A 115,343-nucleotide genomic window follows, 5' to 3' on the forward strand; every position below is an offset into this window, starting at 1 on the left:
TTTGCACTTTACCCTCGCTCTCGCGAGCGCATAACCCAGGCTACGTCAAGTGCCATCGATATATTCAGCAAGCCCTAATTATATCTCAGCAATTTATATGCGGGCGATCGCACTTAAACCTCCCTCTATCATCCGATCGATCCCCTCTCCTCCAACAAAACATCCGCTCCAGCAGCTTAAGTTTCGGACAGCGGGGGAACTGATACGGCGATATAATCTATTCTAAAGTCATAGGCGGGGCGATCGTAAACCCCATTTAATAACGCTTGTAAATCTACAATTGGTTCAGCATCACCTGCACGCAAAGGCAACGGAGAGGATTGTGAAAATTAAATGCACAACAGCTTATCATTTGCATTAATTGTGAAACGGGCGTCTCGCCCGTTAAGTTAATTGTGGAATGGGAGAGACGCCCATTAAGTGAATTGTGGAACGGGCGAGACGCCCGTTCTAAAATCTGCGATTAAAATCGCTTAAAAATCGCCATAACTGCTAATAGCAGCCTGCAACCTCCCAATCACTTCATCAACCGAAATCGCCCCCAACTCCCCAGAAGCACGAGTCCGAATATTCAAACTATTCGCCTCAACTTCCTTCGCACCCACAACACCCATCACCGGAATTTTATCCTTCTCAGCATTGCGAATCAACTTGCCCAAACGCTCGCTATCCTCATCAGCTTCAGCGCGAATATTGAGCGCCTTCATCTTCGCGGCCACTTCCTTCGCAAACGGCAAAAACTCGGCGCTGACAGGCAACAACCGCACCTGAATCGGCGCTAACCACAGCGGAAAATCCCCCGCATACTGCTCGATCAAAATCCCGATCAAGCGTTCCAAAGAACCGAAAGGAGCGCGGTGAATCATCACCGGACGCTTGCGAGTGCCGTCTTCAGCAACGTATTCCAAATCAAAACGTTCGGGCAAATTGTAATCTACCTGAACAGTTCCTAATTGCCATTCTCTATCCAAGACATCTTGGAAAATGAAATCGAGTTTCGGCCCGTAAAAAGCCGCCTCCCCAATTCCCTCAAAATAATTCATTCCCAAAGTTTCCACCGCGCGGCGGATTGCACCTTGAGCCTTTTCCCAAGCTTCATCGGAACCGATGTATTTCTCTAAATTGTTCGGATCGCGGAAACTCAAACGCGCTTTAAAGTTTTTCAGTTGCAGACTCTTGAAGACTGACAGAATCAAATCCACCACATTCAAGAATTCTGCATCCAACTGTTCCGGTGTGACAAATAAGTGGGAATCATCCACCGTAAAGCCGCGCACCCGCGTTAAACCGCCCAATTCTCCCGATTGTTCGTAGCGGTAAACTGTGCCGAATTCCGCTAAGCGCATCGGCAATTCGCGATAGGAACGCAATTCGCTTTTGTAAATCTGAATGTGAAAAGGGCAGTTCATCGGTTTCATCACAAAACCCTGTTCGTTTGCTGCCGCTTCCTCATCCTCCGCCATTAGCGGAAACATATCTTCTTTGTATTTCTGCCAATGTCCAGAAATTTTGAACAAATCGACTCTGGCAATGTGTGGAGTCACTACTTGCAAATAGCCGCGCTTGATTTGTTCTTGTTTCAAGTAATCTTCTAAAATACTTCTCAAAACAGTACCTTTCGGCGTCCACAAAGGCAAACCGGGGCCCACCGCATCGGCAAAAATAAATAAGCCTAATTCTTTGCCTAATTTGCGGTGATCGCGCCTTAATGCTTCTTCTTTGCGGTGTTTGTATGCTGCTAGCTGTTCGGGAGTTTCCCAAGCAGTGCCGTAAATGCGCTGTAACTGAGCTTTGGTTTCGTCCCCGCGCCAGTAGGCGCCTGCTAGGCTTTCTAGTTCGATCGCCTTTGGATTCAACTCACTGGTATTATCCAAGTGAGGCCCCGCGCACAAATCCCACCATTCCTCGCCCAAATGGTAAAGAGTAATTGGTTCGATCAAACCTTCTAAAATTTCTAATTTGTAAGGTTCGTTAATCTCCTTAATTCTGCGTTCTGCTTCCTCGCGGCTGACTTCTTCCCGAATTACAGGCAATTTACGGTTGATGATTTTGATCATCTCTTTTTTAATGGCTTTTAAATCCTGTTCCGTAAAAGGTTCGGGAGTGTCAAAGTCATAATAGAAACCGTTTTCAATCCAAGGGCCAATGGTCACTTGCGCCTTGGGAAATAACTTCTGCACCGCCATCGCCATAACGTGGGAGGTGGTGTGGCGAATTTTTTTTAGTGCCTCCGACTCACTCGTGCGGGGCAACTCAATCTTAACGGACTCTTCTGGAGGGGACATGGATTGTGAGCTAGACATCGGCTGAATTAGCAATTAATTTAGTTGCAGTTGCTTCTATCTTACTCAGATTGCGACAGCAAGCGCCGACTTCCGGCTGGGGGACACTCCGGGAAATTAGGTCATTCTGGGCATTGGGCAAACAGGGCATTGGCCAAACAGGGCATAGTTTTTTTCTTCCTTCTTTTTTCTTTCTTTCATCCGTTACATCCGTTACATCCGAAGAAAGCGAATCCGTTGCCGAACTTCCTTCTGCTATGAGCTATTGCTAGCGAGTCTGAGCGGATATTGCAGAATTTGGGGATTTCGACTCAAAAATCGCTGCTGGCACAGTTAAATTTATTCACACCCACCTGCTCATTGTTGTTAAATTATTAAATTTTCGTTAAAAATATGTTACAATTTGTAAAGACCGTCTAAGACTATAATAGATAAATAACCCAATTTTGATCCATGCTTAATTCCAATTTGCCGGAGCCAGAATTGCTCAAAGCGTTACTGGAACCGCTGTTAGAGGATTTCAATTACTGGTTCGATCGATCGGCAAAGCTCTTAGAAACTGAGGAAATTCCCTTTCTCAGCGACGAAGATCAATCTGACTTGCTGGCGCGAGTCAAACAGGCTCAGCAAGAAGTAGGCGCAGCTAAAGCTCTATTTCAAGCAACCGGAGGTCAAGTTGGGATTGAAACAGCAGCACTGATGCCGTGGCACAGACAGCTCGCCGAATGCTGGCAAGTATCGGCACGCTTTCGCTCATGGCAGTCAGCTCCCCCTGGAAAATAAGGAAGCGAGTTCAAGTTAAATTTGCAGTCAAATCCCCAACCTTGGGAAATGTGGCGGCCCACTTGACAACCTCAAACAGATTTCCAGTTAATAAGTTATTACTTGCTGAAACACTTTTGTAAATTGCTGTGTGGCTGTTTAGCCCGGAGGAGAAGATAATGTTGCACCTGCTTTATATTTTAGCTTTTACCATTCTTGCCTTTCTGGCAGTCGGTAACTTAATCCGCAGTCTAGTCACCGTTGGTATGGAGTCCCAGCGCCCTCAACAGTTCAGGGCAAATAATCCCTACGCATCCAATCCTCGCTCTCAATCGGTACCGCATCCAGAACTTTTAGATGAATACGGAAACATAGTCAATGAGCCGCTGTTAGTGATGCGTTCGCTGACTGTCCAAGACGCCCGCGAACAATTAGATGCTCTCTACAAATCATCTCCGGGCGGCAGCGACGAAGGGGGGGAACTAGCCTAAGACAGCCACAGCCGCAGCATTTATACTCAGGCGCTATGCCTCAAAAAAAATATAGGACTTACAAGCTAGGTGTCCGAAACCCTTTTTCTTCATAGATTTTGGTGAAAATCGTTTCCGCGCTTCATCGGAATAATAATTTTCCGATTTCAGTGAGAGCTTAAAAGCTCGCAAGGATGCTCGCACCTTTGGCATCATTCCGAATCTAACCAGATTGGATATAAGTCCTCAAAATAATTGGCCGTTAGTTTTTAGCTAATGGCCAATTACTTGTGATTTTTGAAAGTTTAATTGCCGATTAGCCAGATCGATCGCCAAAAACCGATTCGCCAAAAACCGATAAAGATAGCACTGATATCAAATAGCTCAAGAATAGTATAATGCAAGAGATCCGGAAGCGGTGCCTAACAAGTCTGAATGGTGAGAGTGCTAACGCCCGAATCGAACCCTGAATAGATGAGTTGGCGTCAACACCTAGAGGTAAAAACAGGTGACTTTGGGATGAACTCAAGGTCTTGGAGGCATACCTCTGCTTAGATTCGTCTAAATGATATGGCTAGCATGATATGACTTAAACAGTCGTGTTATGAAGCATAAATGTATCAGATACTGAAAAGGGATCGCTCTAAACCTCCTATCGATCCTGTTTTGTCATCGGCAAAAATGCACGTTTAAGGCTAGATGATCGTCCCTATTTCGCTACTGGCAGAACTTCTGCAAGCTTTGCCCCAACTGCGGGCACAAATTTATTTCAAATCTTCCATGACAGCCCTGTCTCACGCAATGGAAGACTTAGTTTTGGCGGGTTCAGACGACGAACCGCTAGTCATTGCAAGCTTTCAGCGAGAGCGCTTCTACCGCCAGGAAGCTCACCGCTACCGGCGAATTGCCTCACGCTCGTCTCAGGTATACGTGCTGGCTGCACCGGAAACTGACTTTAAAAATTCCTCGGAATGTCACGAAACTGTGGCGTTTGCACCGGAGGACGGATTGAGTAAAGAGTGGCACTTAGTGGTGCTGGGGCAGCACTACTCAACTTGCCTGATTTGTCAAGAAAAAATTGTGCCGATCGACAACCAGGACGATCGCGGGCCACTGTTGATGGATCAAGCTCGCAGATTTGAAGGAATTTGGACGTTCGATCGCGAGGTAAGCTCCAAAGCTGCCGCATTGTTGCTCGATAGAATTGTCAATTATCGCCCGGAATTGGCCGAAAAAATCGATCGAGCTCGAACTGCTTACAAGCTCGTCAAAACACCGAAAAAAACGAGGAAATCCGCCACTTCCAAAGCCACCAAACCTGACATAAGTACGAGAAAAAGCTCAAAAATTCCCAATCCAAAATTGAGCGATGCTTTTACCGAACGCTTAGTAACCTACTTGCAAGCAGGCCAGCACAAACTGCTCAAAGCATACGCTGCCATCGCCGCCCAGGAACGCAAAGAACGCCTGGTAAACTTAATTACCACGGCAATGCGGCAGTCTCTCAACCCGCAAGAAATCGTCGAAGTTGCAGTCCAAGAACTGGGCACTGCCCTGTCGGCAAGCCGATGTTTGATTTATCGGTGCAAGACCGCAGATGTGGCGGTCAAAATCGATCGCGAGTTTTTGGGGCCGGGCGCTAGTTCCATGCTGGATCAGACTTGGCTGTTGCAGGAAAATCAAATATGGAGCGACGCGGTGGCGCGGCAAGAGCGAGTTTACATCCAAGACACAGCACAACACCCCCTGATTGTCAATACACAATTCCTGGAAAAAACTGTAAAAAATTGGCAAATTGTCTCTTGGCTAATGGTGCCAGTGCTTTATCAGGGGCGGGTTTTGGGCATGGTGGAAATGCACCAGTGTCGATCGACTTTGGCTTGGGAAGAAGACGAAATTGCTTTAGTAGAGGCGATCGCCACCCAACTCGGAGCCGCCTTAATTCAAGCAGAAACCTACGCTCATTTAGAAGAACTCAACCAACAATTAGAAGCATTAGACCGCACTCGCAGCAATCTAATTGCCATCACCGGACACGAACTCCGCACCCCTCTTTCTACGATTCAAGTTTGTTTGGAAAGCTTGAACTCCGAACCAGATATGCCCCCAGAATTGCGGCAAATCATGTTAGAAACTGCCCTGGGCGATGCCGATAGAATGCGAAAACTCGTGCAGGATTTCTTAACTCTTTCTCACTTAGAAAGCGGGCGAGTCCAATGGAACGTAGAATCGCTGACGCTGCAAGAATGCGTTGATTTGGCCCTTAGCAGCGTGCGATCGGGGGGCGGACTCGATCGACAGTTACCGGAAATTATCGCCGAAGTGTCGGCAGAATTGCCTTTAGTGCAAGCTGACGGAGAGTGGTTGGTGGAGGTGCTCTCCAAACTGCTAGACAACGCTTGCAAATTCACCACACCTCAAGGAAGCGTCACCATAAGAGCGAAATGCAACGGTTCTCGGATGGTGGAAGTGCTCGTAGCCGATACGGGGAGGGGAATCGAGGCGAACAGTTTAAAAGTAGTGTTCGATCGATTTTATCAAGAAGAAGGAGCTTTGCGCCGCAGCGCCGGCGGTACCGGTTTGGGATTGGCAATTTGCAAACAGATTGTTGCTGGCTGGGGCGGTAAAATTTGGGTAGATTCCGCAGGAAAAGACCGAGGAAGTGAATTTCACTTTACTATTCCCACTGTTTAGACTCAATTGATACAGCGTATTCAAGGTTTATGAAGTACACCGCGCAAAACCTGGTTTCTTTACAGTTCTCGCATCATTACTGATTCTGTTGCTCGAAACCCTGTTTATCGGTACTAAATTGACATGGAATATACTGTAAAAAACCGGGTTTGTGGGCGTCTGAGCGCGCAAATATCGATCGAGTTATATCAAATCCGGCTGCGCTGGAATGATATCAAATCCGCGCTTCTGAAGTCGGGCGTAAAGTCGAATCAAGCTGCCAACAAATAATTCGCGCAATTTTCATTTTTTGGACTCACAGTGAACAGTCAACCGTCAACCGTCAACAATGACGGACGGTGCAACCGGAATCGATATTAATCGATCGCCCGAGATACGATAGCACAGAAAAGTTTTCAATGCAGAAACAGCCTCCGCTGCTACACCCTCTCTCATATCAATTGCGGTAGCATCGAAATAGTAAAATCCAGTCAACAGTCAACAATTCCCGATGGTGCAACCGGAATTGATCTAATTCATCTGCGTTAATCTGTGTTTATCTGCCTGTATCTGCGGTGAAAAAAAGAGAATGTATTAACCGCCCCGGACAAGGAATTGACGCTGATTCACGCGCTTGTCGAGAAGAGAGATAGGAATACTCCCGATGCTAACAAATTTGATAGGAGGGGCTATTTAAGCCGGACTTGATATCAAATACTAATCTACAGTCGTCTTGAGACGACTTGAGCTATGAGGCAGGGGTTTCAACCCCTGTCGGACTTAACGAATAATATTAATGCCGATTGCATCGGAATGATTTAACCACAGAGAACGCAGAGCTCGCAGAGAAAGAGAAGAGAGAGATGAATAATTCCGATGCAAACGGAAAGGATATCACCCTCAATCCTCACCCTGTGAGATCAGCCTTAAAGGAGATGTGGCCACGCGGTGTTCAGCTTTAAAATCAAAAGTATCAAAGCAGATTCAGGACGCGCTTGCCGTATTAAACCCGGTTTGGCGACAGAGTACCTAGGGAGGCTGCCCAAAATTAATATCAGTTTAAAATAAGAATCAAACTGTAGGTAAGCTGCAAACCCCCATAGTAATCCGTCATGCCGAATCTAAAATCTAAAATCTAAAATGGTATAAGTCTCTTGTCCACAAGTCGCGATATGGTAAAAGTCGCTCGAATCTGTTGAGGCACGGCCAACGCCAGTGTTGATTCGGGAAAAATTGAGAATGCAAATGTTTCGCCCGGAAAAAGTTTTTTTCCAGAAGAATACTCAAACCTAGAGGTTAGCAAAATCGATTATGTCACCTACAACCCAGATGAAATCTACTCAACCTATAGCCAAAAAGCCACAACTACAATTAGGTTCTCAAGGTAAAGCGGTATTGGAACTAGAACAACTGCTAACCAAGTTGCACCTTTACCGACAGCCTGCTAAAGGAATTTTTAACAAAGCAGTTGATTTTTCTGTGAAACTGTTTCAGTTTCGGGTTTTCTTGTCGCCGGATGGCATTGTCGGGCCGCTGACTTGGCAGGCGCTTTATACTGCTGCTCCAGTTAATATGCCGATACTCAAATTAGGCAGTTCTGGGGAAGCAGTCGCTACTGTTCAGGAAGTTCTCAAAACTTCCAACCATTATGGTGGTGAAATTGACGGCGACTTTGCTACTTTGACGGACAAAGCTGTTCGCGCATTTCAAAAAAGCTTTGGGATTCAGGCCAACGGGATTGTCAATCAAGAAACTTGGACTGCTTTGAGCCAAATTCCCCGCGGCTATGACCCTAATTGGTTCTTGACTTAGGGTTGACGCGGTAAATTTTTCGATCATCGCGTGTGGAGGAAAATTAGGAGAATGTGCGATTATTCTGGTGCCCACAAGCACCCGAATAATTGCTATTTTTGTTTGATTATTTTTTCGGGATTCGTGCTGCCTAATTTTGTTTTCTAACTTTGGTGTAAATTACCAATTATCAATTATTAATTACTAATTATCAATTATCAGAAGAGATCGATCGCCCAAAAACTGTTAACTTTCCTTACAATTTCGACAGCAGTGTCGCGTCATGATGATAGGATGCCGTAAAAATCCTTTGGATATGTTTATGGCAGAAGAACTCACTGGACAACCCCCTCTTTTCGGCGGCAGCACCGGCGGCTTGCTGACCAAGGCGCTAGTTGAAGAGAAGTACGCGATCACTTGGACTAGCCCCAAGGAACAGGTGTTTGAAATGCCTACAGGCGGCGCTGCAATCATGCGTCAAGGCGACAACTTGCTGTATCTGCCCCGCAAGGAGCAGTGCATCGCTTTGGGCGGCCAGCAACTGCGGGCTAAATTCAAAATCTCGAACTACAAAATTTACCGCGTGTTTCCCGACGGTTCTACTGAGTACCTGCATCCCAAAGATGGCGTGTTCCCTGAAAAGGTGAACGAAGGTCGTCCCTACAACGGTAAGATTGACCGCAATATTGGCAGCAATCCCAATCCGGCTAAGCTGAAGTTCAGCGGCAAGAAGACTTTCGATCCTTAAACTATGACTGCATCGCTGAGCAAAACATAGGTAATATTGCCTTGAAAGGCTCAGCTTGTAAACTTGTTTTTGCAGTAGTATTCTGGCGCGGGAGGCTAAGCCCGCAGCGCCAAAATACTACTGCAAACTTCTAATCTTATTAAAAGTTAATCGTTAAATTAAAAATGAATGTCGCAATCAGGCGAGCGCAGCCTTCTGATATCGATGTTTGCGCTGGCATTACTTATGAAGCTTTTAAAGATATTTCCGATCGCCACTTGTTCCCTACAGATTTTCCGACGCTGGAGTTTGCAACCAAAATAAGTAGCTTGCTAATCGAAAGTCCGTTGTTTTTTGGCATCGTAGCCGAGAGTTCTGGTGCCGTTGTCGGCTGCGGATTTATGGACGAACGCAACCCGATTCGTGGTATCGGGCCCGTCAGTGTCGATCGAACTTTTCAAGGTCGCGGCACGGGACGCGAAATCATGAAAGCTTTGCTGGAACGCGGACAGGACGCTGTGGGTATCCGTTTGGTTCAGGAATCTTTTAATATGGCGTCGCTGTCGCTGTACGCTTCTTTGGGTTTTGAGGTGAAGGAACCTTTCGTGTTAATGGAGGGGAAGTTTCGCAGCCAGCCACAGAAGGGGTTTGAGGTGCGGGCGATGGCTAGTGAGGATGTTGGTGAATGTGTGGCTTTGTGCAAGAAATTATACAGGTGCGATCGAACTTCGGAGATTGAAGACGCACTGAATGACTTTTCTCCCTTCGTTGCTTGCAAACAAGGTCGGATTGTGGCTTATACTTGTGCGGTGTCGGCTTTGGGCCACAGCGTCGCGGAAACTGAGGCGGATATGCAGGCTTTACTGTTGGGGGCGGCCGCGTCGAACTCCGAAGCACAGCTTTCTTTTCACTTGCCGCTGAGGTACGCAAGTTTGTTTCGCTGGTGTTTGCAAGAGGGGCTGCGCGCCCTCAAGCCGATGGCGGTGATGGCAGTTGGCAAGTATCAGTCGCCGGAGGGATGTTGCTTTCCGTCTTTTGTTTATTGATCCCAAGACGGTTAGGACGCTTTTAATCGCTGAAATTATTCCCAGGATTGCATTTTCCTTCTTCTTTCTTTCTTCTTCCTTCTGATATATATGATATTCCCCGATTTCTCACAATTTTCGGAACTGGCGAAACAAGGCAATTTTGTACCCGTGTATCAAGAATGGGTTGCTGATTTGGATACGCCGGTGTCTGCGTGGTATCGGGTTTGTGCGGGTCAACCTTACAGTTTTCTGCTGGAGTCGGTGGAAGGTGGGGAAAAACTTGGGCGTTATAGTTTCTTAGGGTGCGATCCGTTGTGGATTTTGGAGGCAAAGGGATCTCGCACAACTCAAGTTTACCGTGACGGTTCCGAAAAAGTATTTACGGGCGATCCGTTTGTAGCTTTAACCGAGTGTTTGGAGTCTTATCAACCGGTGAAATTGCCGCAGTTGCCGCCGGGAATTGGCGGGCTATTCGGTTTTTGGGGTTACGAGTTAATTAAGTGGATAGAACCGCGAGTTCCCGTGCATCCAGCCAGCGAGAATGATTTGCCGGATGGGTTGTGGATGCAGGTGGATAATTTGCTGATTTTCGACCAGGTGAAGCGGAAAATTTGGGTCGTCGCCTATGCGGATTTGCGGGAGGTTGGCGTTGATTTGGCAGATGCTTATCAGCAAGCGTGCGATCGCGTTGGTAAGTTAGTTCAGAAGCTGCAATCGCCGCTTTCCCGGCAATCTACTCTCATAGAATGGACACCTCCCAATAACGCGCAAGATGCCCGTTCCACAACCGGAAATACAGAATTGGCTTACACTAGCAATATTACCCGTGAAAAGTATTGTGCCAATGTTTTAAAGGCTAAGGATTATATCAAAGCCGGAGATATTTTTCAAGTAGTTATTTCGCAGCGACTAGAGGCTGAATACAGTGGCGATTCTTTTGCACTTTACCGCTCTTTGCGTCTCATAAATCCTTCTCCGTACATGGCTTATTTTCATTTCAGAGATTGGCAGATTATCGGTTCGAGTCCCGAAATTATGGTGAAGGCAGAAAACACTGCTGATGGTAAAAAAATAGCAACTTTGCGACCGATTGCCGGCACTCGCCGCCGGGGTAAAACTCCTCAAGAAGATGATGCTTTGGCTGCTGAATTGCTGCAAGATCCCAAGGAAATTGCGGAACACGTCATGTTAGTTGATTTGGGCAGGAACGATTTAGGCAGAGTTTGCCGAAACGGTACTGTAAAAGTTGACGAATTAATGGAAATTGAGCGTTATTCTCACGTCATGCACATTGTGAGCAATGTGGTGGGAGAATTGGCCCAGGATAAGACAGCTTGGGATTTGTTGAAAGCTGGTTTTCCTGCGGGTACGGTTAGCGGTGCTCCGAAGATTCGGGCGATGGAGATTGTGCACGAGTTGGAAGGTTGTCGCCGGGGGCCGTATTCTGGGGTTTACGGGTATTATGATTTTGAGGGACAGTTGAATAGTGCGATCGCAATTCGGACTATGGTTGTTCGTTCTTTAGGTGGTGACAAACATTCGGTTTCTGTGCAAGCAGGTGCTGGTTTGGTGGCTGATTCTAACCCGGATATGGAGTACGAAGAAACGCTTAATAAAGCCAGGGGAATGTTGGAAGCAATTCGCTGTTTGAAATAGCGAGGCGGAGCCTCTGGATCTGTGTTACCAGGCTCTGCCTGGTAACAAGAAATTTTATAATACTCGGCGGTTGAAACCGCTGCTACACCAACTACTGTTGAACGAGGGAAATGTGAATTTTTATATAGTTGACGTGTTTGCAGAGTCAAAATATGCTGGCAATCAACTAGCTGTATTTTGCGGTGCAGGAGTTGCCGAACTATCTGAGGCTCAAATGCTGCTGATAGCGAGGGAAATCAATTATTCAGAAACTACGTTTATTCGATCGCCCGATCCGCGAGATGGCGGCTATGACGTGCGGATATTCACGCCCAAGAAGGAATTACCCTTTGCGGGTCATCCGACTTTGGGCACGGCGTTTGTGTTGCAGCAAGAGATTATTCGCGAAAAGGTCGATCGAGTAATTCTCAATCTAGCCGTCGGTCAAATTCCAGTTACTTTTAATTATCACAATGAATCGGCAGATATTTTGTGGATGCGACAAAACCCGCCTAGTTTTAGTCAAGTTTTATCAGCAGAAACTCTGGCTAATGTCCTGAATTTACAACCAGATGAAATTGATGCAAACTTCCCAATTCAAGAAGTTTCGACCGGAGTGCCGTTTATAATTGTCCCATTAAAAACTCTCGCCTCGCTCAAAAAAGCTCAAGTCAACTTAGATAAATATTTTGAGCTAGTTGAGACAATGGAAGCGAAAGAAATTTTGATATTTTGCCCAGAAACCTACAGCGATCTTAATGATTTAAACGTGCGAGTTTTTGCCCATTCATTAGGAATTCCAGAAGATCCGGCGACTGGCAGTGCTAACGGCTGTTTGGCGGGATATTTGGTAGAACATGATTATTATGGGGAAGCCAAGATTGATGTCAGAGTTGAGCAGGGTTATGAAATCGCTCGACCTTCTTTGCTGTTGTTACAAGCCGCTAAGAATGAAGGCGAAATAACAGTTTTGGTGGGTGGTAAGGTGGTGATGGTTGCTAAGGGAGAATTTGTGTAGAATATTTAATGGCAAATTATTAACCGCAGAGGCACGCAGCTAGATTTAGAGGCTTCTTTGGCGATCGAGATCTTACAATTTTGCTAATATGAGGTAGCTCATATTCATTGATTCGCGTGATTGTTAGGCTAAAAAAGTCATCAATACCAGAGACTTTCCAATGCTGCAAACATTTTCGCGGACTTTAAATGTATCCCCTGACGCTTCTGAAGCCCTGCTTTCACTGCCATTAACCAGCTTGCTCGATTCACCGGAATTCAATCAATTATTCGCAAGTCTGGATACTGCTTTACTCAAAGAAACTTTGCCAACTGCTGGAACTGTTTTAGCTCAAAAGCTGCCGCCTTTTTACGACTGGTTGCAAACAGAACTAGGAATTAAAAACGTCCCTGATAGTCCCGATCATACTACGAAATGGGTAATCGGTTTTTTGAAGAATCAAGAAAGTTTAATTCGTTTAGTTGATCTGCACAAATCAATTCCCAGACAGGCATTAGAACGAGCGATCCCTCGTTTAGTTAGCACCTTTGATGAGGTTCAACCTACCGCTGTAAAGCAAGAATGGGAAAAAGCGATCGCAGCACTTTGTCTGGTTCTCGCCGTCGCAGCGCGGGAAAATCAGCCATCTGCAGCCTGAAGCAATTCTGTCTGAGTTTAAACAAAGCGCTTTTTTCGGAAAATTTGCAATTGAGTGCGATCGATCTGAACGACTACTGGCCGTCGCTTGTTGAGGACGATCGCATTGTGTCTATTTAGCAAAAGCAACTGAGCCAATATTGCCACAATCGCGCGCCTTTTGAGAAACTTGCCTTCAAAACGCGCCATTCGGACGATCGCCTCTTCGATTTTATAACAACAGCTTTTCCCCTTCTGGGAAATCACAAAAATCGTTCCCGGTATGTAATCGCCTTCATTTGCCCAGAAAGCATACCTTTCACCTAAAGTAAAGTAGTGAAAAACATTGTTAGCGGTGGAAGTTTTAGCTAACTTTTCCGAAACGCCCAAAGAATTAAAAACTACAGTGGATCTAATATAATCCGGGTATTTTGCTGCTATTTGCTGAGCAACTTTGCCCCCCAAACTTTCTCCGATGACATCGGGCGGATTCCCGCTGTGAAATTGCTGCTTTATCCAATCAATAGCACCCGCAGTTTGCGCCGATTTTAACTGGCGTTCTAGTTTTGCCATAAATACATCGGGCGTATCTTCCAAAACGCGATCGAAAGGATACCAAGAACCGTAGCCGCGAATCACTAAAACAGGTGGATGATTGCCAGAAATGGGGAAGCGACTTTCAGCATAAAAACCAGTGCGAGAGTCTTCAAACACTTTTGTTATAATATAATTTCCATCAATAAGTTGCCCTTCCTGGTGCCGAATGTAAATTGAAGGATTATTGGGTTTAAAAGTATCGTGCAGTTGGGGTTTTGCAAACTTTTCGTAGAGAGAATCTAGCAAGTGCCTTCCCGTTTTGCGATCAACAAAATCGAATTCTGTTCCTTTCATTATCTGGTAGCCGCCGGTTTTACCAACAATATTGAATAAGTACAAAAAATTTACATAAACCCGCCACCGCACAACGAATAATCTCAATTAACTTTTACTTGTATCAAATGGCAAAAATCTACATGACATTTACCATTGGGTGAGTGAGAGGGCGGGTTTTAGATATTGTCAATTATTAACAAATATTGTATGTGAAACCCGCCCGGCCTTAGCAAATCACTTTTACAAAACTCGCAACGTGCTAGCAATACTATCGACTGCTTCCATCGCTCGAATTTCATCGAGTGCTTGTTGAAAATTACCTTCCCTAACATCGTGAGTCACGACGACAATTTCTGCTAAATCGCCGTGAATTCCCGTCTGCACAACTGATTCTAAACTAACTTTGTGGTTGCCGAAACAAGTGCCTAGTTGGCCAATTACCCCCGGAGTATCGTGCGTTAAAAAACGGGCGTAAAAGCGAGTAACAAGTTCCTGCATCGGAGCAATTTTGCAGTAGTGTTGGTGACTGCAACTCAGCAAAGGATGAGGAATCGGAACAGTTTCTGTTTTCAGGATGGCCGCTACATTCATGATGTCGGATACTACGGCGCTAGCTGTGGGGCCCGCACCGGCGCCGCGCCCGTACAGCATCAATTGCCCGATCGGCTCTCCTTCGACTAAAATGGCATTGTAAACCCCGTTAACACTCGCCAGCGGATGAGTTTTCGGCACAAAACTCGGATGCACTCGAATGGACAGCAGTTCGCTTTCTCCCTCCGCTTGCTTGCCATTGTAGCGGGAGGTTTCTTGAGCAATCGCCAATAATTTAATCACAAATCCCAGCTTGTCGGCGTAGTCAATATCCGCCGCACTAACTTTTCTGATACCTTCGCAGTGAACATCAGCTAATTTGATGCGTCCGCCAAAAGCTAGCGAGGCTAAGATAGCAATTTTATCGGCCGCATCTAATCCATCTACATCTGCTGTGGGGTCAGCTTCAGCATACCCTAATTGCTGAGCGTCGGCGAGCACTTCGGCAAAGTCTGCGCCTTCTGTTTGCATCCGCGTCAGGATGTAATTAGTTGTGCCGTTGACGATGCCGGTGACAGTTTGAATGCGGTTTGCACCTAAAGATTGTTTGAGGCTTTGAATGACTGGAATGCCGCCGCCGACAGCAGCTTCTAGCATTACGTAAACGCCTTTTTTGTTAGCGGCCTCGAAGATTTCATTTCCGTAGCGGGCGATAACTGCTTTGTTGGCAGTGACGACGTGCTTGCCGCTGGCAATAGCTTGCAGAATGAGCGATCGCGCCGGTTCCAATCCGCCAATCAATTCTACTACAATATCAATTTCCGGGTCAGTTGCGATCGCTTCTAGGTCAGTTGTCAGCACATTTTCTGGCAATTGTAAAGACCGAGTTCGAGAAATATCGCGCACTCCCACCCGATAGATTTCCAATTCCTGCAACAGTGGATGGCGGCCATCTGGGGAGAGCAAAATCTCTGCTGTTCCCGCGCCAACTGTACCCAAACCTAACAAACCAATTTTGAAAGCCACGACTTTGACCCGTTGAAACTCACTTCATCTAGAATCATTGTATGATAACCGTGGCTTCACTGAATACCCAGAGACCCGACTTCTTAAAAAAGTCCGGGATCTACATGACTAATTAATCCAGATTTTACATGGCAATTTAAAGTTCTGTATCCATCTCTATCCCCATTTCTCGCAGCCGCTGCGCCAATCTTTCGGCCCGCTGCCTTTCGGCATTAACTTGCTGTTCTAGTTGCTCATTTTGCTGTTCTAGTTGCTCATTTTGCTGTTCTAGTTGCTCATTTTGCTGTCCTAGTTGCTGTAGCTGTGCTTGTTCTTCTCGAATTAAATCTTCAACTAGGGGCGGACATAGCACTTCATTAACCGATAAAATAAATTCAGCGAACTGTACAGACTGAACTTGCTGTCCCGGCAAAAATTCCTGATGAGAATAACTGCCTTCATTTTCCGGGCGACTGCATACTCGTATTTTCGGTTGATTTGGGTCTACAATCCAATATTCAGGGATATCAATTAAGTCATATTCTGCCCGTTTGCGAATGTAGTCGTCCCGCCAATTTTGACTGGTAACTTCGATAACTAACAGCGGTTTTTCTTCAAAATCTAGCACTGCGGAACCAGGTTGCGCGCAGACTTGTTCCCACAGACTCTGAGTGCAAATCACCACATCAGGAATGCGAGAAGAGTTTTCCTCAGTTCGGACTGCGGTGGTGACAATTGCAACTAGCGGGAGGTTGTGTGCTGCAAAGAAGCGCCGGAACTGATAAACTAAAAATTCACAAATTTTGATATGTATTGCTGTAGGTGTTGGCATTTCGATTAGATTGCCCCGATATAATTCATAACAAACACCTGATTCTCCCTGATAGTTCAGATATTCTTCAAAGGTGAGTTTTTGGGTAGAAGTTATAACCATGTCAGTTATCTCCCTTTTTCGGTGAGCTTACTGTATATTTTACACTTGTCTTGGGTGAACCAGCCCCTCAAGACTCAAAACTGCTTCAAAAATTGTAGGGCGAGCCAAGCCCACCCTACAAATCAGATTAAATCAGGTAACAGATTAATAAGTTTCAACGTGCCAACGGTGCTCTTTCTTCAACTGTTTCTGATACGCAGCCCAGTCAACGCCGTACTTGCCAGCCGCGGCTGACATTCCCTCATCAATTCCGCCTTCCATACCCTTCAAACCGCAGATATAAGTGTGAGTATTTGGCTTTTGAACCAATTCCCACAATTGCTCAGCGTTCTCTTGAATCCGGTTTTGAATGTACATCTTGCCGCCGTCAGCATTCTTTTGCTCGCGGCTGATGGCATAAGTCAAGCGGAAATTATCGGGGAACTCGCGCTGCAATTGCTCCAACTCTTCCTTATAGAGAATGTTGGGAGTGTAAGCAACTCCTAAGAACAGCCAAGCTAAACCTTTGAATTTGTAATCGGGATTGTTTTCTTTAAACATCCGCCACAAATAAGCCCGGAAAGGAGCAATACCTGTACCGGTACCCATCATAATAATGGTGGCTTCTTCGTCGTCGGGCAAGAGCATTTCCTTGCCTACGGGGCCGGTGATTTTGACATCATCTCCAGGTTGCAAACCGGTGAGAAAAGTTGAACAAACGCCGAACACTTGTTCGCCAGTTTCCGGGCTTTTGTACTCTAGGCGGCGGACGCACAGAGAGACTGTTTTGTCGTCGAGGTGGTCGCCGTGACGGGTGGAGGCGATCGAGTAAAGCCGAATTTTGTGAGGTTTGCCGTTTTTATCCGTGCCATCGGGAATAATCCCGATACTTTGACCTTCGAGATAGTGCAAATTGCCTCCAGAAATGTCGAAGGTGACGTGGCGGACTGTGCCGTCGCCGCCTTCTCTGACTAATTCTTCTGTAGAAATGCACTTACCAATATAGGGATTGGCCGGCTTGTAGAGGTTAACAGGAACCTGAACTTTTTCCTTGGCTTGAGTCATGGGCTTAGTTTCTTCTCCAGATTTCTGACTCTGTAGCCCTGCTTCTGGTGCGACTTTGCCATTTGTTTCGGGAGCGCTGTTTGAGGGGCGGATGCTGACAATTCTTCCACCCATGCGAGCAATTCTACGCATTTCCTGATTCATGCGATCGTAGGGCACGGAGATAAATACGCTACCACTACGGCGAATCGGGTTACTTATTTGGTCAGTTGCTTGGCTCTGACGCATACCCTCCACTTCGTAAACAAAGATGCGGCTGCCTGATTCTGAGTTGGCCGCAACACCAGATATGCTTGGGCTGTACATTTGTTGATTTTCCTTCACGATACAGAGTTATAAAGAAAGAGAATGTGACGTTAGACTCAATTTACTTTTTTCTTAAGGCCATCGGGACTAATTGGCCTCACCAATTTTTGGGCCTCGCCACGCCGGCAGGAGTGTTGAAGTTGCGATCGCTCGCGTTATCAAATCCCTACTAGCCGAACGCCGCGCTCACCGAGCCCGCTTTGCGTTCGGCTGTTGACCTATAGCTATTGTTGTCTGCGTACTGCCAATATTTTACCCGATCGGGGGATCTGCCCCGATAAGTCCTTGTGATTTGGGGAGCGCCCCACCAGATCAAGGAAGATTCGAGCAGTTTAATGAGGTTGAGCTTGTAGGGGGCCGACGCATTCTGGTAAGATTAACCGCTAAAGTTAGTATTAATTACTTGCCTTGAAGATTGCTTGGGTCTTCCCGGGCAGGCAGTCAACTCACTGCTGTATGCTGGTGAGAACTTGATCCTCTCGGGGTAGCAAAGCAGTACAAAGCCTGCTTGTGGCTACCTGCGGGCTGAAATTTTGTGGAATCTAGACTTGAGTTAGTTAGTAAACAGTGATTTTGTTAGAGGGAAACTATGACCAGTAAGCCGGATCGCGTGGTTTTAATTGGCGTTGCCGGAGATTCCGGATGCGGAAAATCTACTTTTTTACGCCGATTGACAGATTTGTTCGGGGAAGATTTCGTTACTGTAATCTGCCTCGACGACTATCATTGTCTCGATCGCAAGCAGCGCAAGGAAACAGGGATTACAGCCCTTGACCCTAGAGCCAACAATTTTGACCTGATGGCAGAGCAAATGAAGGCTCTCAAAGAAGGTCATGCGATCGACAAGCCGATTTACAACCACGAAACCGGTCTGCTCGACCCTCCTGAGCGGGTAGAGCCGAATCATGTGATTGTGATTGAGGGGCTGCATCCCCTGTACGACGAGCGAGTTCGATCGCTCCTCGACTTCAGCGTCTACCTCGACATCAGCGACGAGGTAAAAATTGCTTGGAAAATCCAGCGCGACATGGCGGAACGGGGCCACCGTTACGAAGACGTGCTGTTTGCGATCAATGCTCGCAAACCGGATTTTACCGCCTACATCGACCCGCAAAAGCAATATGCTGATGTGGTAATTCAAGTGTTGCCGACCAACTTGATCAAAGATGACAAGGAGCGGAAAGTTCTGCGCGTGCAGATGATCCAGCGCGAAGGCATCGCCAATTTTGAGCCTGCGTATTTGTTTGACGAAGGTTCAACAATTAACTGGGTTCCTTGCGGCCGCAAGCTGACTTGTTCCTATCCCGGAATTAAGATGTACTACGGGCCTGATGCTTTCTACGGTCACGAAGTCTCGATTTTGGAAGTAGATGGTCAATTCGAGAATCTCGAAGAAGTTATTTACATCGAAAGCCATTTGAGCAAGACTTCTGCGAAGTATGAAGGCGAGTTAACTCACCTGTTGCTTCAGCACCGTGAATATCCGGGTTCTAACAATGGAACTGGTTTGTTCCAAGTGTTAGTCGGATTGAAGATGCGGGCGACTTACGAGAAGTTGACTGCAAAAGAAGCGAAAGTGGCTGTTAGTGTTTAGAACACAGACATGAAAGATTTGGGAGGCGCAATTGCGCCTCTTTTTTTGGGGATAAATGAACCGCAGAGGGCGCAGAGGACGCAGAGTAGAGTTAGGGGAAGGCGTTGGGAAGTAGAGAGTTTAAGAAGGTTTTTCCCGCTTCATGGAGGTCGCTATCTAGGGAAAAAGTTAGACTGCGAACTCGAATATCGTCATTTTTTATATCTAGTGGCTGTTTGAGGTTTTGCGGGTAGACAAGAATTGCATTTTGGCAATTTAACGCATTTGCGTAAGCAACTATTTGATGACGGTCATTACTGCCTACTTTATCGGGAGCTTTGTATTTTGTATCGAGGACGTATTGGACTTTTTTTGTTTCACTATCGCCTAGGAGTAAGTCAATGCGATCGAAATAGTTTTCGTCATGGGTGACTCGGTGTTGTTGTTTGACAAAAAAGCCTTTTGGTGAATTTGCTTTGAGCCATTCAGCGACAAATTGTTCATATAAATTAGCCATATCAATTAGAAAAGGGAGCATTTCGCGATCGCCTGTTTCGTGACTGGGCCCTGTGTTATCTAAAAAAAATCGACATAAGGCGTGTAAAAGTTGATAATCTTGATTCAAACGGTGATAATTTCTATCAATACAAGCTTCTGATTTAAAATGTTTTAATGTAACAAATCCTTGGAGTGCGTGAAAGGCTTTTCGCACAGTGGATGAAACAGATTCACGGCACAAACCGCTGCGGCCAATGATGAATAGTGTCCAAGCGAGTATTTGATTATCTTCGATGTCGCCTGTTTGTTCGTTATAGTGGCATTTTAGTTTAACATCCCAAGGTTTTTGCAGGGCTGACCGCAAATCGACGCGGCCGCGAATGTAGGCGAGTCTTTCGGTTTTGGATAAGTAATCGCGATATAATCCTTTGCGACAGCGTTCTAGAATTTTTTGGGCAAGGATGTTAGCTAATCTTTCATAGACTTGTTCTAAAGATTCGCACTCAATCTGTCCATTCGGAAAATTGATATTAAGTTTGTAGGCATAGTCAAGCATTCCGAATAAGTTTGTTATCGGAACTTTTGGGCGGATGAAAATGTGAAATTCTGGAGTAATTGGAATAGTACCAACTCTGCCTTTAGATTTTAATTCCCATTTATATTTAGTTTTAGGGTTGGGAAATTCTATATCTATCTCCTTGGCATAATTCTGGTATATTTTTTGTCCTACTGATTCGGGGATAAAATCTCGTTCAAAGCTTTCGGATTTATATTCTGTGAGTTTGATGATTTGGGGTGATTCTCGTTTCATAGATGCTGTAACGCCGTGTTTGTGGTAATAATGGTAGCGTTAGATTATCAATTGCTCAATTTGTCTTTAATTTTATTCCATAGAAATTCATCCATTTTTTCCTGATTATCAAAGAAGTATTCTTCAAGGTATGGCTCGATTTCCATTTGCCAAATATCTTGGATATCTTCCGCTAAGGTTTTTGTCAAAAAGAAAGAGATGCCTAGTTCATAGTGTTTGTTGTTAATTGTGCGATTGACATCTTCTAGAATGCTAGTTAATTTATCAACTGGAAAACCTGTTTCCTCTCTGTGGTGATACTGTCGCAGCACTTCATAGTTTGGATAGACGGGAATGAATGCGAAGCGGCGGCGGAGTGCGTTATCGACTAAGGCAATAGAACGGTCTGCGGTGTTCATTGTGCCGATAATGCGGACATTTGTAGGGATTTTAAACTTTTGACCGCTGGCTAGTGTAATAAAGCGTTTTGTGTCTTGTCGGTCATCTAGGAGATACATTAACTCGCCAAAGACTTGAGATAGATTTGCGCGATTAATTTCATCAATAATGAGAACGCAAGTGTCTTCACAGGCTTCGGCTTTTTCGCAGAATTCTAGGAACCTACCGGAAACTATTGGATAGGTTAATTGCCCATCTTGACTTTGGGGACGGATACCTTGAATAAAGTCTTCATAAGTATAAGCTGGATGAAATTGGATCGTGTCTGAGAAACCGTCACCCCCGCCGATTAAGTGTTGGGCGAGTTTTTGGGCAAGGAAGGTTTTTCCGGTTCCGGGCGGGCCTTGGATGATGGCTTGTTGCTTGCGGTTAATGGTGTGTATCCATTGGGTTAGTTGGGGTGTTTGAAAACCAGTAGTTTGTGAAATCTCTTCTGGTTCATACACTGGATTAAATTCCTTTTCATAGACTGAAAGATATTCACTAATAAGAAGAGGTAAATCCTTATTGCCAATCAAAAATAAGGGAAATACCTTTTTAAACGTTTGTGCTATCTTGGAAATTATTTGTTTAACAGAATGTCCTAATATTTCTTGTGAGGAAAGTGAGATGCCGAGAAAAAAGTTAGTAAGAAGAATCTCTGCGTTTTCCAATCTTTGATTTGCTTCTAATAAAAAATCTTCCGATTCTATTGCCCAGTCTTCAGAAAAATCTAGTGCATCGACAGGAAGCTCTTGCAAGATACTTTCTAAGAGTTCATAAATACATTTTCCAGGTTTCATTATACATTTTACAGGTTCCTTTATGTCATCACACTCCAAACGTAGTGAAAAATCATCTCCCTTAAGTTCTTGTTCAATTGTATAGTCTAAATAAAAGTCAGATTTATTGGCAAGGTTATAACGTTTAAGAATCTCGATATTAACGTCATTTCTATAATTTCTTTTATAATTATATAGCATGAACCCAAACACAATGTATTGTGCCTCCAAACCAAAAGTTACTGTGTGGTTTTCAACTTTTAACATTAACCGAGGAGCTTGGGGAGGAATCCTACTGTTAAAACCACAGTAGTCTACCCTGTAGACTGGGCTGGCTGATTCCCACCTATATTGTTTTTGAAGGCGGCTAAAGCTCTCCTGCTTGATATCTAGATATTGTTTAATAAAATCAGGCAACTGCTCTTCTACCTGGCTTAAAATATACTTGACTGGCTCTTCTACATATTTTAATAAATCTTTTTTGTGTTCCCTGTAAAAAGCAGAGCTGGGATTTTCATTAAATTGTGCCACTAGGTTAAATGTCTTCTCTGAAAAAGGACATTCAGGATGTACAAAAACTTTTTCCATTTTTTCTGTGTTTTTAAGGTGACTCAATTGTTGTTCTTAAATTATTATAGCCGATCGCCCTTCCCGACACCAGAGCTCTGAGATGCGATCGCACCCACCATCCTTACCCACATCAATAGCCCTCCCAAACCAGTAACACAGGCAAAACCGCTAACAACCGTTCCCGGAAAATTTCAACTTGCGCGGAGTGACTCAGATTTACCAAATTGTGTCTATACTAGATAATTGAATCCGGCGATCGCGACTAATAACGGGTACATTAAGATACAAACCAGTAGCAGCAATAATGCGATCGGGCAAATCGGGAATTTGCGATCGGTCAACTTGTCTTAAAGTTAAAGCTATAGTGCGATCGAAAGGAATTTCAACCAATAAGGCATCATCGCTCTCAACTGCTCTCAATAATATATCGAGAGTAGCTGAATTAATCCGCCCTCACTCGCTCAGATAGACAATTTCTGCTAATGTAATTGATTAATAAACAACCTTATTTCCCTCGGCAGCTATCTGTTCTATTGTCGTTCTAGCAGTCACCGAAAGCCGCTTTCTCGGCAAAGATATACCAGATCACAGCATGAGTATCAGCTACAGCACGCAGCATTAGAAATCCTCCCTTGGGAAATTCGCCCATTCTTCGCTGCGAACTTCATCTATATCAGCGACAGAGGGTGCAATTCCCAAGTCAGCACATAAACCCCACAATGATTTGCGGGGAGCGGGCCGAACAACTAATTCTCGTTCTATTTCAGGAACCATCCACTTAATCAATCGTAACTTTTCGGCTAGAGACAAGTGTTTAACAAGATTTAAAACCGCCTCAAAAGTCATGTTTTTTATATTTCAATTGGTGATTGATGTAATTGTAGCATTTTGGCTGCCAAGGACAGCATCACCAGGTTTGGGTTGAGAAGATTCGTTTACCACGGTTCCCGGAAAAGTTAAAACTGTGTCGAAACAATCTAAACGTGCTATATTCAATTCCGTAAACCCTGAACTTCCCTATCAGGTATTGCAAATTTATAAACGAGTCAACTGAATGCTCTCTACTTTCAAGAAATTAGCTTCAATTGCAATCATCTTTGCCGCCCTAAAACTTTTACTTAATTATCCGCCGTTCACAGAAATAGAAAATTATATCGCAAATAGAGACCCAGCAAGTGCTACCTTAGACAATGGAACTCTGCAGCAAAAATCCAGCAGCCCGCCTCCGGTAACTCCCAAAAAATCACCGGAGCAAACGTTCGATGTAGTAGTATATGGTGATGAAGTACCGGGGATATGTGCGGCGATATGGGCGAAGAAAACTTTAGGCGCAAAGGGCAAAGTTGCGATCGTGCGATCGAACTACGGAAGAGATCCTTTGGGCGGCTTACTCACCCGCGGCGGTTTAGCTTACATCGATTTAGATAAAATCCCCGGTTGGTATCGCCAACCCTACGCCCAATGTTTTAAGGAATTCTTAGATAAAGCCGATGCGCCCGAATCTTGCTTAGACCCAAAAAGGGCAGATCAAGCTCTCAGGCAAATGCTTTCAGCAGCAAAAGTCAGAGTTATTTCCAACTCAACTCTTACTCCCCACGTCGTAGATAATAAAATCGAATATGCCGAAGTCAAAGGCAGCACATTAAGAATTAAAGCCAACTCTTTTATTGACGTAACTCAAGACGCGGAATTAGCCAGAAAAGCCGGATTATCTTATTATACAGGATATCAATCTCAGAATATAAAATCCAAAAATGAAACTTTAGCAGTCTCTGTAGTTCCGAGAATTACAGGTATAACGATGTCCGAATTCCGCAGAATAGAAGATGAAATCCTCTACAACCGGCCTTTGGTAAAAAAGATTAAAGAAAGCATTACAAAATCTAAAGATCCGGCTAGTACAAAATTCTGGATGAGGAATTTCTGGAGTACGATTTATCAGCCATATACAGACGGCTACGACATCAGAAGTGTAGCCATAGGAGCAGCGTATCACATAGACAGAAATCTGCCCTTTAGTCAAAATAAAGGATTCTTTTTTGATAAAGGCAATGTCTGCGTTTATAACAAAAATGTGCTGTCCTGGAACGGGTTTCTGTTTAAATACCAAGTTGACCAAATCATGAAGATGGAAGCTAATGGCAGAAAACCGACTCCTGAGATGATTAGAGAAATGTCATATCTCCAACACTGGCTACAAAAGAAGTCTGGTAAAGATGTGAGAGTATTTATTCCAGACGAGATTTATATCAGGCAAAGTTTGAACGTTCGCGATGTGGTAGATCCGTTGACGGGGAAGGAGATTATCAAAGGAGGAACAGTACCCGGAAAGTCGATCGGCAGTTTTTCCTACGATTTCGATATGCGGGGCGGAGTCAAGAATTTATCTGCGAGAATTCCGCCGCTGCCCGTGTATAATTTCGGCATAGAAAGCGCTTTGGCTAGCAAAGTCAAGAATTTAGCAATTGTCGGGCGATCGTCCGGTTATGTCGGTATGGCTGTATCCGTCGGGCGAATTGCGACGGTGAATATTTATCAAGGACAAGGTGTGGGCGTGGCGGCTGGCTTGGCTAGCAAGTTCGGCGTGCCGCTGAATTCGATTACTTCGGCTGAAACGAAAAAAACTCTGGAAACTTTAACGGGGAAAAAGACGTATTTTTCGGGGCGAGATACGAGTTATGGAGTGGATTATAAGGAGGTGAAGTAATCGAGGTATAGCAGTAGCCCGTGTTGCTATACGAGGTTAAACCCCGCCTACAAACTAGAAATTTTTGTTTGAGTTTGAGAACAAAAAACGCAATTTATGGAGTTTGATAACTGTTATTCATTGCGATTCTTAATTATTGCAATTTGTTTTACCAGTAGGACTAAGGCAAAAAAAAATCGGTTTGTCTGCAAAATCGTGGCTTTCTCCCAGAGAAGGCGGGTTGTGGATTAGGGATTTCTGTCAAATAAGATATTAAAAGGATTTTACCACTGAAGATGTCGAAACCTCTTCAATTCCTTCCCACATTTGAGCAACCGAAATGGTTTGCCCAGTCATGGCTTCGTGCCAAGCTTGCCGAAAATCTTGTAGAAGCGCTGCTTTAGATTGGCCCTCTCCGTCAATTTCTGAGGGTTCTGGAATACTAAAAGAATTAGCAGGAGGCATCTCTTGGATTTCTGCTGAGAAAACCTCTGGCAGATTATTTTGCGAAATGATTACTCCCTGACGTTGCTTTTGGCTTAGAAACTCTATAAAACTCGCAACTAATGCCAGATGTTCTGGAGAGAGTCGATCGAGCCATCGATCGATTTGATGTCGAAGTGCTGCTACATTCATAATGCCATCAAACCTTTTAATTTTACCTTCATTTTAACGTAAACTCGCCCCGCGTTGAATATCGCTCTTCCCTCTGCCTCTGACGCGGATGTGGTTCAAACCTCTTCTCTTCCCCCCGCTGTGGCACAATCTTATATATAAAACCTGCACCCTCTCGCCAATGACCGCAAACCTACCCCCGCAATACGACCCCCAAGCCACCGAAGCCAAATGGCAAAAATACTGGGAAGATCATCAAACCTTCAAAGCTGACCCAGAAGCCGGCGGCGAACCTTACTGCGTCGTCATCCCGCCGCCCAACGTCACCGGCAGTCTCCACATGGGACACGCTTTTGAAGAGACGCTGATTGATGTCCTCGTCCGCTATCACCGCATGACTGGACGCAATACCCTGTGGTTGCCGGGAACGGATCATGCTAGCATCGCAGTTCAAACTATTCTCGAAAAGCAACTCAAAGCAGAAGGCAAAACTCGCCACGATTTAGGCCGAGAAAAATTCTTGGAACGGGCCTGGGAGTGGAAAGCTGAATCGGGCAATACTATTACTAATCAATTACGCAGTTTGGGCGTGTCTGTCGATTGGTCGCGCGAACGCTTTACGATGGATGAAGGCTTATCCGCTGCGGTTTTAGAAGCGTTTGTCCGCCTGTACGATGAGGGGCTGATTTATCGCGGTAATTACCTGGTGAATTGGTGTCCGGCGAGTCAGTCTGCTGTGTCGGATTTGGAGGTAGACCAGCAGGAAGTTGAGGGCCACTTGTGGCATTTCCGCTATCCTTTGACGGACGGTTCTGGTTATTTGGAGGTGGCGACGACTCGGCCGGAAACGATGTTGGGCGATACTGGGGTGGCTGTGAATCCACAGGACGATCGCTACAAGCATCTTATCGGTAAAACTGTCACTTTGCCGATCGTAAATCGCGAAATCCCAATCATTGCTGATGAGTTTGTCGATCCGACTTTCGGAACTGGTTGTGTCAAGGTGACACCCGCCCACGATCCGAATGACTTCGAGATGGGTAAGCGTCACAATTTGCCGTTTATTAACATCATGAATAAGGACGGCACTTTAAATGAAAATGCCGGAGAGTTCCAAGGACAAGACCGATTTGTTGCCAGAAAAAATGTGGTAAAGCGGTTAGAAACTGACGGGGTTTTGGTTAAAATAGAAGATTATAAGCATACTGTTCCCTACAGCGAACGTGGCAAAGTTGCGGTCGAACCGTTGATATCTACGCAATGGTTTGTGAAGATAGATCCTCTTTCTCAACGGGCTTTAGAAGCATTAGACCAAAATAATTCACCAGTCTTTGTTCCTGAAAGATGGACAAAGGTTTATCGCGATTGGTTAGTGAAGCTAAAGGATTGGTGTATCTCCAGACAATTGTGGTGGGGACACCAAATCCCGGCTTGGTATGCTGTTAGCGAAACTCAAGGAGAAATTACTGATACAACACCTTTTATAGTTGCGAAAACTGAAGCTGAAGCTAGGGAAAAAGCAACGGCTAAATTTGGTAAGGACGTGCAGTTAGCAAGAGATCCAGACGTATTGGATACTTGGTTTTCGTCCGGTTTGTGGCCTTTCTCAACTTTGGGATGGCCGGACGAAACTAAAGATTTGGAGTTTTACTATCCGACAACTACTTTGGTAACAGGTTTTGATATCATCTTTTTCTGGGTTGCTAGAATGACGATGATGGCAGGACATTTTACTGAAAAGATGCCTTTTGATACTGTTTACATTCACGGTTTGGTGTTGGATGAAAACGGTCAGAAAATGTCTAAGAGTAAAAATAACGGTATCGATCCGCTGCTGTTGATTGGTAAGTACGGTACTGATGCTTTGCGCTACACCTTGGTTAAGGAAGTGGTAGGGGCAGGTCAAAATATTCGCATGGAGTACGATCGCAAAACTGATGAATCGAAATCGGTGGAAGCTTCGCGGAACTTCACGAATAAGTTGTGGAATGCGGCCAGGTTTGTGATGATGAATTTGGAGGGTCAGACTCCGCAACAATTGGGAATTCCTCACCCCCCCCAACCACCCCTTACCGAGGGAGGGATAGAAGAAGGGTTAGAATTGTGCGATCGCTGGATTCTTTCTCGCTATTATCAAGTTGTGCAACAAAGCCGTAATTGTTTGGAAAATTACGGTTTGGGGGAAGCGGCGAAGGGACTTTATGAGTTTATTTGGGGCGATTTCTGTGACTGGTATATTGAGTTAGTCAAGTCTCGCCTGCAACAGGATGCTGAACCAAATTCTAAGAAAGTGGCACAGCAAACTTTTGCTTTTGTGCTGGAAGGGATTCTGAAACTACTGCATCCTTTTATGCCGCACATTACTGAGGAGATTTGGCACACTCTGACTCAAACAGGTGATGATCAATGTTTGGCTTTGCAAGCTTATCCTGAAGCAAACGCATCACTCATTGATGCTGATTTGGAACAGCAGTTTGAGTTGTTGTTCGGTACAATTCGCACTATTCGCAATTTGCGGGCTGATTCTGATATCAAACCCAGTGTGAAGGTGACGGCGATTTTGCAAAGCGAAAACGAGAAAGAACGCCAAATAATCTCAGATGGAGGCGTTTACATTCAGGATTTGGCAAAAGTCGAAAATCTGACTGTAACTGCTAGTTTGGATACAGATTTGGGCCAGACAATTGCTGGGGTTGTCGGTACTGTGCAAGTATTGATTCCTCTGGCTGGGGTGGTCGATTTGGCGGCTTTGCGTGCTAAATTAGAAAAGAAGTTGAGCAAAGTGGAAGCTGAAATTAAGCATACTGCGGCGCGTTTGACTAATCAGAAGTTTGTGGATAAGGCTACTCCTGATGTTGTTCAGGGGGCGAGGGATGCTTTGGCGGAAGCCGAAAAACAAGCGGAGATTTTGCGCGATCGGCTAAAGTTGTTTTAATAGTTGACTGTTGACTGTTGACTGTTAACTGTTGACTGTTGACTGTTGACTGCTGACTGTTAACTGTTGACTGTTTTTAGTCAATTGGTAGGCTGCGTGAGGGCGAAAAATCTGGGAATCCCAAGGAAAATATTGACTCTCACGCACCACAGGCGCGATCGGCTAAAGTTGTTTTAAGAGTTGACTGTTGACTGTGGCCGGGGCGGGTTTACGAGATAGTTAGTTTCAGGCATAGATTGTTTGTAAAACCCGCCCCTACGATCTCGCAAATCCTACAACAAATAACTAATAACCAATAATTAATACCCAATTACCACTTACCAATTACTAATAACCCTCATGTTATATTTAGCCAAAGTACAAAATCAGGAAAATTTAGGCGAGATAAGTCTGCAATTGCTGGCTTGCCAAAATTCTGATGATACTTGGGCTATTCTTAGTGAAGAAAGTTTCTTGACATTACAGAAAGATTTTGCTCACAATCCAATTAACTCTGCAACTAATGTTTTAAATGCAGGGATTTTAGTATTAGCAAATGTTGACCAAAATAGCCAGGTTTTGGATATTCAAGCAGCTACAAACTGGGTACTACAATTAGTAGAGAAATATTTAACAACAGGTTTTACTCCCGATTTTTTGCAGCAAGAAGCCCAAAAAGTAGAAGATTGGAGGCAATCTCTCACTTTGCAGAGTCAAGAATTGTCTCGCCGCTTGATAGAAGTTGAAGCCCGCCGAGAACAAATTCAAAATTTAGAAGCAAAACTCCAGCAGGAAAAGCAATTGTTGGAAAGTTCGATCGCCCAATTGAAAATTTTACCCGCTACACCGCCACTTTGACCAAGAATTTCTTGATGGTACCCGCCACGTGATTTATCGGTGGAATCAATCCCAAATCGAAAATCGAAAATCCTCAAGCCCCCGCATTTATCCGTGGGGTCGCCTCTAAAATCTAAAATCTAAAATCTAAAATCGATTGACTCCAATTAACACACAACAGGTAGGGACACGGCACTGCCCTGTCCCCAAAAACCTAATATGCAATTTGCTGGACATCATATAATTTGTAACTTGACAAATACCCCTTACCCGTTGCCGAATCGCCAGCAAAATTGCCTGCGGTTAAAGCACTTTTGACTTCATCCAAGCGGCGGGGAGACACAGCAGTTTCTGAGAATTGGTAACATAAGCCCGCTTCTGAAACACATCATATTGATTGCGTTCGATCGCATTTAAGATCCTGCTGTACAGCATTGTAGCCGCCCAAACTGTCCAGCGGATATCGGGACTGAGCACTTTAATTCCCGGTTCGGCGCTGGCGTATAATTTGCGAGCTCGCTGAATTTGAAACCGCATCAATTCCCGCCAGCGGTTGTCAATTACACCATTGAATAAATCTTCTTCGGTGTAGTTAAACAAGGCTAAGTCTTCTAAGGGAATGTAAATACGGCCGCGGCGGGCGTCTTCTCCGACATCGCGCAGAATATTAGTCAACTGCTTGGCAATACCGAGGGAGATGGCTTCTTCTTTGGGAATTTTATTGCCCCAGTGCCAATTCCAGTTAGCAGCCGGATTCGACTCGTCCACACCCATGACAGACATCGACATCAGTCCGACAGTACCCGCTACTCGATAACAGTAAAGATTGAGCTCTTCAAAAGTTTCGTAGCGGCTGCGGTACAAGTCCATTTGCTGGCCCGCAATCATCTCTCGAAACGGCCCAATGTCGATCGGGAAACGAGACAGCGTATCCACCAAAGCTACGTCGTAGTCGTCGTGAGGATGGCCGGCAAACACAGATTCTAGGCGTTTTTCCCACAGATTGAGGGTTTCAGGGGTCGTTGCATCAGAACCCGGCCCGTCTACGAGTTCGTCGGTGCGGCGGCACCAGACATAAATCGCCCAAATCGCCCGACGCTTCGCTTCGGGCATGAGTTGAGTGCCTAAATAAAAATTTTTGGCATAACTCGCCGTGACTTGGCGGCACAGTTCGTAGGAGTCATCAACAGAGGCCAGAGTTCTCATGCACTGGAGTTTTGACAGTTGCAGCATCCGAGAATAAGAAATTTAAAGATTAGAACTGATTTTCCCCCGTTTAGAAAACGGGAGATTTTTTACGTCTTTATGAAAAATTCTTAATTTTTCATTGGTTATTGGCCGTTGAAATAGCCTGCGCTGTCAGCTTACCAGAAAGCACGGCACCTTCCATACTCGCAAGATAACGCTGCATCGTATAATCCCCCGTTAGATAGAAATTGCTAATGGGAGTTGTTTGTGTGGGACGGCACTGCTGGCGTCCGGGAGTGGCTTTGTAGACGGAACGTGGGGTTTTGACTACGTGATATTTGAGCAGTTTGGCGGGTTCTGGGATTTGATCGGGAAAGAGTTTTTCTAACTCGACCATTGTGGCTGCGACGATATCTTCGTCAGACTTGCCTATCCAGTCTTTTGCCGGTGCTAAAACCAGTTCCAGCATTGATTTGTCTGGGTTGGCATATTCGCGGCAGGTGTTGCTCATGTCGGCGTAGACGCTCAGCAGGGGCGATCGCGAGAACAGCAAATGGTCGATGTCAGTTAATTTGCGATCGAACCACAAGTGTACATTAATGACGGGTACTCCCTCCAAGCCTTCGAGCTGTTTGAAATAATCCATTTCGCCCCAAGGTTTCGGCATCATCAACTTCAGCGGGTCAACCGGCATCGCGGAAACATAAATATCGGCCGTCAGAATTTCTGACTCTGCCCCTTTTACTCCCCGAATCTGGAAGCCGCGCACCGTGTTGTCATCGTTGAGCAAAAACTCTTTGATGGGTGCATTCAGCCGTACTTCGCCGCCGCGCTCAGTTATGTAGTCTACCATCGGCTGACACAACCTCTCTGTGGGGGAACCGTCTAAAAAGGCCATTTTCGAGCCATTTTTCTCTTGCAAGAAGCGGTTGAGGGCTGTCAGCAGTATGGTTGCGGATATTTCGTGGGGGTCAATGAAGTTGAGCGCCTTGGACATGGCGATGAATACTTCTTTTTCGACTCTGGGGGGGACGTTTTGCTTTTTCAGCCAGTCGGAAAACGAGTATTTGTCCATTGCTTCGACATAGTTTTGACCCTGAAGCATCGCCGGAATCAAACCTATACCGAAGCGGATTTTTTCGGGCCAGGTGAGCATATCGTTGTTGCTCAAGATGGCTGCGACGCCGTTGAAGGGGGCCGGAAGGTCGGGAAAGTCAAAGCGGGAATAGGTTCCGGGGGTTTCCGGCTGATTGAAAATCATCGAGTGTTCTTTCCATTGCAGCCGGTCTTCAATGTCAAGTTCTTTGAAGAGTTGGAGCATATTCGGGTATGCACCGAAGAAGATGTGGAGGCCGGTTTCGTACCAGTCGCCATCTGCATCTTTCCAGGCGGCTACTTTGCCGCCGAGTACGTCCCGACTTTCTAGGAGGATGGGGGTGTGGCCCGCGTCGGTAAGATATTTAGCGCAGGAAAGTCCTGCTAAGCCTGCTCCGGCGATCGCAACTCGCATTTGATACTACTTGGCCTCTGTGTTCGCTTCGGTTTAATTATACTTTACAACTCGTTACATTTTTTTGGGAAATGGGGAAGGTGGATGCGGCGAGCCCTCTCTCAGTCCCACAGTCCGCCAGGGAATGAATTCCCTGTCTCATAGCGCAAGTCCTCTGAAAGAGGACTGAAGAATACATTAGTCCTCTTTCAGAGGACTTTTGCTTTGAGGCAGGGGTTTAAACCCCTGCCGGACTAAGGGAACTGCGGGCAATATCGTTATTCAGCATTCAGCGATGTCCTGTTTTAAAAGACGCAATACTTCAGTATCAACGGAAATTTAGCAATTATTGCTATCATAAATCAACAGCAGATTTGGATGAATTGCTTAATTTTATGGTAGAAACAATTCACGCTAGAAATGTCGCGCTGAACGATTTGGAAACCAACTTCAAAATAGAGTGGGTTGAGGATGACCAATTCTTTCGCGAGTGGCAAGATGATTTGCCAGAAATCAGCGATTATGAAAAACAACGATTAGACCGAGTGAAAGCAAGTTACAGGAATTTGCTCAAACGTCCCCCACTTCTAGAAAATACAGTCAAAATGGTTGTGCTGTCTCCGTTTTTGGACTTAGCTGATTTTTATCTGGCTCCTTTTCATGTTACTTCCGAAAAATCTGTAGAAATTGTGGACGAAGATGAAGGAATGATTGTCAGTGGACAGTTGGATGTTTTGGCTTTGTTTCAGGAGTTGTGGGTAGTAGTTATTGAATCTAAGAAAGCGGCGTTTTCTTTGGAGGTAGGCATCCCGCAGTTACTAGCTTATATGTTAGCTAATCTGAATAGCGATCGACCTACTTACGGATTGTTAATGAATGGGGCAGATTTTCTATTTGTCAAATTAGTTAAGCGGGAAACAGCACAGTACGCTTTTTCTCGGAAGTTTTACCTTTTCAATCCGGGGAATGATTTGTACAGTGTGCTGAGTATTTTGAAGCGCCTCGGTCAATTGAATGTTGGCAATACAGTTTAGAAAGCGATCGCGCTCTTCTGGGGGCGATCGCTCAGAGACGCGGTTGTACTTCGCTTAAATAAAAAATCAACAATGAACTAATTAGAATCCGCAGTCTTATTTAGACAATTGTTCGCAGTGCCGCTAGCCCCCCAAGGTGTAGTGGGTAAAAATAATAGAAAAATCTTTTTTCTATAGCCGTGGGTTTTTTGTCTTTAGAGCTATCGTAGTATGCCAGAACTAGCGGTGTGAATAGGGCGAAAATTTGAATCCAGCTTTTGCAACTAATTGCATATGCGATATTTGCTATAGTCCAGCGGAACCACCAAAGGCGAGATCCTCCTCCTTTCCACCTAATCATCAATAGCGGGCAAGCCACTGCATACCAGCCGTAACTCACTCCTAAAATTTGAGCAGTTACTAGACCTGTGCTTAAAACTGCAATTTTGCGATCGAAGCGTCGGATGTAGCTCAAAGTTAGTGCTGCTACGGCAAAGCTAAACATGATGTTTAACTGTAAATTGCCAAAAAGTAACATATGAGGTATTTGAGAAAGTACCCCAAATAATATCAGTCGAGTAATTAGAGGATTTTTGTCCCCCGGTCGTTTCCAGTTTTGAGCAAATACCCAACTAAACAACGGAAAACTGAGGCGGCCGATGATACGCATGGGTTCTGCTTCAAGCATAAATCCGATGTGGTCTATTAGCATTAGAGCTGCGGCCAGCCACTTAATTTGATTTTGATTCATACAATTTATCCTCAAATTATGTTATAAAAACTTCGTTTATTGTACTAATTATTAAAGATTTGTTTAAATTTTTGATACAATACATATACAAAGTTTTGCTTTCTTTGTATCTTTGATATGCTATAAGGTGCAGTTTTTGAACGTGTTTTTAAATGTCGATACTTCGTATTTAGTCTATTTCTTCTAAAAATATTATTGGTTTTAATTAAAATCCTCAGTACAATTAAATCGACTGTACTCATAATCTATCCTTAAAGCAACACCTAAATTAAAGAGATTTTTTTCTCTTTAATTTAGGTGTTTTAAAAAATACACGTACAAACACTGTTGTGTACTCCTTAAGGCAGATTTACATTAAATTTATTGATTCGGAGCAAATAATAATTGAGTTAATTTTACTGACATCGATCGCGACTACTCCACCGACGACGATGCCTCCGCCGCCTCCGATGATTGCTCCATCCAGAATTGCTACAGTGAAGAGGGAACAGGCGCTGGCGGTAATTTTTTATTCGGTGGTGCGGTAGAAGGAACAGGCGCTGGCGGTAATTTTTGGCTGGGTACAGGTGCGGTAGAGGGAACAGGCGCTGGCGGTAATTTTTGGCTGGGTACAGGTAAGGAAGTTGGTTGGGGTTGGGGTTGAGGCAAACCGGGAACACGGATATATTTCCAATTACCAGTAAACAAGAGGTACATAACACCCGCAAGGACGACACCGCTAACCACAGCAGCAGTAATCTTCCAAACACTGTAGGGACGCTCGCCTTGAACTTCAGCGGTGCGAGCATTAACCATTACTTGATATCGTTGGTTTTGATAACGATAGGCACACAGCCACACAGGTAGCAAAATATGCTTAAAAGTGATAGCATTGTAATCAGTAGAAATGCTGTGAACCCGCTGCTCGTCGCCACCAATATTCCTACAAACGTCGAAGTGAATAGTAGAGGCCATGACATTTTTAGCAGATTCAAATCCTTGAGTGAGAGAAACTTGCGATCGCTGTGCTTCAAACCCAGCTAAATAAGATGAATTGTAAGGGCGCAGCGACTCCTTGAGATGCCAAGGTTCTAACGCATCCAGACGCGGGCGATCGACTGAACTTGTAGCGGGAATCAGAATATCATCAAAAGAGCGATCGACTCTGCCAGAAGCAGGCCACCACCTAGTATGTTGCACTTCGCGAGTTTTAGTTTCAGTTTCGCCTTGGGAGTTTTTTTCTGTATAAGTTTCAGTCACATAGTAGTGTTCTCCGCGAGAACCTTGATAATAACTCACTGTATAAGTGTCGTAAGTCCAAAACGGCAAATAAACGCCTTGAATTTGCTCCTGTTGGGCTAGGGATTTCAAAGCAGAAGGAGCAAACCAGCGGTTGCTTAGCCACTTCTGAATGCTTTCTCTGGCCTGTTTATCAGTAACTTCAAAAGGAACAATTCCCTCTGGATGCACGCTAGGGCTAGCCTTTGCAGGTTGCGTCACAATTGGAGAAGCACAAAATGGACATTTACCCGCTACTTTCGGCGGTTCAAAAGTAACACTTGCTCCGCAATCATTGCATTTTACTTCAACGGCTGTTGTTGATAAAGTTGCCAGCGCCGTGCGATCGACTTGGAGATATTGTTCGTAAGAGTTCTCCTTTACCTCTTCAGCAGTTTGGGGAATTGCATCTTCCCAGCCGCAGTAAGCACACTTGAGCTTTCCTGCTTGGGGGTTGAACTCTAAATAAGCCCCGCAGCTAGGACAGGGAAAACGTTTAACAGCAGTTTCAGAAGTATTCATAATAGTTTATTGGTGATGTAATTGGTAATTGGTAATCGGGAAAGCAGATTAATTACCAATTACCAATTAACTAAATATGCAAACAAAAATTTAGGCTGCTGCTGGCGGGGGAGGCGGCGGTACTGTCGCCAACAAAGATGCTAATTCCGGCACTTGCGATGCTAACTTCCAGCCGTCAAAACCCGCACGCCACACCATTACCTGATGTGTCAAACCATTTTGCAAAAGTTGCTCCAATCCAAAAGGGCCTGATTGTTGACCGTTCTGGGCAATATACCACTGATGTTGTGTTGGCGGAGGAGGTGGCGGCGGTGTTTGCGATGCTGGCGGCTGCATCATATTGGTCATTTGCTGACCTAGTGCCATTCCCATGCCCAATTCTAATGCTTGATTGCCGCCGCTGGGGTTATTTGCTGATGCTTCTATGGCGTTAGCAGCTTGATATTGGGTATATTGCTGCATATTTCCCAGAAGTCCGATAGAGGCTCGTTTGTCGAGTGCTTCTTCAACTTCAGGCGGCATCGAGATATTTTCAATTAATATCTGAGTTAATTCTAACCCAAACTGCTGGATACTTGGCTCTATGGCAACTCGTACCTGTTCACCCATCTGCGTGTAGTTTGCTGCAAAGTCCAGCAGGGGAACGCGGGAATTGCCAACCCAATTGGCAAAGGCACTGACTATTGTATTGCGGAGTTGATCGGTGATTTCATCTACTTGAAATAGTCCGTCAGTGCTGATTAGTTGTTTTAAGAGTTGTTCTGGATGGGAAACTTTAATGTTGTATGTGCCAAAAGCCCGCATTCTCACTGGGCCGAGTTCTGGATCGCGGATAATTACAGGGTTAGAGGTTCCCCATCTCAGGTTGGTAAATATTTTGGTGTTAAAAAAGTAGACTTCTGCTTTAAAGGGAGAGTTGAAACCGTAGGGCCAACCTTTTAAGGTACTCAGAACGGGTAAATTGCGGGTGTACAGTTCGTGCATTCCCGGAGCGAATACATCGGCAACTTGACCTTCGCTGACAAAGACTGCTATTTGTCCGGGCCGTACAGTTAGTTTAGCACCTTGTTTAATTTCGTTTTGGTGGCGCTCAAATCGATAGGCAATGGTATCGCTGGTATTGTCCAACCATTCGATGATATCGACAAATTCGCCGCGAATCTTGTCAAAGAGTCCCATAGATTTATTTTGGGTTGTTGTTTGATTTTAGCTTCAATAGGAGCGATCGATGTTCCCGATCGCCATTGTAAAGTTTTTAGGTGCGATCGGTGGGTATGGAGGCGATCGCATTTTCAGACAATTCACAATTCTGGTTCAATTCCAGCCCCTCGCAACTGAGCGCGCAATTGCTCTAATTGGTCTGCGGCGCGATCGGCTCTTTGCCGCTCTTGTTCTGCTCTTTCAGATCCAGATAACAACAGATTCCCTTCACTATCCCACCAGCGCAACCAAGGTAATTCCACATTTTGATACATTCCTTGCCAAATTCCCAATTCCACTCCTAACGGTTCAATGGGATAATGACCGCGCTCATTTGCAGCAACTAATTGATACCTATCTTCGATCAGGTGATAGACTTCAACACTAGCCTTTGTTACTTCATAAATTCCGTAAAATGCCGGATGGATGACATTTTCATAAATCCAGAATTTACCCGGCTTAGTTTCCTGTTGACCCGATCGCAATAAAGGCGTTCTGTCCCGTTCTTCATCACCATTGCCCAATACAAACTCTAACACAATTAACGGTGCTACAAATTCTTGCCACATCACATAAGAACGGCGCAATTGACCGTCAATTGTTGGCGGAACATTAGGCACATAAAACCAGTCCGGTGCTTCCGCACCCCGTTCTAGCGGCTCAGTTAATCGCCAGTAAATGCCGCTGTCTTGACCGATGCAATAGTTACCGTCAGCGTGGATTCTTTGCAAAACGGGAGTAATTGAATCTGTTAACAGAATGCTTTGGGGATGTTCTTGGAAACTTTTCACAAAAGTACCGTCTGATTCGGGTAGCTGAGTGTGGTCTGGCCAGCCTGTGGGGTTGTTTTCTACATCTAGGGTAAATTTCATAGTTTTATTTACGTAGGTGTTTTTGATAGGGAGAGCAATGGAAGTTTTAACTGAAATTATAACTATTGATGCCAGATCTTAGTTATCACCAATTGTTTGAATTAGGAATTTCTTTAATTCGGTATTTTCTTCCTCTAAAAGCCATTCCGATCGCCATTCGTTCGGATGGATTTTGCCGTATTTTTCGGGTAAGGTGACGCCGTGATAAGCATAGAGGCTGTAGCCGTCAGCAAATTGAATGGCGGGCCCTCCTTCGGCGTGGAGGCGGTGTTCACTGTCGAAGGAGAGGATGCGGGGGCGATCGCACACAATACAAGTCTTTTCAAAAGGATAAATCCACCCACAGTTGGCAACTAGCAACTGAAATGCTCTCCATTTAACTGGATCGCGATCGCCGTTTAATACTGAAATATAGAAATCACTTAACGCGCCGCGAGATATCGATGCAAAAAAAAATTTATTGATGTCATTGTGTTGGTGTCTGGCAAACCTATCGAATTTACGCCATCTTTCGTGCCATGTATAAATTCCGGTGATTTGCCTGCGAAAATTGATACATCTTTCTAAACTGCCAAATGCTGACCACAGCAGCAGGTTAAAATAGTCTACCAATTGGTATCTTAGAAATCTATATACCTCTGTATTCAGCAGAGAAAAAAAAACTCCTCTTTTCTGGTCACTATTTGACTCAGCATTTTGTATGTCAGATCATGGCCTAAAACTGCGGTTATTTCCTGTTTGATATTTCTTCCAGATGGAGATTTTTGGCAGCTTTCAAAAATTGGGATGAAGATGCGATCGAAAGCTGCACGGGGGCTATCACAGATTATTATCTGCGGCTCTTTATAGCCGAGGGCTGCATAGGCAAATCTTACGGATTTTGCTGCTGCTTCGCGCTCGATCGGCTCAGTAGAGAGTGCAATTTTTCGCCATTTTTCTCGATAAACTGGAATCAGGGCTTTTTGTTGCGGGGTCAGTTGTTCGATCATCGTTTTCCTCTAAGTCTGCAAACAATATTTCTCAACAAGTAATTCTGTCTGCACCAACGCGCGATCGTACTTTAATACTTTGCATAACTCTGGCCTCATTAAGTTGGTACTGAAATTCAATCTGGTCAGGAATTACTCATCTATGCCAAAGAAACCGGGTTTTTTACCGAATATCTGGGTGAGTGCGAAAGATTTTCGTCAAAAAACCCGATTTCTGACCACCCGTGCGTCATTCTACCTCTATATTTAGGATTGGTGTATCTCATTGATTTCGCACCCGAACCCGGTTTAATCCAAAACCAATTAATCGCGCTGGAATATTTCGCAAAATTGGTAACTGCAACAAAAGTGGCGGTGTAAACGGTCGATTTGTATCTAATGCCCCCTTAATAATTCGCTCCTGTACAAACGACTGAAATGCTTGAATAATGCGTGTGGGCAACTCCCGCTGTCGCTGCACCTCTGCCAAATCCCACAGATGCAAGTGATTATTTTTCAGGGGGGTGCTGAGTACATTAGCCGCGACGACAGCATCTTGAATAGCATAGTTAATTCCCACACCGCCTACAGGCGACATGACATGAGCGGCATCCCCAATTAAGAGCAAACCGGGACGATACCAGCGGGGAAGGCGACTCGATTCAACCGACAAGAAAGAAATTTGCGACCAATCTTTCAGTTGCTCGACCCTATCCGCAAATTCTGGTGCTAATTCAGCAACAGATTTTTGCAAAGCTTCTATTCCTGAGTCGCGCAATTTCTGATAGCTGCCTTTCAGAATAATGTAACCGAGTTGCCAATAATCCAAGCGGTCAATCATGACTAATAAATGACCTCCAACCGCTCGACCTCCCACGCCAAAATCTTGGACATCATCGGCCCTGCGCGGCAAACGAAACCAAAGGACATCCATCGGCGGGGAAGTTTTAATCGGTTCAAAACCTGCTAATTGGCGCAGGCGGGAAAAGCGACCGTCTGCACCGACTGTGAGGGTCGATCGCACTGCATGATATCCCCCGCGTCCCCGGTATCGAATTCCGCACACAACCCCATTTTCTACGATCATTTCTTGTGCATTAGCTCCCATTACTAGCTGAAAACTGGGGTAGCGCTGCGCTTCGGCAGTGATGAATTCGAGAAACTTGACTTGGGGAAGGATAGTGATGTAAGGATACTTGGTTTTAAGACAGGCTAAATCTACGAGTGTGGCGGTATTTCCAGCAGCTTGGATGGTGAGTTTGTGCATTTTTGTATGGGGCAATTGCAGCAATTTTTCTGCTAAACCCAATTGCTCCATAATTTCCATTACAGACGGATGCAGCGTATCGCCGCGAAATTCTCGATCGAAATCTTTGTGTAGTTCTAGCAGGATGACTGGAATGTTTTGCCTCGCTAAAAGTAAGGCTAAAACAGCACCTGCAGGCCCACCTCCGACAATGCAGCAGCTTGTCTGTTGCACGTCAACGATCGAGTGTTCTTGAGAAGATTCTGAATTTTGAACAGAGTTGACAGTCATATTTGTATGTTCCTGTTTACTCAACAATCCTGCTAGCTGCTTTTAGTTTAGCAAAACGCATTAGTTAATCTATTCTGAAATTTTTTTGGCTGTCAAAAGATGAACATACACTGCTTTCCCAAGTTGACACTCCTACTTCTCGCAGGATCTCGCCGATCCACCAGTGGATCGATCGCACCCAGCCAACCCCAGCAACCTGAACCGCAGGTGAGGCAATCCCCCTGCAGCCCCCGCTTCTCGACGCGGTACAATAAGTGCAATCATACTTAACGCTTATATTGAAAAAGTTACACACAACGCCACAGGAGACAACAGACGCATGGGTAAAGTAGTTGGCATTGACCTCGGAACAACAAACTCAGTAGTAGCCGTCATGGAAGGCGGCAAACCGGTTGTGATTGCCAATGCAGAAGGGATGCGGACAACTCCCTCGGTAGTCGCTTTCACAAAGGAAGGAGAACGCCTGGTGGGACAGATGGCCCGACGCCAGACTGTTCTCAACCCGCAAAACACGTTTTACGCCGTCAAGCGGTACATCGGACGCAAATATACCGAACTGACTCCAGAATCAAAGCGCGTCCCTTACACAACTCGCCGCGACGAAAACGGGAACATCAAAATCAAGTGTCCCCGCCTGAAAAAAGATTTTGCCCCAGAGGAAATTTCGGCGATGGTTTTGCGGAAACTGGCCGATGAAGCCAGCCGCTATCTGGGACAAGAGGTGACGGGGGCTGTAATTACTGTTCCCGCTTATTTCAATGACTCGCAGCGACAGGCGACGCGCGATGCGGGACGAATTGCCGGACTTGATGTCAAGCGGATTTTAAATGAGCCGACGGCTGCTTCTTTGGCTTACGGTTTGGAGAGGCGAGAAAGTCAAACTATTTTAGTGTTTGATTTGGGCGGCGGTACTTTTGATGTGTCGATTTTAGACGTGGGAGACGGAGTATTTGAAGTCAAAGCAACTAGCGGCGACACTCAATTAGGTGGCAATGATTTTGACTCCAAAATTGTGGATTGGTTGGCCGATCAATTCTTAGAAAAAGAAGGAATTGATTTGCGACGCAACCGGCAAGCTTTGCAGCGCTTGATCGAAGCGGCAGAAAAAGCCAAGATTGAGCTGTCGGGAGTCGGTGTCACCGAGATTAATTTGCCGTTTATCGATGCCAACGAAGACGGGCCTTTGCATCTGGAAACGCGGCTGACTCGCGGTCAATTTGAGGGGCTGTGCACAGATTTGGTGCAGCGGTTGCGGCGGCCAGTCAAACAAGCTTTGGCTGATGCAAGTTTGAGTCCTTCTCGCATTGATGAAGTTGTGTTGGTCGGCGGTTCGACTCGCATTCCTTTGGTGCAGGAAGTTGTTCGCAGTTTGATCGATCGAGAACCGAATCAAAATGTGAATCCCGATGAAGTTGTGGCGGTGGGTGCGGCAATTCAAGCGGGGATTTTGGGTGGCGATGTCCGCGATGTGCTGCTGTTGGATGTGACGCCGCTGTCGCTGGGTTTGGAAACTATCGGCGGGGTGATGAAAAAATTGATTCCTCGCAATACTACTATTCCCGTCAGGCGATCGGACATTTTTTCGACTGCTGAAAACAACCAAACTGTGGTAGAAATTCACGTAATCCAAGGGGAACGGGAATTAGGCAGAGATAATAAGTCTTTGGGACGGTTTAAACTAACTGGAATTCCGCCGGCACCGCGAGGGATTCCGCAGGTGCAAGTAGCTTTTGATATTGATGCTAACGGGATGCTGTTGGTGACTGCTTTGGACAAAACTACTGGCAGGGAACAAAGCATTACTGTGCAAGGTGCTTCGACGTTGACTCAGCAGGAAGTGAATCAAATGATTCGCGATGCGGAACAGTTTGCTCAAGCTGATAAGTTGCAGCGCGAAAAGGTGGAAAAACGCAATCGCGCTGAAGCTTTAGCTTATCAAGCCGAGCGACAGTTGCGGGAAGTTGCACTCGATCGCGGAATGCAGTTTGCTCAAAGAAGCCGCCAGCGAATTGAAACTTTAATTCGGGAATTGCGAGACAGTTTGGAACGCAATGATGAGCGGGGAGTTGACCAAGTTGGTTCGGATTTGCAAGATGCTCTTTACGATTTGAGCCGAGAAGTTTCAGCTTTTGCTGATGATGACGATGATGATGATTTCTTTGAGTCTGTGAAGCGGACTTTTACAGGCGACAGTACCAAGCGACGCAGCGATGACAGCAGCTATTATACCAATGCTAAGCCGTACAGGCGATCGACTGTCGATCCAATTCCCGATCGCCCCTATGATCGCATGGGAGATCGCATGGGAGATCGCATGGGCGATCGTATGGGCGATCGCATGGGCGATCGCATGGGCGATCGTATGGGCGATCGTAGAAGCAGTGCTAATCGCCCCACTCGCCCTTATCAAAATCAAAGCGACGATTGGGATGATGACGACGATTGGCTGTAATTAGTGGTTAGTCATTAGTCCCTAGTCATTAGTCCCTAGTTTGAAGCAGGGAAGCAGCATGACTAATGACTAATGACTAATAATTAATAACTAATGACTAATAACTAATGACTAATGACTAATTATGCAGAATTTTCGTAATTACTATCTAATTTTGGGAGTGCCCAAAGAGGCCACGGCTGATGAGATAAAAAAAGCCTATCGACGGCTAGCCAGACAGTTGCACCCTGACGTAAATCCAGGGGACAAATCTGCTGAAGATAGGTTTAAGGATATTAATGAAGCTTATGATATTCTTTCCGATATTGACAAGCGCGCTCAATACGATCAGTTTAGTAAATTCTGGAAACAAAAAGGATTTCAAGGAAAGCAAGGGGTGCGACTTCCCAATTTCAAAACTTGGGGAAACAGTAAAACTACCCGCAAAAAACCGACAGAAGATGTAGATTTTAGTGATTACTCTGATTTTAATAAATTTCTCGACCAAGTGCTCGGAAGGCGCCGGGAAGTGAGGATGGCGACAGCGAATGATGCAGCGGGAGTCGCCTCCTCTGAACCGTGGAGTACGGCTTCTAAGAAAACGAGTTATGTTGCTAATTCTCGCCCACCTAGAAGGGATTTCGACGATCGCGAAACGCGACGAGAAACAGACGATCGCGAAATGCGACGAGAAACAGACGATCGCGAGATGCGACGGGAAACAGTCGATCGCGAAATGCGACGGGAAACAGTCGATCGCGAAATCAGAAGGGATATAGCCGATCGCGAAATGCGACGGGAAATTAGAGAAACAGTCGATCGCGAAACGAGAAGAGACATCGAGGCCAGGCTAACTCTGCCTTTGGAAAGGGCTTATTCGGGTGGTACTGAGCGAATTCGTCTGGAAGATGGGCGAGCGATCGAGGTGAATCTGCCTCCTGCTATGGTATCAGGCCAGCGGATTCGCTTGCGAAATCAAGGTATGGGCGGCGGGGATTTATATTTGAAAATCACGGTTTCTCCCCATTCATTTTTTCGATTGGAAATGTCGGATGTTTGCTGCGAATTGCCACTGACTCCCAGCGAAGCGGTGTTAGGCGGAGATATTGAAGTACCGACGCTGGACGGCTTGGTAAAGATGAAATTGCCACCGGGAGTAACGTCTGGAAAGCGGTTGCGGCTGGCTAACAAGGGCTATCCGACGGGAAATGGCGATCGGGGCGATCAATTGGTAGAAATTCAGGTGTTAATTCCCAAAGAAATTAGTGAAGAGGAACGGGAATTATACGAAAAGTTGCGGCAGGTTGAGTCTTTTAAACCGCGTCAGGATTTATCGGTTTAATTTAGAGTACGCAATGCGCTAGTTTAATTTTGTAGGGGCGCAATAATGCGCGCCTTACTACTAATAGTGTACGAAAAATTAGGAGATGCTTGGCTAAATTTTACTGACATATCAGATTTAACCACTTGGCGGTAAATAGATAATAACAAATCCGTTGGTATCGGAATTATTCATCTCTCTCTGGTCTTCCTCTGCGCCCTCTGCGGCCTCTGCGGTTTAATAACTCCGAAACAACCGTAAACGATATGATTTGTCGCCAGAATAGCCGTTAGCGCAGCCCTCGAAGAGGATCGCACTTTCAGCAATCCTGAATCCCATAAGTAAAATTACTGTTGTGATTATTCCTGAACTAGCAGAGAATTAACAATAAGGTAATTTTCCCACAATCAGGAGCAGTCTGCCGCCATGACTCAAATGCCCCCTCAATGCACCAGTCTGCAAGAGCAAGTTGATTCTTTAGTGCAACTGCTGCGTCAGGAATCGTCTTTGCGACAACAAGATATCACGGCGGTACAAGCTTCTCTGAAAAAGGCAATTTCTCCTGAGTTTGAAATTGTGTTTGCTGGCGCTTTCAGTGCGGGCAAATCTATGTTAATTAATGCCTTGTTGGAGCGGGAATTGCTCTACAGTGCAGAGGGACACGCGACAGGTACGGAATGTTATATCGCCTTTGCTGAGCCGGAAAAAGAGCGCGTAGTTCTCACTTTTTTGAGCGAGTTTGAGATTAGCCAGCAAGCTTCTGTGCTTTGCCATCAATTAGGTTTGGCTACTGAACTTAATATTAATCAAAGAGATGTAGTGTCGCTGTTGTCTCAGGGATGTAACATAATTATTGAAACGGAAGGCGGCGAAAATAAATCGGAACTAGCCAAAAAAGCTAAGGCTTTGATGCTGCTGTTAGAAGGTTTTGAGGCAAATCGCGATCGCATCCAAACTCTCGAAAACGCTACCTACTCGATGGAACAGTTTAACTTTTCCAATCTCAAGGAAGCTGCTAGCTATGCCCGTCGCGGTAGTAACAGTGCTGTACTCAAGCGAGTTGAATATTACTGTTATCATCCCTTACTGCAAGATGGCAATATTATTATCGATACGCCGGGAATTGATGCACCGGTGCAGCGGGATGCAGAATTGACTTATGATAAAATTGAAAGCCCGGATACTTCGGCAGTTGTCTGCGTTTTGAAAGCGGCTTCGTCTGGGGAAATGACGACGGAAGAAACCGAGTTGATGGAAAAGACACGAGGAAATCCGGGAATTCGCGATCGGCTGTTTTACATTTTCAACCGCATTGACGAAACTTGGTACAACACGCAACTGCGACAGCGCTTAGACAATCTGATTAATTCCGACTTTCGGGATACTGCGAGAGTTTACAAAACTAGCGGATTGTTGGGATTTTACGGGAGTTTGATTCGAGGGACAACAGGGCGCGATCGCTTTGGTTTAAATACAATCTTTGCCAGCAGTCAAGGGCGAGTTTCTGTAGATGATAAATTAGATTCAGAATTTATCGGTATTAGTGAAGAAACACCGCAATTTGTCAGCGAGTTTAACCGATACTGTGCGAATTCCGGCAAGCTATCTCCGAGCAAATTTCGCATTTCAGTTAACAGCTACGAAACACCCAATGAAAACTACGTGCGGATTCTGGCAGAACAAGGTCAACCATTAATTGCTCAATTAATTCAAGATAGCGGTATCGAAGATTTTCGCACAGCCATCACCCGTTACCTCACCGAAGAAAAACGCCCGCAACTGTTCAAAAATCTAGCTGACGATTTAGAAGACTTGTGCATTCAACTGCGGAAACATTATCAAACAATTCAGCGGAACTTGGACAGCCAGCCCCGCGAAATTGAAGCGATGAAAGCACAGGAACTTTTGCGGCTAAATCAAGAATTGCAGCAAGTCGGACAGGATTTTCGGGAACATATCGCCGAAGAAGTCAATGAAATGATTATGAACAGATGCGATATTTTCGATATAGACTTTCGGCAATTGCAATCTCGGATGATCCGGCGCTTGGATGAATTGTTAGATGGATTTTCTGTTGAGGCGGCTTACGGACGCACTTTGCGGAATCATCCCCGCAATGCGACAGCACCTTTAATTGCTGTTTTAGTTGAAGCACTTTACTATTTAGCGAATCAGTTGGAAGATATTTTAGTAGAGGCTACTAAGTCACTGGTTGATAATTATTTCCAGTATTTGAAAGATAGCGTTCGCAAGTCTGAATACTATCGATTACTTTATCGGTTGTTGGGGAACGACGGGGGAATTGAACAGCAGTTAGAGGAGTTATCAAAGCGGGTTTCGGATGCTTTGGTAAATGCGGCGGGAGTTGAGTGCGATCGCTACGTGCGAGAAAGTCCCCGTTTTTACGACGAAGGCACGTTTTCGATTTATCAATTCCGGGAAACATTGCAGCAAACTTCTCAAGGTTTCGACTGCGAAAACATGGTAGATGCCCAACCGGCAATTCGGCAATTATTGCGGCTGGATTTCGAGCCGAAAGTATCTAGAACTATTCGGCAAACTTTCCGCCAAACTGTCAACCAAACGCTGAAAGAGCATTTGTTGCCGCTGGCCCAAAAGCAAGCTGATGATATTTTGCAGAAATACAGTCAAGCCCGCGATTATTTGGAGCAAACTTTGGCACAGGAGGCTGAGGAAAAGATTGCTAGGAATCTGCGGCGCCAAGCTGAGAATGAGCAGAAAATTCAAGAGTACGATCGGGCGGTTTCTGGGATTAATAGTTGTTTGCAGGCGATGAAGTTGCACGAGCATTTGTTGCCTGTAATAGGAGAAAACAATAGCGTTGCGGTGGATGGTGAATGATTGGAAATCCGGCGATTGGAAACCAGGCGATTGGAAATCGCAGCTACACAGACAAAACCCGCCGACGCGGGTTGAAAACATTCTTAGTCCGCGGAGGCGGACATCGTTTGTATAGCCGCCAATTCTATTCGCCGGGATTCTTGCAAAAACAGAGATGCTACTCTAAAATAGTTAGGATAAAAGTTGAAAGCACTTAGAGATTAACATGAAAGATAAATTTGATATTCACTGCGGTAATTATGATGTTTTATCTTTCGGTAACGCAATGCTTAAAGTACAAAGACTAAAGGAAACACTAAAGGGAGTTTTGCCTGCGTTAGGACAGACACTCACTAATTCGTTAATCGAACAGAAACTAGATATTGTTATAGATTATAGTGACAACCAAAGACGTTTTTTACATGAGAACTGGTTTGGTAAAGGTATAGATTGTGAAATTCTCAGAGTGGGTGCTCAGGGCTGGAAGAAAGGAAAGATGAAGATCAAACTGAATGTCACTATAGAGTTTTGCCCCGACGAACCAGAATTAAAAGAAACACCAGAAAACAACGAATCAGAAACTAGCAAACCAGAATCTCCCCTTGACGATTTGCGCCGCCAACTTCTCAATCAAGAAAACTCTCCCAGCTAATCCATCCAACATCTGCGTTCATTCGCGTTCATCTGCGGTTAAAAATAATCATGTCTAAAACCCCAAGAATCCCCATTCCCCCCGAAGTCAGAAAATACGTATTTACTCGCAATAAATACCAATGCCAAAGCTGCGGTCAAACCAAACTAGAAACTCAACTCACGATCGATCATATCATCCCCCTAGCGCGCGGCGGCAGCAACGACATCAGCAACTTGCAAACCCTCTGCGGCACCTGCAACCAAAAGAAAACCGACAAACTAGACCCTCGCTTCAGGCGACACTTTGACCTTTGATATTTAACAGTATTAGGACTTACGCACCGGACTCCAGAAACCGGGTTTTTTTACGAAAATACTTCGTTGCAAACCACAGATTTAGTAAAAAACCCGGTTTCTTCGATCTAAATGCGTCCCGGACTAAATTATTCATCTCTCTTCTCTTCCTCTGCGTCCTCTGTGCCCTCTGCGGTTAAAAAATCCTACCATCGATAATACCGATAAGGATCGTCCCCTTTCTCAAAATCCGTTCTGTAATCCCAGTGATAAAACTCCCGACTCGAACCGTTAAACACAGACCCATCCGCCTTAAAACTCGCCCCTAAATTAGCCAAAATCTGAGCATTTGCCCGGGTTTGCCGCCAGCGAGTAAAACGCAAATAAGTCTTAGTATCAGCATTCAAACTGTCCGGTTCAATCTGAGAGAAAATCGCCACACCCTTGCCAACTTTTACCCGACTTAACAAACCGTCAGCGCCGATTTCTCCCCCAGACTTAATCAACCAAGTATCATAAAAAGAGCGCGATCGCAAATCTGAAGCACTAACCCCCTTCACCTCATCCCAACTCGGAACCGCCAGCGAACCCCCAAAATCCTGCGCTTGCTGCAAACCCACGCCCAAACCCGCAGCAGGCACTTGACGCGGCAAGAAAAACGCCTTTCCGCCAGCATTCAAATAACCGCGCAAATCTGCATCTTTCAGATTCGCTTCTCTCCCCACAATGACCAAACCAACATCATTAGAAAGCGAACTAGCGCGCTGATAAATTACCCCCAAACTGTCCAATTTTTGGGCATCCTCATCTCCCCCAATTAAAACCACTTGATCCGGCTTTCCAACCACTGGAGAATTTATCCCATAACTCACAATTTGTTGCACTAACTGCGCCGCCCCAGCATCTACAGAATAATGGTCTTCCAAATCCAACTCGTTTAAAATCAGCCGCCCTTTTCCGTAATCCAATTCCATCAGCGGCGAATAAGCTAAATCAAACTCAGATTCCAAAATTGGGCGCCAACTGCTGCGGTGCGGTTTCTCAATTGAAGCGCTACTGACACCGCCACGATTTCCCCAACGCCAGCCGTACCAAGGTTTATTTGCCGGACTCAAATTAGGGCCAGTTTGGATTGTATTTGGATAAGCTTCAACCAACGTGCTTTCCCCCGCCCAATCCCGCAAATCTTCACTGTCTAAACCGCTAATTGCCGGGTGGTTGCTGTCAACTGGATAAGCGCGGCGACTGACGTGGGCAGCAACCCGGAAACCCTTATTTTGCAGCCAGTCCCGGCGCTGAGGAAACACAATTGCTTTGCCGCCGTTTCGGACAAAACTTTCTAAACTTCCCGGCAATTTGTCCCCGCTAGAAAACGCTTCCTTACCGATAATTAATAGCGATGAAACTTGCGAACCATTCCACGGTACAAGCTGATAACCTAACTGTTTTAACATAGCCGATGTTTGGCCCGCTGGATCGAAGATTGTCAGCGTATCCTTGCTTTTGGCTTGCTTGGGAAAAACGCGGAAAGCAAATGTATCAGAATGCGATCGATCGCCCACCAGTGCAGTCAAGCGAATTTCGCCGTCAGCCTTCCTCGAAATGGTATTTGGCAAATTTACGTCTATTGGGAAAAACAGCGTGCCTGCCGACTCAATTCTCCCTTTTTGCTCGCCTTTTTTTACTTCTTTGCCCCCCACCAAAACTCGCCACTTAAACGAAAATTCTTGCGCGGCCCGCGTATCGTTAATTAACACTACTTGCTTTGCCAGTTTTCCGCCCACGAACAAATTGTGATCTTTCGCAGTAAAAACCGGGCTAGCACCAGCAATCCAAGCCAAAGTCGAGCTATTATTCTTCATAATTGCCTCGCCCCCAGGATGAACAGTGTAAGCTTCGGGCTGCAAATAATTCAAAAGATTATTCGAGACTTGCTTCAAATAAACTCCCCTGCCACCCGGTTGAAATGCCCCAATATCTACCTTTTTTCGGCCAGCTTCGGAAACTTCCCAACCATGTCCGTCATTCCAAGGAATCATCCCCCCAGACATTCCAAAAGTCCGCCAACTCCGCCAAGTATTTGTACTGAATAAATGCTGCAACTTTTGAAAAGCGGGTGCAAAATCCAACTCTTTTTGAAAATGCCAGCTTTGATACTCCTGACCCTTGACAAATTGCTCGCGAATTTTAGATTTATAAGCGGATGTTTCCAACTCGTAAGCCTGCTTGCCAAAATAAATTGCCGTAAACTCAGTCATCCAAGGTTCGCTGAGAATTGCCTGACCAAAACCTTTGCGGGCCCGCATCATCGTTGCGTGCAGAGGAGTCCCAAACTCGACTGCCATGTAGGGCCTTTCCCCGGTTTTGCTCCACTCAGAAATCCACTCTTCTCGTTCTTGCAAGGGAATCAGATTTAAATAAGAATTCAGCGCATAAACATCACCGAAGTTTGCGCCTTGGTGTACCATCACAGGTCTGGTTTGGTCAGCCGATTTTATCGCAGCTATAGCGTCATTTCCTAGCGGAGTGTTGACCCGCAAACGCTGGTTGTCCGAGGGACTGAGAGTTCCTTCTACTTTGCTTTTGCCGATGCGACGGGGATTTAGGTCGTCAGCGTTGCCGAAAAAATTAGGACTTGTCGCCCACATTAATATTGATGGATGATTGCGGTAGCGGCGCATTTCTGTCACCATTCGGTCTTTCCAGCGGTTTTTCCACAGGGGGTTCTTCCACTTGCCGTTCCAAGCGATAGGACTAATGTCTAAAGCGGGAGCCATAATGGGAAAACCTTTGAGGTCTGCTCTTTCGGAAAATAACTCTCGGAAGTGCCATCTACCCCGTTCGTCGTGATTCCAAGGCCACATTTCTGTTATGTTAAAACCTGCTTTTACGTAGCCATCAATTAGGCTATCCGCCACTTCTAATGTCCCGCCTTGCCAAGTATCCGAGTGCAAGATTGGTCGCAGCCGAAATTCAGTTCCATTTAAGAAAAATTGGCGCCCTTCTATCCAAAATTCGCGGAAGCCAAAAGGTTGGTGGTATTGCGTGTCTATGCCGCTGCCTTTTACTTCTAATTGCAGGGTGTAAAGGTTTGGTTTCCCGACATCCCAAAGACGGGGATTTGGCCAATTCCACTGAACTTGGACGGTTTGAATTGGTTTAGCTTGAACCTTGGCAGTTGCGGTGAATTTTTGTTGTACTTTGCCTTTTTCGTCGAGCATTTCCGCGATTAATTTAACTTGACCGCTTTGGGCAACGTCTTTGAGTTCTACATCTAATTTAACTTGCTTTTTTCTGGTAGAAGTTTGGACGAATACGTCGCTAATTAGCGGGCCTGGGGGAAGGCTCAGAAGCCTTACTTCGCCGATGATTCCCCGCGATTGCAAGTTGGATTTTTCTGTGTAGATTTCTGTGGGGCCCATGATGACGGCTTTTTCCTTTTCATCGGATACTGCCACCACTAAAATAGATAGGGTGTTTTGACCTGGTTTGGCTGCTTTGGTAATTTCAATAGTGCCGTAGGGCCAGGGGATTTGACCGCAGTTAATGCCGTTGACAAAGATGACTGCATCGGTGCTGACTCTGGCTAAGTCGAGAAAAATTCGGCGGTTTGTCCAGTCGCCGGGAATGTCTATATTTCTCTGATACCAAGCTTTTGATAGTTGTTTACTGTTGAAGTTTTCCCAATCTTTGCCGATGCCGCGAGTGATGATTCCGGGTACGGATTCGTTGTTTTCTTTTTGCCAGTCTCCCGGCACCGAGATGGAACCCCAATTTGGGGAGACGGGGGGGGTTTGGGGGTTGCCAACTGCGGGGACAAATTGCCAAGTTCCGTTGAGATAGATTTGAGCTCGTTTGTTGTCGATCGCCCCGGCGGCCAGGGTGGTAAGATTGGGGAAGCCGATCGATATCGCTGAGTTGCTGGCGAAGTTGGGATTTTGCAGCGCGTAACCGACGAATCCAAAGAGGGTGGCGGCTGCGAAAAATAACCCGATAATTTTTGCCAGCTTGTGATTCACTCGCTTATTGCTCCCAGAAATTAGATAATCTAATTTGTCCCTTGATCTATGATAGCAGTTGATTCAGCAGAAATCCCCATGCCAATCTGTCTCTGGGAAGATGGCACAGAGCCGACAAATGTGGTTTTGTATAGAAAAAATAAATACTTAGTTTTAACTAAGTTTTAACCAGGTTGTTTCATCGACATCAGCAATAGTGCGATCGCGCCATCGCTACAGGTCAATAAAAATGAGTCGGTTTCAGGTCTTGACCTCACCCATTACATCTTACAAAATTGCTACATTGAGTGCCGGCACCGCTTTACTGCTGACAACTCTGTTACTGTTTTCATACCAGGCAGCTCCTGTAATCTTACTTTTGGCCACTGCAATGGTTAGCGCTTGGTATGCTGGCTTAAAGTCCGTAGAACAAGAACAAGAAATAGAACGTAAGATTATTTCCAAAGTCATTGAGACGACGGCTTGCTTGATTGTAGTTCTCGACAGCCAAGGCCGGATTGTCCGGTTTAACCAAGCTTGCGAAAAAAGTACAGGATACTCGGCAGCAGAAGTAATCAATAAATATGTTTGGGATTTATTCTTAATTCCCGAAGAAATAGAGCCGGTTAAAACAGTTTTTACCCAGCTAAAAGTCGAAAATTATAACAGCGAATATCAAAACTATTGGCGCAGTAAAAACGGCGAGAAGCGCTTAATTTCTTGGTCGAATACTGTGACGACAGATGGCGAGGGTTTGGTAGAATATGTGATAGGAACGGGGATCGATATTACTGACCGCAAAGAAGCAGAAATAGCCCTGGCTTTATCCTACACTAAGCTAGAAAGTCGTGTTAAAGAACGCACAGCAGAACTAACAGTAGCTAAAGAAGCGCTGCAAGCTCAAGAAGAACGATTTCGCTGTTTAAGTTCCTGTTCGCCTGTCGGCATTTTTATGGCAGATTTTGAGGGGCGCTACACCTATGGAAACCCTCGCTGTCAGGCTATTTGCGGCTTAAGTTTGACAGAACTTTTAGGAGACGGTTGGGAGAATTGCATTCACCCGGAAGATTGCGATCGCGTATTGGCCCGATGGCTGAATTATACTCGGAAAGGTGGGGATTATGCGATCGAGTATCGCCTGCAAACACCACAGGGGATTGTGCGCTGGATTAACGTTTGTTCCTCGCCGATGTTCTCCGACTCCGGCGAACTCATCGGATACGTGGGCACGGTGAGAGATGTCACGGAAAGACAACAAGCGCAAGCAGCTTTGGCAAGCAGCGAACAGCAACTGAGAACGCTGCTAGAAAATACGCCAGATGTAATTATCCGCACTGACAAAGATCTGCGTTATATTTATGTCAATCAAGCAGTTGAAAGAACCCAAGGAAAACCGCTTTCATTCTTTTTGGGTAAAACCAGTCAAGAAATAGGAATGCCGCCGGAACTGTGCCAGATGTGGGATGAAACCCTGCACAAAGTGTTAGAAACAGGTCGAGAAGAAATTGTCGAATTTCAGGCCTTCTCAATCAACGGCATCCGAAGTTATCAATCCCGCGTAGTTCCAGAATTTGACAAAAATGGCGTACCAGAATCAGCCTTAATTGTCGCCCGCGATATCACAGAAATAAAACTTGCCGAAACTCAAAGATTGCAGTTAACAATCGAGCAAACAGCGAGGGAAAAAGCGGAAATAGAACAGCAGCGCTCGGCATTTTTAGCAGAAGTCAGCAAAATGCTGGCTGATGCGTTTGACGGGGAAACGGTGCTGCAAAAGGTAGCAGAATTAGCCGTAAATTCGATCGCTGATGGGTGCTGCATTCATTTGACCGAAACCGACTCAAAAGTGCGTCTAGTCGCTGTGGCTCACGCAGAACCCTCAACGGTTGAGACTATTAATAACTTGAGCATCCGAAGTTTGAGCGCCGAAAATGCTGTTAACGGCTATCCGCTGGTAATCAGCAGCGGAAAATCCGAACTAATTGCCGAAGTGGATGAGGAGATTTTAGCAGCAGGAGCCGAAAATGCAGCAGAATTGGAAATATTGCAATCGCTCAATATCGGATCTCACGCTTGCGTACCGCTGAGGGCTCGCGGGCGGGTAATGGGTTCCATCACTTGCTTTACGCAGAAGTTGGGCCGCCGCTACAGTGCAGAAGACATGGCAATGCTAGAAGATTTAGCATACCGCGTGGCGATCGCCCTAGACAACGCCCGACTTTACACAGAAGCGCAAGAAGCACTATCTAAAACATCGCAATCCTTCGCCTTAATTGACTCGCTATTAGAAGCATCTCCCCTAGCGATTTGCTTTATGGATCGCGAAATGCGCTTCATCCGTATAAATCAAGTTTTAGCAGAACTCAACGGTTTGCCGATAGAACAGCATCTCGGCCAAGACTTCCGGCAATTGTTGCCAGAACATGCAGCCAAATTTGCGCCGATAATTCAGCAAGTTTTAGCAACCGGTCAGCCTGTTTTAAACTTAGAAATGAGCGGCGAACCTGATGGAAAACCGGGATATTTCGGCTACTGGCTCGCCAACTACTACCCAGTAAAAAATGAAAGGGCAGAAATAATCGGAGTAGGCCTAATTATCACAGATATTACCGCAGAAAAACAAACCGAATTAGCTTTGCGGGAAAGCGAAATGCGCTTCCGCAGCGTGGTAGAATCTAACATGATCGGCATCGGTTTCTGGGATGCCAGCGGCGAAGTTACGGACGCTAACGACGCCTTGCTGGAAATGATCGGATATACGAGGGAAGACTTAGTTTCGGGACAGATCCGCTGGCTCGAACTCACCGCGCCGGAATATCAAGAACTCGATCGCATCGCCCTCGCGCAAGTCCAAGCATCAGGAAGTTGCGCGCCTTTTGAAAAAGAATATCTCCGCAAAGACGGCACGCGCTTCCCCGTTTTAGTCGGCGGCGGAAACTTCCAAGGATGCACAGACAAAGGAGCATTCTTCGTACTCGATATCACCGATCGCAAACAAGCCCAAAATCAACTTCGAGAAAACGAAATACGCATTCGCCGCCAACTAGCAGAACTCGACTTAGTTTACAAGACTACACCAGTCGGGCTGTGCTTTCTCGATACCAATTTGCGCTACATCCGCCTGAACGAATGCCTCGCTGCGATCAACGGCCGATCGATCGCAGAGCACATCGGGCGCACCGTTAGAGAAGTAATTCCCGAAATGGCCGATATGGTAGAGCGGATTTACCGCCAAGTGCTGGCGACGCAAACCCCCGTGCTCGACTTGGAAGTTAAGGCCGAAACCAAGCAACAGCCGGGAGTTTTGCGGGATTGGCAAATCAGCTTTTACCCAGTGAGCGATGAATCAGGAACGCTGCTGGGAGTCAGCACCGTGATTGCCGAAATTACCGATCGCAACCAAGCAAAACGGGTAATGCAGCAAAGCGAAGCCATATTCCGGCGGCTGTTTGAGTCAAATATTTTCGGAGTTGCGATCGGCGATTTTAGCGGCCGCATCGCCTACGCCAACCAATCCCTGCTCAACATGGTCGGCTACACCCGCTCAGACTTGCTCTCGGGTAAAATGCGGTGGGACAGGATGACCCCCCCCGAATACCTGCACCTCGACGCCCTGGCGGCCCAAGAACTGCGGGATCAGGGAGTGGCAACTCCTTTCAAGAAAGAGTACATCCGCAAAGATGGCAGCCGCGTGCCGGTTCTGATGGGCGGAACCACTCTGTCCCCGGACGATCGCGAACCAGAGACGATCGTCGCATTCTACATCGACTTGACCGAGATATCGCGGGTGGAAGCAGAACTCAAACACAATCAAGAACGGCTGCAAATCGCTCAGCAAGCAGGCAAAATCGGAACTTTTGAATGGAACATCGAAACCGGGGATATCGCGTGTACACGGGAGTTAGAGGCTTTGTACGGGCTGCCGGCCGGTGGTATCGACAGCTATCAAAGTTGGGTGGAAATGTTGCATCCAGACGATCGCGCTGTTACTCAAAAGCAGGTAAAGGCTGGGGCGATGTCCGGGGAGGAATTAAACATAGAGTTTCGCATTTGCCGCCCGGACAAAAGCGTGGGCTGGATTGCTTGCAGGGCTAAGGTGTTTCAGGACGATGGGGGTTTGCCTTTGCGGATGATCGGGGTGAACGTCGATATCACCGATCGCAAACAAGCAGAAGAGGCGCGATCGCACATCCATCAAACTTTAGAAGCCTTGATTCAGGCTTGTCCCCTAGCAATTACCCTTTTGGACTGCGACGACGGCACTGTGAAAATGTGGAACCCAGCCGCCGAGAGGATTTTTGGCTGGCATGAATCAGAAGCGGTAGGTCAATTTGTGCCCTGCGTTCCCGCAGACAAGCGGCAGGAATTTACGGCTAATTTGAAAAAAATTCGCGCAGGAAACGCGATCGTCGGCATGGAAACCCACCGCCAAAAGAAAGACGGCAGCTTGATCGACATCAGTTGGTGGGCAACTCCAGTCCGCGACAGCAACGGCAATATCAACTGTATGTCGATCCTCGCCGACATCAGCGATCGCAAGCAAGTCGAGGCCCAACGCGCTCAGTTGCTCGATCGCGAACAAGCCGCGCGGGCGGAAGCAGAAGCGATCAGCCGCCGGAAAGACGAGTTTCTAGACTCTCTTTCCCACGAATTGCGAACGCCTATAAATGTGATTCAGGGGTGGGCACAGATCCTGCGCGCCCATCCCTACAACGAAGATAAATTAGCCTCGGGTTTGGAAGCCATTGAGCGTCAGTCGAAGGTGCAGATCCAGCTAGTGGAAGATTTGCTGGATGTTTCCCGGATTATTCAAGGCAAGCTGGTTCTGAAACCCGGCTGGTTTTACATGGTAAGGACGATCGAGGCGGCTCATAATTTAGTTCGTTTGGCAGCCGAAACCAAGTCTGTCACCATTTCGTTAGAACTTGACCCCGCAGTCGGCTTGATGTGGGGCGACGCCCCGAGGTTGCAGCAGGTAGTGTGGAATTTGCTGACTAACGCCGTGAAGTTTACGCCTTCGGGGGGAACTGTGCAACTGCGCTTGTCTGCGGTGGCTGTTAGCGATTCTTCATCACCCAATTACGTGCAAATTACTGTCAGCGATACCGGAAAGGGCATTTCTGCTGATTTTCTGCCCTACGTGTTCGATCGCTTCCGACAAGCAGACGCCTCGAAAACTAAGGCTGAGAGCGGTTTGGGACTGGGATTGGCGATCGTCGAGCACTTGGTGCAACTCCACGGGGGCACTGTGACTGCGGAAAGTCCCGGTAAAGACCAGGGTGCGACATTTACGGTGACACTGCCTCTCAAACAGCGTCGGAGTAAGCAGCCGCAGTTGAGAGGGGAAAGGAAATCCAATCCAACGCCTCCGGGTATTTTGGCTGGTTTAAAGGTGTTGGTAGTTGACGACGAACCCGACAACCGCGAGTTTTTGATGGTTGCCCTCCAACAGTGCGGGGCGACTGCGATTGCTGCTGCAACGGCTGCAGAGGCGATCGACATTTTACAGCAGTCGCCGCCGGATATTTTAGTTAGTGATATCGGTATGCCCGTTGAGGACGGCTACTCGCTGATCCGCAAAGTGCGATCGTCCGCATCCGACAAAATCAAGCGCTTGCCGGCCGTGGCGCTGACAGCTTATGCTAGCGAAGAAGACCGCGATCGGGCGATCGCCTCTGGTTACAACGAACACTTAACAAAGCCGATCGAACCCGTTCTCTTCGCCACCGTTTTAGGCAAGTTAACAAATGGGCATTAGGGCGATCGGGTTCGATGAACCCACAAATAATATCACTTCCGTTTGATTCGGATTTGTATGATGTTAAATCTTGTAGGGGCGGGTTCACCAATAATAATCGCCCATAATCTACAAACTCATAAACCCGCCCCCGCTGGCTTTTCATTAATAACAGGATTGCCGACAAACACAAAGCAATTAGAAAATTTATCACAATTTTTGCAAGTAAAACTGAATCAAATTCCCAACAGCTAAAAACAGAACTGACAGAAGCAAATTTTGACAGCAGGGTCCAATCTTCGCTGGTAGTTGCCTATATTGAAACGGGCGGAAAAATTCACATTTTTTAGGGCGCGCCAATTGCCGGGAAAGGCACGCTCCAGCAGTTAAAATACGATTATCAGCGCAATTGGTTCACACCCATGCCCATTTATCCGCTCAACCGCCTAACCGCCAAATTTTTCAGCAAGCTGCCGCTGCGAACGGTTCTGATTGTTCCGTTAGTTTTGCAAACGCTAAGTGTAGTTGGGCTAGTGGGCTATCTTTCTTTCAAAAGTAGTCAGGAATCAGTCGAAGATGTAGCGCATCAGCTAATCGAACAAGTAGGAGAGCGAATTAGCGATCGCCTCACAGATAATAATGGACTCTCGGCAATCAATACCTTTCTGGCTAGGCTGCAATTCTCGGCTTCAGGACAAACTTTTATTATGGATCGATCGGGCAATCTGATTGCCACATCCACACTAGAAACGCCCTTGGTGACGCCAACAAAAAAGCCACCGACGCCATTGCTAGCCATCAACAGTAAGAATGCCCAAACGCGAGATATTGCTAGACAACTCGCCAACCGATTTGGCAACCTCCGCACTTTGCAAACAACCCAGCGATTTACCTTGGCTAGCAAGGGCGATAGGCAGTTTGTCCGCGTCACTCCCTATCGAGATTTCCGTGGCTTGGATTGGTTGATTGTGGTGGTGGTGCCAGAGTCTGATTTCATGGCTCCAATTCAAGCAAATACGCGCAATACATTGTGGTTATTGATCGGTACACTGCCGCTGGCGATCGCGATCGGATTGTTGACTTCCCGTTGGGTAACAAAGCCAATTATGCGTTTGAATACCGCCGCCAAAAATGTTGCCAAAGGAAAATGGGATCAACCTTTAGAAAATAAACGCTTGGATGAAGTCGGAGAACTCGCCAATTCCTTCAATTTTATGGCAGCGCAACTGCAACAGGCTTTTGCAGACCAAAAATCTTTAAATGAAGCTTTAGCGCAAAGAGAGAGCCAACTCAAGCAATTTCTCGAAGCCATACCTACGGGAGTATCTATCCACGATACCTCCGGTAAAGTCGTGTACTTGAACCAAACTGCCAAGCATTGGCTCGGCGTAGAAACTATTCCGGATTCGACTTTAGAAGAAGCAGTAGAAGTTTATCAAATCTACCGCCAAAACCAGCTTTATCCCACTGAAGAGCTGCCCGCATTCCGAGCACTGCGTGGCCAAACAGTATTCCTTGAAGATGTAGAACTTCATCGAGATGGGAAATTTATTCCTTTTGAGGTGCGCGCCACACCAATTTTTGACGAAGGCGGAAACATTATTTATGCCATCAATGCTTTTTATAACATCGCACAGCGCAAACAATCTGAAAAAATATTAACTGACTACAATCGCACTTTAGAAACCGAAGTGGCAGAACGTAGCTACGCCTTAGCTGGTGCTAACGAACTATTACAATATGAAATTGCCGATCGCAAATTGCTTGAACAAAAACTTTACACTTCGACTGAGCAATTTGTGAAAATATTTGAGTCGATTACAGATAGTGTATTGATTTTTGATCTTCAAGAAGAAACCATCCAAATTATACCAACTAAGGGAATTTTTCAATACAACTATCATACGAATCAGATCGACTCCATCATCGAACAATTTTTTCAGGAGGCCAGCGAGGAGATTTATTTCGCTCAAGTTCGACAGGCATTGGAAACCCAACAAACTATTAGTTTTGATTACAGTCTGCGGATTAATAACCAAGAAGTTTGGTTTGCTGCTAAAATTTCGCCGCTGTCGGATAGCTCTGCGGTTTGGGTAGCGCGCGACATTAGCGATCGCCAGTTTGCCGAAGCCCGACTGCTGGAAGCCCAAAAAATTGCCCGTATTGGCAGTTGGGAATACGATATCGCCACAGCAAAAACCACTTGGAGTGAAGAACTCTATCGCATTTATGAGCTCGATCCAACTCAAAAACCGCTGCCAACCGAACAATTAATCGAGCGTTTTCATCCAGAAGATCGATCGCGCTATCTGACAATGGTGCGCGATCAAGCTATGTCGGGGCAAAGCTTTGAAATTGATCTGCGGCTGATCCGAAGAGATGGCTCGCTTAGTTACATTGAAGTCCGAGGGAAACCTGTTTATGATGAAAAAGGGCAGTTGATCCGTTTGTTCGGCACTGTCTTGGATATTAGCGATCGCAAACAAGCCGAGTCCGCTTTGCGAGAAAGCGCCCAGGGAGAACAAGCCATCGCCCGATCGATCGATCGCATCCGTCAATCCTTAGATATTGACACAATATTCAAAACCACAACCTCTGAACTGCGACAAACCCTAAAATGCGATCGTGTCGGTATCTATCGCTTTAATCCTGATTGGAGTGGGGAATTTGTTGCCGAGTCAATGGCTGCCGGCTGGAAGTCTCTGATCCCACAAGCCGACGATTTTAATGTGCCAAACACTCTCGTCGAAGACTCTCGCTGTACCGTCAAAACTATGCAAGCCGGCGGTACACCAGTGCTAGATACCTATCTACAAAAAAATCAAGGCGGTATGTATGCTAGAGGCGTTCCTTACCGCATAATTGAAGACATATACAGCGCTGGTTTAAGTCCTTGTTACCTAGAACTTTTAAAACAATTTCAAGCTAGAGCATACGTTATTTTTCCCATATTTTGTGGCAGTCAACTTTGGGGTTTGCTCGCCAGCTATCAAAATTCTGGCTCCCGCACTTGGCGCGAAGCAGAAATCAATATTGGGCTGCAAATTAGCACTCAATTGGGAGTCGCCTTACAACAAGCTCAATTGCTAGAAGCCACTCAACAGCAAGCAGTACAGCTCCAACAAGCCGCCTGGGCCGCAGAAGCTGCCAACCTTGCCAAAAGCACTTTCTTAGCAAATATGAGCCACGAACTCCGCACCCCGCTAAACGCAATTCTGGGATTCTCCCAATTGATGCAGCGCTCTACCAACCTGACTCGCGAACAACAGGAAAATATCCGCATCATCAACCGCAGCGGAGAGCACTTGCTAGCTCTGATCAATCAAATATTAGATTTAGCAAAAATAGAGGCGGGGCGCATTACAATCAACCCAACTGATTTTAAATTAAGCAGCCTGCTGAACGATTTGGAAGAGATGTTTCAACTCCAGGCAAGGGAGCAACAATTGCAGTTAATATTTGACTGCTCTAGCGAAACTCCCGAATACGTGCAAACAGATCAAATGAAGTTACGTCAAGTTTTAATTAATCTGCTTTCTAACGCCATTAAATTTACGAAATACGGAGTAATTAGGTTAAGAGTAAGTGCATTTATAGACGGTGAAAATCAGCAAGTGCCAATCAGTAATTACCAATTACATTTTGAAATAGAAGACACGGGTTCCGGCATAGCTGCTGATGAGTTAGATCAGCTTTTTCAAGCCTTTGTGCAAACCAAAACAGGAACCAAATCTCAGCAAGGAACAGGCTTGGGACTCGCTATCAGCCAACAGTTTATCAAGCTGATGGGCGGCCTGATTACCGTACGCAGTGAAGTAGGACGCGGCACCACCTTCGCGTTTGATATTCCCATCAGCGCCGTTGATGCCCCGGCGACTCAACCCGTACAGCCACCGCGTCGGGTGATAGCCCTGGAACGCAACCAGCCACGCTATCGTATTTTGATTGTGGACGATCAATTAGACAACCGCCAATTGCTGATTAAACTCCTCGCTGTCTTTGACTTTGAACTCGAAGAAGCCAGCAACGGCATGGAAGCTATTGAAATGTGGTCGAGTTTTGAGCCACACTTAATTTTTATGGATATGTGGATGCCCGTGATGGATGGACATGAAGCGACCAAACGCATTAAAGCCACCGTTAAAGGTCATGCTACGGCAATTATTGCCGTGAGTGCCAGTAACGCCGAGGAAACGCAAACCGTTACTGTATCAGATGATTGCGATGACTTTATCCACAAACCCTTTCGAGATACAGAAATTTTTGCCACCCTGCACAAACATCTGGGAGTGCGTTACATTTACGGTGAACCGGAGAGTGTTCCCGATTCAACTCAAATTGAGGCTCCGACTCCAGAGAGTCTGGCAGCTTTACCCGCAGATTGGCTGGCAGCTTTAGAGAAAGCCACAATAGAGTGCGATTTAGAGTTAATTCTGATCCACATTGAGCAAATTCGCGATCGTAATGACGCTTTAGCTAGCGCTCTAGCCGCCTTGGCTAACGAGTTTCAGTTCAATCAAATACTAGCCCTCATCCATCCCGAACCAAAATAATCAGGATATGAGATAGGTTTGTAATGAGTACGATCGTCCTCATAAAACGCGATCGGGCGATCGTACTCACTACAAACCTATAGCCATCCTAAATCATTTGTGAATTTCTTACTCCCTCCCCTTGATAAGGGGAGGGTTGGGGTGGGGTCAAAAATTTACGACTCCTGCAAGGATTGCTATATAAAGGTTATTTTACCGAACTAGATATGAATTACGAACCAACTCCCGTCATAAAAGGGAATATTTTAATTGTTGATGATATTCCGGCTAATTTGCAACTTTTAGCTCAAATACTCTCGCAGCAAGGGTACAAAACACGCACCGCCCCCGACGGCAAACTAGCGCTGCGGTCGATCGAGTTAACTCCTCCTGACTTGATTTTGCTCGACATCATGATGCCCGGTATGGACGGCTACAAAGTCTGCCAAGCATTGAAAGCTTCTCCCAAAACCAAGGACATTCCGGTTATTTTTATCAGTGCTTTGAATGAAGTATTAGATAAAGTCAAAGCCTTTGAAGTTGGTGGTATAGATTATATCACAAAACCGTTTCACGAACAAGAAGTTCTCGCTCGCGTCTCAAATCAACTCGCGCAGCGCCAGTTGTTCCAGCAAACACAATCCTACGCCCAGCAACTCGAACAAAGCGTAACTGAACTAAAGAAAACTCAAGCTCAGTTAATACAGAAGGAAAAAATGGCTTCTTTAGGTCAGCTAGCTGCAGGAATTGCTCACGAAATCAACAATCCCGTCAGCTTTATCTACGGCAATATTGCTCTAGCGGCGGAGTATGCACGAGATTTGCTTCGCCTCGTCGAATTGTACCGACATTACTATCCGCACCCCGTTGCAGAAATTATCGGCGAATTGGATGAGATTCAACCGGAATTCATCGCAGAGGATTATCCAAAACTGCTGAATTCGATGACAGAGGGTGCTTCTCGGATTAGCGAAATTGTAATGTCTTTGCGGAACTTCTCCCGCCTTGGCGAACAAAAGTACAAGCCAGTGGATATTCATGAAGGCATTGACAATACTTTAGTTATTTTGCAACATCGGCTGAAGGGAGCAAACAAAGCTGGTGAGATAGAGGTCATTAAAAACTACAGCCAACTGCCAAGAGTCACCTGTTATGCGAGTGAGTTAAATCAAGTGTTCATGAACCTGCTAACTAATGCTATTGATGCCCTGGAAAATCAATCGTCTCCCCGAAAAATTACCATCAGCACTTCAGTAGGTTTTGACTCAGAAGCTGCGCTGCACAATCAAGATTCAATATTAGCCACTCAAAACTATAAATCCGTTGTTATTCACATTGCCGATAACGGTTGTGGGATGAGTGAGGAAGTGCGCCACCAGATATTTGACCCATTTTTTACTACGAAACCTGTAGGTCGCGGTACTGGATTAGGGTTGGCCATCAGTCACGATATTGTAGTGGAAAAACATCGAGGTCAAATCAGTTGTACTTCTGCTCCGGGCCGAGGAACCGAGTTAATTTTGCAGATTCCGATATCTGTTAAATCAATTCCGGTTGCACCGGAATGACTGTTGACTGTTGACTGTTGACTGTTGACTGTTGACTGTTTGGAAATTTGAACAATACCGATGCAACCGGAAACGATATTAAATGTTAAAATATTTTAAATATTATAAGTTCGCAGTAAGGAGTTTAGCCCTGAAAGAGAGGACTAAACTCCTTACTACAAACAGGTGCGTAATAAGGACTAAAGTCCTGAGTTTGTATTTACTTTAAATCCAGCAATCCGCTAGTTTTCAGCTTAGGATTAAACCGGATTTCTTCAGTTACGCCCCGATCTTTCAGCAGCGCGAAAATTTCATTTTCCACCCGCCGCGCGACATTTTTCAACAATTTATCTTTGGCAATTTCATCGGCGAATATACCTTCATAATTGGCCGTTTCTTGGGCAGTCATTACAGTTTTGGTGTCGATGGGATCGTTCCACTTGGCAGCATCGGCACCGTTACCCTGGGGTTGGGAACCGTTTTCGGCAATCCAACTTTCTCTAATGCTTTCTAGAATTGTGCGGCTGGGCTTGTCAATAGTTTGAACTTTCAGCCAGTAGCAATATTGGGTCTGGCGTACCAAATGCTGTTTGAGGCTGAGGTAAATGTCGCGAGAATAGCCGACAAATTGCAGGACTTTCTCGCTGTCAAAAATCGCGTAAACGCCGATTTTTCCCTGGACAAAATCGGGCAATTTCCCCTCAGAGTCTATGTATGGAATGAATTCTAAGCTGGCGAGAGATTGAATGTCTTCTGTCATCCGATTTTAGATTTTAGATTTTAGATCTAAGATTAAACCACAGATTAACCAGCCTTTACTTAACTCTTGAACACTCGATAAATTGCACAGAGGCGGCTGGGTTTAAATATTTTGGCTTGGAACATGAAATTAGGGGGGACGTTGACGATCGCAAAATCGCTCGATTCATGATACTTTTCAAATTCAGCAGGCATTCCCTTCGGCGTCTCGCTGCTGTAAGGGACTGGCTGAAAAAGTAACTCGGCAAACTCAATGCGCGAGCATTGCAATTGTAGCGCTATTTGTTTGACAAAGCTTTCACCGGTTAATAAACCGAACAGTGCAGTTTTAGCCTCTGGTTCGAGGACAAAACTGCTATCGTAGCTTTCAATAATCTTAAGACCCATTTTCTGTATACTCCTGACAGATGGCGGTTAACGGTTATTGGTTAACTGTTTTGAGCGATCGACTTAATCCTGAATTTTACCTGAGACTGAGCGTTTTAAACGCAGAACGTATTCGGCAGGAGGTCAATCGATTTTAGATTTTAGATTTTAGATTAAAGGATTGAAGCATTGACCCCACGGATAAATTCTGGGGGCAAGTTTCATCGGATACAGGTTTTTTATTTCTGGACGGATGAATCCGGCGGCTTGTATCCTGGATGCTTTCGGTCAATGAAAATACCACAATCAGGAAATTTTGACAAATAGGCCTGATTTATTTGCCGATCGCTTTTATCATGTCGGTATCGCCATCTATCCGACTACGACTAAAAGGCTATGCAGAAGATTGAAAAAGCATCATTCCCAGCTTCCAGAAGTGCCCCGAACCAGCCGGACTGGCTAGAATTGGTAGAATACGCCTCTGTTGCTGGTTCCGCTATTGGCACGATTGCTGCAGGATTGTCGGGCCAAATTGTCTACGCTGCCGCCCCTTTAACCGCAGCACTCTCGATAAATCTCGCCAATCGCCAGCGTTTCGAGCAACAAATGCAACAAAAGGCAAATTCTGCGATTACGGACGTACAGGCCGCAGTAGAACGTCGCTCGCAGCAAGTTCAGATACTACCTGGAGAACCTGCGGAACTCTACACCGCCGTCTCCGACTTGCGGCAGAAACTCCTCGGCTTGGAATCCGGCGTCATCGCCGAGGTACAAGCTGCTGTAGCCTCCCTCGAACGCCAAGCCCAAGCGCTTCCGGCCGACTCTCAGGAACTCTACACCACCCTGTCCGATTTGCAGCAAAAACTCCGCATTTTGGAAAATAGCGCCCTCAGAGAGCATGATTGGGAAAATGTCAACGTCCGATTTTTATTGATGGGCGAACAGTTAACTGAAGTTAAAACTATTACGGCTCAGTTACAGGAGCGATCGAACGAAGTAGACTTGGATACAATCCAAGGTTCTCTCCAGCAATTGCAGGACTTGCTCGATCGACCCACAATAGACACAGGGATGCTGCAAACCGAGATTCAGCATTTGCAGCAGCAAGTGTCCGAGTTGCAGAGGCAAAATCAAGAAATTGTCAAGCCTTATTTGCAGCGTCTGACTCGCGCCGTGAAGAAACTATCAGCAAATTAGTCTTACTTATTCGTTTTTCCTAGGGTGCAGCGCGGGCATCTTCCCGCATTCTTTCGTAGGGTGCGCCGGGCCGCGCACCTTACCAATTACCAATTACCCGTTACTAAATTTTTGCCAAGCTTGCCAGAAAACATAAATCGATAACACTGCCAAGAGCGATCGAAAAGCTAAACTAACAATACGATCGGGCAATCTCGGCAAAAACCGCGTGCTCACCTGCGCGCCCAACAAACCGCCACCCCCCAGAATTAACCCCACAACCCACAAAACATTCCCGCGCGCCGCGTGTCCCGCCGTCGCCGAAATTGCCGTGATGACGATGACGCCCAAGCTGGTTTGAATTGCGGTTTTAATGCTTTCTCCTAACAGCAAAATTTGCAGGGGAACCATAATTACGCCGCCGCCTACGCCAAACAAACCCGCTAATAAACCCGCCGCACTGCCGGTGGCAATTTTAGCAAAAGTTGGATGGAATAAAATATTTGAATTATGGGGTAATTCGTGATTGTTAATTGGTAATTGAGCATTTTCTCCTTGTCCCGCTTGTCCTCCCAGTTCCCCTTGTTCTAGTTCCGCTTTCTTCTTAGCTGTCAGGTGCTTGCGAACTTCAATCAAATAAATATTCAACCACAGCAACAACCCAAAAGTAAGTAACAGCAAGTAAGGCGGAAATATCCCCGCCAAATAAGCACCGATTTGTGCTGTAATGACGGCGGGAAATCCGATGCCTGCGACTTGACTCAAGTTGAGGTAGCCCATGCGCCAATTCTGGATGCTGCCAGAAATAGCTGTAATCACGATCGACAAACCGCTAGTAGCAACCGCTTCCACCGGAGCGTAATTGAGAGCCACCAACAAAGGCACGAGCACCGTACCGCCGCCGATACCCAAAAATCCAGCTAGAATTCCGGCAAAAATTCCCGCCGCACCCAACATCAATAATTCAGTGATAGTCATTAGTCATTAGTCATTAGTCAACAGTCAACAGTTAACAGTTAACAGTTAACAGTCAAATTTTAAGAATCATTAGTCGTGCCATCGGGCATAATTGCCCGCCTCAAATCTGCATCGCGGAAGTTAGTTCGATTGAGATTAGCATCAATCAAAACCGCTTCCACCAAAATAGCCCCGCTAAAATTAGACCAGCACAGCTTTGCCCGGTACAAATTAGCACCGCTCAAATTAGCTCTTGCCAGCGTTGACCAACTCACATTAGCAACTCTCAAATTAGCATTGCTCAGATTAGCTTCGGTGAGATTAGCTCCAATCATCGTTACTTGGCGCAAGTCAGCACCAGTCAGGTTGGCCCCGCTCAGCATCGCCCCGCTAAGAATTGCCTGATTCAGGTTAGCTCTTTCTAAAAGCGACTCGCTGAGAATGGCATTTGTCAGGTTTACCGCTTTGAGAGTTGACCAACTCAAATTTGCCTTCATCAAATTAATGCGAATCATGCTAGCGTCGGTTAAGTTGGCCGCAAACAAATTCGCTTCGGTAAAGTTGGCTTCGGTCAAATTAGCTTCGGTCAAATTAGCCTTGGTCATGTTGACTTCTCTGGCCATTGAGCCGCGCAGGTTGGCTCCCATCAGGTTAGCCCCGCTGAGATTGGCACGGCTCAAATCGGTACCGATGAGATTTGCTTCGCTGAGGTTGGCTTCCGTCAAGTCCACCCCTGCCAATTTCACCTCGCGCAAGTTCGCTCCTGTCAGGTTAGCGCCTTTGAGATTTGCGTCTTGGAAATTCGCTCTGGTAAAGTTAGCCTCGCTGAGGTTTACCCCTTTTAAGTCGGCCCCGACGAGGTTAATCTCTCGAAAATTTCTTTCTCCGGCCGCATATTGCCTCAGAATTCGATCGGCCTCCATGTCATTCGCCTCGCAATTTTTTTTAAACGTTAGAGTGATGGGTGTTACCACATCATCCCAGATAACTACGGTATTCACTCTGCACGCTGTAGTATCTGTAGAATCTTTGCATTGCTTTCCGGGCACTGCGGTGCCACTGCCTCCTAAAAGGTCTGACAAAGATCAACGGTTCTGAGAAAATTAAAAATAGGGTAAAACTCTCGGCGCTCGCCACTGAGTCAGTCGATTTTAGATTTTAGATTTTAGATTGGCTCCACAGATTCATCTGGGAGCCGGAACTTTGGTCTAAAATTATGGGCTCACCACGACGATTATCGGAAACTTGTATTCGTTTTTGGGCGAGCTGGCAGTTGACAACTGACACCTGTCAACTGTCAACTGTCAACTGTCAACTGTCAACAGACAAAGGAAATTTTAAAATGCCTGAAAATTTGAGAAGCCAAGCTGTGACTGGGGGCGTGCAGCGCGCGCCCAACCGAGCAATGCTGCGGGCAGTCGGTTTTGGCGACGGCGATTTCACTAAGCCGATTGTGGGGATTGCCAACGGCTACAGCACGATTACGCCCTGCAATATGGGATTGAACGAGCTCGCTTTGCGGGCTATTGCGGGTGCAAGGGAAGCCGGCGCCATGCCACAGATGTTCGGTACGATTACTATCAGCGACGGGATCTCGATGGGAACAGAAGGGATGAAATATTCTCTGGTGTCGAGAGATGTGATTGCTGATTCCATCGAAACTGTTTGCAACGGCCAAAGTATGGACGGTGTGCTGGCTGTCGGCGGCTGCGATAAAAATATGCCGGGGGCGATGATTGCGATCGCCCGCATGAACATTCCTGCTATTTTTGTCTACGGTGGCACGATCAAACCGGGACACCACAACGGAAAGGATTTAACCGTTGTCAGCGCTTTTGAAGCGGTCGGTCAATTCAGCGCGGGCAAAATTGACGAAACAGAACTCAATGCAGTGGAACAGAATGCTTGTCCGGGGGCGGGTTCCTGCGGCGGAATGTTCACAGCAAATACGATGTCGAGCGCTTTTGAAGTGATGGGCATGAGTTTGCCTTATTCTTCGACAATGGCTGCTGAGGATGCCGAAAAAGCTGACAGCGCTGCCGAATCTGCAAAAGTGTTGGTGGAAGCTGTCCGCAAACAGTTGTTACCGAGCCAAATTTTGACTCGCAAGGCCTTTGAAAATGCGATCGCGGTAATCATGGCAGTCGGCGGTTCAACCAACGCTGTGCTGCATTTATTGGCCATTTCCAATGCGATCGGAGTGGAGTTGTCCCTCGACGATTTTGAAACTATTAGAGCGAAAGTGCCCGTGCTGTGCGACCTCAAACCCAGCGGCAAATATGTAGCAACCGATTTGCACAAAGCCGGCGGCATTCCTCAAGTAATGAAAATGCTGCTAGAAAAGGGTTTACTGCACGGAGACGCGCTGACAATTACCGGTCAAACTGTTGCCGAAGTGTTAGCAGATATTCCAGCCAAACCCCGCACCGACCAAGATGTCATCCGCCCTTGGAACAACCCGATGTACGCCCAAGGACATTTAGCAATTCTCAGGGGAAATCTGGCAACAGAAGGAGCCGTTGCTAAAATTACTGGCGTTAAGAAACCGCAAATTACCGGCCCGGCGCGGGTATTTGAATCTGAAGAAAATTGTTTGGATGCAATTTTAGCCGGCAAAATTCAAGCCGGAGATGTGATTATCATCCGCTACGAAGGGCCCAAAGGCGGGCCGGGAATGCGCGAAATGTTAGCACCAACTTCGGCAATTATTGGGGCCGGTTTGGGCGATTCTGTAGGGTTAATTACTGACGGCCGCTTCTCTGGCGGAACTTACGGCATGGTGGTCGGTCACGTTGCACCAGAAGCGCAAGTTGGCGGGACAATTGCTCTGGTAAAAGAGGGTGATTCGATTACAATTGATGCTAACAATCGCTTGTTGCAGCTCAATGTTTCTGATGCAGAATTGGAGCAGCGGCGCGCTCTTTGGCAGCCTCCTAAACCTCGCTATACTAGGGGCGTTTTGGCTAAATACGCTAAGTTGGTTTCTTCTAGCAGTATTGGTGCTGTGACTGATTTGGGTTTGGGTTAAAGTAGGAGTTTTTGTAATCGCAGATGAAGGCAGATCAACGCTTCGGAACGCAGATAAAATCCTATCTGCGTTCATCTGTGTCCATCCGCTGATATCTGCGGTTACAAAATCCCAAATTAAGGGCGCTGATTCAAAAAGCGGCCTGCCATCGACATGGCGTCAGTAATATCTACGTCGCCGTCTCCATCTGCATCTAAAAACGTATTTAAAACGGGATTTCCGCCCTGGGCTGGATTTTGGGCGTTGCCGCCGGTTTGTAGCAAATTCAGTATGAGCGGCACCAAAACAGGTATCATCGCCTGCACTGTGGCGTTATTTAAACCGGTTCTGTGGGCGATATCGTTCACTATCTGCGTCAGTTGGCCTGCGCCGAACAAACTCTGTACCGCTTGCGGATTGGGATTTGTGCCGCTAAATTGGTTGACAAGTTGTTGAGCTTGTGCGTCTCCTGACTGCGATCGCACGTCTTGCAATGCCGATCGCACGTATCCGCCCAAAACCGACATCGCCAACTGAGTCGTACCCGCATTGACGCCCTGGTTGCCACTCAACTGCTCTACCGCACCGAGAATGTTGCCCAACTGATTCGGGCTTGCTTGTTGGTTGGGATTGTCGATCGCGCTCAAAATTTGGTCAAATAGTCCCATAATTTTCGCTCCGTACAGTTGTTTCTCAACTTTAAATTATAGCAACTCCTGTTTTTCAAGATTACTGCAAATAGTTGTGATTTGGGTATTGTCACTCATTTAATGGGGTAGCGACAGCCAGTTATTAAGCAATCTCATACCATTTTAGATTTTAGATTTTAGATTTTAGATTTTAGATGGGTAATGAATTCTGACATCAGATTGCGGAGCGTGCTTCCAGTTGCATTCTTTTTTGAAACAGGGATTAAAACGAATAATTTTTAAGTTTTTACAGTTCCTCTCTTTTCGGACTTGGTTGGCGCGTTCCCGTTGCCGATGGAATTTGATTCCCGATCAATTGGAGGTTGTAAGAGCGTATTTTGCCTTAAATTCTCATGCTTAATCGGCAGGGCGATCGAAAATTCCGTCCCCGTTCCCACCTCCGACCAAAAGTTAATTGTCCCCCCATGTTTTTTAACGATAATTTCGCGACCGATTGCCAATCCCAAACCAGTACCTACACCTCTCGGTTTAGTCGTAAAGAATGTTTCAAACATTTTTTCTTGGCTCTCTGGTGCTATTCCCGTACCGTTATCAGAAATTCGCACTACCACTGAGTCGTCGTCCAAGTATTCTGTAGCAATCACAATCCTCGGCGAAAAACTCGGTGCTTCCTGGAGTGACTCCGAAGCCGATTGTTTTTTCGCCTCGACTGAGCTAGACTTCTCACTTTTTGCTTTCTCTTCCACAGCATCTAGTGCATTGTTGAGAAGGTTCACAAATACCTGGTAAAGCAAACCCATATAGCCTTCCACAGTCGGAATATTCCCGTAATTTCGCACCACTTCAATGCCCTGTTTGATGCGGCTGTTGAGAATCAGCAAACTGCTGTCTATGCAGGCGTGCAAATCGACGGGATGAGGGGCCGCCTCGTCGAGGCGAGAAAAATCTTTCAAACTTAAGATAATAGCTTTTGCTCTTTCCGCCCCTAGTTGCATCGAGTCAAATATTTTGCTCAAATCTTCTTTGAGAAAATCGATGTCTATTTCTTCGCCTTTCGTGATAACTGCGGCCGGGGGGTTGGGAATTTCTGTTTCGTAAGTTTTGAGCAAGTCTAAAATATCTTCAACATAATTTCTGCCAGGAGCGATATTGGCATAGATAAAATTGATTGGGTTGTTAACTTCGTGAGCAACACCGGCTAACATCCGCCCCAAAGTTGCCATTTTCTCATTTTGAAGTATCTGGCTTTCTTGTTCAGATTTCAATTCTTCTAGCAACTGATTTACTTTCTGAATGAGTTGATTCAGCGAAGCTGCTAATACTCCTACTTCATCGGTGCTGGTAACTGGTACTTGCAACTGAAAATTAGATTCTTTAGTCACTCGCTGAGCGATTTTAGTTACAGCGGCGAGGGGTTTGGCGATCGCCCGACTGGTGAAGCCCGCCAGCACTGCTGCAACGATGATCGACAGTGCCATGCTACCCAAAATTATTTGCACCCGCAGCGTCTGGGCTCGCAGCAGATCCTCCCGCCCTGCATCTTCTTGCTCTTGGGCGCGATCGATAATTTCTGCTATATCATTGACCGCCCTATCTAGTTCCAACCCTATTTTATCTCGATCTAAATTCGACAGCAACTTACGTTTTACAAGTTGTTTAGCGGGGTTATTTGGCAATAGAATGATTTTTTTATTAACTGTTTCTATTCGAGCAAGATAATTAGACAATAGCGAATCGCAAGTTTTTTTAAATTTTTCTATGCCTTCTATGTCTTCCATGTATTTAGAGTTCTTAACTTCAGATAATAACACCTTCAAATTGTAAATATTGTTTTGTAGTTGTTCGTATTTGTTGTCAAAAATTTTGGGCTGTTCTAGCCCGTAAATAAGCCATTCTTGGCTATTTTTAGTTCGCAGTAAAGCCACCTGTAACTTATTTAAAAGCTGAGTTTCTCGATCGATGTGTACTTGATTGTTAGTTCTGCGATAGTAATGAGTGCCCACCAACATCCCGATAGTCGTTCCTCCAATCGCAACACAAAGAGCCAGTGCGTACCCACTGCTGATTTTGTCGCGAATACTGAGGTTGCCCAAGGAATGGGCTATGTGAGCGAAATAATTGGGCTTGAGTGGCTGGCTCTCTTTGATGTGATGCTCGCAAGAGGTAGAGAGTTCTTGTGAAGGCTGATTTAGATGTTTGAGCTGCATAGATGCTAACCTGTGAAGAATTCACGCACTGACAATTCAGTCTAACTTAACTCGCGGCTAATTTGAGAGTACCGCATTGATATTTTATGTGATAATTTTTGTAAATTAGGATGCTCTTACGTTGCCTAAGAAACCCGGTTTTTCATTTCCGCTTTTGGAGCTTCCAGGAGGCACTTACCTTAAGAAATAGGGTTTCTGGATACTTCATGCGATATTTTATTCTTAATAAAAAAGTATGGCTCGACTCGCGATCGAATAAATCACCGAATAAATAAGTAGGTAAATGCAAATAAACCAGCCTGCAGTTGCGGCGGGCGATAAACTGTAGGTGAGTTATCGTGCAAGCTACAATTGCAGCAAGAGCGCGATCGCACTCCATCTGCACCCGCTACCACTAAAACCCCGCAAACCGCGCCCGCAGTCGGACAGAATCGCGATTTGCGGACTCGCGCAGTACGATCCTCTTCGTTGGCGTAGCCCCCGTAGGCGCGGGCTTTCCTTCGGATCGCTTCGCTAACGGTAACGGGCGCTTCGCCATTTTAGATTTTAGATTTTAGATTTGCAATGACTGATGACTATCGGCGTAATGTAAAAATCAAAGCATAACCCTTTTATTTGCCACTCCCCTCATGCCTTTGCCGCGCCTATTAACCTTAATTGCTGCTTTCTGCCTCGCCCTGGGGCTGATTATTGGGCTGGTGAGTTCCTTAACAGGGCTTTACAGTCAAGTTGCGTGGTCTGCCTCTCCGCTGCTGGCTAATTTGCTGATTTTCCTGATAATTGTACTTTTGGGAACGCTAATTTTTGCGCTGGTTTACTATTTTAGGTTGCTGCAACGCCCTCAGAAAGTTAAGGGAAAACGGCCGATTACTCCGAAGATTCCTGTTGTGAAAAGTGAAGCTGCTTCGGAAAATCTCAAAGCAATTCGGCAACAAGTCGATCGCATTCAAGATGAAGTAGCGCGGCAAGCTTTGCTGTTGAGAGCTCGCGAAATTGAAGCTAGCATGGCTCGCGGCAGCGTTCGAGTAGTTGTTTTCGGCACCGGTTCTGCGGGCAAAACTTCCGCTGTCAATGCGCTGGTGGGGCGGATGGCGGGACAGGTGGGCGCGCCGATGGGAACTACCGAAGTTGGGGAAACTTACACTCTGAAATTGAAAGGAATCGATCGAGAATTAGCAATTACTGATACCCCAGGTATCTTGGAAGCGGGAGTTGCGGGGACTTACAGAGAAGAATTGGCGAGGCAGTTGGCGGCAAGGGCAGATTTGATCTTATTTGTTTTGGACGGCGATTTGCGAAAATCAGAGTACGAACCGCTGCGGACTTTGGCGGAAATTGGCAAAAGGTCGATCGTGGTTTTTAATAAAGTTGACCTTTATCCCGACACCGACAGAGATGAAATTCTCGATCGACTGCGGCAGCGAGTCAAAGGTTTTGTATCAGCAATGGATGTAGTCGCCATTAGCGCCAATCCGCAAAAAGTTGTACTAGAAGACGGCACAATTTTTCAGCCAGACCCGGATATTATGCCATTAATTCGGCGCGTCGCTGCGATTTTGCGAGCTGAAGGCGAAGACTTAATTGCGGACAATATTTTGCTGCAATCTCAGCACTTGGGAGACCAAGCGCGCAAGTTAATTGATGCTCAAAGAAGGCGGCAAGCTGATAAGGCAGTAGAGCGATTTCAGTGGATTGGAGCCGGAGTAATTGCTGTCACGCCTTTGCCTGTTGTGGATTTGTTAGCGACAGCAGCAGTTAACGCTCAAATGGTAGTAGAAATTGCCAAGATTTACGGCTGCGAATTAAATATCGACCGCGCCAAAGAATTGGCATTGTCTCTAGCAAAAACCCTAGCAAGTTTGGGAATAGTTGAAGGCGTAATTCAAGTAGTATCAAGGGCGCTGCAATTAAGCGTAGCCGGGTTTGTACTTGGCAAAGCAATTCAAGCAGTCAGCGCCGCTTATTTAACCAGAATTGCCGGTAAAAGTTTTATTGAATATTTCCGTCATGACCAAGATTGGGGCGATGGTGGCATCACCGAAGTTGTGCAAAGGCAGTTTCAGTTAAATCGGAAAGACGAGTTTGTCAAAGCATTTGTCAAAGATGCGATCGCCCGCGTTGTCGAACCTCTGAACATCTATCAGCAGGAATCGGAACCCGAATTAGAAATGTCAGCCGAATTGGAACCAGAAGTAGAACCAGAACCTTTGTATCCGCGGCCCCAATACGACGATTGGGAAACACACAGCAACAAGCGAAAGGATGAGTGGTAATTGACAACTGACAACTGTCAACTGTCAACTGACAACTGACAACTGACAACTGTCAACTGACTAATTTCGCCCCACCAACAAATAAGCCATCATTTCTCCTTTACCTTTAATCTCAACAACACCGCGCCTTTTAAACAAAAATTTATCTTTCAAACACTCGTAAACCGCAGCAGTCACCTGAATTTCCCCCGGAATACCGCTTGATTCCATCCGCTGAGCAACATTTACTGTATCGCCCCACAAATCGTAACTAAATTTAGTTAAACCAATGACTCCCGCCACCACCCCACCAATATTTATCCCAATGCGGAGACTAAAGTTGTGATTGTTTTCGACATTGAAGCTAGCGACAGCAGCTTGCATATCCAGTGCCATTTGGGCGATCGCAAAAGGGTGATTTTCCTGCGGTTCTGGCAAACCACCCACTACCATGTAAGCGTCACCCATAGTTTTGATTTTCTCCAAACCGTGCCGTAACGACAACTCGTCAAATTGACTAAAAATTCGATTGAGAACTTGCACCGTTTCTGCAGCACTTCTTTGAGATGCAAAATTCGTAAATCCCACCAAATCGGCGAATAAAACGCTGACATCCGAAAAGCTGTCAGCAATTATGCTTTGTCTCTCCTGCAAGCGCTTTGCAATCGGTTTTGGCAAAATATTTAATAGCAATTCTTCAATTTCTTCTTTCTGAGACTGGGTTGTTTCCAACAGCAACCGCGTTTCCATTTCTGCCTGTTCCCGATAGGCGATTTCCTGCTGCAACATCAGATTTTTATCCCTCAGTTGCAACTCTAGTTCCCGCAGCCGCAATTGATTTTCTACCCTAGCTACCACTTCTACGGTTTGAAAAGGTTTAGTAATGTAGTCCGCCCCGCCAGCCTTAAAGGCTTTCACCTTCTCAGAAGCTTCTACCACAGCAGTCAGAAAAATAATGGGAATGCCACGAGTGCTAGCGGTAGCTTTCAAGCGACTGCAAACTTCATAGCCATCCATATCGGGCATCATAATATCGAGCAAAATCAAGTCAGGCTGAGCCAAATCCACAGCATCGAGTGCCTGTTGACCGCTAGATGCAGCTTCTACTTTATAGCCTTTCCTGGATAAGATCAGCTCCATTAACAATAAATTGTTAAGACTGTCGTCCACAATTAAAATACTGCCCCTTAATTTTTCTGAAGATGGTTGATTCATGGGCTTGCTACGGGCTTAGTTAAACTTAAAATTTGTTTAAATTTATAAATTACGCACAGGTGCGTCCAAACCTATTGTTTTTTCACGGAAAGACGCATTGCCGAAGGCAAGCAAGAGGAAAAAAAACAGGTTTGTGAGGGCATGATTGCCTCCTCAACTCAAATTTATTATACTAATTTGTCAAAACAGCGAAAGCTGGGGCTAAAATTTCATATTGCGGATAAATTCGATCAGCCTCAGCATCGATTGATTGACTGGCAAATTGATTCACTACTTGCTGGCAAGTTTTGAAACCAAAAATATCCCACGAACCCCACCGCTGCAATTTGCACTACAAAAGACAAAGGAGACTACCCGGACACTTTGCAGGGGGAATTTTCCCGAAATTTTGACGCGGAGCTGGATTCAAAAGTAGGATCGAGCTCCTGGGCGGTTGAGAAATGGGCGTGATTTTTTAATCAGATGTTCCCTGAGTCTCCCGTGCCGCATTATATTAAGAAATATAACAATATTTTTACACATTGGGGAGACTCCGGGGGATCAAGTCAAACCGAGCGATCGGATCGAACACAACTTTGATAAGATTTAAGATTGACAACAAAATTTGCTATTGTGCGTCCGGGTAAAAACAATGAGCGATCGACCAATTATTCTCGGTATTGTCGGAGACAGCGCAGCGGGCAAAACCACCCTGACGCGGGGAATTGCCCAAGTATTGGGGCCAGAAAATGTCACTGTGATTTGCACTGACGACTATCATCGCTACGACAGAAAGCAGCGGGCCGAAATCGGAATCACAGCATTGCATCCCGACTGCAATTACCTCGACATCATGCAGCAGCACCTCAGTCTGCTGCGTACCGGACAAGCAATTCTCAAACCCATCTACAACCACACCACAGGTACATTCGACCCACCGGAATACATCAAGCCCAGCAAATTTGTCATAGTTGAAGGTTTGCTCGGTTACGCAACCCGAACAATCCGCGATTCTTACGACGTAAAAGTGTATCTTGCTCCTCCCGAAGAGTTGCGAACTCAGTGGAAAGTTAAGCGCGATATTATGAAGCGCGGTTATACTGAAGAACAGGTGCTTGCAGAAATAAAAAAACGGGAACCGGACTCTGAAGACTTCATTCGTCCTCAGCGCAAATCGGCCGACGTTGTAGTTAGTTTTTACCCGCCAGAAGCGGATAATGAATCAAATTTGAGCGTCCGTTTAGTGCTCAGACCGACAATTCCTCACCCTGATTTTACTGAGATTTTAGGTCGAGGCAGCGAGAGTTTTAAACCTGCAATTCGCTTGGGACTCGATCGGGATATGGGCAAACCAGTTGACGTTTTGGAAGTAGACTCGCACGCTACCAGCGAGCAAGTAAACGAACTGGAAATGATGTTGTGTAGCGAGTTGCCACACCTGCGAGGATTTTGCTCCGCCCAAGGCAACCCGGAAATTGGCAAACTTATCGGCACAACTGGCGAAGTTTTGCAAAGTTACCCGCTAGCTTTGACGCAGTTGCTAGTTGCATATCACATGATGAAAGCAATTCATGTGTATTAGTTAGTTGTTAGCTGGCAGTTGTTGGTTGTTAGTTGTTAGTTATTATTGCAATGATTAATAACCAATAACCAATAACTAATGTACTCGGAAAGTCAGATTAGCATTAGCTAATTGCTGAATTGGCATGGAGACTGGCAACTGACTTTGAGGTGCGGGCAGCATTTCGCCTCGGAAGTCGAGGAGGGTGACGAGCAGCAGGTAGGCCACTGCTAAAATTATAGAAATCACCCCAGTGATAATAGCAATAATTTTTGAACGATCCATATTCCGAATATTTTCAGTACAGCTAATATTAGCTTAACATTAAAAAGAGCGATTATTACTGAACTTATGCCATAGAATATAATCAGGTGCTACTTATTTCGCTTACGAAAATGGAACCTCTTATAGACGCGCCAAATCACACCGAGATGCACGGAGCTACCCCTGTGGTGGAAACATTTAATCTGGGGAAGTTCTACCGTACCGGCTTCTGGATGAATGAAAAAATTGAATCGCTCAAAAATTGCACTCTGACTGTCTCTGAGGGGGAAACTTTCGGGTTGTTAGGGCAAAATGGAGCGGGGAAAACTACGCTGCTGAAAACTTTGCTGGGTATAGTGCGCCCCACTTCTGGGCGGGCGCTGCTGTTGGGGAGGCCTTTGGGCGATCGCGCTGTGAAGCAGCGAGTCGGCTATTTGCCAGAAAATCCCTATTTTTACGATTATCTCACGGGCTGGGAATTCTTGCAATTTGCGGCTGGCTTGTTTGAAATTCCCCCCTCGATTCAGCGGCAGCGAATTCCGAATTTGCTAGACTTAGTTGGGCTATCTCAATCGGCAGCAATTAAAAAACAGTTGCGCCAGTATTCTAAGGGAATGCTGCAACGGATCGGCATGGCTCAAGCTTTGATTAACAATCCAGATGTGGTATTTTTGGATGAGCCGATGTCTGGTTTAGATCCGATGGGACGCTATCAGATGCGGGAGATAATTTTATCGCTGAAAAATCAAGGAAAAACAATTTTTTTTAATTCGCATATATTGTCTGATGTGGAGAAGATTTGCGATCGAGTGGCAATTTTGGCGAAGGGTGAGTTAATCTGCATTGGTGCGATCGACGAAATTCTCGGTAATACTGAAACTTACCGGGTTGAAGGTAGGGGCGGCCACTTGAATATCCTGAAAAAATGGATACCGGATATGGAAGTTGATAATGATTTGTGGTACGGTCATTTGCAGGGCGATCCGAAGGAGTTTCTTTCTAGTCTGAGCGGTACGGGAGGGCAGCTAATTGGGATGAATTTGGCTAAGCCTACTTTGGAAGAGTTTTTTATGCAGCAACTGCAAGAAAGAGGGATTTATTCTAGTGGTTGAAGTCCCTAAAATCGGCGGCTGAAACCGCGTCTACACAAACAAAGTCCGCCTTCGCGGACTATGGAAACGGGCAAGATGCCCGTTCCACAAGAGTTTAATTTTCTTGTGGGGTGGGCATCTTGCCCGCCCCTGAAAGGCTAATGTTTTTAACCTCTGTTAACAACGGCAACTCTATATTTCCACACACCAACTCTGCACAATTCCACTGTCGCAAATACTCACAAACTTCAGAAATAATCGCATTTGCTGCATCTAAATCTCCTGCTTGAGAAGCATGATAGTGCGCTCTGATTAGGGGCTTAATATCCTCGATTTCTTGCCATTCCGATTCCGGTTTGATCGGAATGCTGATATAATAGTTATAGGCTTCGCTGTGGGCGGTACGGAGATTTTCAGCGTTTTGATTTAGCAGGTACTCGCCCTTTTCTCGAACTAGCGGATGCAACTGATAGGATTTGAGGTGGTGATCGTAATATAGCAATTGTCGGCGTTTGAGTCCCTGAATAATATTTTCTTGGAGTTCATACTTGCTAACTTCTGGCATTTGAGCGCTAATTCCCGCAAAAGATAGGGGATATTCTGAGGTTTGATAGACAGAAATTCGGCTGAGACAAGTTTGCTCGCCGTGGCCCAGACGTGCTATCATTTCATCGATCGCTCTTTCAATATCTCGAATCAGCAACCAGTCTCTCGGGTGCAGAAAAATCCCGACATTTCCCTGAAACTCGGTATCGTCTCGAATCAAGGCTGCGACGAGTTGTAAGGCTTTGGGATGTCCAGAATAGCGATCGCCCATTTCGGCTAATTCTTCTGGGTTTGCAGTCAGATTAAAAGATTGCAACAGGGAAATTGCGCTATCTCGATCCAATCCGTTTAGCTGGATTTCGCGGGTGACTGTTGACGGCAATTCGGCTAAGCTTTCGCGACTGGTGAAAATAATTTTGCTTTGATGTTCTGTTTCTAATAGTTGTTTGAATAACCAAGCATATTCTGCACAATCCTCTGCGAAATAACCAGCCGCTTTTGCCTCTCCAGCTTTCAAAAGTGTGTCGGCGCGATCGAAAACGAGCAAGCAAGGTTTTTCTCTGAGGATTTTGAGCAGATTTTCGGTTTTTTTGAAAGAGTCATCTTGAGCAGTGACGGCTGCGGTAATGTCGCCGTTGGAGAGGGTGAATAGCAGCGAGTCAATTGTGCGATCGCAGGGGGGTGCTTTGTCTGTTGCCGATTGCAAGGATTGCCAAGCGGCGCAGGTGAAGGGGGTTTTTTCTGTGTGGAGTTGGCGAATTAGTTGGCTGATGAGGGTGGTTTTGCCGATTCCCGGTAATCCGACAATTGAGATGGCGGTGATGTCTGAGTTAATAATAGTAGTTTTTAAGATGTCGATTTCTTTGGTGCGCTGTACCCAATTTCTGACGGGGGGTAAGTTGTCGGGGAGGGGGAAAGTGCGATCGTTTTGGTTGTCTTGGGGGATATCTGCGATCGCGGCGGCTAAAAGTAATTCTGTTTGTTTGATATCATTGCGCTCGATAATATCTTCCCAGTTATTGATTCCTACAGCTTTGCAAATATCGATAAATGTTTCGCGTCGAATTCGGTTTTACGCCCAAAACCTCCTTAAAGTGGCTTTTGAAGTTAGAGCGGCTTTACACCAGGTATCCTCACTTTTATTCCATCCGAGATTGCGTCTTACCATGTCAATGATTTTTAGCCCTTCTTCGGATGCTCTGAGCAAGCCTGCCATTGCTACTCCTCTACGGAAACTCTGCCTTAGTAAATAATGTTACATGATTGGGTGAGCCAAATGAGCCTTTTATGTTGAGCCAAATTGTGAGCCGTTTAGCCGATAAAGATTCAGGATTTTGGAGTATTGTGAAATGATGTGTTTGGCTGTCAGCTACGTTTGACGGTGCATCTGGCGGGCGATCGGGGATACGGCCGATCAGCTGTTGGGAGCGATGTAAAGTTTTATTACAAGAATAGGGCGAACTGCATAAAAAGCAGATGAAGGCCCTGATAGATATCTAGGAAGGCTTGCTAGGCGGGCTTTGCTGGTTTTGAGGTAACTATATTTTTGAGGAGATGGGATTATGACGAATATTAGCTTAGGGCAATTCATTGATGAGAGTTTGAGTAGCACTGATACTAATAACCCCAAAAGATTGGGTAACTTCTCCGATGACTATACCTTGACAGGGGTTTCCAATTGGCAGCAAGTTCAAGTTAACCTCGGCGCAACAGCTTTTGACGCTTACCTACAATTGGTAAATGCTTCAACAGGTGAAGTAATTGCCGAGAATAATAACTATATTCTCGGTAGTAAGAATTCACAGTTAAAATTTACAGTAGTTCCTGGTGTCAATTACGCGATCAGAGCTACTAGCTTGAATGCGAACGAGACAGGAGACTATACCATCATAACTAACTCGTTAGGAACTGCATCATCCCTAGTTGTTACGGTAAACGGACGAGCAGGAACAGTTGATCCATTAGGAAGATTTGTGCCGATAGGAACTTTTGCCGATCCAGAAACTAAATTACGATCTTTTAATGATATTGCTTTCTCTAATGACAATAAAATTTTGAGTATTAAGCAAGATTCAGTTGGTAGCCAGTTATACAGCCTCGATCCAGGCTCAGGCTCATCCTCATTAATTGGTAATTTGCCTTCTGACGCGACGATGACCTCTCTGGAATTTTCGCCCGATCGCACACTTTACGGAGCTAGTGACTCTCCAGGATTATACACCATTAACCCTCAGACTGGAGTTGCATCATCAATCACCAACTTCAACACCTTTTTTGGGCCTGCAACTACACCTACAGACCTAGTATTTGATCCTGTTAATAACCGATTTTTGTTTGCTGAATTAGGCGTTTTGTTCTCTGTGTCCTTAACAGGTGAATCCACTCTGATTGGTGAGACTGGATTTGGTGATTTGAGGGGATTGTCCTTTGAGGGAAGCACTCTTGTTGGTTTCACACTCGATGAGCGTATCATTATCAATCCCACAACTGGAAAAGGGACTTTCGATAAAAAAATTACAGGTCTTGAGTATAGAGAAGATCTTACAGATATTAAGTTTGCAGATATTAACATTGATGATTACATTCTTGGTGCAGGGTCTATCCCATCTGCGACTCTAACTCCAACTCCCCCGACACCAACTCCCCCAACACCAACTCCTCCAACACCAACTCCTCCAACACCAACTCCTCCAACACCAACTCCTCCAACACCAACTCCCCCAACTCCAACTCCCCCAACTCCAACTCCCCCGACGGTTGTAACTCCACCTCCGACACCTCCGACGGTTGTAACTCCAACTCCGACACCCCCGACGGTTGTAACTCCCTTTCAGGAAAAGCTACCAAACACAGTCACGGCTGATTTTGTTGACTCAGACACGGATAAGATTTTAAAAAATGGTATAAAAAATTTAATTGCTATCAATGATACCGCCCCCTTGGCTGTTCAATTGGGTTCAGATTTATCTGGCTTCAATACAAGTATTCGCGAACTTGACAAGCTCGATGATTTTAAATATGGATTCTGGCAGGAAGGAATTAAAAATGACCCAGAAAAAAAGACACGAAAAGTAGAGATTAGGCAACTTAGCGAATCACCTAAACCAGAAAATACTTGGGTACTGATTCATGGATGGAATGATACATCTGACAGGTTTCCAGATTTAGAAACAGCACTTAAAGATGCAAAACCTAACGATCGAGTTTTGTTACTAGACTGGAGTGATGCTTCTAGCAATGGTGGATTGCCAAAGGACAATGGAAACTCTACATATGCTACCGCTCGCTTAGGCAACTACTTTGCAGCTAAGTGGGCAAGCCCTGTTGCTGAATGGGCCGTTAAAAAGCTAGAACAAGAGTATGGAATTGATGGTAAAGCAGCTCGTGAAAATCTAAAAATAGTAGGCCATAGCCTTGGCTCACTCGTCAGTAGTGAAATGGGAAGGATTTATACATTAGGCACTAATAGAAAAGGTGAAAGTGTCATACCCAATGCAACTGGAATTAACACGATAATAGCGCTCGATCCTCCTTCACAATTGAATATAGATGTGTATTCAGGTTACACAGCAAGCTACGATTTAGATGGAAGAACAGCAAAAGTAGACCGCCCAGAATTCTTCCAGGATATCGCCCGTAATTCCCTAGCCTTTGTTGGTGCGAAAAGTCTTGGAGGAAATCAACGCCTTGCTGCGGGATCACTAAATTCGTTCCAAATGGATTTTGGTAATATCATAGATTCTGGTGAAGAGCATTTTGCAGTTATTAAAACATTTACGGAGTTAATCAAGGAAAAAGGCGAAATAGGAAACCGCATCCTCAACAGCCAAACCTTTAACGCAAGGCAGAATACCTTAATTTATAATTCTGAAGATGCAAAGAATGGATTGGCACATGAAGGGGTTCTTTCTGTTAAAAAACCTAACGAGCCAATTCAACTTAAAGTCAGGAATGCAAAAACGTCAGGTGAAAATGACTTTATATCTTACGAAACGCCTAAAAATGACTACGTGATTGGTGAATTCAGTAACGATTATATTCTAGCGGACGCAGGAAACGATGCCATTTACAGCACTACAGGAAACGATACCCTTTACGGTGATCAAGGGAACGATACCATCTATGCAGGAAAAGATAATGATATCCTTTTTGGTGGTGAAGGTAACGACTTCCTTTCAGGTGATAGGGGCGATGACACTCTGATTGGTGGCAAAAATAAAGATACGCTGACAGGCGGTTTTGGGAGCGACACCTTTGTATTTTCACGAGGCGATACTGCTTCTAGCATAGGTGATGCTGATATCATTACCGATTTTGGAAATAGCTTTATTGGCTTTGGTGGTGTTGATAAGATTGGGTTAGCAGGTGAATTGAAAGCCAATATGATTGATTTGGAGTCATTTAACAACGGTGGCGCGCGGACTGCACTGAAGGTTAAGGGAACTAATGAATATCTGGCTGTGCTGAATGGCACTTTCAGTATGGCTGATTTGAAGCTTCAGGAAAACTTCGTGATTCCAACAATTTCTTGAATAATCAGATACCTCACCTGTTAGACATTCCAAAAGCTTAATCGCCCTTTCCCTCATCCGCGTCCATCCGCGTGCATCTGCTGTTCAAAAGTGCGATCGCCCTTAACACAAAAAGAGCGATCGCCCATTTCAATTCCTAACCAGAAATCACCTCACTCAAAAGATGAGCCTGAGAACCCTCCAGACGCGGCCCGTGAATCTGCACCACCCTAGAAGCCAAATAATTGCCCCAACGAGCCGCTTGTGTAGAACTCAAACCATTAGTAATTCCAAACAAAACACCGCCCGCAAAAGCATCGCCAGCACCCACAGTATCGATCGCCTTTACCGGAAATCCAGCCACATCAACAATCTGTTTGTTCTCCACCACCATGCAGCCTTTATCCCCATTAGTGATAAAAGCCAAATCCGAAATCTCGGTCATTTTCCGAGCGCACTCTGACAAAGATTCCTCCTTAAAAAAGCTCCGAACTTCATCAGAATTGCAAAAAATTACATCGCAATATTCCGAAACCACCTTGTGAAAATCATCAGCAAATCGATCGACTAAAAAGCCATCCGAAAAAGTAAAAGCCACCTTCACACCCAGACGCTTAGACTGTTCCATCGTCTCAATGCTAGCCTTTCTCGGATCGGGAGCATCCCAAAGATAGCCCTCAACATAACTGTACTTGCAGTGACTCAGGCGATCGACATCAATATCAGTCGCCGCCAGAGTAGTAGAAACACCCAAATTAGTACACATCGTGCGTTCCGCATCCGGCGTAGTCAGCACTACACAAGTACCCGTAGGCCCGTTCGACTCAGCAGCAGGATGCACGTTAAAATCAATCCCCGCCGCCAGCAAATCTTGTCGGTAAAATTCTCCGTTAGTATCCTTAGCAACCTTCCCCGAATAATACGCTTTACCGCCGCTCTGAGCCAAACCAATCATCGTATTTGCCGCCGAACCCCCCGATCGCATTTGCAGCGAATTGTGCTCTAAATCGTGCAAAATCCCCCCCTGCGTTTCCGAATTCATCAGCGTCATCCCGCCGCGATTCAGCCCGTGGCCGAGTACAAATTCATCTTCCACCAATGCTAGAATGTCTACCAGGGCATTGCCTACCCCAAACACATCCACCGAACGGGAATCTTGATTATTTTCTGTCATCGCTGCTTTTTTTTTACACTAACTATCAACTCTATAATAAATCGGATTAAAGTCAACATCCCCACTCCCAATCTAAAGTCCCCAACTTAAAATCTAAAATTCAAAATCCAAAATCCCCAATCTAAAATCTAAAATCCAAAATCTAAAATCGCTATGACTTGTCTCCCACCTCTGATTCAGCAAATGTTGCAGCCCGGTTTTTATCCGCACGGGGTGACAGAACCAGTGCAGCTAATTCAGACTCACGCTTCCTTTGTCCTGCTGACAGGAGATTATACTTACAAAATCAAGAAACCAGTCAACTTTGGCTTTTTGGACTATTCTTCCTTGCAGAAAAGGCACCATTTCTGCAAGGAAGAATTGCTGCTGAACCGACGCACTGCACCGGAAATTTATCTAGAAGTTTTGCCAATTGTTCAAATTGGGGATTCGTTTCAATTGGGCAGCAACTTACCTGCTATAACTCCGGCTGAAGTTGCTGTAGAATACGCACTGAAAATGCGGGAGTTTCCTCAAGATTCGCTGTTGCTTAGTTTGTTGGAACGCGGACTGTTGACCGAGCAAATTATGGCAGACTTAGGGCGGGAAGTTGCCAAGTTTCACAGCACGGCAATTAGTAATAGCTACATTCGCACATTTGGCGAAGTTAGTCAGATTCGTACAGCAATAGACAACAATTACCTGACTTCGCAAAAATATATCGGCGGGCCGCAGAGTCAAGCCCAATTTCAGGAAACCAAAGATTATACTGATGCGTTTTTTGCGGAAAATCAAGAGTTATTTAACCTGCGGATTGCCAATAATAAAATTCGTGAGTGTCACGGAGATTTACACTTGCGGAATCTAGCATTGTGGCAAGATAAAATATTGCTATTCGACTGCATAGAATTTAACGAACCTTTTCGCTTTGTTGATGTGATGTACGATGTGGCTTTTACAGTAATGGATTTGGAATCGCGCGGACGCAGAGACTTGGGTAATGCTTTTCTGAATACTTACATCGAACAAACAGGGGATTGGGAAGGACTGCAACTGTTACCTCTGTATTTGAGCCGTCAAGCTTATGTTAGAGCGAAAGTAACTTCGTTAATGTTGGACGATCCGGCTATTTCAACTGACCAAAAAGCAGAGCTTTCACAGACAGCAGCTCATTACTATAAACTGGCTTGGCAATACACACAATCGCACCGGGGAAAGTTAACTTTGATGTCCGGTTTGTCTGGTTCTGGCAAGAGTACAGCGGCTCGATATTTGGCTCGCCGCACTGGGGCAATTCATATTCGTTCGGATGCTGTTCGCAAACATTTAGGCGGGATTTCTTTAAATGAACGCGGCGGACAAGATTTGTACTCGGATGAAATGACCGCGCAGACTTATGGTAGATTGTTAGAGTTGGGGATAATTTTGGCTGACCGAGGTTGGGATGTGATTTTAGATGCAAAGTTCGATCGCCAAAACTTGAGAACCGATGCGATTAATCAGGCTCAATCCCACGGCTTGCCCCTGCAAATTATTTACTGCACCGCACCAATTGAAGTATTGCGAGAACGACTGCAACAGCGCAGGGGCGATATTGCCGACGCGACAGCCGAACTATTGAGTTCGCAGCAAGCAGCTTTTGAACCTTTTACAGAATTAGAGCAAATTTCTGTAAAAATTGTAAATACCGCCCCAGACTTAGAGGTACAATTAAACGAGATTTGTGGGGAGTAGTTGCAGCTCGATCGCCCTTGGCAATTTGATTGTCTGCTAATATTGTAAATATCTTTCTGTGTTATTACAAACAAAACTTGCAGCTTATGCCAAAATTTACCGGAGACTCCAAGGGGTTTAGCCCCGCGCTGATATGGTTTGTGTTGTTTACCGTTGGGTTTCGCTTAGTAGGATGTAAGCTGCTCCTGAGTCTCGGTCTTGGTGTCCTCGGCGGCGTGGCAGCAGGTTTAATTGTCGCTTGGTGGCACAACGAATTACTACTCAACCCGAATATGAATTCCCAGGACAAAACCTCGGATGCTATCCTCAATAAAGAAGTAGTGCAAAGGGACGGCCATAAATATAGCAAAACCTCTAGGGCTGATGCTGCTACATTGTTTGGCTGGTTATCTGGGCCAGAGGATCGTCGCTAGCACTTCTAATAGTTTTGAGTATGGAGATTGCTTCCTGCCTCGTAACGCTGCGCGGTTTTAAGTTAAAGAGTTCAAAATTCCTAACTCAATACTAAAAGTTAACAACTCTCGCCAGCTAAATTACTAATTACCGATTACCCATTCCCCATTTCCACTAACGAGCAATTTGAATTACTTGCTTAATGTTTGTATTTCTCTCGAAACTCCTGCCACTGTTTATTTATCCTTTGGGGTTAAGTTGCCTGTTAATGATGGCGGCTTTAATCACACTTTGGAAGCGTCCCAAATGGGCGGCGGCGCCAATTGCTGTGGCTCTAATTATTTTACTGCTCGGAAGTAGCGGTTGGGTTTCAAAATCATTAGTTCGATCGCTCGAATGGCAAAACTTACCAACCGCCGAACTCCCCCAAGCTGAAGCGATTATCGTCTTGGGTGGCGGTGTCAAAGCAGCTTTACCTCCCCGTCCTTGGGTAGAATTAGCGGAAGCGGGCGATCGAATAATCTACGGTTCCCGACTTTACAAGCAAGGCAAAGCTCCTTTGCTAATTCTCAGCGGCGGTAGAGTAGATTGGAAAGGCGGCGGGTCTCCCGAATCGGCAGACATGGCAGAAATTGCCCAAACAATGGGTGTACCGGCATCAGCAATTCTGCAAGACCCCGATTCACACAACACTTATCAAAATGCCGTCAACGTGCGGAAAATTTTAGATGTTAAAGCTATAAAAGGACCGGTTTTGCTAGTGACATCGGCTATGCACATGACTCGATCGCTCTTAATTTTCCAGCGTCAGGGAATAAAAGCAATTGCGGCACCAACAGACTTTCAAATCACGCAGCAGGATATCGCAGCATCCCAAAGCAATTGGCAAGCAGTCGCCTTGGATTTATTGCCGGATACCTATCAGTTAAACCAGTCAACTAAAGCTTTGAAAGAATACATCGGCTTAATCGTTTATCGGCTGCGGGGATGGCTTTAACAGAATTTTAAATTTGGGGTTTTGGATGGAAGAATTTAAGTAGTCTCAACTGTTAAGTCACTTCCCAAATCCAAAATTGATTCAGTGTGCTAGCTTAAAGTCAATACAGCCAATATTAGCCACCGTCGCCCCCAAACAATCATGCTGCCCCACGAGTTGCAAAACATTGCCCCAGAACCGACTCCCGCGGCCGAAATTTTTCAGAGACACCAAATTGTCCGCGAGTTTTACGACGAAATTAAGTACCGTCAAGAACTAGAACTTCACTGCCAGTGGTATTACGCTACAGCCAAGCAGCATCAGCAGGAATTGCAGAAAATGCAGGGAGATTGGAATATTTTAGGTTGGTTCAGCCGCAGAGGGTCGAAAAATTAAGGATTAAATAAATTACGAATATTAACTTAATCCCACTTTAAACAACCGAACCCCAAGATCCCGACTTCTTTAAGAAGTCGGGGATCAAACAGCTAGACTTCCGAAGATATCAATTCGACCTCATCCTCTTTGAAATGAGCTCGAAATTTTTTGTCAAACTGAACTAGAACCGGCCAATTAGCACTGACAGGTCGGCCGTGCCATTCGTGAACGATCGCCACGACTTCTCCTTCCATACCCTTAATATCAAATGGTTGACTGCGATTTTCAGGGTGGTGGTAGACAACAACAGAGTTTTTAATGCAAACGCGATCGCCAACTTTCATAAATTTAAACTTAGTGTTCTTTCTTCCAAACTATACAAAGCGTGCAAGTGCAGAACACCTGTACGCTTTGGCTACAGTCTTTTTATCTTCCCACAAGTAGAGCGAAAACTTAAACAAACTTGGCGGTTCCCTGTCGGTGCTTCGATCGCCCGCCGCGATCCCGGGAAGCCGCAAGACAGATCTATTCTCGGTTGATCCTGCAAGCCCGATCGGCCTTTAAAGCTCGATCGGGCGGATTCTCAAGGGCAGGAATAGATGCAGGCTAATCAGAAAACTATTTACTTAACTGATTTAACCAACACTCAACATCAACAGCCAAGGTTTGACCCAACTCCAGCAACTGCCGGATCGAAGACAACTCCCAGCCGCCGCCTGAACGTGCAATCTCCAAGGCAACAGCAGCCACCGCAGTTTCGTCCGCCGAGGCATCTTGCCGTTGCAGCCAGCCCAAGCACAGAGGCACAATTTGGCTGTACAGAGAATCGAAATACAGTTCCTGCGATTTGTCCAAACACAAGCCTAAACTCAGCCGATCGCCCACAGCAATCAAACGCTCGATCGTGCGGATATCAGCTTCCAACTTGACAGGCGAGCGCTCATCCACACCCGATCCTGCTTGCAGCAGCGCGTCTAGCGATCGCCAAACCATCTTTTCCAAAATTTCCTTGACTTCGGGAACGTTCAACCGACAGCGGAGATGGCCGCTTTCAGTGGCGATCGCCTCAATTTCTGCCAGCAGCGGTTCCACATCCTCCGTTTCCACTTCCAGCGCCTTGGCCGCCGTCAAACAGCGGTGTCCCAAAGCCACCTCAGCAGCCACCTGTAACTCTACAGGTACCGGCAACTCGTCTCGGTGGAACGCCATCATCACCCCGTAGTTTTCGCGGTAAACCTGAGTGTAAAGCTGATCCAACCGAGTCAAATTTTCCTGACTCAGCAACTGCACGATCCGGTGGCGTTCCTCAGCAAATAAATCCCGCAAGCTAAAGGACTGATCCCCAAACAGGCGCACCATTTCCAGAATCGCGTGGGCCGCCGAAGCTTCTTGCATAACTCCAAACAACCGCTCTTTGAGCATAGTGTAAGACCGGCGGCTGCCAAAAGGCTGAATGCAGCAGTGGAAGTCCCAGCCGCCGAGGTGCAACGCAGCAAACACAAAAATCTCTGTTTCCCGCGTAATTTCCGAGGTTAACTGCAATTGACCCACAGCCAGAGTCATCGAGCCCATGCGCTGAATTTGGAAGTCTTCCTGCTGGGCCTGATAGCAGTAAACTCGCTGTTCCCGGGGATATTTGGCAAACAGAGAACTAATCGCGTAGTGGGCGGCCACTTGTCTGAGACTAATTTGGGCTGTCACCACAAGTTTGCGGTAAACTTCGGCCCCTGTTTGGAAATAGTCAACGTTGCTGGGTACGAGGGCTAGTTGAGCGACAAAATCCTTTTCTAGCTGGACGCCGGTAACTTCGCCCGCCAATTCCAGCGCCCGGGCCGCGTAGCGCAGAATTTGCACGCCTTCTGGCCGCGAGATTTCTTCAAAAAACCAGCCGCAGCTAGTGAACATTAACAGGGTGTGGCGCTGCATTTCCAGCAGTCGCAGGGCGTCCACCTGTTCGGAGGCATCGAGGGGGCGCACTTGATGGCGTTGAAGGAAACTGTCAACGTTAGCGGGCGATCGATCCCGGATGACCTCAATATATTCATCTCTGGCTTTCCAGGGATCGCTCAACAGCTTGCGCCCCGCTTCTTCGTAAATCGGAATCAGTCGATCGCGCAGCCAATTGAGAGTATCTCGCAGAGGGCGGCGCCATTTGAGGTGCCACCCGCCGCCACCACCGCAGCCACAATCATCTTGCCAGCGATCGACCCCGTGAGAGCAACTCCAGGCCGTCACGGGTTTGAGTTCCACTTCCCAAGCGCTCGGATTTTGACTTAAATAATGAGCAAAATTCGTCACCGTCCAGCCGCGGCGGGGAAACTCTTCTGTGAAGGCGTAAGCGAGGCATTTTTCTGTACTGTTTTTGTGGTGGCCGAAAGTTTCGCCGTCCGTCGCCACGCAGATTAATTGAGCCGGTCGGTGGTCTCCCCGTACTGCTTGACCCAAGCGCCCTGCCAAATGGTGGCTGCTGCTGAGAACGTCATTGAAGCCCATATCTCGCGAGATCGGGCCGTCGTAAAAAAAGATATCAATGTAGGGAGTGTTGGCAGGTGGGGCTGCAGAATTTTGGGAGTGCTGGCGGCCAAAATAGTGAGTGCTCAGCGGCGAGAGTTGGTGGTCAGCCATCAACCGCATTTCTGGCTTCAAATAGCAGCGGTACGGGCGAGTCGGATCGATTTGGCCGCCGCCGACTTCGTGCCATTCGGAATTTTCCGCTGGTTCTCCTTCGTGGTTTTGCCCGATTAGCGGGCGGCAGCGTTCGGCTTGGGAGGGGGCTAAGACAATGAAGCGGATGCCTTCAGCGACTAAAACTTCGAGGGTGGCGTAGTCTACGGCGGTTTCGGCGAGCCACATTCCTTCGGGATCGCGATTGAATCGGGAGCGAAAATCTGCGATCCCCCAGCGAATTTGGGTGTATTTGTCTCGCTCGTTAGCCAGCGGCATGATGATGTGATTGTATACTTGGGCGATCGCGTTGCCGTGACCGTTGAGGCGCTGACAGCTTTTGCGATCGGCTTCCAGAATCCGCTGGTAGACTTCCGCGTCGTAGCGTTCGAGCCAGCTCATCAGGGTCGGCCCGATGTTGAAGCTCATATACTCGTAGTTGTTGACGATCCCCCCGACTTCGCCGCGATCGTTGAGTATGCGGGCAAAGGCGTTCGGGCGGTAGCACTCGATGTCAATGCGTTCGTTCCAGTCGTGGGCTGGAGAGGCGCTGGCTTGGCGTTCGATCGCGTCCAGGTAAGGGTTTTCCCGGGGCGGCTGGTAAAAGTGACCGTGAACCGTCACGCACACCCCAGTTGCAGCAGCCACGCTGGTTTGGGTTGCAGCCGTTACGGTTGGCGAAGACAAAGGCAGCACATCGGATTGAGTAGTAGAAATCGAAACCATGCGAGCGAATCCTCAAGTAGTTAAAGACAATAAAACCAGCCTAATTAGAAACTGAAACCTTACGCAGCAAGAGTTACAGCTAGGCATCTGTTCGGGCTAAATTTGGCTGACAAGTTTTGATACATTTGTAGTATGGCGAGCAAAGCATTCGTTCCAAGATGCCAACCGTCGATCCCTGGGTTTTTCTGCCAATGCTTTGCTGTTGAAAGACTTAAAAAAGGTAGCTTTTGCTGCTTTTTGGCACTTGCGACCCATTTCGGGTTCGTGCTTGCAGGGCTGCTCATTGAGATTTTGATTTACATAGCTGGATTTTAAAGTCTTATTCAGTAAATAGCAAGTTTTCGCCGGAAAGATTTAATTTTTGGCAATAAATCTTGGCGGTTGTGGATATCGGTTTAATGCCCGATCGATTTATAGAATAAGAGTTTTGCCAGAGTTTCGCATCATACTTTAGGTGCTTTTTACCTAAGTTCTGGAGAAGTTAGGCCAGTTGGGTTAGGGCGGGGCAGATTTGCTGCAAATGTACTTTCCAGAAGAGTTGTAACACTTGTGCGGAGTCAAAACGCAACAAAAAAGCAAAACGGTAAGTGTTAGGTTTTAACTCCTGAGAGGTATGTGAGGGCGGAGGCATTGGAGGAGGAGGAGGGTTTGGACGAGAAGATGCTGCATTTGACGGCGAAGTGAGAAAAAAAACTAGGTTTCTGGCGACAGCCTTGTGCAAGCACCTCTTGCACAAATTCCTTGGGGGCATAATCTCCGCATTCTGAATGCTGTGAAAGCTCCTGTTGAGCGCGAGTGCTACATTCGCTATACTATCGAGCAAGGATGGAGTCGAAATGTGTTAGTTCATCCTATCTGATGAATCAGGAGAAAGCTCGCAGGTTGGCAGTTATTCGTGAGGTAAAATCACCAAGTATTTTTAAGAATAAAATCGAGTTAAACAAATAGAAAAAATGCCAGGAGTAATGACATGAGTTCCAATAACAACAATAACGGTGTCAATAACAATTGGTTCTTAACCCACATTGACTATGAAGGAGAAGGACGGGCTGAGTTTGAAAATCCTAAAGGATATATCGAAGGAAGGGTTAAAATTTACTTTGATGAATTTGGTAATTCCAGTATTGAAATGAACGTAGCCAAGTACCATACTGAACAGCCCCTCAGCTTTAATTGTATAGAATTCTTTAATGCAGATCCCGCCGAGGAAGAGGGTAGTTTCTCTTCTACCAATCGTTTTGGAAGCAACCCGTGTAAAAGTTTAACTGTCAATACTCCTGATGGAACCTATTCCGCACAAGGAAGTATAGTCTACAACCCTATCAGTAGTTTGGGCGGGGATAACACGAGAGTTGAATTTTATTTGGTTCCTTCATATTTTGACAATATAAATGCTGAACTTCCTAAATATTGGGTATTTCCAATATTTAACTTAATCTCAGATTTTACTCAGCTAAATTCACAGCTTGATTGCCATCCCCTGCGTATTCTTCCCAGGCTTGACGATGCAGAGAATACTACATGGACACCATTATTCAGGAAGCTTTTTTTCAATATTCATCGTTTAATTGTCTTTGATTTCAAAGGAACTAAGGGATTTATTCAACAATTGCTTGATTTTAAGGAACGTAAAAAAAATCTGTACTCTGGTCAGGTGCAACGTACAATCACAGCGGTAATGGTTGGGGAAGTTGGCTCTGAATCCATTGACATAGATAAAGTGACGAACTGGCTACCATTCGGTCTTCTCCCTTTACTGAGTCTTGCTACTGGTTCTGAGGTAGGAATTCCTTGGATTGAATTTAGAGATGCTAATGGTGGGCTTGTCCGACGCATCCATAAGAGATTCGGTCAGCCAAAATTTTCAATAGGACACACTACTATTTCGGAACAATATAATCAGGGAACTGGCTATTTACTCACCGGCGCTCAGTCTTCAACGCCTTATGGAAAAGAACCTCTAGGTTCTGTAATATTTGACCTAGTTCAAAGCAGTTCACATAGCCTTACTATTGAAGACAAGCTAAATAAAATTTGTCGAGCCTTTGATTATTTATGTCAGCACTATAAGCTAGACACACAAAATTTACTTCTTGGCTTAGATGATGATTATAAGGAGTTCGTCAAAAAAACTCTTAGGTCTGCGGCACAAGATATTCGTTCTGTGGCACAAGCTGCAAGTGATTCAGGGCAAAGCAAGTTACTTAATAAAATTGCTGATAAAACGATTAACTCTAGCAACATAGACAGGGATTTCGGTCTAGCTGTAACTGACTTACTAAAGCATTTGGGTTTACATGATGCTGACATTATTGATGCCTACTATCAAAGTAACCCACGAGCTGATGGAAGGACTCATTGGAGCAGTGTTCTGTCTAGATATCGTGGAATTGCAGTGCATACGGGTGACTTTAGCTTCCAAGAAAAAACATACGATATACATGATGTTGTAAGAATTACTTATCATTTATACGATATTCTGGTACGCATTGTTTTTAAGATGCTTGGGTATGATCGTACATACCAGCCAATAATAATAAATCAAACCTCACAGCCTGTCGATTGGGTAAAGGCTGATCTTCAAGCCAGCGAATTATGGTATTAACCCACGAATATATTGTTTAGATTTAATCGCCAAAACATTGAAGTGGACATCAACCAACAAAAAGAACAATTCAGCAACATCTACCTGCAAGCTGTCACCACCGTTGCCGGTTATTCCCTCTACAAACCATTCGTAGACGATGACAGCGTAGACTGGGGAGTAGCTGCGAAAGGCGGGACAGGCCCCATTAGAGCACCTCGCTTAGAATTGCAGTTAAAATCTACATCAAGAGATATCCAAGACAATCACTTTATCCGCTACCCCCTCAAGCTCAAAAACTACGACGACTTAAGAATGGATGACTTCGCCATTCCCCGAATTTTAGTTGTCGTTTTAATTCCAGAAACACCCGAAGACTGGTTAACCCAGTCCGAAACAGAACTCTGCATCAGAGGCTGCGGATATTGGATATCCCTGCGGGGAGAGCCAAAAACACAAAACACAAGCACTGTCAACGTAGTCATCCCCAGAACCAACCAATTTACAGTCGCCGCCCTTCAGTCAATTATGGAGCGAATTAGCCCAGGATTTCAACCATGAAAGTCACCGTAAAAGATAGCCAAACTCTCGAAACAATCAAGCTAAATCAACTGAGAAATTACTTACAAACTCACGGCTGGCATGAAGACCAACCTTTTTTAGATAATGCCACACTTTGGCACAAACCAACAGCCGATGCAGAAGAATTTGAAATATTGCTACCTAACCGGGAAAACCTGGGAGATTATGCAGCCCGCATCCGCGAGGCAATCCAAACCCTAGAAAACGCAGAAAATCGCCCTCAATTTGAAATTTTAACCGAACTGCTTACCAGCATTCCCAACACGATTATTCAGGGAATTGTTATGCAAATTCACACTCCCAACACCGACAAATTAAGTGGCGAAATAACCTTAATAGGCGTCATTGCTGACAAATTGCGGAAAATTCAAACTTCACTCGCAGACAAAGATTATATCCTGGCGATTAAAGCTTATCAAGAACGCTTACCGATTCTCTGTAGCGGTGACTTAATCAAAGACAACAACGCCTTCATCCTCAAAAACCCCCACAACTTAACCCTCGATGAATTGTGGTAAAACTAACAGCTTTTGTCATCTATATTAAACACCTTCCAAACAGATATCAAGTTCCCTAGCAAAGGCCTCCGGCGCATCCAGCATCAGCCAGTGTCCAGTATCGGCGATCGTACTTGTCGTCAGTGTGGGACGGAGGATGTGGAGGCTGAACGGAAAAGTGTTTGAGGGAGCAATAATGGCGTGGGCCCGCGTTCCAGGGGCTGCTAGGTAGCGATCGAGAGCATCAACTGCTTCAAAGGCAAACATCCCGCGAGACATTCCAGACAAGCAATCCTGTGGAGTCGCGGCCAAGCAAGCGAGTATCCGATCGCACGTCTGGGCCCTGCTTCCTGTCAGCGCCTCGTTGAAGCTGGTTTCCACAGCATCCCGCCAATCCTCCGTCTCCAGAGCCCTCTGGTAGGGGGCGATCCTTGCCTCGTGCACATCTGCGGGGACTCTGGTAAAATCTCCAGGTGGATCTGCGAGGATCAACTGCGCGATGCGGTGCGGTGCAGCGGCTGCTGTGGCGAGGGCAATACAAGCACCGAAACTGTGCCCGACGATCGCCACTCGATCGAGTCCCAGCCCATCCAGTACCGCGAAAACATCCGCTGCACAGGAGGCGGGCGCATAGTTGCCGTCCTCCGGCGGCGCGGAATCACCGTGTCCCCGCATATCCAGGGCGATCGCCCGTCGGGTACGCGCTAAATTGGCAAGCTGCGCCTCCCAGATGCTCGCAGAAACCGTCATACCGTGCACGAACACCACCGGCAGCGCCTCGGATTCCCCAGCGGTGACAGGGGGGCTGGCTTCGATGATGTGAATATTGCCGATCGGTCCTTTGATAGTTGTCGATCGCATAAAATCTTCTCCTAAATTTGAATTTCCTCTTTTTACACAACCAATTTTACCTGCGTTACTCCTTGGCGCAATTCATACTGTCCTTTCACCCAAAATTGTTTAATTTTTTCACCCAAAAACGGAGCAGCTTGCATCATCAACAAACGCAATAATCCATTTTTTCGCAGTTGTTCACCTTTCCACGCTTCTTGTGCTTGAAGTTGTTGGGCGCGAATAATTTCTGGTTCGCGTTCTGCCTGAATCCGCGATAATGCTAAGTCAATATCCTCGCAATTAGCCCCTGCTTTCAATAAAGGTACAAGGTGATTGGCGGCAACAATGACATCGCGCAAAGCCATGTTAATTCCTTGAGCGCGAACCGGAGACATGGGATGTGCCGCATCCCCCAAAAGTATGATTCCTGGTCGATACCAGCGCGGACAGCGACCAACCACAACAGATAATCGCATCGGAGATTCGATCGTATCGGCACAGTTGCGGAAATGTTCTGCCATCCACGCAGGAGATAGCGATGCGAAAGTTTCTGCCCAGTCTGTGTGTTTCCAATCAGTTTTGTCATCGGCAGATAGCACCCAAGCCAGATGAAGTTTTCCTGATTCTGCCCCATGAAACACACTGAATCCGCTACCGCCATTCAGGATGGAATAAAATACATTATCCGCCACAAACCGAGGATGAGCGGCAAGTTTAAACCACAGAACATCTATACTATTCTGCTGTTTTACTAACTCTAATTCTGCACGCTGTCGTACAACCGAGTTTCTACCATCTGTACCAATGACAAGTGCAGCAGGAATCTCTCGCCCATCTCCTAGCTTTACACCCGCAATGCGATCGTTGCTGTAGAGTAAATCTTTGACCGGCACACCTGAGATAAATTCAAACTCTGGATGCAATTGAGCTTCTACAATTAGTGTTTCTAGCAAAGGCGGTTGAGAAACTAGCGTACAAGGTCGATTTGACCCCATTGGCTCATCAACTCGAAATAGTTGTCGATCGCCCACAACGAACTCCCAGGCATCAATTTGTCGGTGTGGAACACCTTCTAGCATAGTGGATAAGCCCATTTGGGCGATCGCATCCAATCCGCTGGGCATTAACGCTTCACCGCGAAACACTCGGTAGGAATCTTTTGCAGCCTCAACCAACGTTACAGCAATACCTCGTTTCACCAGCAGCAAGGCAAGTGCCGCACCTGTTGGCCCCGATCCCACAATTACAACTTGCGTCATTGCCATTCCCCATTGCTTTTTGCGGATATTGAGATGTCAATGGATTTTAGATTTTAGATTTTAGATTTTAGGTTGAAGCATTGACCCCACGGATAAATTCGGGGGGCAAGTTTCTCGGATACAGGTTTTTTATTTCTCCACGGATGAATCCGGGGGCTTGTATCCTGGATGCTTTCGGTCAACAAAGGTGGTAAAAGGAGGCGCAATCCCCTATTCCCAGCTATTTCTGGAGTGCCTGTTGAAAAGTCTTAACTGCATCAACATGATTCACCATATTGATGCAACGCAACAACAAATCCAAATCGATCCCTTTCACCTCCTCACTACTGGAAACCTTTTCATAATCAAGTGTATTGCCCTCTCCCCGGAGGTGATAAACCTCTAACAATCCATCTTCCCAGAACCACACTTCCTTTATCTTCAGCCGCTTGTATGCCTCCAGTTGGTTAATGCCACCACTGGAAAACACGACCTCGATCGCCAAATCGGGTAGCCTGCGACCAGGAGCAAGTTTATAAGATTTATCGGCCTCTCGCTTGACTTTTCCCGTTTCACTTTCCAGAGTCATCGAGCCAGTTGGAGTAAAGTCAAACCCCGCCATCAGCAAATAAAGCTCCAACAATGCACCAATTCTTTCTTTAACGGTTTCGTGGGGTTCTCCAGGCATTACTTTAATCTCCAAAACTCCCTCCAGGAAAGAAAGTCGATATCCTGGACGGTCTAATAATTGCTCAACTGCTTTGAACTCTCTCCAAGTCAGTCCCTCAAACAGAAGGGGTGATTCTTTTTTGGGTGGTGCGATGATTGCTGCAGTCATTTGATTCTCCAGTCTATTTCCAGATGAGAAACGATCGGGTTTGGAGGGCGATTTGTTTATTATAACTTTAAGTAGCATCCTCCACTGTAAATCCGATTTCTTGCCCGTAGGATAGTTCCAGCGTGTGACCGTCTGGGTCTCGCAAAAAAGCCCAGTAGCCGATCGGATATCCAGAATCTTTTGGTTCTTCAAGCAGCACGCCTTCTTGACGTGCTTTGTCGCAGAGAGAATCCATGTATTCGCGGCTTTTGCAACCTACTCCCAGGTGTGCAAAGGGAGACAAAACCGGATGTACGGAGTTGGTTTGAATTAGCACAATTACAAAAGGGCGAGTGCGATCGGAAAGCCAGACTACAGTAACACCAGCTTCTGCATCGATGCGGCGGTGAACTACTTGCATTCCAGCATACTTGGAGTAGAATTCAATACTGCGATCGACATCAGAAACGGGCAGTGCGATGTGTGTGAGACCGATATCACTCATGGGTTATGTTGCTCCAGTCATATTAGGCTTAACATCAATAATTGCCACTTCCAATCTCATAAATTTAATGAGACGATCGCCACTTCTACCAATTTTTTATGAGGCCCCGTAGAATCCGATCACCCTGGCGCCCCCCGGACGCGGGGGGACAAGAGTCCGATCTTTCGTCCCCCTACTATCAGGGAGATGCGAGGGGGATCGAGATATGTGCAACTTCACATTAAATTGGTATAACCGCTCGTAACTGTCCATCGTTTTGCTGCCTAGTATTTGTAAGCAGCAAAACCTGAGCGGAACCAAGACGATTTACCTCTCAAGGTAGATGTCGGTTAATCCTGCCTTTGAGATACTCCATATGAAATGTAACTATTTATACTCATGCCGCATCTTTTGTTGGTAGACGACGAAGCCCCACTCTGTGAAAGCCTTGCTTACTCACTGAGAAAGGAAGGCTATGAGGTCACTACAGCACCAGATGGACACAGCGCGATCAAACAATTCCACAAGCAAGTACCCGATATCATTCTGCTCGATCTGATGATGCCAGAAGTTGATGGGATGGAAGTGTGTTGGCGTATCCGGGCTTTTTCTAATGTGCCTATACTGATGCTAACGGCTAAAGACCAAGATATGGATAAAGTGTTGGGCTTAGAGGCAGGGGCAGATGATTATGTGACCAAACCCTTCAATACGCAGGAATTGCTCGCACGGATTAAAGCTTTGCTGCGCCGCCATCATGCGGAATCTACTTAAAAGCGATTAAGGCATCCTTCAAGGGTTTGATAGCTCGGTTGGCTCAATCCGTGACCAATGGCGCTAGGTTATGACCACTTGCAACGGATACACCATTTATCCCAGCCATTTTTGAGCCGATGAAACTTTTTGCCCAAGACTCCTTCCCGAGCAGATGGTTAGCATCTCTTCGGTGGAATTCAATCCACACGAAGCTCTTGGCTACCTACCTGCTCCTGATCGTCTTAGGAACCTCGCTTATGTCTGGTTACATCCTATGGACGTTTTATGCCTTTTTCATGCAGTCTCGTCAGACAGATTTAGAAAACTGGGCAACAGCACTGAGCGAGAGCGTTGCAGATGCCCTCGAAGAAAAAGATACGCAACGGGTGCAGATCATTGTTCGGCGCTATGGGGCACCCGCCAATATCGCACTCCGTGTCTTTGATGCCCAAGGTTCGCTGCTAGCCACCTCTAACCCTCAAACAGATCGACAAATCACCAATTGGCTGCCGATACCTGGCATTTCAGAAGCACTACACGGTCATTCGGTGCAGGGCATGGCTAAAGGGGTTTTATCAACGGAGGATCGCCTCTATATTGTCAAACCGATGACTCGCAACGGTCAGATGTTGGGGATATTACGCATCTCGATTACTTTAGAACAGTTTCAGAAACAGTTTGTAAGGGTGATCTGGACAATTTTAGCCGCCCTTGGCATTACCATTCTTCTCTGTACCTTGGTCAGCGATCGATTAGCCCGGAGTCTCTCTAAACCCATTGAGGTGATGCGAAACTTTGCGATTCGCGTGGGTAGAGGACAGTTTGATGACAAACTCCTGATTCGTCAAAGCAATGAACTAGACCAACTCGCAACGGAACTGAATCGTATGAGTGAACGGTTGAAATCGTTGGACAACGAACGCAGAGCCTTCCTAGCGAATGTTTCCCATGAACTGCGGACCCCTGTGAGTAATGTTCAGGTCACCATTGATGCGCTGGAGCGTGGCGCTGTGGATGAGCTGGAGTTGCGCGATCGCTTCTTTCAAACCATCAAAGAGGAGACGAAGCGGCTTTCGGGCTTGATTCACGATTTGCTTGATTTAGGACGCTTAGAAGCGGGTGTCACGCTATTAGAAATCCAAGCCATTCCCTTAGAAAGTGTCATCAGCCGTGCGATTAGAGCAATGGAAGTTCGTATGCAGGCTAAAAACGTGACTGTAGAAGTTGATGTTGCTGACCTTCGGATTATGGGCGATTCGGAACGCTTATTACAGGCTTTTTTGAATCTCTTAGACAATGCGATTAAATACTCTACCCCCAATGCTCGTATTTTCATTGCTGCCTCTGGCAACAAGCAACAGGCTCTGATTTCAATTCGAGACCAGGGAAGCGGCATTCCTGAAACCGATTTACCTCGCATTTTTGAACAGTTTTACACCACGAGCCGCTCTAGTAAGAATGGGGTTGGTCTGGGTCTAGCGATTGCCAGACGCATTATTGAAGCGCATGGAGGCAGTATTACAGCCAGTAGTAAACCCGGTCAAGGGGCTGTATTCACCCTTTCTCTACCCTTAGAATCATAAGTAGTTAATCCCGTTGTCTGGTTCCGTGTCACTTCTTCCACCTGACTCACAGCAGTATTAGTCAAATGGATAGGAAAACCCGACTCTGCCAAATCAGACAATCTAGATTAAATTATCTTTTTATTTAAATAAAAATGTTGTGCTAATTCTTTGTCAGGACATTTGCATTTTTTATAATTATTTAGTAGTCTCTAATACCAATTTAATGTGAAGTTGCACATATCTCTATCCCCCTCGCATCTCCCTGATAGTCGGGGGACGAAAGATCGGACTCTTGTCCCCCCCCCGGACGCGGGGGGCGCCAGGGTGATCGGATTCTACGGGGCCTCATAAAAAATTGGTATTAGCCGCCTTCAGATCCATTGCTTTAATGAAACCATCTTTTCCGTCCATGTACCCTTGAATATTATCAGGGTATTTTTGGGCAAGTTTTCTCTTTAGTTCGCTGTATTGCTGCGCGTCTTCAGGATGGGAAATCATATAATCTCGAAACGCTAAATGCCGCTCTATCTGCGCTGAGTTCACTTCAAACCCGTGAACGTGGTGTGTTCTAATCCCTGCTTCATTACCCTTGCGAAAAAAACGACTGCCCGATATCCCAAACTCACCCATTGCTTCATAACCTAATGCCTCAACTGCTGAACTCTGTACATCAACTTTAGTAATATCTTTAACCTCAACTAACATATCGATGATCGGCTTTGCATGAATTTGTGGAATGGCTGTGCTACCAATATGATGTATAGCAACCACATTGTCCCTAAGTGCAAGTGCAATCAGTTTCGACTCAGTTTCAAAGGCGCTGCGCCAATTTGGATCGTGCGGGACGACTTCTACTTTGAAAAAACCTACTTTTATTGACATGGCTGATAATTATTTGCTTTCTTTGTCATCTCATTGCTTTACGATCGCATTTAACCGAAACAGATTTTATTAGGTCTCATTTTTTACGGGCTGCGCCCAAAGCTCTTAAACATACGGACAACGGGGAGGAACTGACTGTTTGGGAGAGAAATTTCAAACCGCTCAATCACCTGATAGTCAAATTTTGTGTAAAATGGCTCTCCCGCCAGCGTCGCAATCATCTCAACTTGCTTAAATCCAGCACGCTCAGCAGCCATTTCACATACTCGCATAATCTGACTTCCAATTCCTCGACGTGCCCATGCTGGATGAATAAAGAATGCACGAATCTTTGCCGAGTCGCTGTCTGGGTTGAGCAGGCCCTCTTCTGGATTATTTTTGCCTGAATCACCTCCATAAAGCGTTTTACGCTTACTCCAACCACCGCAACCAACAATTTGGTGATTGTTCTCAGGAACAAAGTATGTTTGGTCTAGAATCAGTTGAGTATCAACCCCAAAAACTGTGCCCAGTGCGCCTTCAATCTGCTCTGAACTATAGTAGCTTGCAGGCACAAGCTCTAGCAGAATCAGGAATTAAAGTTGTTAACTTAGGAATGTCTTCTAAGGAAGCTAATCGAATACAAAAATCCATTGAACCGATCGGCTAAACAAATCGCTCTCTTAGTTTGTCACATCCGTGAAAGCGGCAATGCAGCGATCGCCCGTTAGCGAAGCCCTCGAAGAGGATCGCCCACCCCCAGCTTTAAGCCCACACCCAAATATCGAACCCTCCCCCTTTCTTAAACTTTGTGGCAGGCTATGATTGACGGTTGGCAGCTTTTGAGAATCTAAATGCTAAACACAAATACAATAATTTCCAGCCTGCTGTTATTTATCCCAGTTTCCATCGCCGGACACTTTCTCGGCTGGGAATCCTCCACAATCTTCGTCACCTCGGCTTTAGCCATCATCCCTCTAGCCGCCTGGATGGGGACGGCCACCGAAGAAATCGCCGTCGTCCTCGGTGCCAACTTGGGGGGTTTGCTGAACGCTACCTTCGGAAATGCCACGGAACTGATTATCGGCATCGTCGCCCTCAACGCCGGACTAATAGATGTTGTCAAAGCCAGCATCACCGGTTCAATTATGAGTAACCTTTTGCTGGTGATGGGATTGGCGATGCTGCTGGGCGGCTTGCGTTACAAAGAACAAGATTTTCAGCCGACAGTCGCCCGCTTGAATGCTTCAGCGATGAACTTAGCCGTGATTGCCATTTTGGTGCCAACTGCAGTTAATGCCACCTCTATTGGCATCCCTCCGGCAACTATGCAGAACCTCTCTAGCGCTGTTGCTATAGTCCTGATTGTCGTCTACGTGCTGACGCTGCTGTTTTCGATGAAAACCCACAGTTATCTGTACGATGCAGGGGTGGCAGAAATAGAAATGCTGGAAGATTTAGCCGAAAATAACTTAGCACCAGACAGTCCTGACCACAAAGTCAATCTGCCGCTGTGGATTGGGGTGTTGTTGGCCTGTACCCTGATGGTAGCTGTCGAGTCGGAACTGTTGGTGGGTACTCTGGAAGAAGCGACGGCGCGTTTGGGGCTGACATCACTGTTTACCGGGGTGATTTTAGTGCCGATTATTGGCAATGCTGCCGAACATACGACGGCGGTGACGGTGGCGATGAAAAATAAAATGGATTTGTCGGTTTCTGTGGCCGTGGGTTCCAGTTTGCAAATTGCTTTGTTTGTTGCCCCGGTGTTGGTTTTGGCAGGTTTTGTCTTGGGCAAACCGATGGACTTGAATTTCAACCCGTTTGAACTTGTAGCGGTTGCGGTGTCGGTGCTGATCGCCAATTCTATCAGTTCTGACGGCAACTCTAACTGGCTAGAAGGTACTTTGCTGTTGGCAGCTTATACGGTTTTGGCGCTGGCGTTCTACTTCCATCCGGTAATTGAGGGACTTGTTTAAAAGGCTTTCTTCTGCTGAAGGAAGAGGGAAGAGGGAAGAGGGAAGAAGGCCGATTTTTTCACTCCCTCACTCGCCCACTCTCCCACTCTCACTTCTTTCTTCGAGAGTGGTGGTTGCGATCATCGTACAATTGAAATGTGGCTGTTCTCTCGTTATTAGTTCTGGTCTGTTTGTACATTATGTGCTCTGATCAGGGATTTGTGACCTCGATCGGCTATGACAAACAACAAAAGCTTTGACCTCAACCCGATCGTTAGATCGCAGTGCTCCCGGTTATAAAAAAACACGGAATGCTGAAGTCAAGCGAGACTAAAACCTCCCTTGACTTCAGAGACGCTGCAAGATTTAAATCAAGGGTGCTGATGAGTCTTTTACTAGGTGTGCTACGATCGTCATAAGTTGAAAACTGAGTTGGACTTGCATAGCCAAAAAGTTCACCAAAGTTAGTCATACTTAACTTGACTGATTAACATTCTGGGCGATATGATTAAATCAATGCCGAAAAAAAGGCTTAATTATCTGGGAGAGTAAACCGAGCGTGCAAGTCAAAAATGACCAGCCTGTCACAAGGTAGAACGGGAGCCCGCGTTTCGTTAAATTGGTTGAAAATAGTGGATGAATAATGGCTACAAGCTTCAACTAAAATTAATTCAATTAGGGCGTTGCTCCGCCCGAATTAACGCCTGTGGACAAGAAAGAGCCGACTCCCTTGGGTGAAGCAGGAAACAGACCCTTCAGGAGTAATTCTGATTGAATGGTGAGGCTTAAATAAGTTTGGCCAAGTTTGGTGTAGCAGTAAACGACGGTCGATTTAAAACTGACCAGCCTATAAAAAGGTCGAACGGGATACCACGATTCGTTAAATTGGTTGAAAATAATGGTTAAACAATGGCTAAAAGCTTCCACAATAATAAATAGTTGTACAAACTTCAAAAATAGGGTGCTGCTCCACCCGAATTTACGCCTGTGGACAAGTAAGAGCCGACTCTCTTGGCAGAAGCAGGAATCAGACCCTCTAGAAAATACTTCTAGTTGAATGGTAAAGCTTAGATAAGTTTAGCCAAGTTTTGTATAGCAGTGTCAAAGTAAAACTTGATAGAGCAACCTCAATCAGGGTTATGTGGCTTCTGTGAGTTATTGCCTCAATCCCAAATGCCCGAATCCCTCCGATCCAGCCAACTCTGGCAAATCCGTGTGTATCCACTGCGGGTCTGAACTTTTGTTGCAAGGTCGATATCGGCTAGTCGCGCCTCTCGGAGGCGGTGGCTTTGGCCGAACATTTGAAGTGGACGACAACGGCGCCCGAAGAGTGCTTAAAGTCCTGCTCAAAGACCATCCCAAAGCTGTAGAACTTTTTAAGCAAGAAGCCGACGTATTGGTCAGGCTGAGACATCCAGGTATTCCTAAAGTCGATCGCGACGGTTATTTTACATTTACGCCAGCTCACAGCACAGAGTCTTTTCACTGTCTGGTGATGGAGAAAATTGCTGGGGCCAATTTGCAAGACTGGCTGAAACATAGGGGCCGCCCCATCAGTCAAGAACAAGCTCTGAATTGGCTCAAACAACTGTCGGAAATTTTAGACCAAGTTCACCGACTCAACTATTTTCATCGGGATATCAAGCCGCACAATATTATGTGCAAGCCCAACGGGCAGTTAGTGCTGATAGACTTCGGGACTGCTCGGGAAGTGTCGGGGACTTATTTCGCTAAGGTTGGCCAGGGGCAAAATGTGACTGGTATTGTTTCTCCTGGCTACACGCCGCCGGAACAAACTAATGGCAAGGCTGTTCCGCAGTCTGATTTTTTTGCTCTGGGGCGCACTTTTGTTTATTTGCTGACTGGGAAGCCACCGACTGCGTTTCCAGAAAATCCCCGCACGGGCAGATTAATGTGGCGCAAAGGAGCTCCTCAAGTTTCCGACGCCGTGGCTAATGTGATCGATTACCTGATGGCGCCTTTTCCGGGCAATCGACCTCAAAGTCCCCAGATGGTTTTGCAGTGCTTGGAGGAAATTAATCTCGACGACGCAGAAACTCAGGTGCCGACTCAGTTGCCGACGACGGGGCAAACTAAAATTCGCGGAACTTCGGGGCCGTCTGTGGGGACGAAGCAGAGTGCCATGAACCGCCTCAGACCTCTAAATTCGGGATTGAAGAAGCCCGGGCAAGAGGCTTTGGATTGGTGGAAAAATAAGTTGCTGGCGGGCACGGCTGTTTTGATGGTGGGTATTGGCGCGTCTCAAATCTACGGTTCGCTGCGTTACGGGGTGTTTCCGGCAAACCCGGTGTGGCTGCTTTCTACTTTACCTACCACTCATTTTTTGCAAAAAAGTTTGGATAATGTCGGGAGTGTAAATGCGATCGCCCTGTCGCCTGACGGTCAAACTTTGGTGAGCGCCAGCTTTGGGACGATTAGAATTTGGAATGTAAGGACGGGACGCCTGGTGCGGACTCTAAATTCGGTACATTCTAAAAAATCGGTCAACACGCTGGCGGTGAGCCCGAACAGCTCGATTTTGGCCAGCGGCGGCGGCGACAATAATTTGATTCTCTGGGATTTGAAGACGGGGCGACGGATGCGGACGATTGCCGCTCACAAAGCCGCCGTCAATGCGATCGCTTTTAGCAGGGACGGTCAAACTCTGGCTAGCGGCAGCGATGACAAAACTATTCGCTTGTGGAATGTCAGAACCGGCAGCAGGTTGCGGACTTTGAGCGGCCACGCCGGAGGAGTAAACGCGATCGCTTTGAGCCGGGACGGTAACACTCTCGCTAGTGGCAGCCAGGACAAGACTGTGCGTTTGTGGAATCTCGGTACCGGAGAAGTCAGAAGAATTATCACAGGTCACGGGGGCCCGGTTAATGCTGTGGCTTTTAGCCCGAACGGGCAAATTGTGGCTAGTGCTAGCACCGACAATACGATCCGTTTGTCGAACGTACAAGACGGGAAGCGCACCCGCACTTTTAAAGGGCATTCGAGCTGGGTGAGGACGATCGCCTTTAGCGCGGACAGCCGCACTTTGATCAGCGGGGGCGGAGATATCATAGTTTGGGATTTGAAGACGGGAAAAGAAAGAAGCAGTCTTTCTGGTCACAGTCAGTTTGTGAGTTCGATTGCTATTGCCAGAGATAGCAAGACTTTTGTGAGCGGCAGTCCCGATCGCACTATTAAGATTTGGCGAATGCCATAGTCATACTATTTTAGATTTTAGATTTTAGATCTAAGAATTGGTAATGACTGCTTTTGTATGGGTTTGGAGTACGGGTCTACAGTTGCATTGTTTTTTACTGGCATCAGTAGTCATATCAATTTCGGTTGCATTAGAATGATTAAACCGCTCTTGACCCTCTCGACGCAGAGGAATAGAACAGAGGGATGAATAATTCCGATGGTACCGGATTTGACATTATTCAAAACCCCGATCAATTACCCATTACCAATTCGTAATTTTCAAGTTTCACATAAATTGCGTATTATCCAAAAATTCCTCGCCCGTTTTTCGCAAATTCATCCACAGTTTGCTGCGATAATTCATGAACTGCGATCGCCTGCAACACGTCAAAAGGCAATGTCAAATGATGTGCGCCAGCTAACAAAGTTTTTACCGCTTCTTCCGGCGATTTAATGCTAGCTGCCAAAATCTCAGTATTACTTCTCTGCAACACATTTGCCATATCCCGCACTAAGGCAAAACCGTCTCCTAACAATCTGGTGGCGCGATTCACGTAGGCGATCGCATATTTGGCCCCCGCTTCTGCTGAGACAACTGCTTGTGATGCGCTGTAAATAGCTGTCACCGCGCAAGGAATTTCCGGTGACAAATGCGCTACTGCTTGAAAACCAGCCGCCGTTGCTGGAACTTTCAACACTGTTTGCTGTCCAATTAATTCAAAAGCCGCTTTTCCTTCTGCTACCATGCCATCAAAATCAGATGCAGTTAGCTGATAATACACTTCCCCCGGAATAAGTTTTGCCAGTTGTGTGAGCGTCACATCGGGAGCTAAATCGCTTTTTCCCAGGAGGGTTGGATTAGTAGTAATTCCCGAAAGCCAGCCGAACTTGCTCGCCTCTTTTGCTTCGGCTACAATTGCAGTATCGAGATAAATTCCCATCAGCTCTACACCTTTCTTTTCTTAGTTTGTTCTGATTTTCCCGAGGCTTAGTTTCAATTTGATGTTACTGAGCGTCAAATTGATTGTTAGGTATTAACTGTAGCAGATTTGTGAAAACATCGCTAGTAAGTAAAAATAACAATTAAGTGATGGGTATCACGTCAGTTGCTGATTACGATCGCCATCCAAGAAAACTTCGATAGCCAAATGCCGGAAACAAACAATTTATATTTGTAGTATGGGTTATGTATGCAATAACTCAAGGAGGTGACTCATAAAATGAGAGAAAAAGAAAATCATCAGTCACAAGTCAGTCTTGAGGAATCTTGTGACAAAGCGGAGTTGAAAAAACCCGCAGCCACTCAAGACTTGTCAGAAAATGATAATTCTCAAACCGAGTCTAAAGCATTTGAAAATCACGGTGAAGATGGTTTGAAGGCTCTAGCACGCTTAATGATGGTGAGTCTAACTTGGTCGCTGGCAGGACTTTCTAAACCTAAGTAAATTTTTGGGCTATTGGTTATATCGTTTCCGGTTGGATGGGAATGATCAAGTCAAGGTTGCACAATTCCACATTCCCCCACTCCCCACGAACCACTCTCCATCATAGGGAGTGTAACCGGAATTGATATTATTGGTTATTGGTAATAAAGACTGGTATTCTGCCAGAGTGCCATGAATCTTTAAGTTTTAATATCCAATTCCTAATCTCTCGCCTGTGCTTTTTATAGTACAGGCTTGCCCATTTCCCAATCGGATGGGACTCCATGCCTCATCCCTGGGCTTCGCCCAATTCCCTATATCAAACTTTTATTTAGATCAACCGTTTTGGCGGTTGCTATAAATCCGCCCCAAAGACACAATATTGTTGTGTCCGGCTCTGCTACTTAATATTTTCCGAACCTACTGCCTCAGAAATCGAATTAAATCCTTTTTTGTCCAACTTTTGCAGCAAACCTTGGAGAATCCGACGCACCATCCAAGGCCCTTCGTAAACCCAACCGGTGTAAACTTGAATTAAACTCGCACCGGCGGCTATTTTTTCCCAAGCATCTTCGGCGGTGAAAATGCCACCAACTCCAATTATGGGCAATTCGCCTTTTGTATATTGCCAGATAAATCGGATTACTTCTGTCGATCGCTCCCGCACTGGAAGCCCGCTAATTCCCCCGGCTTCTTCGGCGATTGGTTTGCCTGTTTCTCGCAAGATTTGTGTTTTCAGTCCGTCGCGGCGGATGGTGGTATTGGTGGCGATAATTCCTGCTAGTTGGTAAGTTTTTGCTAAGTCGAGGATAGATACGATCGCCTCTGACTCCAAATCCGGCGCAATCTTGACTAAAATTGGCTTGATTCCCCGATTTTCTTGTTGCAAAATTTCCAAAATTGTGCTAAGCCCAGCAGCATCTTGGAGCGATCGCAACCCAGGCGTATTCGGAGAGGAAACGTTCACTACAAAATAGTCGCCCCAATCTTTCAGCAGCTTAAAACTCTCAAAATAGTCGGCTGCTGCTTGCTCTAACGGTGTTACCTTAGATTTACCGAGATTGATGCCCAAGGGGAACGGAGACTGAGGCATGGGGCGCTGGGCATCGAGTGGGGACTTTTTCTGTGCTGCCTGAAACCGGGCTGCCATTGCCGCGGCTCCTTGATTGTTAAATCCCATGCGGTTGAGGGCTGCACTGTCCTCCGTCAAGCGAAACAAGCGAGGTTGGGGGTTTCCCGGCTGTGGTTGACAAGTGACAGTGCCAAGTTCGGCAAAACCAAAGCCAAAATTTGCCCAAATGTCAGCAGCTACGCCGTTTTTATCAAATCCCGCAGCTAAGCCGACAGGATTGTTAAAGCTCAGTCCCCACAAAGATTGTTCGAGGCGAGAATCTTGGACTCCCAAAGATTTCTGCAATCGGGAGAGCATTTGGCTGGTTGCGGGGTTTGACTGAGTTCGGGCTGCGAGTTCGAGAACTTGGAGAGTGCGGTTGTGCAGCCACTCGGCATCGGTTTTCAATACGGAAAACAACAGCGGGCGTACACTTGATTGATAAATATCCAATGATTTGTACTGGGGCAATTTACAAATTAGAAAGGAGAAGAGAAATAAAAATATTCAGGAGCAGGCAGTGAAGGTGAGGTTGTTACTTCAACTTCGATCGACTTTATCCAATGTTTGAGATTGAAGGATAAGTGAGACGATTATATTATAAGTTGACTCTTTGGCATTTTATTTTTGTGAATATTTAAGTTAGTAATTTTAAATTAGACAAGGTGCGGGGAAGCTTGGAAATGGGGCAGCAGCAAAGACCAAAGGATTTAGACGAACAAATCGCGACCCTAGAGCGCGTTCTCCAGACTCTCCGAGAAGAGGAGAATGTTGAAGTGTTACTTTCGACCACACTCGGCTACTTGCAAGCGGAATTTGACTGGCGGTTGATTTGGATCGGGTTGTACGATCGACAGGCCCACAGATTGTTCGGGAAAGGCGGCATAACTCCTAACGGCGACCAGTCTTTTCTCAAACAGCGGTTTGCCCTCAGCCCAGGGGATTTGCTGGAACAAGTGGTGATTCAGCTTCGGCCGGTGGGAGTCCCGGATTTGCGATCGGAAAGTAGAGCCGGAGAATGGCGCAAAGCAGCTCAAACTTTCAATATTCAAGGCACGACTCTGTTTCCGCTGCGCTACAAAGACCGCTGCTACGGCGTGATTTTGCTCGGCACTGAGGTGTGGGGAGCGTCGCCCAAGTCGGGGGAAAAAACGCAGTTGGCGATCGTATTTGGAGCGCTGGCAACTGCTCTTTATCAAATAGAAAAAGACTGGCAGCGACAACAAGTTAAACACCCAGATGAGTCTCTTTTAGCGCTGATTTCGCAGTTGGGGGAATTGCGATCGCTCGACCAATACTTGCAAGCGGTTGTCGAACAAACTCATGAATTTATCGAGCCGACACGCACCAATGTTTATTGGTTCGAGCGAGAGCGGCGCTATTTTTGGCGCCGAGTCAGCAACCGCGAAGTTGCTCCGGGTTTGGGCGGGCCCGGCCGAGCGGCTTCGGGCATCACCGTTCAAGACTTGGGCGAATTTTATCAGGCTTTGGGCAGGGAAGAAATGGTTTGGATCGGTGAATCTCAAAGTTCTCTGAAAACTGAGCTGACGGGGCGGTTGATGCAGCAAATCCGCGCTCGCTCTCTGTTGGCTGCGCCGATTGTTTCAGAAGGGGAATTGTTGGGATTTTTGGCAGTCGAAGCCAGCGAACCCCGGATTTGGCAAGACAATGAAAAGCATTATCTGCGGGGAGTGGCGCAGTTAGTGGCTCTGACGGCTCCTGTGTCGGAAATGGAGGAGAAAATTCAACAAACTGAGATCGATCGAGATTTAACTGCTGGAATAGCTCACGCCATCTACAGCGATGCTGACTGGGAGGCGACTTTGAAACATACCGCCGAACAGTTGTGCGATCGGCTCAAATGCGAATACTTTTTGTTGCTGCTGTACGGCGAAGAACAAAATCGCTTTGAAATTGTCTGCCAAAATCTGCCGCGCAACCGCAGGCCAGTGCCGTCGCCACTCAATGCCCTCGATGTGGCTGACGTGGGGCTGTTGCAAGAAAGCGAACCTCTGGCTATTGAAAATTGGGAGGAAGATGGGCGGTTGGGCGCTTGGCGGGATGTGTTGGGGGAAGCGGGGGTGCGATCGCTTTTGGCATCGAGCACGAGGGGGAAAAAGAAAGAGGGAGAAAACCCGAATCTAAAATCGAAAATCGCCAATCGAAAATCTATCGAGGGTTTGCTGGTTGTCGGGCACAGTGCAACTCGCACTTGGAGGCGATCTGAACAAGAATTAGTTCGGCTAGTAAGCCAACAACTCGGATTGATCCTGCACTCGTGGCAGCAGAGTTCGGCAATTGACAAATATCAGCAATTTGAGCGATCGCTCAAATCGGGTTTGGCGGTTTTGCACCATTCTCCTGATGAGCAATCTGAGCGAGAGATATTTGCTGCTTCACCGACGATGTTCCCAGAGTTGCCACTACAAAAGCTCGATCGTAACTTTGCTCAACACGTTTCCGAGACACTTTCCTGTCCTTTAGTAGCCGTAATTACTTGGAATCCCGGTGAGGAGGAAGGTTCAATTGCGACGGCGCTAGCTGCCAATCCCGTATTTGCCCTCAATCCCGAGGCGGTGATTCCTGTCAAAACAGATGCTTTGATCCAACAAACCCTGGCTGCTAGCGGGGTGCTGCAACAGAGCACGAGCCAACTGCAACTGGCGACGAAGCGGTGGCTCCGCAGTCCGGGAATTGGCGAGATTCTGACGGTGGCACTGCAGACGGCCCCTGAACACGCTCCGGCGGGCATTGTGGTGGCTGCAGACGCTCCGGGCCGCCAGTGGTCGGAGTTGTCGGTGAGTTTACTCAGCTCGATGGCGTCTCAGTTGGCTTGGTGGCGCAGGTATTTGGCGGTGCAATCGATCCAGGAGTCGCAGCGATTGGATCTGGAGTTGCTCAACTGGTACAAACAGCGCCGTTTTGAGGACTTTTACCGCACTGTGGGAGCGGGGGTGAAGGAGTTGGGGGAGTTGAGTCAGTCGATTTTGCAGTCGGCGAAGGAACAAAAGGATGCTCTGAAAATTTTGCGCTACCAACAGGTTTTGCGACACATTGGCAATGCTGTGGGGTCAACTCATTTGCTGCTGAAACAGGAACAGTGGCGGCTGCAATTCGGACAAGATGCGGTGCCTGTGAGCGCTTGGCTGAGGCGATCGCTCGATCGAACGGCCCCCCAGGTCAAACACTCGAAAGTCTTGCTGGAAGTGCACAGAGAAACTGCTGTGTCGATGCCTGCGGGCCAGACTTTGAGTGTTCGCGGCGACAGCATCAAGCTCGATTTGATCCTGTGCGAATTGCTGGCGACGGCTTGCAGGCGCTCTGCTGTTGGCGCCAAGATTGATATTCGCTCTCAGTTGTTGGGGGAAGATTTGTTAGAATTGTCTGTAATCGATAGCGGCGCGTGCGATCGACACTTCATTGCAGCCTTCAACGGGGATTCCGAACCCGATATATTAGCGGTTTCTAGTTCCAATAGGTCGATCGTCCAAAATCTCTTAATTTGTCAGCGAGCGGTACGCTTAATGGGGGGAAACTTTTCCATAGAAATGTTAGAAAACAATTTAATTGTCGCTCGTTTAGTGCTGCCCCTAGCCAATTCTTAATATTGCAAAATTTTGTAAAAGTTCCAAGCTGCGATCGAGGATTATAGGGGCGGGTTTCACCAACAATAATTGCCTAAAACCCATAATCTCATAAACCCGCCCCACCCAACATTAAACAGCCATCTACCTCTTTCAAAATACAAGGAGCGGGTTTAGCTACGCTCTATATTGTTATTGATAACTTGCGCCCTTCTTAGGGACGAACGGGCACGAGCGGCCCGTTCCACAATACATCAATTTTCTTGTGTGGTGGGCATCTTGTCCGCCCCTGAAAGACTTTCAGAATTCGGGAAAAACCTTTGAGTAATCCAAGCAGTTACAATATGAGAAAGCAATCCCATCGGCCCAGCAAAAAAACACAAAGCCAAAGAATGAACCGTCCAAACTCCTGTCCGCTGTCCTTCCAAATAAATCCAGCGCCCGACAAACAAGTCCATCACTAAAAAATGTATCCATCCCGTAGCAGCCGCCGTTTCTTCCCCCAGAAACTTAGCAATATCTGCTAACTTAGGATTGGATAAAGCAGCCGCATTTTCCGCAGTCAGACTGCTACCAAACAAATATATGTACAAAACGGCGAGCACTGCAAACGGAATAAAGGAATTCATCACTTTTCGGGTAATTCCCCAGTTGGGTAATAAAATCATAATTGCCCAGAAAGGCACAACGAACAGATTACCGACATTAAAAATTAGTTCTGGTGTCATAGTTGGCTCTTGGCTCCTGCGAATGCAATGCAATTAAGGATGTTAAGATTACTTTACACAATTTTTGCGGAAATTTCTCAAAATCAGAAAAAAATCTCATTCACAAATGAAATAGAATTGCTATACTTATCTAAAATTTCAAATCTCGCATCTAAAATCGATTAAGGCAGCACAGCCCATGACAAATTATAATAACTTTCCCGATTGGTGCAAGCAAAAAGAGAATCTCTCGCCCGACGCCACACATACGGTAGAGATACTGTTGCAAATATCAGATTCTTCCGAGTGCGATCGAGCTAACGAACTGCTTTCTAATACAAAAGAAATTAACCTCAAAAATCTTCAAATTACCGATATTAGCCCCCTCTCATCTTTCACTCAAGTTACTAATCTCATCCTCGGCAGTAATCAAATATCTGACATCGCTCCCCTGCAATCTTTAACCAATCTGAAAACTTTGATTATGGATGTCAATCAAATATCAGATATCAGCCCGCTTTCATATCTAATAAATCTGACTCAACTCGTTCTCGATACCAATCAAATCGCAGATATCAGTCCCCTAGCAGGTCTAACTAATCTTACCGCACTTGTCTTGTTTGACAACAAAATTTCCGACATCACTCCGGTGAAAAATTTAACTAACTTAAATGCGCTGATTCTTTACAACAATCAAATTTCAGATATCGCTCCTCTGGAAAATTTAACTGAACTCCAGACACTCTACCTTTACAATAATAAAATATCGGATATCACCCCGCTTAGTTCTTTAAAAAATCTCACTACGCTGTTTCTATTCGGAAATGAAATATCTGACCTGACTCCGCTGGAATCTCTAACTAACTTAAATAAATTAGTTTTATTCCAAAATAAAATATCAGATATTAGTCCTTTGACATCGCTCACTAATTTAATTGAACTTAACCTCGGTAACAATCAAATATCAGACATCAGTCCACTGAAATCGTTAACTAATTTGACTGAACTTTATCTGTTCAACAATCCGATTTCGGATAGCAGCGCGCTACAAGCTTT

The 115,343-nt window shown here is 46.0% G+C and carries 86 protein-coding genes (1 of these 86 running past the window's edge); 44 read left to right on the forward strand and 42 right to left on the reverse strand.

Annotated elements, in window-relative coordinates; genetic code table 11:
- A partial coding sequence (locus tag QUA90_RS05740; RefSeq protein WP_333444443.1) for a hypothetical protein occupies positions 1-203 on the forward strand: 203 nt, incomplete at its 5' end.
- On the opposite strand, the gene QUA90_RS05745 is transcribed toward QUA90_RS05740, so the two are convergent.
- Together QUA90_RS05745 and thrS are read right to left on the reverse strand one after the other, a co-directional pair.
- Entirely contained in the window at positions 177-311 is a 135-nt protein-coding gene (locus QUA90_RS05745; protein WP_333444310.1) for a DUF4058 family protein, read from the reverse strand. The two genes, QUA90_RS05740 and QUA90_RS05745, sit on opposite strands and share 27 nt — an antisense overlap.
- A gap of 162 nt (positions 312-473) precedes the next feature.
- Entirely contained in the window at positions 474-2,303 is a 1,830-nt protein-coding gene (gene thrS / locus QUA90_RS05750; protein ID WP_333444312.1) for a threonine--tRNA ligase, read from the reverse strand.
- A 432-nt stretch (positions 2,304-2,735) separates the two neighbouring features.
- Between thrS and QUA90_RS05755 the strand changes: the two genes are divergently transcribed.
- The 9 genes from QUA90_RS05755 (at position 2,736) to QUA90_RS05795 (ending at position 13,023) form a co-directional block, all read left to right on the forward strand.
- The gene (locus QUA90_RS05755; protein ID WP_333083169.1) at positions 2,736-3,065 is read left to right on the forward strand and encodes a DUF2605 domain-containing protein; all 330 of its coding nucleotides are present in this window, start codon (positions 2,736-2,738) and stop codon (positions 3,063-3,065) included.
- 158 nt (positions 3,066-3,223) lie between these two features.
- The gene (locus QUA90_RS05760; protein ID WP_333331623.1) at positions 3,224-3,535 is read left to right on the forward strand and encodes a DUF2973 domain-containing protein; all 312 of its coding nucleotides are present in this window, start codon (positions 3,224-3,226) and stop codon (positions 3,533-3,535) included.
- Positions 3,536-4,213: 678 nt separating this feature from the next.
- Complete coding sequence (locus QUA90_RS05765; protein ID WP_333444314.1) at positions 4,214-6,208, forward strand: DICT sensory domain-containing protein; 1,995 nt, start codon at positions 4,214-4,216, stop codon at positions 6,206-6,208.
- Between the two features lie 1,290 nt (positions 6,209-7,498).
- Positions 7,499-7,999, forward strand: a complete 501-nt coding sequence (locus QUA90_RS05770) for a peptidoglycan-binding protein (protein ID WP_333331614.1) — start codon at positions 7,499-7,501, stop codon at positions 7,997-7,999.
- Positions 8,000-8,300: 301 nt separating this feature from the next.
- Entirely contained in the window at positions 8,301-8,726 is a 426-nt protein-coding gene (locus QUA90_RS05775; protein WP_332956926.1) for a photosystem I reaction center subunit II PsaD, read from the forward strand.
- 164 nt (positions 8,727-8,890) lie between these two features.
- Complete coding sequence (locus tag QUA90_RS05780) at positions 8,891-9,751, forward strand: GNAT family N-acetyltransferase (protein WP_333444316.1); 861 nt, start codon at positions 8,891-8,893, stop codon at positions 9,749-9,751.
- 90 nt (positions 9,752-9,841) lie between these two features.
- Positions 9,842-11,389, forward strand: coding sequence for an anthranilate synthase component I (gene trpE, locus QUA90_RS05785; protein ID WP_333444318.1), 1,548 nt, complete (start codon positions 9,842-9,844; stop codon positions 11,387-11,389).
- A 112-nt stretch (positions 11,390-11,501) separates the two neighbouring features.
- Positions 11,502-12,386 (forward strand): PhzF family phenazine biosynthesis protein, encoded by an 885-nt coding sequence (locus QUA90_RS05790; protein ID WP_333444320.1) that lies wholly within the window; start codon positions 11,502-11,504, stop codon positions 12,384-12,386.
- Between the two features lie 160 nt (positions 12,387-12,546).
- A complete protein-coding gene (locus QUA90_RS05795) occupies positions 12,547-13,023 on the forward strand; it encodes a hypothetical protein (RefSeq protein WP_333444323.1) in 477 nt (158 codons plus the stop codon).
- A 17-nt stretch (positions 13,024-13,040) separates the two neighbouring features.
- Here QUA90_RS05795 and QUA90_RS05800 read toward each other — a convergent pair whose 3' ends face one another.
- From QUA90_RS05800 to petH, 4 genes are all read right to left on the reverse strand, one after another.
- A complete protein-coding gene (locus tag QUA90_RS05800; RefSeq protein WP_333444325.1) occupies positions 13,041-13,892 on the reverse strand; it encodes an alpha/beta hydrolase in 852 nt (283 codons plus the stop codon).
- A gap of 222 nt (positions 13,893-14,114) precedes the next feature.
- Positions 14,115-15,431: a homoserine dehydrogenase gene (locus QUA90_RS05805; protein WP_333444327.1), complete on the reverse strand. Its 1,317-nt coding sequence runs from the start codon at positions 15,429-15,431 to the stop codon at positions 14,115-14,117.
- Positions 15,432-15,567: 136 nt separating this feature from the next.
- Positions 15,568-16,344 carry a Uma2 family endonuclease gene (locus tag QUA90_RS05810; protein WP_333444329.1) on the reverse strand — a complete coding sequence of 259 codons (777 nt, stop codon included), beginning with the start codon at positions 16,342-16,344 and terminating at the stop codon, positions 15,568-15,570.
- Between the two features lie 144 nt (positions 16,345-16,488).
- Entirely contained in the window at positions 16,489-17,694 is a 1,206-nt protein-coding gene (petH, locus tag QUA90_RS05815) for a ferredoxin--NADP reductase (protein ID WP_333444331.1), read from the reverse strand.
- A gap of 589 nt (positions 17,695-18,283) precedes the next feature.
- Here petH and QUA90_RS05820 point away from each other — a divergent pair.
- Complete coding sequence (locus QUA90_RS05820; protein ID WP_333035850.1) at positions 18,284-19,288, forward strand: phosphoribulokinase; 1,005 nt, start codon at positions 18,284-18,286, stop codon at positions 19,286-19,288.
- Between the two features lie 91 nt (positions 19,289-19,379).
- On the opposite strand, the gene QUA90_RS05825 is transcribed toward QUA90_RS05820, so the two are convergent.
- The 4 genes from QUA90_RS05825 to QUA90_RS05840 form a co-directional block, all read right to left on the reverse strand.
- The gene (locus QUA90_RS05825; RefSeq protein ID WP_333444333.1) at positions 19,380-20,576 is read right to left on the reverse strand and encodes a 5-methylcytosine restriction system specificity protein McrC; all 1,197 of its coding nucleotides are present in this window, start codon (positions 20,574-20,576) and stop codon (positions 19,380-19,382) included.
- A gap of 47 nt (positions 20,577-20,623) precedes the next feature.
- Positions 20,624-22,363, reverse strand: coding sequence for an McrB family protein (locus QUA90_RS05830; RefSeq protein ID WP_445300094.1), 1,740 nt, complete (start codon positions 22,361-22,363; stop codon positions 20,624-20,626).
- A gap of 198 nt (positions 22,364-22,561) precedes the next feature.
- Positions 22,562-22,765 carry a hypothetical protein gene (locus tag QUA90_RS05835; protein ID WP_333444336.1) on the reverse strand — a complete coding sequence of 68 codons (204 nt, stop codon included), beginning with the start codon at positions 22,763-22,765 and terminating at the stop codon, positions 22,562-22,564.
- 198 nt (positions 22,766-22,963) lie between these two features.
- Positions 22,964-23,191, reverse strand: a complete 228-nt coding sequence (locus QUA90_RS05840) for a hypothetical protein (RefSeq protein ID WP_333393467.1) — start codon at positions 23,189-23,191, stop codon at positions 22,964-22,966.
- A 208-nt stretch (positions 23,192-23,399) separates the two neighbouring features.
- On the opposite strand from QUA90_RS05840, the gene QUA90_RS05845 reads away from it, so the two are divergent.
- Positions 23,400-25,052, forward strand: a complete 1,653-nt coding sequence (locus tag QUA90_RS05845) for an FAD-dependent oxidoreductase (RefSeq protein ID WP_333444338.1) — start codon at positions 23,400-23,402, stop codon at positions 25,050-25,052.
- 252 nt (positions 25,053-25,304) lie between these two features.
- Here QUA90_RS05845 and QUA90_RS05850 read toward each other — a convergent pair whose 3' ends face one another.
- Entirely contained in the window at positions 25,305-25,667 is a 363-nt protein-coding gene (locus QUA90_RS05850) for a hypothetical protein (RefSeq protein ID WP_333068154.1), read from the reverse strand.
- 160 nt (positions 25,668-25,827) lie between these two features.
- Between QUA90_RS05850 and QUA90_RS05855 the strand changes: the two genes are divergently transcribed.
- On the forward strand, positions 25,828-28,581 hold the full coding sequence (locus QUA90_RS05855) for a valine--tRNA ligase (protein ID WP_333444340.1): 2,754 nt from the start codon (positions 25,828-25,830) through the stop codon (positions 28,579-28,581).
- Positions 28,582-28,920: 339 nt separating this feature from the next.
- Positions 28,921-29,418 carry a hypothetical protein gene (locus QUA90_RS05860; protein WP_333329941.1) on the forward strand — a complete coding sequence of 166 codons (498 nt, stop codon included), beginning with the start codon at positions 28,921-28,923 and terminating at the stop codon, positions 29,416-29,418.
- Positions 29,419-29,700: 282 nt separating this feature from the next.
- Here the strand turns inward: QUA90_RS05860 and crtB are convergent, their stop codons facing one another.
- Positions 29,701-30,630: a 15-cis-phytoene synthase CrtB gene (gene crtB, locus QUA90_RS05865; RefSeq protein ID WP_333083196.1), complete on the reverse strand. Its 930-nt coding sequence runs from the start codon at positions 30,628-30,630 to the stop codon at positions 29,701-29,703.
- A gap of 91 nt (positions 30,631-30,721) precedes the next feature.
- Complete coding sequence (pds, locus tag QUA90_RS05870; RefSeq protein ID WP_333444342.1) at positions 30,722-32,095, reverse strand: 15-cis-phytoene desaturase; 1,374 nt, start codon at positions 32,093-32,095, stop codon at positions 30,722-30,724.
- A 374-nt stretch (positions 32,096-32,469) separates the two neighbouring features.
- Here pds and QUA90_RS05875 point away from each other — a divergent pair, with 374 nt between their 5' ends.
- Positions 32,470-33,108: a restriction endonuclease subunit R gene (locus tag QUA90_RS05875; RefSeq protein ID WP_333444344.1), complete on the forward strand. Its 639-nt coding sequence runs from the start codon at positions 32,470-32,472 to the stop codon at positions 33,106-33,108.
- A 100-nt stretch (positions 33,109-33,208) separates the two neighbouring features.
- Here QUA90_RS05875 and QUA90_RS05880 read toward each other — a convergent pair whose 3' ends face one another.
- The 7 genes from QUA90_RS05880 to QUA90_RS05910 all read right to left on the reverse strand — a co-directional run bounded on the left by QUA90_RS05880 (position 33,209) and on the right by QUA90_RS05910 (position 40,194).
- Complete coding sequence (locus QUA90_RS05880; protein WP_333329935.1) at positions 33,209-33,838, reverse strand: TraX family protein; 630 nt, start codon at positions 33,836-33,838, stop codon at positions 33,209-33,211.
- Between the two features lie 471 nt (positions 33,839-34,309).
- A complete protein-coding gene (locus QUA90_RS05885) occupies positions 34,310-35,617 on the reverse strand; it encodes a hypothetical protein (protein WP_333388509.1) in 1,308 nt (435 codons plus the stop codon).
- A gap of 90 nt (positions 35,618-35,707) precedes the next feature.
- Positions 35,708-36,796, reverse strand: a complete 1,089-nt coding sequence (locus tag QUA90_RS05890; RefSeq protein WP_333329931.1) for an SPFH domain-containing protein — start codon at positions 36,794-36,796, stop codon at positions 35,708-35,710.
- 122 nt (positions 36,797-36,918) lie between these two features.
- On the reverse strand, positions 36,919-37,689 hold the full coding sequence (locus QUA90_RS05895) for a Uma2 family endonuclease (RefSeq protein ID WP_333388502.1): 771 nt from the start codon (positions 37,687-37,689) through the stop codon (positions 36,919-36,921).
- Between the two features lie 78 nt (positions 37,690-37,767).
- Complete coding sequence (locus tag QUA90_RS30410; protein WP_445300092.1) at positions 37,768-38,301, reverse strand: DUF6745 domain-containing protein; 534 nt, start codon at positions 38,299-38,301, stop codon at positions 37,768-37,770.
- 32 nt (positions 38,302-38,333) lie between these two features.
- Positions 38,334-38,678, reverse strand: a complete 345-nt coding sequence (locus QUA90_RS05905) for a hypothetical protein (protein ID WP_333388500.1) — start codon at positions 38,676-38,678, stop codon at positions 38,334-38,336.
- 262 nt (positions 38,679-38,940) lie between these two features.
- Positions 38,941-40,194 (reverse strand): FAD-dependent oxidoreductase, encoded by a 1,254-nt coding sequence (locus tag QUA90_RS05910; RefSeq protein WP_333388497.1) that lies wholly within the window; start codon positions 40,192-40,194, stop codon positions 38,941-38,943.
- 319 nt (positions 40,195-40,513) lie between these two features.
- Between QUA90_RS05910 and dnaK the strand changes: the two genes are divergently transcribed.
- The 5 genes from dnaK to QUA90_RS05935 all read left to right on the forward strand — a co-directional run bounded on the left by dnaK (position 40,514) and on the right by QUA90_RS05935 (position 47,735).
- Positions 40,514-42,646: a molecular chaperone DnaK gene (dnaK, locus tag QUA90_RS05915; protein ID WP_333444347.1), complete on the forward strand. Its 2,133-nt coding sequence runs from the start codon at positions 40,514-40,516 to the stop codon at positions 42,644-42,646.
- A gap of 124 nt (positions 42,647-42,770) precedes the next feature.
- Positions 42,771-43,967, forward strand: a complete 1,197-nt coding sequence (locus QUA90_RS05920) for a J domain-containing protein (RefSeq protein WP_333444349.1) — start codon at positions 42,771-42,773, stop codon at positions 43,965-43,967.
- 405 nt (positions 43,968-44,372) lie between these two features.
- Positions 44,373-46,808, forward strand: a complete 2,436-nt coding sequence (locus QUA90_RS05925; protein WP_333444350.1) for a dynamin-like GTPase family protein — start codon at positions 44,373-44,375, stop codon at positions 46,806-46,808.
- Between the two features lie 205 nt (positions 46,809-47,013).
- Positions 47,014-47,439, forward strand: a complete 426-nt coding sequence (locus tag QUA90_RS05930) for a KGK domain-containing protein (protein WP_333444352.1) — start codon at positions 47,014-47,016, stop codon at positions 47,437-47,439.
- 50 nt (positions 47,440-47,489) lie between these two features.
- Positions 47,490-47,735, forward strand: a complete 246-nt coding sequence (locus QUA90_RS05935) for an HNH endonuclease (RefSeq protein ID WP_015179287.1) — start codon at positions 47,490-47,492, stop codon at positions 47,733-47,735.
- A 185-nt stretch (positions 47,736-47,920) separates the two neighbouring features.
- On the opposite strand, the gene QUA90_RS05940 is transcribed toward QUA90_RS05935, so the two are convergent.
- Entirely contained in the window at positions 47,921-51,733 is a 3,813-nt protein-coding gene (locus tag QUA90_RS05940; protein ID WP_333444354.1) for a glycoside hydrolase family 2 TIM barrel-domain containing protein, read from the reverse strand.
- A 229-nt stretch (positions 51,734-51,962) separates the two neighbouring features.
- Here QUA90_RS05940 and QUA90_RS05945 point away from each other — a divergent pair, with 229 nt between their 5' ends.
- The 3 genes from QUA90_RS05945 to QUA90_RS05955 all read left to right on the forward strand — a co-directional run bounded on the left by QUA90_RS05945 (position 51,963) and on the right by QUA90_RS05955 (position 63,549).
- On the forward strand, positions 51,963-57,470 hold the full coding sequence (locus QUA90_RS05945) for a PAS domain S-box protein (protein WP_333444356.1): 5,508 nt from the start codon (positions 51,963-51,965) through the stop codon (positions 57,468-57,470).
- A 401-nt stretch (positions 57,471-57,871) separates the two neighbouring features.
- Complete coding sequence (locus tag QUA90_RS05950; protein WP_333444358.1) at positions 57,872-62,002, forward strand: ATP-binding protein; 4,131 nt, start codon at positions 57,872-57,874, stop codon at positions 62,000-62,002.
- A 206-nt stretch (positions 62,003-62,208) separates the two neighbouring features.
- Entirely contained in the window at positions 62,209-63,549 is a 1,341-nt protein-coding gene (locus QUA90_RS05955; RefSeq protein ID WP_333329906.1) for a response regulator, read from the forward strand.
- A gap of 199 nt (positions 63,550-63,748) precedes the next feature.
- Here the strand turns inward: QUA90_RS05955 and QUA90_RS05960 are convergent, their stop codons facing one another.
- Positions 63,749-64,288 carry a GIY-YIG nuclease family protein gene (locus QUA90_RS05960; RefSeq protein ID WP_333329312.1) on the reverse strand — a complete coding sequence of 180 codons (540 nt, stop codon included), beginning with the start codon at positions 64,286-64,288 and terminating at the stop codon, positions 63,749-63,751.
- Between the two features lie 59 nt (positions 64,289-64,347).
- Positions 64,348-64,674 (reverse strand): hypothetical protein, encoded by a 327-nt coding sequence (locus QUA90_RS05965; protein WP_333329315.1) that lies wholly within the window; start codon positions 64,672-64,674, stop codon positions 64,348-64,350.
- 375 nt (positions 64,675-65,049) lie between these two features.
- Here QUA90_RS05965 and QUA90_RS05970 point away from each other — a divergent pair, with 375 nt between their 5' ends.
- On the forward strand, positions 65,050-65,850 hold the full coding sequence (locus QUA90_RS05970; protein WP_333444360.1) for a hypothetical protein: 801 nt from the start codon (positions 65,050-65,052) through the stop codon (positions 65,848-65,850).
- Between the two features lie 93 nt (positions 65,851-65,943).
- Here the strand turns inward: QUA90_RS05970 and QUA90_RS05975 are convergent, their stop codons facing one another.
- Both QUA90_RS05975 and QUA90_RS05980 read right to left on the reverse strand, forming a co-directional pair.
- Positions 65,944-66,807, reverse strand: coding sequence for a sulfite exporter TauE/SafE family protein (locus tag QUA90_RS05975; protein ID WP_333388472.1), 864 nt, complete (start codon positions 66,805-66,807; stop codon positions 65,944-65,946).
- Between the two features lie 59 nt (positions 66,808-66,866).
- Positions 66,867-67,709, reverse strand: coding sequence for a pentapeptide repeat-containing protein (locus QUA90_RS05980; protein WP_333388556.1), 843 nt, complete (start codon positions 67,707-67,709; stop codon positions 66,867-66,869).
- A gap of 419 nt (positions 67,710-68,128) precedes the next feature.
- Between QUA90_RS05980 and ilvD the strand changes: the two genes are divergently transcribed.
- On the forward strand, positions 68,129-69,814 hold the full coding sequence (gene ilvD / locus QUA90_RS05985) for a dihydroxy-acid dehydratase (protein WP_333444362.1): 1,686 nt from the start codon (positions 68,129-68,131) through the stop codon (positions 69,812-69,814).
- A gap of 116 nt (positions 69,815-69,930) precedes the next feature.
- Here ilvD and QUA90_RS05990 read toward each other — a convergent pair whose 3' ends face one another.
- Positions 69,931-70,461: a hypothetical protein gene (locus tag QUA90_RS05990; protein ID WP_333329327.1), complete on the reverse strand. Its 531-nt coding sequence runs from the start codon at positions 70,459-70,461 to the stop codon at positions 69,931-69,933.
- Positions 70,462-70,721: 260 nt separating this feature from the next.
- Positions 70,722-72,650: an ATP-binding protein gene (locus QUA90_RS05995; RefSeq protein ID WP_333444364.1), complete on the reverse strand. Its 1,929-nt coding sequence runs from the start codon at positions 72,648-72,650 to the stop codon at positions 70,722-70,724.
- 629 nt (positions 72,651-73,279) lie between these two features.
- On the opposite strand from QUA90_RS05995, the gene QUA90_RS06000 reads away from it, so the two are divergent.
- The gene (locus QUA90_RS06000; protein ID WP_333444366.1) at positions 73,280-74,923 is read left to right on the forward strand and encodes a GTP-binding protein; all 1,644 of its coding nucleotides are present in this window, start codon (positions 73,280-73,282) and stop codon (positions 74,921-74,923) included.
- Between the two features lie 60 nt (positions 74,924-74,983).
- On the opposite strand, the gene QUA90_RS06005 is transcribed toward QUA90_RS06000, so the two are convergent.
- Positions 74,984-76,117, reverse strand: a complete 1,134-nt coding sequence (locus tag QUA90_RS06005) for an adenylate/guanylate cyclase domain-containing protein (RefSeq protein ID WP_333329336.1) — start codon at positions 76,115-76,117, stop codon at positions 74,984-74,986.
- A 631-nt stretch (positions 76,118-76,748) separates the two neighbouring features.
- Here QUA90_RS06005 and QUA90_RS06010 point away from each other — a divergent pair.
- Positions 76,749-77,678, forward strand: a complete 930-nt coding sequence (locus QUA90_RS06010; protein ID WP_333083222.1) for a phosphoribulokinase — start codon at positions 76,749-76,751, stop codon at positions 77,676-77,678.
- A gap of 75 nt (positions 77,679-77,753) precedes the next feature.
- On the opposite strand, the gene QUA90_RS06015 is transcribed toward QUA90_RS06010, so the two are convergent.
- The gene (locus QUA90_RS06015) at positions 77,754-77,942 is read right to left on the reverse strand and encodes a hypothetical protein (RefSeq protein ID WP_333083223.1); all 189 of its coding nucleotides are present in this window, start codon (positions 77,940-77,942) and stop codon (positions 77,754-77,756) included.
- Between the two features lie 110 nt (positions 77,943-78,052).
- Here QUA90_RS06015 and QUA90_RS06020 point away from each other — a divergent pair, with 110 nt between their 5' ends.
- Entirely contained in the window at positions 78,053-79,033 is a 981-nt protein-coding gene (locus QUA90_RS06020; protein WP_333329340.1) for an ABC transporter ATP-binding protein, read from the forward strand.
- A 94-nt stretch (positions 79,034-79,127) separates the two neighbouring features.
- On the opposite strand, the gene QUA90_RS06025 is transcribed toward QUA90_RS06020, so the two are convergent.
- Complete coding sequence (locus tag QUA90_RS06025) at positions 79,128-80,624, reverse strand: NB-ARC domain-containing protein (RefSeq protein ID WP_333444439.1); 1,497 nt, start codon at positions 80,622-80,624, stop codon at positions 79,128-79,130.
- A gap of 496 nt (positions 80,625-81,120) precedes the next feature.
- Between QUA90_RS06025 and QUA90_RS06030 the strand changes: the two genes are divergently transcribed.
- The gene (locus QUA90_RS06030) at positions 81,121-84,090 is read left to right on the forward strand and encodes a hypothetical protein (protein ID WP_333444368.1); all 2,970 of its coding nucleotides are present in this window, start codon (positions 81,121-81,123) and stop codon (positions 84,088-84,090) included.
- A gap of 136 nt (positions 84,091-84,226) precedes the next feature.
- Here QUA90_RS06030 and QUA90_RS06035 read toward each other — a convergent pair whose 3' ends face one another.
- Positions 84,227-85,243, reverse strand: a complete 1,017-nt coding sequence (locus QUA90_RS06035; protein ID WP_333388458.1) for an adenosine kinase — start codon at positions 85,241-85,243, stop codon at positions 84,227-84,229.
- A gap of 153 nt (positions 85,244-85,396) precedes the next feature.
- Here QUA90_RS06035 and QUA90_RS06040 point away from each other — a divergent pair, with 153 nt between their 5' ends.
- The 4 genes from QUA90_RS06040 to QUA90_RS06055 all read left to right on the forward strand — a co-directional run bounded on the left by QUA90_RS06040 (position 85,397) and on the right by QUA90_RS06055 (position 88,721).
- Positions 85,397-86,956, forward strand: a complete 1,560-nt coding sequence (locus QUA90_RS06040) for an AAA family ATPase (RefSeq protein ID WP_333388455.1) — start codon at positions 85,397-85,399, stop codon at positions 86,954-86,956.
- A gap of 86 nt (positions 86,957-87,042) precedes the next feature.
- Entirely contained in the window at positions 87,043-87,369 is a 327-nt protein-coding gene (locus tag QUA90_RS06045; protein ID WP_333329351.1) for a hypothetical protein, read from the forward strand.
- Positions 87,370-87,551: 182 nt separating this feature from the next.
- Positions 87,552-88,346: a YdcF family protein gene (locus tag QUA90_RS06050; protein WP_333329355.1), complete on the forward strand. Its 795-nt coding sequence runs from the start codon at positions 87,552-87,554 to the stop codon at positions 88,344-88,346.
- 141 nt (positions 88,347-88,487) lie between these two features.
- The gene (locus tag QUA90_RS06055; RefSeq protein WP_333214159.1) at positions 88,488-88,721 is read left to right on the forward strand and encodes a hypothetical protein; all 234 of its coding nucleotides are present in this window, start codon (positions 88,488-88,490) and stop codon (positions 88,719-88,721) included.
- A 92-nt stretch (positions 88,722-88,813) separates the two neighbouring features.
- Here QUA90_RS06055 and QUA90_RS06060 read toward each other — a convergent pair whose 3' ends face one another.
- Both QUA90_RS06060 and QUA90_RS06065 read right to left on the reverse strand, forming a co-directional pair.
- Positions 88,814-89,047 carry a ferredoxin-thioredoxin reductase variable chain gene (locus QUA90_RS06060; RefSeq protein WP_333057518.1) on the reverse strand — a complete coding sequence of 78 codons (234 nt, stop codon included), beginning with the start codon at positions 89,045-89,047 and terminating at the stop codon, positions 88,814-88,816.
- Positions 89,048-89,321: 274 nt separating this feature from the next.
- On the reverse strand, positions 89,322-92,093 hold the full coding sequence (locus QUA90_RS06065) for a DUF3536 domain-containing protein (protein WP_333444370.1): 2,772 nt from the start codon (positions 92,091-92,093) through the stop codon (positions 89,322-89,324).
- A gap of 715 nt (positions 92,094-92,808) precedes the next feature.
- Between QUA90_RS06065 and QUA90_RS06070 the strand changes: the two genes are divergently transcribed.
- From QUA90_RS06070 to QUA90_RS06085, 4 genes are all read left to right on the forward strand, one after another.
- Positions 92,809-92,952 (forward strand): DUF1016 N-terminal domain-containing protein, encoded by a 144-nt coding sequence (locus QUA90_RS06070; RefSeq protein ID WP_333444372.1) that lies wholly within the window; start codon positions 92,809-92,811, stop codon positions 92,950-92,952.
- Between the two features lie 111 nt (positions 92,953-93,063).
- Positions 93,064-94,698, forward strand: coding sequence for a hypothetical protein (locus QUA90_RS06075; protein ID WP_333444374.1), 1,635 nt, complete (start codon positions 93,064-93,066; stop codon positions 94,696-94,698).
- Between the two features lie 42 nt (positions 94,699-94,740).
- Positions 94,741-95,238 (forward strand): DUF4365 domain-containing protein, encoded by a 498-nt coding sequence (locus QUA90_RS06080; protein WP_333444376.1) that lies wholly within the window; start codon positions 94,741-94,743, stop codon positions 95,236-95,238.
- A complete protein-coding gene (locus tag QUA90_RS06085) occupies positions 95,235-95,777 on the forward strand; it encodes a hypothetical protein (RefSeq protein WP_333444378.1) in 543 nt (180 codons plus the stop codon). The genes QUA90_RS06080 and QUA90_RS06085 overlap by 4 nt, the downstream gene beginning before the upstream one ends.
- A 24-nt stretch (positions 95,778-95,801) precedes the next feature.
- On the opposite strand, the gene QUA90_RS06090 is transcribed toward QUA90_RS06085, so the two are convergent.
- From QUA90_RS06090 to QUA90_RS06105, 4 genes are all read right to left on the reverse strand, one after another.
- The gene (locus QUA90_RS06090; protein ID WP_333444379.1) at positions 95,802-96,617 is read right to left on the reverse strand and encodes an alpha/beta hydrolase; all 816 of its coding nucleotides are present in this window, start codon (positions 96,615-96,617) and stop codon (positions 95,802-95,804) included.
- Positions 96,618-96,649: 32 nt separating this feature from the next.
- On the reverse strand, positions 96,650-97,849 hold the full coding sequence (locus QUA90_RS06095) for an FAD-dependent monooxygenase (RefSeq protein ID WP_333444381.1): 1,200 nt from the start codon (positions 97,847-97,849) through the stop codon (positions 96,650-96,652).
- A gap of 220 nt (positions 97,850-98,069) precedes the next feature.
- Positions 98,070-98,666, reverse strand: coding sequence for a Uma2 family endonuclease (locus QUA90_RS06100; RefSeq protein WP_333444383.1), 597 nt, complete (start codon positions 98,664-98,666; stop codon positions 98,070-98,072).
- 67 nt (positions 98,667-98,733) lie between these two features.
- Entirely contained in the window at positions 98,734-99,150 is a 417-nt protein-coding gene (locus QUA90_RS06105) for a VOC family protein (protein WP_333444385.1), read from the reverse strand.
- A 378-nt stretch (positions 99,151-99,528) separates the two neighbouring features.
- Between QUA90_RS06105 and QUA90_RS06110 the strand changes: the two genes are divergently transcribed.
- Both QUA90_RS06110 and QUA90_RS06115 read left to right on the forward strand, forming a co-directional pair.
- A complete protein-coding gene (locus QUA90_RS06110) occupies positions 99,529-99,903 on the forward strand; it encodes a response regulator (protein WP_190659809.1) in 375 nt (124 codons plus the stop codon).
- Between the two features lie 239 nt (positions 99,904-100,142).
- Positions 100,143-101,468: a HAMP domain-containing sensor histidine kinase gene (locus tag QUA90_RS06115; protein ID WP_333444388.1), complete on the forward strand. Its 1,326-nt coding sequence runs from the start codon at positions 100,143-100,145 to the stop codon at positions 101,466-101,468.
- 327 nt (positions 101,469-101,795) lie between these two features.
- On the opposite strand, the gene QUA90_RS06120 is transcribed toward QUA90_RS06115, so the two are convergent.
- Positions 101,796-102,332: a GrpB family protein gene (locus QUA90_RS06120; RefSeq protein WP_333444390.1), complete on the reverse strand. Its 537-nt coding sequence runs from the start codon at positions 102,330-102,332 to the stop codon at positions 101,796-101,798.
- Positions 102,333-102,415: 83 nt separating this feature from the next.
- Positions 102,416-102,886 carry a GNAT family N-acetyltransferase gene (locus tag QUA90_RS06125; RefSeq protein WP_333444392.1) on the reverse strand — a complete coding sequence of 157 codons (471 nt, stop codon included), beginning with the start codon at positions 102,884-102,886 and terminating at the stop codon, positions 102,416-102,418.
- Positions 102,887-103,165: 279 nt separating this feature from the next.
- On the opposite strand from QUA90_RS06125, the gene cax reads away from it, so the two are divergent.
- Positions 103,166-104,287, forward strand: coding sequence for a calcium/proton exchanger (gene cax, locus QUA90_RS06130; RefSeq protein WP_333444394.1), 1,122 nt, complete (start codon positions 103,166-103,168; stop codon positions 104,285-104,287).
- A gap of 1,120 nt (positions 104,288-105,407) precedes the next feature.
- Positions 105,408-107,480 (forward strand): serine/threonine-protein kinase, encoded by a 2,073-nt coding sequence (locus tag QUA90_RS06135; RefSeq protein ID WP_333329394.1) that lies wholly within the window; start codon positions 105,408-105,410, stop codon positions 107,478-107,480.
- A 283-nt stretch (positions 107,481-107,763) separates the two neighbouring features.
- On the opposite strand, the gene QUA90_RS06140 is transcribed toward QUA90_RS06135, so the two are convergent.
- The gene (locus QUA90_RS06140; RefSeq protein ID WP_333329397.1) at positions 107,764-108,402 is read right to left on the reverse strand and encodes a transaldolase family protein; all 639 of its coding nucleotides are present in this window, start codon (positions 108,400-108,402) and stop codon (positions 107,764-107,766) included.
- 279 nt (positions 108,403-108,681) lie between these two features.
- Between QUA90_RS06140 and QUA90_RS06145 the strand changes: the two genes are divergently transcribed.
- Positions 108,682-108,906: a hypothetical protein gene (locus QUA90_RS06145; RefSeq protein WP_333444396.1), complete on the forward strand. Its 225-nt coding sequence runs from the start codon at positions 108,682-108,684 to the stop codon at positions 108,904-108,906.
- A 379-nt stretch (positions 108,907-109,285) separates the two neighbouring features.
- On the opposite strand, the gene QUA90_RS06150 is transcribed toward QUA90_RS06145, so the two are convergent.
- Positions 109,286-110,449, reverse strand: coding sequence for a quinone-dependent dihydroorotate dehydrogenase (locus tag QUA90_RS06150; protein ID WP_333444398.1), 1,164 nt, complete (start codon positions 110,447-110,449; stop codon positions 109,286-109,288).
- Between the two features lie 230 nt (positions 110,450-110,679).
- Between QUA90_RS06150 and QUA90_RS06155 the strand changes: the two genes are divergently transcribed.
- The gene (locus QUA90_RS06155; RefSeq protein WP_333444400.1) at positions 110,680-113,601 is read left to right on the forward strand and encodes a GAF domain-containing protein; all 2,922 of its coding nucleotides are present in this window, start codon (positions 110,680-110,682) and stop codon (positions 113,599-113,601) included.
- 233 nt (positions 113,602-113,834) lie between these two features.
- Here QUA90_RS06155 and QUA90_RS06160 read toward each other — a convergent pair whose 3' ends face one another.
- Complete coding sequence (locus tag QUA90_RS06160; protein ID WP_333249384.1) at positions 113,835-114,308, reverse strand: ABA4-like family protein; 474 nt, start codon at positions 114,306-114,308, stop codon at positions 113,835-113,837.
- Positions 114,309-114,486: 178 nt separating this feature from the next.
- Here QUA90_RS06160 and QUA90_RS06165 point away from each other — a divergent pair, with 178 nt between their 5' ends.
- Positions 114,487-115,343 carry the 5' portion of a leucine-rich repeat domain-containing protein gene (locus QUA90_RS06165; protein WP_333444402.1) on the forward strand. It continues 154 nt past the right edge of the window, so only the first 857 of its 1,011 coding nucleotides appear in the window; its start codon is at positions 114,487-114,489; its stop codon lies beyond the right edge, outside the window.

The sequence above is a fragment of the Microcoleus sp. D3_18_C4 genome (assembly GCF_036702355.1).
Taxonomy (GTDB): domain Bacteria; phylum Cyanobacteriota; class Cyanobacteriia; order Cyanobacteriales; family Microcoleaceae; genus Microcoleus.

What these genes read in the sequence shown, in the direction of transcription:
- QUA90_RS06010 (WP_333083222.1), top strand. Translation starts at nt 76,749, where the DNA reads ATGAGCGATCGACCAATTATTCTCGGTATTGTCGGAGACAGCGCAGCG.
- QUA90_RS05760 (WP_333331623.1), top strand. Translation starts at nt 3,224, where the DNA reads ATGTTGCACCTGCTTTATATTTTAGCTTTTACCATTCTTGCCTTTCTG.
- QUA90_RS05840 (WP_333393467.1), bottom strand. Translation starts at nt 23,191, where the DNA reads ATGACTTTTGAGGCGGTTTTAAATCTTGTTAAACACTTGTCTCTAGCC.
- QUA90_RS06140 (WP_333329397.1), bottom strand. Translation starts at nt 108,402, where the DNA reads ATGGGAATTTATCTCGATACTGCAATTGTAGCCGAAGCAAAAGAGGCG.
- QUA90_RS05755 (WP_333083169.1), top strand. Translation starts at nt 2,736, where the DNA reads ATGCTTAATTCCAATTTGCCGGAGCCAGAATTGCTCAAAGCGTTACTG.
- QUA90_RS06155 (WP_333444400.1), top strand. Translation starts at nt 110,680, where the DNA reads ATGGGGCAGCAGCAAAGACCAAAGGATTTAGACGAACAAATCGCGACC.
- QUA90_RS05920 (WP_333444349.1), top strand. Translation starts at nt 42,771, where the DNA reads ATGCAGAATTTTCGTAATTACTATCTAATTTTGGGAGTGCCCAAAGAG.
- QUA90_RS06030 (WP_333444368.1), top strand. Translation starts at nt 81,121, where the DNA reads ATGACGAATATTAGCTTAGGGCAATTCATTGATGAGAGTTTGAGTAGC.
- QUA90_RS05800 (WP_333444325.1), bottom strand. Translation starts at nt 13,892, where the DNA reads ATGAAAGGAACAGAATTCGATTTTGTTGATCGCAAAACGGGAAGGCAC.
- QUA90_RS06110 (WP_190659809.1), top strand. Translation starts at nt 99,529, where the DNA reads ATGCCGCATCTTTTGTTGGTAGACGACGAAGCCCCACTCTGTGAAAGC.
- QUA90_RS05950 (WP_333444358.1), top strand. Translation starts at nt 57,872, where the DNA reads ATGCCCATTTATCCGCTCAACCGCCTAACCGCCAAATTTTTCAGCAAG.
- QUA90_RS06085 (WP_333444378.1), top strand. Translation starts at nt 95,235, where the DNA reads ATGAAAGTCACCGTAAAAGATAGCCAAACTCTCGAAACAATCAAGCTA.
- QUA90_RS06105 (WP_333444385.1), bottom strand. Translation starts at nt 99,150, where the DNA reads ATGAGTGATATCGGTCTCACACACATCGCACTGCCCGTTTCTGATGTC.
- QUA90_RS06000 (WP_333444366.1), top strand. Translation starts at nt 73,280, where the DNA reads ATGCCTTTGCCGCGCCTATTAACCTTAATTGCTGCTTTCTGCCTCGCC.
- QUA90_RS05975 (WP_333388472.1), bottom strand. Translation starts at nt 66,807, where the DNA reads ATGACTATCACTGAATTATTGATGTTGGGTGCGGCGGGAATTTTTGCC.
- QUA90_RS05955 (WP_333329906.1), top strand. Translation starts at nt 62,209, where the DNA reads ATGAATTACGAACCAACTCCCGTCATAAAAGGGAATATTTTAATTGTT.
- QUA90_RS05960 (WP_333329312.1), bottom strand. Translation starts at nt 64,288, where the DNA reads ATGACAGAAGACATTCAATCTCTCGCCAGCTTAGAATTCATTCCATAC.
- QUA90_RS06020 (WP_333329340.1), top strand. Translation starts at nt 78,053, where the DNA reads ATGGAACCTCTTATAGACGCGCCAAATCACACCGAGATGCACGGAGCT.
- QUA90_RS05885 (WP_333388509.1), bottom strand. Translation starts at nt 35,617, where the DNA reads ATGAATACTTCTGAAACTGCTGTTAAACGTTTTCCCTGTCCTAGCTGC.
- thrS (WP_333444312.1), bottom strand. Translation starts at nt 2,303, where the DNA reads ATGTCTAGCTCACAATCCATGTCCCCTCCAGAAGAGTCCGTTAAGATT.
- QUA90_RS05850 (WP_333068154.1), bottom strand. Translation starts at nt 25,667, where the DNA reads ATGAATGTAGCAGCACTTCGACATCAAATCGATCGATGGCTCGATCGA.
- QUA90_RS05895 (WP_333388502.1), bottom strand. Translation starts at nt 37,689, where the DNA reads ATGAAATTTACCCTAGATGTAGAAAACAACCCCACAGGCTGGCCAGAC.
- QUA90_RS05910 (WP_333388497.1), bottom strand. Translation starts at nt 40,194, where the DNA reads ATGACTGTCAACTCTGTTCAAAATTCAGAATCTTCTCAAGAACACTCG.
- QUA90_RS05765 (WP_333444314.1), top strand. Translation starts at nt 4,214, where the DNA reads ATGATCGTCCCTATTTCGCTACTGGCAGAACTTCTGCAAGCTTTGCCC.
- QUA90_RS05880 (WP_333329935.1), bottom strand. Translation starts at nt 33,838, where the DNA reads ATGAATCAAAATCAAATTAAGTGGCTGGCCGCAGCTCTAATGCTAATA.
- QUA90_RS05965 (WP_333329315.1), bottom strand. Translation starts at nt 64,674, where the DNA reads ATGGGTCTTAAGATTATTGAAAGCTACGATAGCAGTTTTGTCCTCGAA.
- QUA90_RS05845 (WP_333444338.1), top strand. Translation starts at nt 23,400, where the DNA reads ATGCTCTCTACTTTCAAGAAATTAGCTTCAATTGCAATCATCTTTGCC.
- QUA90_RS05820 (WP_333035850.1), top strand. Translation starts at nt 18,284, where the DNA reads ATGACCAGTAAGCCGGATCGCGTGGTTTTAATTGGCGTTGCCGGAGAT.
- QUA90_RS06050 (WP_333329355.1), top strand. Translation starts at nt 87,552, where the DNA reads ATGTTTGTATTTCTCTCGAAACTCCTGCCACTGTTTATTTATCCTTTG.
- QUA90_RS06040 (WP_333388455.1), top strand. Translation starts at nt 85,397, where the DNA reads ATGACTTGTCTCCCACCTCTGATTCAGCAAATGTTGCAGCCCGGTTTT.
- pds (WP_333444342.1), bottom strand. Translation starts at nt 32,095, where the DNA reads ATGCGAGTTGCGATCGCCGGAGCAGGCTTAGCAGGACTTTCCTGCGCT.
- crtB (WP_333083196.1), bottom strand. Translation starts at nt 30,630, where the DNA reads ATGCTGCAACTGTCAAAACTCCAGTGCATGAGAACTCTGGCCTCTGTT.
- QUA90_RS05780 (WP_333444316.1), top strand. Translation starts at nt 8,891, where the DNA reads ATGAATGTCGCAATCAGGCGAGCGCAGCCTTCTGATATCGATGTTTGC.
- QUA90_RS05930 (WP_333444352.1), top strand. Translation starts at nt 47,014, where the DNA reads ATGAAAGATAAATTTGATATTCACTGCGGTAATTATGATGTTTTATCT.
- QUA90_RS06120 (WP_333444390.1), bottom strand. Translation starts at nt 102,332, where the DNA reads ATGTCAATAAAAGTAGGTTTTTTCAAAGTAGAAGTCGTCCCGCACGAT.
- QUA90_RS05770 (WP_333331614.1), top strand. Translation starts at nt 7,499, where the DNA reads ATGTCACCTACAACCCAGATGAAATCTACTCAACCTATAGCCAAAAAG.
- QUA90_RS05945 (WP_333444356.1), top strand. Translation starts at nt 51,963, where the DNA reads ATGAGTCGGTTTCAGGTCTTGACCTCACCCATTACATCTTACAAAATT.
- petH (WP_333444331.1), bottom strand. Translation starts at nt 17,694, where the DNA reads ATGTACAGCCCAAGCATATCTGGTGTTGCGGCCAACTCAGAATCAGGC.
- QUA90_RS06015 (WP_333083223.1), bottom strand. Translation starts at nt 77,942, where the DNA reads ATGGATCGTTCAAAAATTATTGCTATTATCACTGGGGTGATTTCTATA.
- QUA90_RS05935 (WP_015179287.1), top strand. Translation starts at nt 47,490, where the DNA reads ATGTCTAAAACCCCAAGAATCCCCATTCCCCCCGAAGTCAGAAAATAC.
- QUA90_RS05810 (WP_333444329.1), bottom strand. Translation starts at nt 16,344, where the DNA reads ATGGTTATAACTTCTACCCAAAAACTCACCTTTGAAGAATATCTGAAC.
- QUA90_RS06060 (WP_333057518.1), bottom strand. Translation starts at nt 89,047, where the DNA reads ATGAAAGTTGGCGATCGCGTTTGCATTAAAAACTCTGTTGTTGTCTAC.
- QUA90_RS05875 (WP_333444344.1), top strand. Translation starts at nt 32,470, where the DNA reads ATGGTAGAAACAATTCACGCTAGAAATGTCGCGCTGAACGATTTGGAA.
- QUA90_RS06075 (WP_333444374.1), top strand. Translation starts at nt 93,064, where the DNA reads ATGAGTTCCAATAACAACAATAACGGTGTCAATAACAATTGGTTCTTA.
- dnaK (WP_333444347.1), top strand. Translation starts at nt 40,514, where the DNA reads ATGGGTAAAGTAGTTGGCATTGACCTCGGAACAACAAACTCAGTAGTA.
- QUA90_RS05995 (WP_333444364.1), bottom strand. Translation starts at nt 72,650, where the DNA reads ATGCAGCTCAAACATCTAAATCAGCCTTCACAAGAACTCTCTACCTCT.
- ilvD (WP_333444362.1), top strand. Translation starts at nt 68,129, where the DNA reads ATGCCTGAAAATTTGAGAAGCCAAGCTGTGACTGGGGGCGTGCAGCGC.
- QUA90_RS05980 (WP_333388556.1), bottom strand. Translation starts at nt 67,709, where the DNA reads ATGGAGGCCGATCGAATTCTGAGGCAATATGCGGCCGGAGAAAGAAAT.
- QUA90_RS06005 (WP_333329336.1), bottom strand. Translation starts at nt 76,117, where the DNA reads ATGAATCAACCATCTTCAGAAAAATTAAGGGGCAGTATTTTAATTGTG.
- QUA90_RS06055 (WP_333214159.1), top strand. Translation starts at nt 88,488, where the DNA reads ATGCTGCCCCACGAGTTGCAAAACATTGCCCCAGAACCGACTCCCGCG.
- QUA90_RS06095 (WP_333444381.1), bottom strand. Translation starts at nt 97,849, where the DNA reads ATGACGCAAGTTGTAATTGTGGGATCGGGGCCAACAGGTGCGGCACTT.
- QUA90_RS05990 (WP_333329327.1), bottom strand. Translation starts at nt 70,461, where the DNA reads ATGGGACTATTTGACCAAATTTTGAGCGCGATCGACAATCCCAACCAA.
- QUA90_RS06145 (WP_333444396.1), top strand. Translation starts at nt 108,682, where the DNA reads ATGAGAGAAAAAGAAAATCATCAGTCACAAGTCAGTCTTGAGGAATCT.
- QUA90_RS06115 (WP_333444388.1), top strand. Translation starts at nt 100,143, where the DNA reads ATGTCTGGTTACATCCTATGGACGTTTTATGCCTTTTTCATGCAGTCT.
- QUA90_RS05830 (WP_445300094.1), bottom strand. Translation starts at nt 22,363, where the DNA reads ATGGAAAAAGTTTTTGTACATCCTGAATGTCCTTTTTCAGAGAAGACA.
- QUA90_RS05860 (WP_333329941.1), top strand. Translation starts at nt 28,921, where the DNA reads ATGTTATATTTAGCCAAAGTACAAAATCAGGAAAATTTAGGCGAGATA.
- QUA90_RS06100 (WP_333444383.1), bottom strand. Translation starts at nt 98,666, where the DNA reads ATGACTGCAGCAATCATCGCACCACCCAAAAAAGAATCACCCCTTCTG.
- QUA90_RS06045 (WP_333329351.1), top strand. Translation starts at nt 87,043, where the DNA reads ATGCCAAAATTTACCGGAGACTCCAAGGGGTTTAGCCCCGCGCTGATA.
- QUA90_RS05825 (WP_333444333.1), bottom strand. Translation starts at nt 20,576, where the DNA reads ATGAAACGAGAATCACCCCAAATCATCAAACTCACAGAATATAAATCC.
- trpE (WP_333444318.1), top strand. Translation starts at nt 9,842, where the DNA reads ATGATATTCCCCGATTTCTCACAATTTTCGGAACTGGCGAAACAAGGC.
- QUA90_RS05970 (WP_333444360.1), top strand. Translation starts at nt 65,050, where the DNA reads ATGCAGAAGATTGAAAAAGCATCATTCCCAGCTTCCAGAAGTGCCCCG.
- QUA90_RS05925 (WP_333444350.1), top strand. Translation starts at nt 44,373, where the DNA reads ATGACTCAAATGCCCCCTCAATGCACCAGTCTGCAAGAGCAAGTTGAT.
- QUA90_RS05855 (WP_333444340.1), top strand. Translation starts at nt 25,828, where the DNA reads ATGACCGCAAACCTACCCCCGCAATACGACCCCCAAGCCACCGAAGCC.
- QUA90_RS06090 (WP_333444379.1), bottom strand. Translation starts at nt 96,617, where the DNA reads ATGCGATCGACAACTATCAAAGGACCGATCGGCAATATTCACATCATC.
- QUA90_RS05905 (WP_333388500.1), bottom strand. Translation starts at nt 38,678, where the DNA reads ATGATCGAACAACTGACCCCGCAACAAAAAGCCCTGATTCCAGTTTAT.
- QUA90_RS05795 (WP_333444323.1), top strand. Translation starts at nt 12,547, where the DNA reads ATGCTGCAAACATTTTCGCGGACTTTAAATGTATCCCCTGACGCTTCT.
- QUA90_RS05775 (WP_332956926.1), top strand. Translation starts at nt 8,301, where the DNA reads ATGGCAGAAGAACTCACTGGACAACCCCCTCTTTTCGGCGGCAGCACC.
- QUA90_RS06065 (WP_333444370.1), bottom strand. Translation starts at nt 92,093, where the DNA reads ATGGTTTCGATTTCTACTACTCAATCCGATGTGCTGCCTTTGTCTTCG.
- QUA90_RS05890 (WP_333329931.1), bottom strand. Translation starts at nt 36,796, where the DNA reads ATGGGACTCTTTGACAAGATTCGCGGCGAATTTGTCGATATCATCGAA.
- QUA90_RS06035 (WP_333388458.1), bottom strand. Translation starts at nt 85,243, where the DNA reads ATGACAGAAAATAATCAAGATTCCCGTTCGGTGGATGTGTTTGGGGTA.
- QUA90_RS06160 (WP_333249384.1), bottom strand. Translation starts at nt 114,308, where the DNA reads ATGACACCAGAACTAATTTTTAATGTCGGTAATCTGTTCGTTGTGCCT.
- cax (WP_333444394.1), top strand. Translation starts at nt 103,166, where the DNA reads ATGCTAAACACAAATACAATAATTTCCAGCCTGCTGTTATTTATCCCA.